A 113915-nucleotide genomic window follows, 5' to 3' on the forward strand; every position below is an offset into this window, starting at 1 on the left:
CGGACCGCCGCCGAGCTGGCGTTCATCGCGTCCGCGGTCTCCTCGACGCTGCGGTCCTCCCAGTACCGCAGCACCAGTACCGCCCGGTCCTTGGGAGCCAGCCGTCCCAGCGCCTCCAGCAGCGTCAGCCGCAGCTCCGGATCGGCGCCGCCGCCGGCCGCGGCGGCCGGTGCACCCGAGTCGGGGAAATCCCCGACCGGGCGCTCTCCCGCCGACCGGCGGCGCTGGTGCGTGAGGAAGGCCCGTACCAGCACCGTCTGCGCGTAGGCCGCCGGATTGTCGATACGGGAGATCCGCCCCCAGTGCAGGTACATCCGGCCCAGGGTCTCCTGCACCAGGTCCTCCGCGAGATGGGTGTCCCCGCTCGCCAGCAGACAGGCCGACCGGTACAGATGGCCCGACCGGCCCGCCGCGAACTCACGGAACCCGTCTCTGCGACCGTGCCGCATTCGTTCCCCCTCGCGTCCGTCTCACCCCATTGACGCAGCGACCGTGCCGGAATGTTTCATCCCGCGTCCGGAGCCGGACGGCCCAGGTCGTGGAAGTACACGTGGAACTCCTCACGGACGAAGCCCTCCGCCTCGTACAGCCCCTGCGCGACCGTGTTGTCGTACGCGGTCTCCAGCTGTACGCCGGACACCCCGGCCTCGCGGGCCCGGCGCAGCACCTCGCGCAGCAGCGCCCGGCCGGCGCCGGTGCGGCGGCCGGCGGGGGCGACGTAGAGGTCGTTGAGCACCCAGGCGGTGCTCAGGGTGAGGGACGAGAAGGCGCGGTAGACCTGCGCGAAGCCCACCGTGCCGAGCCCCGGGACCTCGGCGAGCAGAACGAGCGACTCGTCCTTCGCGATCCGCTCGGCGAGGAAGTCCCGCGGGCCGTCCGGGACTTCGACGTCCACCTCGTAGAAGTCGAGGTAGCCGCGGAACAGCGCGGCCGCCGTGTCGATGTCCGCCTCGCCGGCGGCCCGGACGGCCACCGCGCCGGTGCCCGCTGCCGCGCCCTCCCCCTGCGGGGGCCGGATGTCCTGCCGTGCTGCTGCCTGACCGCTCATGTACGTCTCACATCTCCCTGGAGGGTGTCTCGCGCGCCGCGACCATGGTGCACGGACGGGGCGGATCCGCACCAGCGGTCGCGGGCGGGCCCGTTCGGCCGCGAGGAGGCCCGTTCAGTGCCCGGTGACGGGCTGGGCGGGCAGGGTGAAGACGTGCTCGGGGGTCACGATCTCGGTGATCGCCCGGCCGAACAGGGTGCTGGGCTCGCTGCCCTGGTACGCGGTGTCGGTGTTGAGCAGCACGACCAGCGTGGCCTGCGCCTGCGGGAGGTACACGGTCAGCGACTCGTAGCCGGGCAGTGAGCCGTTGTGCCCGATCCAGCCCTGGACGTTGAAGATGCCCAGGCCGTAGCCGGTGCCCGGGAGCGCGTCGATCACCTTCAGCCGCTCGGCCTGGGTGGCGGAGGTCAGCAGGGTCCCGGTCGCCAGGGTCTTCGCCCAGCTCCGCAGGTCGGGGAGGTCGGAGATCATCGCGCCGGCCGCCCAGCCCCAGGAGGGGTTCCAGTCGGTCGCGTCCTCCGTCTTTCCGGTGGCCGTCTGGTCCGTGTAGCCCTGGGCGTGCGGTTCGGGGAACTCCGCGCCCGTCGGGAACAGCGTGTGCTTCAGCCCGGCCGGTTTGACGACCTCCCGGTCGATGTAGTCGGCGAGGGGGATCCCGCTGACCTTCTCGACCACCAGGCCGAGCAGGATCAGGTTGGTGTTGTCGTAGTAGAACTTCGCGCCCGGCTCGAAGAGCACCGGGTGCTTGAAGGAGTACACGAGCAGTTCCTGCGGGGTGAAGGGGCGGCGGGGATCACTGGTCAGCGCCTTGAAGAAACCTTCGTCCTCGGAGTAGTTGAACAGCCCGCTCCGCATCTCGGCCAGCTGGCGCAGGGTGATGCGGTCACCGTTCGGAACGCCCGCGATGTACGTGCCGATCGGGTCGTCCAGCCCGACCTTGCCGTCGTCCACCAGCTTCAGCAGGGCGGTCACGGTGAAGGTCTTCGTCTCGCTGCCGATCCGCATGTTCAGGCCGGGTGTCATCGGAGCGCCCGTCGCCTTGTCGGCGACGCCGAAGGCCCGTACGTACTCGCCCTTGCCCGGCGCCGACAGGGCCACGATCACCCCGGGCACCTTCGCGTCGGTCATGACCTTGCGGATGGCGTCGTCCAACTGGCGGGCCAGGGCGGGGGTCAGCCGCGGGAACTCGTCGGAGACGGGCGTGGGCGACGGAACCGGGACCGTCACCGCCGGCGCGGGCGGCGCCGCGTCCCGTGCGTAGGCCGCCGCGTCGTCCCGTGCGTACGCCACCGCGTCGTCCCGTGCGTACGCCGCCGCCGGTCCGGCCCCGGCTGCGACGGGCAGCGCCAGGAGACCGGCCACTGCCGCCGCCACCACTGCTGACCTGCGCCGATGCGTAGTCATACCCGGCCTCCTCGCACGCCAGGACAGGAGCCCCACACCGTCCAACGTAGCCCTGTGCCCCCGGCCGGGCGACCTGAAGGGAGACGGCGAAGTAGTCTAAAAATCTATTCTAGAAAGGGTCCGGTACCAGCCACACTCTCCCCATGAGCGATGAGCAGTGGCGCGGCGGCTTCGGACCCGCGCCCGAACCGTTCGAACCGCAGCCGCGGCCGCAGTCGCCCGCGGAGGCACAGCCACAGCCCCCGGCGCAGCCACTGCCCCCGGCGCCGGCACAGCCACAACCGGCCCCGGCACAGCCACAATCGCCCCCGGCGCCCGGCGGACCCGCGGGTGGCGCCCCCTCGGGCGGCGGCGGCCGCGGCGGCAGGTTCAAGGGCCGGCCGGCCGCCCTGACGGCACTGGCCGTGGCCGTCCTGCTCACCGTCGGCGGCGGCGTGTACCTCGCCGTCGGCGGCGGCCGCGGCGAGCCGTCCGACGCCAAGCCCTCGGCCTCGCCCTCGATCGACAAGGGCGACGGCAAGGGCCCCGGCGTCGGCCCCGACACCTACGACCCCAACGCCGGCATCCAGCCCGGTGAGGCCAAGGTCTGGCTGCGCGACAACCAGATCGAGGTCGCCGGCTCGGGGGCCTCCCAGTACGGCCCGTGGCGGGTGGGCGACGTGGTGGTCAAGGCGCTGGCCACCGAGTTCACCGCGTACGGGGCGGCCGACGGCCAGGACAAGTGGAAGATCCCGCTCCCGACCCGGCTGTGCGCGGTTCCGCCGGCTCCGACCGCGGACGGCAAGCTGGTCGTCGGGCTGAAGGAGAGCACCTCGGACAGCTCGCACTGCACGCACCTCCAGCTGCTCGACCTCGCCACGGGCAAGACCGGATGGAAGGTGGCGGTGCCGGCGGAGAACGCGTACGACTCCTCGACGGAGTTCGAGATCGCGATCAGCGGCGACACCGTGGCCCTCGCCCGGTCGGCGGTCATGAGCGGCTTCTCGGTCACCGACGGCAGGAAGCTCTTCGGCACGTCGAAGACGGAAGGCTGCACTGCGTCCGGGTTCGCCGGGGGATCCCGGCTGATCGGCCTGCGCAACTGCTTCGACCCGAAGGACGCCACCGCGCGCGGGCAGTCGATGGTCGAGGAGCTGGATCCGGCCACAGGCGCCTCCAAGTGGAACTACAAGTACGACAAGGGCTGGACCGTCGGCCGGGTGCTCTCCGTGGACCCCTTGGTGGTCACCGCGCACCACGAGGACCGCAAGACCTGGAACATCACGGCGTTCGCCGCCGACGGCAAGGTCCGCTCGCAGAGCGCCGCCGGATTCGGGGTCAGCGGCCGGTGCAACGGCTTCGGCAACGCGGGCGGGTTCCAGGAGTGCTACGCCGCCGTGGCCGAGGCCGACACCCTCTACGTCGGCGCGGGCAAGCCCGCCACCACCCTCGACACCGAGGACACCAACCAGGTCGTCGCCGTCGACCTGAACACGGGCAGGGAGCGGTGGCGCACCGCGGAGCAGCCCAAGGGCCGCACCATGTGGCCACTGGCGATCGAGGAGGGCCGGGTCCTCGTATACGTCGCCCCCGGCAGCGGCGCGGCGGCCTCGGTCGTCTCGCTGGCACCGGCGGACGGCGCCTCGCAGCCCGTCCTGCAGAGCCCGGCCGTGTCCGCCGGAGCCGCGAGCGTCTTCTTCTCCCACAGCGTCCGCACGACCTGGGCGGGCGGGCGGCTGTTCCTGCTCAACGGCCGGGTCTACGGCCCGGAACCCAAGAAGAAGAGCCGCGCGATCCTCTCGTTCGGCAAGTAGCGTCCGGCAGTCCCCGCAGTCCCGCACCCCCAGGAGGGGCACGTGCAGAACCCGTACCAACAGCCGAACCAGCCGGGCGCCCTGTACCAGCCGCCCCTCCCCCAGCCCCCGCAATCCCCGGAACTCCCGGAACCCCCGCGCAGGCGCACCAACCGGCTCATGATGGCGCTCACGGCGCTGATGGCCGTCGGGGCCATCGCCGCGGTGACCGCCGTCATCATGACCAGGGACGATCAGGACGGCCCCCCGGACCCCTCGAAACCGCTCGTCGCGGGCTGGAAGACGGTGGTCAACCCCAAGTACGGCACCTCGTTCGACGTCCCGCCGGACTGGGAGGTCCTCTCCCCCGACGTCTTCAGCGGCCACGGGGACGACAAGGACCCGGACAAGATCCTCATCGGACACACGGCGCCCGCCTTCTACAAGTCCGAGTGGTGCAGCATCGACGCCAACGGCGACGGCGTGGTCTCCGACTTCCCGCTCGGCAGCGTCGGCACCAAGGGGGCCGAAGGCGCCAAGGACACCACCGAGATCGCCGAGAAGAACGCCCCGACCTGGGTCTACGCCGCCTTCACCCAGCCCGACAAGAGCGTCGTGAAGTGGGACAAGCCCGTCGAGTACACGACGAAGACCGGCCTCAAGGGCACCTACGTCAAAGCCCGCTCCCAGGGCGCCAAACAACCCAACCGCTGCGCCGGCGACGGCCAGGCGATCGTCTTCGGCTTCAAGAACTCCGAAGGCGCCTTCGCGGCCTGGGACTTCTACGGCCGCACCGGCGTCCCGGGCGCCATCCCCGACTCCCTGATCATGCGCATCCTCAGCACGGTCCGCCTCACACCCCCCACAGCCACCCCCACCCCCACCCCATGACCCAGGACGACGCCTACTGATCGTCGCCAACCGAGGCAAGGTGCCGCCTCAGCCCGGCGACGATCCCCTCATCACCCCCCTCCCCCGGCACGGCTTCGCCGACGGTCACGCCGCTCAGGGTGCCGAAGGCGCAACCGGGCCCGACCATCGCCGCAGACACGTATCACGAGGCTGACGCCCGAGATCAGCGTTCCAGGAGGGCGGTTACGGGTGGTCAGCATGCCCATCTGTTGATCGCTCTTCGCAGTGGACTACCTCCCGGGGCAGAACCTCCGAGCGAACTGGAGGAGTTCCGATCGGCGGACACACTCCGCCAGAAGGGACACCCATAGGGAAGTTCGCCGTCGTCCGGGTCATTGCCATGCTCGCCACAACGGCCACGCTGGCCGTCTTACCGCCCGCCGAGGCGCACGCCGGCGCCATCGGCTCAACGCCCGTCGCCGGCTTCGACTAGCAAGTCGGCGGTAGCACCATGACCATTCCGACAGCTGCACTTCACCCACGTCGTCCGCGGCGACGGCAAGAAGACCACCCACCAGAACGCCGACGTCGACTGCGGCTTCGTCGGAGCCCTCAACGCAGGCTTCTGCTACTGGCGCATCGACTTCACCTACGCGGACACCAACAACAAGATCTACCGCACTTCACCCGGAAAATCGCACACCGAGTGCGAGATCCACCCGATGCGCGACAACCAGCCCCAGACGCTTCCCCGCTACGGCAAGGCATGCGTACATCGACTGGGGCGCCATCATCGCCCCCCTGGCCGTCGGCGGGCTCGCCCGCTGGGCCCGGCAGTCCCACAGGACGAGGAAGCACACCGCCCTCAGGTAAGACCCCACGCCGACATGCCGAACATGTCCAGGTGGCAGAAATAGCAAAAGCCCCAGGTCACGGCGAGTGAGTCCTGGGGCTTCTACAGAGCCGCCTTCGGGATTCGAACCCGAGACCTACGCATTACGAGGCCCCACAAGATCATCCCGACTGGTGCCGGGCCGTGCCACAGAATCCTGTTTCCCCACGTCAGCGAGGCAGAGCCTGGCCCCCGCGTGCCGCCCAATCCACCCCGTGCCACCCCGTCCGCTCACGCACCGCTCACGCAAAACGAGCCAGCTGCAGACCCGTGCCCCCTCCCTTACTGCCCTCCATAGGCAGGAAAGGGAGGCGAACGATTGGCATGCGGGGCCCACCTCAGCCGAGCAGTTCCGTGACCAGTTGATCAAGTTCCTCGGCGTCGGGGGAGGTAAGAAGGAAGTCGCGCAAGGTGCGCCGGATCTTGATGTAGCTGCTGTCCCCGTCGAACTTCAGCTCCGCGATCCGCAACGCTTCCGCCTCCCCCAGCTCGGCAATCCGGACATGCTTGGCGTCCAACGGGTCGAAGTCTGGGATGGGCAGTTCCCACACAGCCTTGTCGATGTGCCGCTCGTCCTTGCCATAGGACATCAGCGGGCGCACGGCTTCCGTGAGGCGTGGGGCGTTGAGTAGCGCAAGGAGGTACATGCCCTCCTGCCGGGTGGCAACCGCAGCCCAGTAGAGGACGTGCTCAATAATCGCGTTTGGGTCATCCACCAGCGCGGCGGACACGTGCATTCCGGATGCGCCGTACACCACCCGCAGGGGCGCGCCGGGGAGCTGCTCGGTCAGTTTCTTCCGAAAGTTGAGCTGCTCGGTCAGGGAGAGCCGTTCGCTGGAGCGGTTGTCATCCCAGAGCCGTTCTGCGTCGCGCCACCATTTCGCCAGGTCTGGGTATCGGTCGAGGTGGTCATGCTCACCGTCCATGAGGGTCTTCGTCCCCTCGATGGGCAAAACGGCCTTATCGGCACCCAGGACCCGATAGGGGACGACGTGCTCGCCGAGCAAAACGGGCCGGACGAACTGCTTCTCGACCGATCCTTCCCGGTCGGGGAGTTCCTTCCAGGGCTTCTTCTCCAGATTGCTCCGCTGAGAGCGGACTGAGACTCGACCGCCTCCGAGGCCGAGCGAATTGGCAGCCTGTTCCTTGACGAAGAAGAGGACCTTTGGGACGACGGTTGCCCCTTGCCCGAACCGGTTCCGGTAGGGCGAGCTGATTAGACCTTCCTTGGGGTAGCGCAGCTCACCTGGCTTCCGGGTGATCCAGCCCTTTGCTTGTTCCCAGCGAGCGGCGCTCTTGGAGATCTTCCCGGTCCAGATCTCGGTCTGCTTGGATAGTGCGACGGCGCTATTGCCTTGCTGTCCGATGGCAAGGGGTCGCCGTCTGCCGAAGACGACGGCTGCAGCACGGGGAAAGAAGTGCGGGCGCAGTCGGCGCAGGTCCCAGGAGCTAGTGAAGTTGACCTTGACAGGGTGGTCGGGGTCAGCCCAATCTCCGCTCCGGAAGCCGGCCCAGTAGGGGCGGTCCAGGACCGGGTTGGGGACGACGAAGGCGAACGTGCCTTCTTCGCGCAGATACTGCTGGACCGCGCGGGCGATGAACAGGCCAGATAGGTCCTGGTGGGTGGCGACCTCGAAGCCGCTCCACAGACCACGGGCCTGCATCATCTCCTTGAAGGTCTTCTGCATGTCGGCCGACATGTGCCGATAGGAGAGCCAGGGCGGATTGCCGATGAGAACGTCTACGCGGTTTTCAGCGCGCGACAGCCACATGGGGCGGGCCAGGTTGCGGACGTAGTAGGACCAGATGTGGTTGCGGCCCTCGTCGACGAGGTCGCACAGAACGCGGAAGTTCTCGGTCAGTTCGTCCCGGTCGTCCGCGTCTGTGACTCCATGCCGGTTGAAGACGGCCTGGAGGGAGGGCAACTTGCCTTGGGCCCGGTGCGGGTCGGCCGCCTTGTCGGCGAGCTCGTTGACGATCGCGTCGAAACGACTGGCGTCCTGCAGCAAGGCTTCGGAGAAGCGCAGTTCATTGGTGAAGAGCTGGCTGCCTGTGCCGGTCTGGATGACGAGGTGGCCGTGGTCGATGAGGTCAGTACGCTGCCCCCACTGGACGCTGTCGCCCAGGTAAACGGGGACGCTTATTGAGCCGCGCTCCTCGGAAGTGAGCGTCTCGCGGCCGATGGCGAGGAGGTACGTGACGCGGGCGAGCGCCACCGCGACAGGGTGGAGATCGATACCAGCAACATGGTCGTGCAGGCCGTCCAATGCTTCGCGCAAGGGCAACCCGGCGTCCTGCGCGGCGGCCAGGTAGCGTCGGACGCCGTGGAAGAGGAACGTGCCAGAACCACACGACGGGTCCATGATCCGCTGGTTCAGCGGATCGGAGACAGCCTCGGCCACCGTCGCTTCCGCAAGCCAGTCCGGCGTGTAGTACTCCCCTTGCTTCTTACGGGTCTCGGCGGTGATCACCGACTCGTACAGGACCTTCAACACATCGTGCTCGACCCTTGACCAGTCAAAGCCGGCGAGGCGACGAGACAGATCTTGGACAAAGCCCCCGCCGCCCTCTGTCTCCAGCGGCCAGCCAAAGAAGTCCGACTCGACCACACCTGAGATCCTCGCCTGCGCGAACAGCTGACCGTAGACCAATGAGGCGGGTGAGGTGTCCTTCACATCGATGCCCATCACCGCGTGGGCGATGATCGAGGCCGTGTTCACCAGCAGCGTGTGCTCGATGAACAGATCGTCGCTGTCCTCGAACTGGGCTCCTAGGGCGTCGCGAAGCAGACGCGCCCACAGATCGCGCTTCAACCGGACGGTCGGCAGACTCTTGTTCTCCTCGTACAACGCGGCCAGGACCGCCTTGTCGATGGAGTGGGCGACGCTGTCCGCTCCAAGGCGGGTCGCAATGGCATCTGGCGTGGGTGCCGCGCCCTCGGACGTCGCTAGGACGCCTTCGAGCCAACGGACCAGGTCCAGAGCGTTGCCGTTGCGCTCCCGCGCATCGAGACGGTTCACTTCATTCAGCTCATTGTTGACCAGCGCGTAGGCGCGCCATTCAGCTCCGTCGGTGAGGATGCCGACGTGACGCCGCTCGCGCTGCTCTGTCCGGGCCCGCACGTACTTCGCCAGTTGCTCGACCGCGTCCTTGCGGATCTTTGGGCGGCTGATGTCCTTCTTGACCTCGATGACGGTCGCACCCATCTCGATGTCGATCCGGTGACCCGTGCCACCGCCCACTTGCGCTTCCAGTACGGGAGTCAGGAGATCCTGCTCACCGAGATTCAGGTCCGCATCCAGCAGGAACTGGCGGATGTCCGCCTGCAGTGTCGCTTCAGCGCGGACAGCCTTGCGCTCGATGACCCGCTTGAACACGGTCTCGAGCGCGGTAGGCGAAGGAGGGACGGAGAGCGTCACAGCGAGAGCTCCAAGAGCATCAAGGCGTATGGGACAACGAGGGGACATCTGGTCCCGTTGACCATTGTCGGGCAGGTGGTGCGTGTCGGGACAGTCCTTGCCGAGCGAACCAGCACTGTCACCTTTGGTTCAGCGCACTGCTCGCGGTGCCAGCCCGTGCTCCAGGTATGCAGTCACACCGTTAGCACGGGCCTCGACGCCAGCAGAGATACGGCGTACGAGGCGAGGAATAGTGTGTTCCAACAGTGCTCCGACGCCGTGGAAGGCATAGCCGCGGAGTTCGTCGGCCTGTAGGGCGATGTGCTGGCATTCGTCTACGGTGAGGCGGCCCCCGTCGAATAGGTAGAGGACCTTGTCTCCCTCTCCCGGACTCGGTGCCCAATCCACGACGAGCAGGCGACCGATAGTGGGCTTGATGCCCAGCTCCTCGTGAACTTCGCGCACGCAGGCTTGCAGAGGCGACTCGCCCCGCTCGACGTAACCACCGGGGATGTCTCGGTAGTCCTTGTAGGAGGGCTCGACGAGCAGGACTCGATCAGCTTCGTCGAAGAAGAGAGCGCCGGCGGCCATGCGGGGGTGGGCCATCTTCGCTTCGTGCTCGTTCTCGCTCACGGATTCGACTCTAGCCGCCAGCGACGATGTGGAGCCTTCGGGCCATGTCGGCCCCGGGATGGGACGGCCGGCCTCCGTACCGTGAATCCAGCCGATGACCAGATCTCGGCTCATGTAGTGGTGGGGTCTTGCTTCCGACGCCAGCGTGAATGGACGGCCCGTCCGTATATTGACGCCCACCAGCCTGGATGTCTTTCTTGCTGCTGAAGCCCTGTTGCATGAGCCGGAAGTATTCCTCCCGCTACCGCCGCAACTTCATTGGCCCGTGAGCCTTGCGAACCTTCCGGATATCGAAGCCCATCGCAGCCCCTGCGCTTGTGGGTTGCGACAGCCACTAGACCCAAGGCGATGTGGCGGGGGCTCTACTGCTCAGGGCTCACTTACTCGGACAATTGCGCTTGTCGTGCCCGTGGTAGTGGCACACGCTGCACTCCCCAGCGTTGGGAGAGACGTCGCACGTCCGTTTGTCGTGCCCTCCCTCACCGCACCAAGAGCAAGTGCGGGTCCCGCTCGCGCTCATCTTTGTCCTCCGTCTTGTCCGTGGCTAGCCGCCCTCGTGCGGGGAGTCTAACGCCGCGAACCGGTTAGTTTGGCGTTTTGTCAGACTGCCGAGGATCCTGACCTTCCACTTCCGTGCGGGTGGCCCCTGATGTTCGAACAGTCTTAAGTTCCTGACGAGTTGGGCGCTGCGCGGTGAGACCCAGATCCTCCCCGGCCGTTCGGGAGGCTTCTCCTTGTAGCGGCGGGAGTTGGCGCTCTCGTAGGGCGTTTTGGACCTGGTTCGCAACTGGCCGGCCAACCCGCAACTGGGCCGTATGATCACCCGGCCATACCTCACGGAGACGGGAGCACCACGCGTCGTGACTGATAGCCGAGCCTTCGGGGAGCGCGCCGGGCGTCTGTTGGCCGCCACCTTCATCTGCGTACTGGCGGCCAGCTGCGCTGGAAAGGCTACTGGCGGTTCCTTGGGCAAGGGGGGCAGCGCTGGAGTGCCCGCCCCAGCCATGAGCAGCCCTGCGGCCCTGGTCATGTATCCGAAGCTGTTGGAGGCCGCGATCCCCAGGGGGATCAACATGCCACGGGGGCTGGAGGAGCGCAGCACGCACAGCTGGGACATGTCGAATCCCGCCATCTGCCAGTCCAACGGCTGGCGAGAAGAGATGTGCGCCGAGGGCATCGCGGTGGCTGCGGGCGGTGCCACCGATTACCGCACGCAGAACGTCATCGTTCAGATGATCTCGTTCAACGACGTGGCCGCAGCCGAGGGCTTCTTCAAGGGGACGGGCACGGAGGACGATCTCGGCGCCAACCCTCCGGGAGACGCCATCGACGGCTACGCGCTGCCGCCTGGAGACGCCGGGTGGACGGGCCGTGGAATCACTGTGCGGCAAGGCTCGGTCATCGCGAAAGTCGAGTACGCCTGGACTCCGGGCGGTGAGGTGCCGGACCGGCTCATGAGCATCACCAGGATGGTGGTGGACCGCGTAAAGCAGGCCCAGAGCGGCAAGAATCCGACAGCCTCGCTGCGCTGAGTAGCGGCTGCTCTCGGGGCAGGGCTCAGCCTTGATCACTCCTGGGAGGGGATCGACCGTACGTGGCCGAAGAGCGGCACCCCGGACGGTAGGGCCTCCCCGTACGGTCCGTGGCTCCTGCGCGGTAGCGTCCTCTGTGAGACCAATCGCGGAAGGGACGGTCACTGGATGCCGCACAGCACTAGCAGCGCCGGACGTGAACAACTCGGCCTGATCCTCGACTTTGCCGGCGTGCTCACAGCCAGCCCTCTCGCTGTCCACCGTGCGTGGTGCGCATCCGAAGGGCTGGCGCCGGAAGCCTGGCGCAGCACTCTCAACGACGACCCAGAAGGCCGGCGTCTGTACGCGGCCCTGGAGGTCGGGGAGATAGGTCAGGCGGAGTGGAACGAGGGGACTGCCCCTCTGCTGGGTGCGCACGTGGACCCGGTGAACCTGATGGGCCGGGCGTGGGCCGGAGTGCCCGCGGCTCGCCGGATGGCTGCCCTCGCCCGTGCGGCACGGGCGGCTGGTCATCGGGTCGCCCTGCTGTCCAACAGCTTCGGCCTTGACCCGTTCAACCCGTACGAACACGTCGGTATCTGGGATCTGTTCGATGTGCACGTCGTCTCCGAGTTGGTCGGCATGGCTAAGCCTGATCCGGCGATCTACCGGCTGACCTTGGACCGCATCGGTCTGCCGGCCGAGCGGTGTGTGTTCGTGGACGATCACGCTGTGAACCTTCCGCCGGCCGCAGAGCTGGGCATCACTACCGTCCACGCCACCGGTGAGGACGAGGCCGTTGCGGAGCTTGAGGCCCTTCTGGGCGTCAGTGCGGTCCTCGCCGCGTGACCGCAACTTCCGGCTGATCAAGGGCTGTCGGCCCCACCGCTCCTGCCAGTACCGTCCGTATGAGGCCAATCACACGGAGGTGCTGGAGCATGCAGTGGTCGGAGTACACCACCTCTGAACGGTTGAAGACGCTGCGCGGCGGGATGACGCAAGAGCAGTTAGCGGAGGCTGCCGCCGTGTCCGTGGGCGTGGTCCGCAAGCTGGAACGTGGCGGTACCGCGTCGCTCCCGTCGCTGCTGTCCATCGCCGACGCCCTCGGCACGGACATCGCCGTACTCCTCGGCCAGCAGGCACCCCGCCGGTCCATGGACCGCGATGAGCGGGCCGCGCTTCGGATGGTGTCCGCGGCTACCCATGACGCCGCCATTGGCATCCCCGCCGACGTCGAGCCGGGCACCGTTGAGGAGCTGCGCGCAGCCGTCCGCCGGGCGGACGAGGCCTACTGGGCAGGCCGGTACACCGAGCTCGGGACGCTCCTGGGCCAGCTCCTCCCCGAAGCGAAGGCCCGCTTCGATGCCGCCGACCACGCTGAGCGGGAGGCCGCTGGCGGTGTCTTGATCGACACCTTCCAGACGGCGGGCATGGCCGCCAACGTGCTGGGCTCCCGCGATCTGGCTTACGCGGCGCTGACGTACGGCCGTCAGATCGCTGTGCAGGCCGGGGACGACCTCCGCGACGCCCATCTGGCCGCCACGACGGCGTGGGTCAACCTGCGCGATGGCCGCACCACGCAGGGGTTCGCCCTTGCCGCAGCGCAGGCCGACCGGATCGAGCCCAAGATGAGCGAGCACGACCCCGACCGGCTGAGCGTGTACGGGCAGCTCGTCACGAACGCCGCCGTGGCCGCATCCCGAGGTGGTGCGAGCGCGGACAGCGCCCGCGAGTACCTCTCCCAGGCCCACGCCGTGGCCGCCCGCATAGGGGATGAGCACGCCCGCGGTGACCACGCCCAGCCTTACGGGCCCATGTACGCCGCCACACAGGCCATGAGCATCGCCGTGGCCCTCGGCGACACCTCCGGCGCGCTGCGCCTCATGGACACCGTCCGCTTGGACGGCTCCGTGCCGCTGGCCACCCGCGCCCGCTATGGCTTGGACGTTGCCCTCACCCACGTGGAGTGCCGTCGCTGGGATGCTGCCGCCGACACCCTCGAAGCCGTCTGCACGATGGCCCCCGGCTGGGTGCGCCATCAGATGCTCCCTGGCGTCATCATCGGCCGGCTCGCCGGAGTTTCCGTCGGGCGTCTCCGCGGTCTCGCCAGCGTCGCCGGGGTCCCCCTCGGGGTGCGCTGACCCGAGACCCGACTGCCACGCCCCGTAGCAGTCGGCAGGCCGCCACCTGCCTGACTGCTACGGGGCGTTGCACATGCTCGACAGCCGGACCCCCCACTGCCACGCTCCGTGGCACCGAAACCCGGCACGGACTGTCGGCGCTGCCACGGGCCGTGTCTGGGCCCGCGTGCCGGTACGCAGCAGCCTTATGGGCATGCCGAACAACCCGATCGGCGGCCTCGGGCACGTACCCGTCGCCGTTTACGCTTGCGCTCCCACCGCTGTCGCCGTCCGAGACGGTGAGAGACGCTGCCGCCACTACGCCGGCGCCCGGCACTGGCACGTTGCCGGTGCGTGGTCCGATCTCGACCCGGCGGTGCCTCTTGACGAGCGCCCCGGTTGGCAGGCCATAGCGTCCGCCCTGTCCACCGGAATGATCCGGGGAATCATCGTGGGCGCCTCCTCCCATGTCGCTGCGGACGCGGCCCAGTTCGCCGGCCTCGGAGTTCTCATCCGCGACAGGGGTGGATTCCTCGTGCACGCCGCCGACACCCTGCCCCGCCGCACCCCCGGCGAGCTGCAGCGCCGCCGCGACATCACCGACGCCTCCTCGGGGTGGTCCCCGTGGGGCGACACGCCACAGGCAGACACCTCGTGAACGCCGGGCGCCTCTGGTCGACCGCGGCCGGCGACATCGGGCCTGCCCGATGAAGCAGTACTTAGCGGTCTTGGCCTACGTCATCACTGTCACCGCCCTGGTCCTTGCCCTGGCCATCGCCGGAACCCCGGACTACTGAGACATCGGAGGAGCGACATGACCCGCACTGCCAACCGTGGCTTCAACCACCGGCAGGCGATGAGCGAGGAGTGGTTCCGCACCCGGGTTCTTCCCCGTGTATCCGGCCTACGGTTCCTCCCCTACCAGGTACGGCAGATGAGCCGCGAGCACCTCCCCACGATGCTGCGCGACAGCGGCCGGAAGAGCATGGCCCGTATCGCCGGGGATCTGGTGATGGTCTCCGCGCGTTGGCGCTGTCTGCCCTTCCACTACTTCCGCTACGGCGGGTACCGGCGGGAGGTGTCTTCCGAGCGGGCGTGTGCGTACCTGCCGGAGACCGCCTTGTTCCACCGCCTCCTTCCCCGCGTGAACCGGGACACCATCGACCTGGACGACAAGGTGGTCTGCAAGAAGATTCTTGCTTCCGCCGGCATCCCGCAGCCCCCACTGATCGCGAGCGGTAACGGCCGTGCAGGCGTCACCTCCGAGGGCGATGAGGTTTCGCTGGAGGCCGTCCTCGATCACGCTTCCGGCTCCGGGCGCGTGGTGGTCAAGCCCTCCCGCTACTCCAGCGGCGGCTCCGGAGTCGTGATCGTGCGGCCCGGCGAGGACGGCTTCGATCTCGCGGTCTACGCGCAGCGGTGGGGCACCTGGCTGGTCGAGCACCACGTACCGCAGCACCACGACCTGGACGTGCTTAACCCGTACGCGCTCAACACCTTCCGGGTCATCACCCTGCTGACCGAGGGCACCGCCAAGGTGCTGTACACGATGCTGAAGCTCGGCGGCGTCGACAGCACGACGGACAACTCGGCCGACGGCGGCTTGCAGATCCGGGTGCACTCCGACGGGGCACTGGACCGCCACGGCTACGACCGGTACCTCAACGCCCAGACGCGCCACCAGGCCAGCACCGTGCCGTTCGCCGGCCACAAGGTCTCCCACATCGGCGAGGTCCGCGAGCTGGCTGCCCGCTGCGCCCGCCTGTTCCCGCAGGTCCCCTTCATCGGCTGGGACATCGCAGTCACTCCGGGGGGCCCGGTTGTCATCGAGGGGAACAGCAGCCCTTCGCTCGCACACATCCAGCGCACCCATGGCGGTGTCGCTCCGGATCTCGTCCCGGCGCTCCGCGCCGTGATGGATCGCCCGATCATCTGACAAGGGAGTTCTCGTGGAAGACCTGAAAATGCAGGCCCGCGCCGCAGCCGCCGGCCTCCTCGACACCCTCCAGTCCATGCCCGAGATCCAAGCGCTCTACGTCCTCTCCTCCTCTGCCGACGCGCCCAACAACGTCACACGGTTCAGCACCGACTCCGACTTCGACCTCGCCGTCGTCCTCGACGTCCCGCTCAAGGAGGACGAGTGGAGGCCCTCCCCGGCGGACACGTACGCCCTGGTCCGCGAACGGCTCCCCGCCTGGGTCCCCGAGTTCAGCTTCTACCTGCCGGTTCCCTGGGGGCGCATGGAGGTCAACGTCCACCAGCTCCTGTTCCGGTACGAGGCCGACCCGCGCACGACGTGGAACAGCGACAAGTGCGACGCCTACGCGAACAAGGGCGAACCGCTGCTCGACCGCGAGAACGCCTTCGAGGCGCTGATCCTCCGCAAGACAAAAGAGCAGCTCTGGCGGCTGGAGGGCGAGACCCACCGGCTCCACAACCGGATCACCTGGGACGTGCGCGAGATCCCCCTGCGCATGGCGCGTCGCGTCGGGACACCCACCGGCCACTTCGTCCTGTCGGGCGCCCTGGACGAGATCGTGGACTGGCTGTACGCCCGCTCGGGCCGGCTGCTGCCGAACATGAAGTGGAAGCTCCACTCCCTCGGCGCACTGGGCCTGATCAGCACCGAGCAGGAAAACCTCCTGATCGAGGCCCAGCAGTGCGACCCCCTGTCGATGGTCGACCTGGAGCGCCGGTGCGAGGCCCTGGAGGCATTCTGCCGCTCGGCCGGAATGGACCTGAGCACCCGGGCCATCGAGACCGTGCGCAAGGCGTACCAGCGGGCCAACCACCACATCCTCGGGGAACACGCATCCGTCTTCGCTGACCGCCCCTTCCCCCGATTCGTCTCGTGAGGTGAGTACGACGATTCCAATTAGACGCTGTTGTCAGCACGTCAGTACGCTGCGTGATCCACGCACCCAGGAGGAACGATGGCGATCAAGGTCCACAACACACTGACCGGACGGACGGAGGATTTCCGCCCCGAGCGGGAGACCGAGGTGCGGATGTTCGTGTGCGGACCTACCGTCTACGGCCCCAGCCACGTCGGCCACGCGAAGACGTACACACAGTTCGACTTCATCGCCGCGTACCTGGAAGCGAGCGGCTACAAGGTCACCTACCTCCAGAACATCACCGACGTGGACGACAAGATCATCCGGCGTTCCCGGGAGGAGAACGTACCTCCGGAGGACATCGCGGCCCTGTTCGAGAAGCAGTACCTGGAGGACATGGCCGCCCTGGGGAACACCCGCGTCGACATCCACGCACGGGCCCACGACCACATCGACGCGATCGTGGACCAGGTCAAGAGGCTCATCGCCCGCGGCCACGCCTACCAGCTCGATGACGGCTGGTACTTCGACCTCGCCTCGTTCCCTGGATACGGCAAGCTCTCCGGCCGCACCGACCTGCGCCCCGAGGACTCGGTCTCGCGGATCGACGACCACTCCAAGAAGCGCAGCCCGGGCGACTTCGCTCTGTGGAAGGGACGCAAGGACGGCGAACCGTTCTGGGATACCGAACTGGGGCCGGGCCGACCGGGCTGGCACATCGAGGACACCGCGATCACGGAGACCTTCTTCGGGCCCTCCTACGACCTGCACGGCGGCGCCGTCGACCTCATCTTCCCCCACCACGAAGCCGAGGTGGCCCAGATGGAGGCCGCCTCCGGCATCGAGCCCCTGGCCCGCTACTGGATGCACACCGGTCTCCTGCGCGTCGACGGCGACAAGATGTCGAAGAGCACCGGGAACTTCCTCACCATCCGCGACGCGCTCGCCCGCACGGACTCCCGCACCCTGCGGTACGCGTTCCTCTCCCAGCACTACCGCTCCTCCATGGAGCTGAACGACTCCACGCTGGAGCAGGCCCGTGCGGCACGCCGGCGGATCGAGAACTTCGCCCGGACCATCGACCCCGCGCACACGGACAGCCCGGCGAACACCTCACGTGCGACCGACACATGGAAGGAGATGCGCGAGCACCTGGACGACGACTTCGACACCCCAGGCGCCCTCGCCGTCCTCTTCCAGTTCATCCGCGAGCAGAACCGCACGCAGGAACCGTCCGGGCCGGCCTCCCTGCGGCTGATCCAGGACGTCAACGACCTCTTCGGAACCTTCGACATCGCCGACGCCGACCAGGGCGACACCGCTGTCGACGACCTCGTCAAGGAACGCGACCGGCTTCGCGCAGCGAGGAACTTCGCCGAGGCCGACGCGATCCGCGACCAGCTCATCAAGCAGGGCATCACCCTCGAAGACTCGCCCGAAGGCACCCGCTGGTGGAAGGAAAAGACCCAATGACCTGGAAGAACCGGTTACCCCTTCTCGCAGAGAGCATCATCCCCCTCAGCCTCTGCGGCGCCCTGATGGACCACGTGAAGAGCGAGACCGCCCGGCCGCGCACCTTCCAGGGCGTCATCGACGAGACGCTGCGGAAGAGCGAGTACGTGGAGATCCCGCCGACGTTGGAGGAAGCGGTCATCTCCCACTGCGTCCCCTACATCCGCAACCACTTCCAGGCCGTTCCGAAGCGGATACCCACCCAGCCGGCGGTCGTCTACCGCTACGGTCCTGGCGTCGGGTTCGTGGCGCACCACGACGAGGTCACAGACGTCGAGCGCGAGCGGGCCCGGACCAACGGACAGCCGATCGTCGGAGGCGACCTCACCCTGCTCGTCTGGCTCAACACGCCGGACTCCTACGCCGGGGGCGAGCTGTTCTTCGAGAACCCCGCCCAGGAGATCAAGCCTCCCTGCGGCACCCTGGTCGCCTTCCCTGCCACCCGCGACCACATCCACGGCGTGCGACCGATCACGCGGGGAGAGCGCATCACCCTCGTCATCCGCACCGATGCCGAGAGCCTTGAGGGCCGCCGTACCGCGGCGATCACCGTCGAAGGCGTCGCGGCTCACCGCTGACTCGCCAGCAGCGATGTCTCGGCCAGGGCACGTGGACCCCGGTGGGAAATGACCCGGCCAGGACAGTGCAACAGCCTCGGGGCCAACGCGATTCTGCGTTGGCCCCGAGGCGTTAGCGGTGTCAGGCGGCCCTGGTGGTCAGGTGTGTGGCGAGTGCGTGTGCTTCTGGGGTGAGGCCGTCGAGGATCTCCTTGGCGTACGGGGTGCCGCGCCGGGCTGCGAGGTCGTGGACGATGGCCCAGTTCTCGGCGATCAGTTGCAAGGCCTGCTGTGTGCGGAGGATGGCCTCGTGCCGGTGGGCGCGGTGTTCCTCGGCGCGCTGGGCTGCTTGGTCCCAGGTGATTTCACCGCGTTCGGCGAGCTGGGTGAGGGCGGGTGCGGTGTCCCCGTCGGCGAGGCCGATGGCGTCGCATTCCTTGACCAGCTGCCGGAGCCGTTCCTCTTCGAGCCGCTGGTCCAGGGCGGTGATGGCGGCGTCGAGGGTAAGGAGACCCTCGACGACCTTTTCGATGAGGTCGGGGGCATGCTGCCGCAGGCGTTCGTGCTGGGCGAGGAGGGCTTCGATCCTGGCCTTGCGTTCGCGGGCTTGGTCGTAAGCGGCATCAAGGCCGAGCTTGCCGAGGCGTACTCGTTCGGCGAGGTCGGGGGCGTGCTTCAGTACGACGTTGGCGGCGGAGACACGGCTGCGGGTGATGTCGTGGAGCTTGGCCTGGGTCCGCAAGGAGTGTCCCGAAACGGAACACGCCATGGCAGTGAGCATGGCCTGCTGGCCCTTGCTGATGTGCCGGCGGACGACGTTGTTGCTGAAGATCAGGGCCGTGGGGTTGTTGCCGTCGTAGGTGGTGAAGCGGGGTTCGACGCCGGCGAGTTTGCAGGCGGCTAGGCGGTTACGGCCGTCGAGGAGAACGCCGTCTCGGTCGAGGGTGATCTCTTTGAGTTGGCCGTCGGTCTTGATGGACTCGGCGAGGTCGTGCAGTTCGCTTTCGGTGAGCATCGGGAAGGTGTCGGCGTAGGGGTGGATCTTCAGGGGGTGGCTCCTTGTCGGCTGGTGTTTCCGCGGGCCCGGGAGGTGCGGCGGGTGTGGGCTGAGGTCTGCGGTGGCTGGGGGAGCACGGGCTGAGGGGCGCGGTGGAGCTGCTGGTGTCAGCGGGTCCTGCGGGGGCGGTCGGTGGGGACGGCGGGCCTGGCGGCCCGGGACGGGGTGGGCGTGGGTGCGGCGCCCATAGCGGGTTGCGGGTCGAGGCCGGCGAGCCGGTGGAGCCGCCAGGTGAGGACCTCGCTGATCGAGGTGGCCGTGTCGAGTTCCCGGCGTCGGGTGGCCTCGGCGAGCAGGACTGCCGGGTCATGACCAGCAGCTGCCGTGTCGGTGAGGGCGGCAGCGAGGGCGGGCCAGCCGGGCTCCGTGAGGATCTGCTCGGCCAGGTCCGGCAGTGCTTGGCGGAGCAGGGTGGCCTGCCGCTGCTGCACCGTGACCGTCAGGCGGAGTCCTCGCTGGTGGATCACGGTCAGGGGCTGGATGGCGGCTGCGTGGTAGGCGGCGCGTAGGTGGTCGGCGGTCTGGCGGGCGGCTTCGGCTTGCTGGTCGTGGTGGCGGGTGTGGTGCCAGTGTTGGGCTGCAACGACGGCCAGGAGGAGGGCGTCGAGGAGGATCGCGAGGAGGGCTCCGTCCTTGGGTGCGGGTTCACGCACGATCGCCTTGATCGCGCGTCGTGTGGCCTGGGCCTGCTGGTGGCGGGCGCGGATGCCGGAGCGGCTGGCCCGCTCGAATGCCGCGGCTGCCTGGGCCAGCTGAGGCTTGTAGCCGGCGGGGGCAATGAGGGGGAGGGCGTCGAGGGTTTCGGCGAGCACGGTGATGTGCGCCTGGGCGACGGCGTCGTCGGCCTGGTCGAGAACGTCAGGGAGGCGGTATGCGGCGTCGGAGACCTGCTGCCATGCCGTACGCCGACGGCCGGAGTACCCGTCCATGGTGGCGGGCTCGGTGGGGGCTAGGCGCTCGCTGATCTTGGGGTAGGACAGGTCGGGGCCGAGCGTGGAGCCTGAGAACCACACCGGCTCGCCCTGGGCGTTCGTGTCGCCAGGGAAGGCGACTTTGTAGCCGCGAATGTCGCCGGAGGGAAAGCGCTGGATGTCCACCAGCACTTCCGTGCCGCGGAGGATGGTGAAGAACTCCTCGGTGTCGGTGGCCGCCGCGACTGCGGTGCGGACGGTTGTGCGCAGGCGCTCGCGCGGGGTTGTGGCGGAGCCGGTGCGGCGGGCCTTCTCCTGCTCGGCGCGGCTGGGGCGTTTGGTGGCCGTGCCGTCGCCGCGTACGACCTGGCGCAGGCCATACTCCTTCTCGATCGCGGCGCATTCCTTGTCGGCGCGCACGTAGTCGTTCCAGTTGCGGGGTGGGGTGAGGTCGCCTCGGACCTTGGTGGCGACGATGTGGATGTGGTCATCGGCATGGCGGACCGCGACCCAGCGGCAGGCGTCGGGATCGCCGGCGGGGGCGATGCCGGCGGCGTTCAGGACGCGGCGGGCTATCGCTGCCCACTCGCCGTCGGACAGGGTTCGGTCTTCGGGTGCGGCCCGGACCGAGCAGTGCCACACGTGCTGATCTGGGGCGCGGTCGCCTGCCTGCTTCACCCGAAGGTCGAGGGCGGTGGCAAGCTGGGCGAGTGTCGCGGTCTCGTCGCGGCCGGGGTCGGGTGCGAAGTCGTCCCAGGAGGCCACGAGGTGGGGGTCCGTGTGCTCGTTCGCGCGGCCGGGCCCGTAGAGGTAGTTCAAGACGCCACGGGTGTTGGCGCCGGCCTTGCCGATCTTCGCGATCAATCAGGCCGCCTGCTTCGCTACGGCCGCCTGGTACGAGGCGGTGTCGATCGCCGCGGCTGCGGTACGGGCGAGGGCGAGGAGACGTTCGGCCTGGGCCAGGACGGCACTGTCCACAGGGTGGGGATGGCCGCCGGAGTTGAGTTTGAAGGCGATCTGGTTGACGTTCTTGCCGATCGGGGCGATCTCCGAGCGAAGGGCGGCGAGCTCGTCGATGAGGTCGTCGAAGGAGGTGCGCTGGCCGGGGATCTCGAAGTGGCCGTGGAGGTAAGCCATGACGATCGCGCCGACGAGGTGCGCGGCGGCCAGGCCCAGGCGTTGGGCTTCGGCAAGGATCGACTGCTTCTCGGTGACGCTGTAGCGGACGTCGACGCGCTGGATGCGCTGGACGTCTTCGCGGGCACGGCGGCGGGCAACGCGGTACAGCGCGGCTTCATCAGCAGCACGCACGACGGCGGTAACGCCGACGGGTTCGCTCGCCCCTCCCCGCTCCGGTGCGCCCTCGCGCCGGAGCTCCTCCGCCGCCCCCGGGGCGGAGGCTGCGTTGGACCGGCGCTTGGACGGTCCAACGCCATACCTTGCTGCCTGATCTGTGGCTGGGGTGGAGGGCATGTGTCCGGAGAGAGTGAGGAGTTGGTTCGAGTGGTCGTGCATGGGGAAGCTCCTGGGCAGGTCTGGGATGGGGTAGTGGGGTCACGGCGATGGAGGCCGTGAACGAGGGGCCGCCCCCGTGTCGGGTCCGTGCGGGGGCGGCCCGGCAGGCAAGGCGGGTCGGTCAGGCAGGCGTGTCGGCCGTGGTGCCCGTTTCGGCGTGGATGATGTCCATGGCCTCGACCAGGCGGTCCTTGGCGACGGGGTGGCCCTCGCCCCGGACTGCGGCCTCGAACTTGGTGCGCTGGATCAGTCCGTTTGGGCCTCGTGGGACCGTGCGTCCGATCGCGACGAGCTGGTCCACGCTGGCGCTGGGACGCCGGCCCCTGGGCTTGGCCGTAGAGGTCGTCGGCGGGGCCGAGGTCGGGGTCGGGACGTCCGCGACAGCGGGAGGGCTTTCCGCCATACCGCCGCCGTCGACCTGGGGCGTGGGGAGTTCCGCCGGTGGCTGCTGCGCCGGGTGTGCGGGTAGCTCGTGGCGGGCTTGGTGGTGACGGGTGAGCAGGTAGAAGTGGACCGCTCCGGCCAGTGCGAGAGGTGCGATGGCGGAAAGGGCGCCGACGGTCACGTCATCCAGGCGGATGCCTTCATGGCGGATTTGCTGGTTGAGGCGGATCGCGTGCAGGGCGTTGGCCCAGACGCTGGTCAGAGTTGCGACGCCGACCAGGGACCACACGTACAGCCGGGCCCGCAAGGGCGCGGTGCGCATAAGGAGGAGGGCGCCGGTACCGATGGCGATGAACCCGTCGATCAGGATGGGGAAGGCGTAGGTGAGCGGGCCGGGGGTGTTGGTGGCGACGGCCATCTGACGCAGGGCGGCGTAAGAGAGGGCGAAGCCGGTGACGCCGATGACGGCGATGCCTACGCGGATCGCGGTGAGGCCCCGGGTGCTGGTAGCTGGGGTGGCGGGTGCGGACAAGCGGATGTACTCCAAGGGCAGTGGGGAGGGCAGGGGGCGGCCACGCCACGGCAAGGACAGGGATGGCAGGGCGTGGCCGCCCGTGGGGGATGTGGACCCGTTGCGACTCGTCGCAGGCCTGGTCAGGGCAGGTACGGGTGGGGCGGTGATGTCGAGTCGACTCGTTGCGGGCCAGCGACTCGTAACCGGTCTGACCTGCGGCGCGACGGGTCGCGACGGGTGGTGCCAGGTCAGGCCCCGGCGGCAGGTTCCGGCTGCGGGGCAGGGCAGTAGCGGGCCCAGGCGTCGGTGAACTGCAGGCGGGTGAAGCCCTTGGCCTGGACGTCGCCGTGGAAGCGGCGGTTGGCCGAGCTGATGCCGTAGTCCTTCAGCAGGATCTGCAGACCACGCGGCGTCAGGCCACTGGCCGTGTAGTCCGGCCAGGGCGTCTCCTCGTCCTTGTTCAGGATGTCCAGGAGACGGCTGGTGCGGATCACCGGCGGATTGCCCTCGCTCTCGAAGGCGCGGCGGATGTCCGCCAGCAGCCGGATGCCCAGGCCGCTGCTGTCCTGGTCCTGCTCCGCCTCATGCTTCGTCATCGCCCGGCAGGCGGTACGGGCACGCTCAGGCCAGCCGCCTCCGGCGAGGTCGGCGACGGCGACCAGTGGCTCCCATGTGTCGGCGGCCCGGTCCTCGACCGGCATGGCGGGCGTCAGCTCCATCGCGGCGGTGCGCAGTGGGGCCAGCCAGCCCACGAGCCGGTCGCGCAGGGTGTTGAGTGCGGGGATGTCGCGGGCGCTGCGGAATTCCGCCACCTTCTCGCCCGGCCTGCGCCGTCGCATCCGGATCACGACCGACCGGTCCATGATCGTGTCGGGGAGGTCGCCGATGCCGGCGAGGGCGGCCATGGCGAAGGTGGGGAACTTCGACACCTCATGGTTGGGGCCGGACACCCGCAGCGTGGGCCGGTTGCGCTGATGGCCGGCGTTCAGCAGGCCGCGCATCTCCTCGTTCTTCTCCGCCACCTTCGCCGAGCCGAACAGGGTGTCCGCCTCGTCGACCAGCAGCGTGGGCGGAGCCTCCGTGATCGACCGGAAGATCGCGGCAGCCGAGGCGTTCACCGTGACCAGCGGATCATGGACCGTCTCGGTGACCACATCCAGCAGGCGGGACTTGCCGCACCGCTTCGCCGGACCGACCACAGCCAGGCGCGGTGCGTGCTGCCACGCGGTCTGCAGGTGGGTGGCCGCCACCCACAAGACCACTGCTGTCAGGGCCTCGCCGCTGGGCAGGATGACGTAGCGCTTGATCTGTGCGGCCAGGTCATCCAGGACCTGTTCACCTTCGGGACGGGGCCCGAAGGAGGCAGCGTCCTGCTCGACCAGGGGCGCCTCGGGTGTGGTGTCCGGCTGCTCCATCGAGGCGAGATGGGCGCCCGGCTGACCGGGGATTGCGGTCACGGGCCAGCTCGCCTCGGCGGGTGCGGCAGGGGGCGTGGATGTCGTAGGTTTCAAGAGGCAGCTCCTTCTCCTGTGGCCGCGTGCATGCAGGCCACTCGGGTCGACCGTGTGATCGCGTGTGTGGGTATTGCCAGGGCCTCCGACGTTGGCGCGTCGGGGGCTCACCCATTCCCCAGGGGCACTTGACCGCGCCGGGGGAACACGAACGGTACGTACGACCCCGGGCACAGTCCAGCGCTTCTGTGTCAGCTCAACGCAGAACGCCCTGATACCTTCCCTCGCCCTCAAGCGGCCAGACCCAGCAGGTTCAGCAGGTCCGCCGTCACCACGCGGTACCCGTTGCCCACCCGGAGCACCTTGCACGGGTACTGGTCGCGCTTCGCCAACTCATAGCCCTTGCTCCGTCCGATCCCCAGAGCACGGTTGCCCGTCTCCAGGTCAATGGACACCGGTAGGGCCAGAAGCTGGTCCCGGCTCATCCCATTCGGCCCGGTTCCAGTCGGGTTATCGCGCACTCGGCGCCCCTCTTGTCACAGCCCACGGCGAACACGTCATCGCATCCGGCTCCAGGCGTATGAGTTCCATGATGAAAAAGATATTGTGTCTGCATGACACAACACCGTTTCGATGATGAAGACGAGGACGACTTCCCGGAATGGGTCGACCGGATCAAGCAAAACGTCGCCAGCGAGGTCCGGCGACGGAGGAAGGAGATGCACTGGAGCGCACAGCGACTGGCGGAGCGGTGCGAAGAGCTCGGCCACCCCATCCCGCGCAACGTGATCGCCAACCTGGAGTCAGGCCGCAGGGCCAACCTGCCCCTGGTCGATGTCATGATCCTGGCCGCCGCCCTGTACACATCCCCGATCTGCTTGATCTTCCCCGTCGGCTACGTCGAGGAGACGCAGGAACTTCCCTTCCACGAGCTCATCCCGACCTGGGAGGCCATGCGGAAGTTCACCGCCGAGGAGCCCAGCCACGACGTCCTCGACTCCGGACTGATCCCCGACTTCAACCGCCACGCCAGCCTGGTCCGCACCGTCGAGGAGGCCCTACGCGAGACGGAGCGGGCTGAGTTCGCAGCGAAGACGGCGACCACACCCACCCAGCGCGAGGAAGCCGAACGCAGGAAGGACGACTACGCCAAGCGTGCCGACGAGGCCAAATGGAGTCTCCTTGGCGTCCGCGAGGACATCCGCGAAGAGGGCGCCACCCCGCCAGAACTGCCACCAGCACTCACCAACATCGACCCACCCGACACCGGCACCGACGAAGAGGACGACATTTGAAGGGCTCCACCTACCGCCGCTGCTCCTGCCGCGACCCCAAGACCGGCAAGGAACTCGGCACTTCCTGCCCCAAGCGCAACAGCAGGAACCACTGCACCTACTCCATACGCCAGGAGCTGCCGCCCCACGAGGACGGCAGCCGGCGATCCTTCGCCCGTGGCGGGTACAGCAGCCTCAAGGCGGCCCAGGCCGACCTCGACCAGGTACGAGCCCTCCTGGGACTCGTAGACGCCGACGACCCCGAAGGCATACAGCTGGTCGCCGAGATGCTCGCCGAAGTCAGCGGCGAGAAACTGCCCCTGCCCGAGGTGGAGGAGACCCGGCGGCGGCTCAAGGCCGGCCAGGACCTCGTCGGCAGCCTGACCGTCGCCGAGTGGCTGGACCGCTGGCTGGCGGGCAAGCGAATCCGGAAGTCGGGCATCAGCCGGTACGAGACCGACATCCGCGTGCACCTCAAGCCGCGCATCGGGCACCGGCGCCTCGACCGGCTGCGGGTCAGCCACCTGAGCGAGATGTTCACGGCCATCGCCGACGGCAACGCCGAGGTCTTGGAGCAGAACGCCCAGCGACGTGCTGCCGTAGAAGAGTTGGCGACGATCCCGTGGAAGGGCGGCGAGAACCGTGCTCGCCGGAAGGCGCTGAAGGCCGCGCTCGACGCGATGCCGGCCTTCCGCCGAGTGACAGGTCCGGCGACGCGCCAGCACGTGAAGGCGACTCTCCGCGCGTCCCTGAACGATGCGATCGGGCAGCAGATCATCACGTTCAACCCGGCGGCCCACGTCGAGATCGATCCGGTGCGCAAGCCGAAGGCGCTGGTGTGGACGGACGAGCGGGTCGCCAAGTGGGAGCAGACCGGCGAGAAGCCCTCCCCGGTGATGGTCTGGACGCCGGAACAGACAGGCGCCTTCCTCGACTTCGTCGCCGACGACCGGCTGTACGCGATGTGGCACCTGATCGCGTTCCGGGGCCTCCGGCGAGGTGAGGCGTGCGGACAGCCGTGGTCGGAGACCAATCTCGACCGGCATTCCCTCACCGTGACGGGGCAGCTCGTCCAGGACGGCTGGGAGGTCGAGGCGTCCGAGCCGAAGACGGACAGCGGCTTCCGGGTCGTCGCACTCGACGACGACACAGTCGGCGTCCTGGAACGGCACCGCAAGCAGCAGGAGGCCGACCGCGCCGAGTGGGGGGCTGCCTGGGTGAACACGGGGCTCGTCTTCACGCAGGAGGACGGCTCCTGGCTCCACCCGGGCAAGGTGACCGATCTCTTCGAGCGGCTCGTGTCGACCTCCGGGCTGCCGCCGATCCGGCTGCACGACCTCCGGCACGGCGCGGCCACGCTCATGCTGGCCGCCGATATCGACATCAAGATCGTGTCGGACACCCTCGGGCACAGTGACACCCGAATCACGCGCGACATCTACCAGAGCGTGCTCCCCCACGTCGGCAAGAGCGCCGCCGAGGCCACGGCCAAGCTGGTCCCCCTCCAACGCAAGGCGGAGCAGGAGAAGCAGGCCCGCAAGGCCGCCAAGCAGGCCAAGCGGGCCGAGAAGGCGAAGGTCAAGGGGAAGAGGGACAAGGTCAATAAGGCCGGTTCCAATGGCGGACACCCGTCTTGCTCGCAGACGGGGCAAAGCACCCCGGGCCGCCACGTGCCCTGAACCGTCACCGGAAGCAAGAGGGCCAGGTCAGCAGGTATCTGACCTGGCCCTTCTCGGAACCACCTTCGGGATTCGAAACGCTAGGTCATCAGCATCACGGCACCTGGCTCCTCACCCCAATCAAGGCCGAAACGATGGGGACGACCGAGGTGACGCAGCCGCTCGGCTCGCTGCGCGATCAAACCCAGGACCCGCTGGGCCAAGGCATCACGCACAACCGCCCATGCAGCGTGCTGCCTCTCCGGAACGACGGCTATCTGCCGGGCAAGCTCACGCTCGGCATCACCCCCTACCGAGTGCGCCCACCGGCCATCCTGCTGCCAACTGATCTTCCTGGACCCTCTGATCGCATTCTTTAGGGAGGCAACGTTGTACCGATAGCCCAGCTGTTTCAAGCAGTAGTCCAAAGCGTCAACCGTCATGGGCTCGCCGGCTGCGAGGAGGACCAAGCGGCTGGCCTCTTCCAGGTTCCGTGGGCCAGGCAGCGGGCCGTGCCGGTACAGGGCGTACGTGCCTTGCCCAGCCCAGCAAAAGCGCCGATCAGGTGAGAGCACTGCGTTTGCGGTCGGCTGACTGACTTTGCGTCCGTAGTCGCGGTAGGCCAGGCGAGCGAAGTCACGCACATGGATGGGCGCTCGGATCGAGCAAGCGATCGCATACATGACCTCCGCGTTACCCCCCCTGCGTGGCCCACCACATCCACAGCGCCCCTTTTCCCAGGGCGACAGAGGGGATTGGCACTCGCCGCAGACGGCTACCGCCATGGCACCTCTCCAGCCCCTGAGAGTAAAGGCATCACCCTTCGCTCCAGTCCGGGGACATCGTCACCGAACCGGCCACGACAGGGCCAATGTCCTCTTCGATGTCAGGGCCGACAGCATCGAGATAGCGCGCGACGGCCTGCTCGTCGATGCTCTCCAGGTTGTCGCCAGACGCGGCCTCGATCAGTCCGTGTGCCTTGCGCAGTACATCGCGCGGCTTCCTGTTCGACCGCCCGAACAATGCGGCTACGGCGTCCATCGTGAACGGGTGGACGTCTCCGCTCGGTCGATCCGCCTTCTTGCGGGCAGCATCGAGATACTTGGAGAGGAGCTTGACGGCCGATCCCAGGTCACGAAGGGCCGGCAGGACCACGATCCTGTGCTTGTTGGCTTCCGAAACCTCGAACGTCGGAAGGTCCGCAAGTTCCCAGGCAGTGCCGATCGTGAGTGCGGCCCGGGGGTGCATGGTCACGACGACGCTGAGCATGTCAGCCATGGGCAGCGTTTCCAGGATGATGTCACGGAACCGCTCGGTTTCCAGATCGCGCTTCGCCTTGGCCGTGGTGGTGCTTGCCAGGTCCTCCAGCTGGTCGCAGCAGAGCAGGACGTGTTTCATTCCAGCAGCCGCGGCGAAGAGGAGAAACGTCGCGAGATACACCGCCCCGTTGCGGGTCCGCGAAGCGGGCTTGACCTTGTCCAGGTACTCTCGGGCAACGATCGGGTCGGCGTCGCACAGAGCCAGGATGAGCTTGTCGTCGGGCGGCCCCAGGGTGCGACCGCGCAGGTCCCGATGCTGTTCGACCACGAACTTCGCGAGACTCTGCGGATCTTCGGTAGCGGTCCGCTCGACCAGTGCCACGCGCAGGCGCTGGACGAGGGTGAGGCTCGCGTCATCAGCGCGAAAGTCCGTTGCGTATTCAACGGCCGTAAACAACGCTGCGCTCAGGGACCGAATCTGGGCCGTGTCGAAGCTGGTCAGCAGCCCACAGATCGGCGCCTCGGCGGCATCGTCCTCGTCTAGCCCGCAGCTCAGGTAAGCGGCGCGGCCGAAGTCCTGGTTGAGGCTCCCCGTAAGGTGCTGCATGAGCACAGACTTGCCGAAACCACGGGCGTCAGAGTCTCCCGGACCAGTGCCGGTGGACCACAAATAACCGAACCGAAGGCCCGAGAAGGCGGCCCCGAGTACGAACTTCTCGACGGCTTCTTCGAGTTTGTCCGCGTTGACGTCCGGCTCGTACAGGAGCCCATTTTCGCGCTGGTCGTTGCCGCCAAGTCGGGCGATGCCGGTGGTCGGGAAGGGATTGTTGATCAGCCCCCATTGCTTCTTCAGCCAGACGGGGCCCGCTGTACGGGTAGAGGCAGTCATCGCTGTTGGGTCTCCTTGGCGTTATTGGCCGTAGCATCGGTACGGCTCTCCGGGGTGATGCTGATCACGTTGAACACACGTCGGAGGCCGCTGGCATTGGGGATGATCAGTGGCTTGGTCGAGGCAGGGGCAGCCCGCAACGACGCCTGATCAAGGTGGATGCTCAACCCGAGCCCGCGGTGATCGCCTGCCAGCGCCTCCCGCAGCGCGAGATCGAACTCGTCGTCACTGATCCGCTGCTTCCAGCAGACAGCAGCTCTCAACTGCCAGACGGGCAGGTACATGCCACCACCCGCGTCGGCGCGCTGTTCACGCCAGACTGACCAGAGGGTGTCGAGTGCCGCCCGGCGAACGTCCTTCCCGACTCGGCGACTGATCGCCACACTCGCACCACTGCCCATAACCGTGGCGGTGGGCCAGAGTCGCATGGCCGGCGGACCCGGCGCGTAGTAGCTGAAGTTGGCCAAGCCAAGAAATCGGGTCCACCTACGCAGCAGTTCGAGACTGATGTAGTCCAGCGGGCAACCCGCCGCACCGAAGGCGACGCGAGCCATGGCCTCCTCGCACGTGGTCGCGAACTGCTTCCGACTGATCTCCTTCTGCCGAGCGCGCGCCCGCTCCTCGAACCGACTGACGTAGCTGCGGATATTTGCACTGATGACGGCGTGTTCCGCCGTCCAGCCGAGTGATCCATGCGCGGCTGCGGCCGCGGCGAACTCGACGAATGCGTCAAGGTAGGCACCATTGGTCTGGTACTCCGCCGAACTGAACTTCAGTAGCGGGATGGTCAGATGCCGCCGGGAGCCACTGTCCGTTCGAGCACCAACGAGACGCAGGAACCCCTCGAACTGCGGATGCGTGTCAAGCAGTACGCCGGTGAGTGCGTTGTAGGCAGCACGACGGTCACCAGCAACAAGCATCGCCCATCTCTCTCCTGCGGGAGTCAAGATGAACACCGAATCGGCATGGGCATAGGCGGAGTTAGGGCCAGACGGCAGGACGTGCCTCTCGACCCATCCAAGGCGCATAAGCTCCTTGAGGACGTCGACGGTGTTATGGACATGCTTCTTGATGTCCGCCCGTGCCAGCTCCCACTTCCGAGCAGAGTACGAGCCGTCCGTATCGCCATCGCGCGCTACCGCGGCGGCCCGGTCGACGAGAGCACGCCGCACCTGTTCGAAGGTCGCTCCCGCCGCGACATTGCCTACGGCAACCTCGATGTAGGCAAGGTCCTGAAGCCTCGGGATGCCCGAGCCGCCAACGCTCACCCCCGCCGCCCTCGGGCCGCGATGGCACAGAACCGGTCCTCCGGCATCGGGTCGAGGAAGCACGGATACCTCCTGGGGGCCATGTGGTGGATGGGTTGCATCAGTGCTCCGAGGACAGATGAGGCTTGCTGGACGTCACCCAATGTCGCCACAACCAGCCCACGGCACAAGGGGGTTATTAATGTGCATAGCCTCATGGGGTATGAGAGCCTCGACATCTTTATAGCGAGCACCTTTTACACCCATACACGAATCGCCGAGGCGCCAGGGAGCCGGCCAGTCCGAAGCGAGCCGCCGAAGAGGTGACGTGCCGACCACGGCGATCTGGCCTTCGGCGAGACGTCTCACCCCTGGGAGCCGAGAGCTACCCACCGACTTCGGCCCGAGCAGGAAGGCCCTTCGGCGCTTCAAGTTCGGTCCAAGTCGGACCCACCTCCGGTCTGGGGCTGGGAGCGGCAGCGCCCCCTCTAGGACGCCTGACGAAGCCCACTCAGGTCGGAGACCTGAGGCCACTTCGGAGCGAGGAAGCATTCGGGCTTCCCCTACGCTCGGATCGCACTCGGGCACCCATCACGCGCACGTCCGGCGCGGTTAGTCAGGGCACCACTGGCACACTCCCGCTTGACCGAAGGCGCGAGGCATGGCACACCGCGCCCCACCTCCGGGCGGACCTCAGCTCTTCGGCAGTCCGCTCACGCAGCGCTCACGCACGGGGCTCCAGACCTCGGCCGCCGCATGCCCACTCGGGTAAAGGGCATGAAAAAGCCCCAGGTCACGGCGAGTGAGTCCTGGGGCTAATCCGAGCCGCCTTCGGGATTCGAACCCGAGACCTACGCATTACGAGTGCGTTGCTCTGGCCAACTGAGCTAAGGCGGCACCGCTGGTCAGACAAGTATTCCCTCGAAGAGGGGCGCTCATCAGCAGCGGCGCCAAGTCTACAGGGTGTGGACGGGTGCCCCGAACCGGGTTCTGCGGGGGTGCGGCGGAGGTCACCTACTGGGACGGATGCGCCGTATTCGGGGCATCGTCTGCTGTGCGTCCCACGAAGGGATGAGATGTCCCGTGGCCCTTGCCGGGCGTTGGGCGATGCTCGCCGTGCTGTGTGCCAGCCTGCTGCTCGTCGCGATGGACGCCACCATCCTGAACGTCGCGCTCCCCTCTCTCATCGACGACCTGCGCCCCAGCGCCGTGCAGCAGCTGTGGATCATCGACATCTACGGGCTGGTCCTCGGCGGGCTGCTCGTCACCACCGCCGCCGTCGGTGACCGGTTCGGGCGGCGGAGGCTCTTCCTGATCGGCTTCGTGCTCTTCGGCGTGGCCTCCGTGGTCGCCGCGACCGCCGGGAGCTCGGCGCAGCTCATCGCCGGGCGGGTGCTGCTCGGCGTCGGCGGGGCCATGGTCATGCCGTCCACCCTCTCGCTGATCCGGAACATCTTCACCGACGCCCACGAACGTGCCCTCGCCATCGGGATCTGGGCCGCCGTCGCCGGCGTCGGCGCCGCGATCGGGCCGGTCGTCGGCGGGCTGCTGGTCGAGCGGTACGGCTGGTCCGCCGCCTTCTGGGTGAACGTCCCCATCGTGGTCGTCACCGTCGTCGCCGGCCTGTGGCTGCTGCCCGAGTTCAAGGACCCCGGCCAGCACGCCCTCGACCTGCTCAGCGCCGTGCTCTCCGTCGCCGGCATCGTCGCCCTCGCCTGGGGCATCAAGCACGTGGCCAAGGGCCGCCCCGCGGCGGCGGACCTGCTGGTCCTGGCGGTCGGGATCGGGCTGCTCGCCTGGTTCGCCCGCCGCCAGCTGCGGCTGAAGGATCCGCTCCTCGACGTACGGCTCTTCCGGAATCGGCCCTTCACCGCCGCCGCGCTCGTGACCCTCATGGCCATGCTCGCCGCCGGCGCCGCGCTGTTCCTGGTCTCGCTGTGGCTCCAGTACGTCCACGGCTACTCCCCCTTCGAAGCCGGCCTGCGCACCCTTCCCACCGCGCTCGCCATGCTCGGCAGCTCGCTCCTGACGCCGACGCTGATGCACCGGATCGGCGTACGGGCCTGCATGGCGATCGGCCTGGCCGGGCTGGTGGCCGGGTTCACCCTGCTGGCCCTGGCCCCGCAGCCGACCTCGTACGCCTACATCGCCGTCTTCCTGGTCACCCTCGGCTTCAGCGACGGCCTCGCCGTCACCACCGCCGCCTCGGTGCTCGTCTCGGCGGTCCCCGCGGAGCGGGCCGGCCAGGCCGGAGCCGTGTCCGAGACCTCGTACGAGCTCGGCGTGGGCCTCGGCGTGGCGCTCCTCGGTTCCGTCCACGCGGCCGCGTACGCCGCGCAGATGGCCGGTGCGCCCGCCCAGGCGGCCGAGTCGATCGGCGGGGCGAAGGAGTACGCCGAGAGCCTGCCGGCCGGGCGGCCGGCCGAGGCGGCCGGGCTGGTGGAGCGGGCCCGCGACGCCTTCGACAGCGCCCTGACCACGACCTCGTACGTCTCGATCGGCATCGCGGCCGTGGTCCTGGTGCTCGTGGTGTGGATGGTGCCCGGCACCTTCAAGACCACCGGGTCCGCGCACTGACCGGGTCCGATCGCCCGTTCAGCCCGCCAGCGGCATCAGCACTTCTTGCCGTCCGCCGGCGCCTTGCCCTCCAGGAGGTAGCGGTTGATCGCGGTGTCGATGCAGTCGCTGCCGCGCCCGTACGCCGTGTGGCCGTCGCCGTCGTAGGTGAGGAGGGTGCCCGAGTCGAGCTGGCCGGCCAGCGCCTGCGCCCACTTGTACGGGGTCGCCGGGTCCCGCGTCGTGCCCACCACCACGATCGGCGGGGCGCCCTTCGCGGTCAGCCTCTCCGCCGTGCCCGTGGCCGCCACCGGCCAGTACCCGCAGTTCAGCGAGGCCCAGGCCAGACCCGCGCCGAAGACCGGGGAGGCCTTCTCGAAGGAGGGCAGCGCGGCATCGACCGCCGCCGGGTCCTTGAAGGCCGGGGGCTGGTCGAGGCAGTTCACGGCGGCGTTCGCGAACATCAGGTTGGCGTACTTGCCGTCCGCGTCGCGCTCGTAGTAGCTGTCGGCCAGGCTGAGCAGGCCCGATCCGTCGCCGTTCATCGCCGACGTGAGCGCCTCGCGCAGCTGCGGCCAGGCGCTCTCGTCGTACAGCGCCGCGATCACCCCGGTCGTGGCGAGGGACTCGCCGAGCGGGCGGTCCGCGTCCCCGCTGGGCACGGGCTGGGCGTCGACCTTGCGGAAGAACTCCTTCAGGCGCGCCGCCACCGCGTCCGGGTCGCCCTTGCCGAGGGGGCAGTCGGGCTGCTTCGCGCAGTCCTTGGCGAAGGAGGTGAAGGCCGTCTCGAACCCGGCCGTCTGATCCCGGTTCAGGTCGATCGCGGACCGGGAGGGGTCCATCGCACCGTCCAGGACCAGCCGGCCGACGCGGTCCGGGAACAGGTCCGCGTACGTCGCCCCGAGGAGAGTCCCGTACGAGGCCCCGACGTACGTGAGCTTCTTGTCGCCGAGCACGGCGCGCAGCAGGTCCATGTCGCGGGCGGCGTCGACGGTGGAGACGTGCGGCAGCACCCGCTGCGAGCGCTCCTGGCAGCCGGCCGCGAACTTCTTGAAGGCGGCCACCAGCTCGGCCCGCTCCGCCGGGTCGTCCGGCGTCTGGTCCACCTGCGTGTACGCGTCCATGGCCGGGCCGGTCAGGCACTCGACGGGGCTGCTGCGGTCCACCCCGCGCGGATCGAAGGAGACCATGTCGTACCGGGCGCGGACCGGCGCGGGGTAACCGATGCCCGCGTACGCCTGCAGGTAGCCGATGCCCGAGCCGCCCGGGCCGCCCGGGTTGACCACGAGTGAGCCGAGCCGCTTGCCGGGACCGGTGGCCACACGGCGCGCCACCGCGATGTCGATGTCCTGGCCGGAGCGCGGGTTCGCGTAGTCCAGGGGGGCCTTCATGGTGGAGCACTGGAATCCGGGGACGCCGCACTCGCGCCAGGTCAGCTTCTGCTCGTAGTACGGACGCAGCGCGGCCGCGTCGGGGGACAGCCGCGCCGACGGACTGCCGGACTCCGCTCCGGAGGACTCGGCGGCGCGCGCTGCTTCCGATCCGCCCGGGGCGGCCCGGGGGGCTTCCAGACCGCCCGAGGTGCACCCGGAGAGCAGCAGCCCGGCGGCTGCGATCACGGTCCCGGTCGTACGCAGCACGCGACTGGTGTCCATCCCCGGAGCGTACGGCCGCCGGAGGAGGCCGGGAGGCTCTTCCGCGGCGGACGGCTGCGGGCCTTCCGTGGCCCCCGCCGGGCAGGGCACGGACCGGGTCCGTCCCGGCCACGGCGGCCGGTCCGCCCATACGGGTGAACCCGTCAACCGGGTGTGGACCCGGGCGGCGGCCGGGCAACGGACAGACGGCCGCCCGGAGGAGGCCCGGCCCGGCGGAGGCCCCGGCGTGGCCCCGGCGGTGGTCAGCCCGCGCGCAGCGCCATCGTCATCGCCTCGACCGCGAGGAGGGGGGCGACGTTGCGGTCGAGGGCCTCCCGGCAGGCGATGATCGCCTCGATCCGGCGCAGGGTCCGCTCGGGACCCGAGGCCCGCACGATCCGGTCGAGGTCCTGCCGTATCTCCTCATTGGCGATGGCCACGGACGAGCCGAGCTGCAGGGCGAGGACGTCCCGGTAGAAGCCGGTGAGGTCGGTCAGCGCAAGGTCGAGGGTGTCGCGCTGGGTCCTGGTGCGGCGGCGTTTCTGCCGGTCCTCCAGCTCCTTCATCACACCCGCGGTGCCGCGCGGCATCCGGCTGCCGGCGCCCGCTCCGGCGCCGAGCGCGGTCCTCAGCTCCTCGGTCTCCTTGGTGTCGACCTCCTCCGCGACCTGCTTGGCGTCCTCGGCGGCGGCGTCCACCAGCTCCTGGGCGGCCTTGAGGCAGGCTCCGACGTCGTCCACCCGGAGCGGGAGCTTCAGAACCGTCGCCCTGCGCGACCGGGCCTCCTCGTCGGTGGCCAGCCGACGGGCGCGGTCGACGTGCCCCTGGGTGGCCCTGGCGGCGGCCAGGGCGAGCGTCGGCTCGACGCCGTCCCGCCGCACCAGCATGTCGGCGACGGCCGCGACCGAGGGGGTGCTGAGGTTGAGGTGGCGGCAGCGGGAGCGGATGGTCGGCAGCACGTCCTCCACGGAGGGCGAGCACAGCAGCCAGACCGTCCGGGGCGCGGGCTCCTCCACGGCCTTGAGGACCGCGTTGGCGGACTTCTCGTTCAGCCGCTCGGCGTCCTCGACGAGGATGACCTGCCAGCGGCCGGTGGCGGGTGACGTATAGGACTTGCGGACGGTGTCCCGCATGTCGGCGACGAGGATCTGACTGCCGACCGCGACGACGGTGGAGACGTCCGCGTGCGTGCCGACCATCGTGGTGTGGCAGCCGTCGCAGAACCCGCAGCCGGGCTCACCCCCGAGGGCGCGGTCGGGGCTGGTGCACTGCAGGGCGGCCGCGAAGGCCCGGGCGGCGGTGACCCGCCCGGATCCGGGCGGGCCGGTGAACAGCCAGGCGTGGGTCATCTTGGACGCCGCGGGCGGGGCGGTCCCGTTCGTGATGGCCGTGACCAGGGCATCGGCGTCGCGGGCGGCGGCGGACAGCTGCGTCTGGACCCGCTCCTGTCCCACCAGGTCGTCCCATACGGGCATGCCGCCCACCACCTTTCACTCTCCGTGCACCCATTGTGGCGGGCGCCACTGACAATCCGGTCCCGCCGAGGTCAGCGGCGGCGGCGCGGTCCTCGTTCGCCCTCGTCGTCCTCGTCGTCCCGGTGGCGGCCCAGCAGTTCGTCGGCCAGCGTCGGCAGGTCGTCCAGCGGGGTCTCCTCGGCCCAGTCCGGGCGCGGCCGCTGCGGCCGGCCGTCCTCGCCGAGCACGGGGAGCTCCCGCGTCCGGTCATTGGTCGAGTCCCGGAAGATGCCCGACGGCACCCGGTCGGCCGGGTTCTCCTCGGGGCGCCGGGCCGTCGGCCGCGAAGCGGACCGGGCCCGACCGGTACCGGCGCCGGCGCCGCTGCCGCCGCCCTGCGGGGCGGCCCCCGGGCGGACCGGCGGCAGCACGGCCGTCTCGTCGGCCGGGCGAACGGGCGGCAGCACGGCCGTCTCGTCGGCGGACGCCCGGTCCACCTTCGGCACGGGGACGGTCTGGGTGACGTCGTCCGGCTGGACCACCCGCTTGACCACAGGGGTCTCGACCGTCACCGCGTCGTCCGGGTGCGGCTCCTTCGTCATGGGCACCTTGGGAGCAGGCGCCGGAGTCGGAGCCGAAGCCGAAGCGGGAGCGGGAGCGGGAGCGGGAGCGGGAGCGGGAGCGGGCGCCGGAGCAGCGGCCGAAGCCGCAGCGGCCTCCGCCGCGGCAGCGGCGGCCGCGGCCTTCGCCGCCGCCTCGGCCGACGCGGCCTCCACCAGCCGGCGTGCCTCCTCGGCCTTCAGCAGGGCCTCCTCGGCCCTACGCTGCTTCTCCAGCCGCCGCTCCTCGGCCTCCGCCCGCAGCCGGGCCTCTTCCTCGGCCTGCCGGCGCAGTCGCTCGGCCTCCGCCGCACGGGCCTTCTCCTCGGCCTCCAGCCGCAGCCGCTCGGCCTCGGCCCTGGCCCGGGCCTCCTCCTCGGCGCGCTGCCGCTCCTCGGCGGCCTTGCGCGCCGCCTCGGCCTCCGCCTTGATCCGTGCTTCCTCGGCCTCGCGGGCCAGCCGTGCCTCTTCCTCGGCCCGGAGCCGCGCTTCCTCCGCCTTGCGGGCCGCCTCTTCCTCGGCCTTGCGCCGGGCCTCCTCCTCGGCGAGGCGCCGGGCCTCCGCCTGGGCGGCCACCTCGGCCTCGGAGAGCGGGAGCATCCGGTCCAGGCGGTGGCGTACGACGGTGGTCACCGAGTCCGGGTCCTGGGCCGCGTCGACCACCAGGTAGCGCCCGGGGTCGGACGCGGCGAGCGTCAGGAACCCGGACCGCACCCGCTGGTGGAACTCCGCCGGCTCCGACTCCAGCCGGTCCGGCGCCTCCGTGAACCGCTCCCGCGCCGCCTCCGGCGACACGTCGAGCAGGACCGTCAGGTTCGGCACGAGCCCGTCGGTCGCCCAGCGCGAGATCCGCGCGATCTCCGTCGGGGAGAGGTCGCGGCCGGCTCCCTGGTAGGCCACCGAGGAGTCGATGTAGCGGTCCGAGATGACGACCGCGCCGCGCTCCAGGGCCGGGCGCACCACGGTGTCCACGTGTTCCGCCCTGTCGGCGGCGTACAGCAGCGCCTCGGCGCGGTTCGAGAGGCCGGCGGAGGACACGTCGAGCAGGATCGAGCGGAGCCGCTTGCCCACGGGGGTCGCCCCGGGCTCGCGGGTCACGACGACCTCGTGGCCCTTGTCCCGTATCCAGGCGGCCAGCGCCTCGACCTGGGTGGACTTGCCGGCGCCGTCGCCGCCCTCCAGGGCGATGAAGAACCCGGTGTCGGACGCGGCCTGCACCGGCTCCCCGCCGCGCAGCGCCTCGCGCAGGTCGCGCCGCAGGGGTACGCCGCCGCGGTCGTCGGCCTTGGTGAGCACCACCACGGCGACCGGCAGCAGCAGGGCGCCCACCAGCATCAGGGTGAAGGCGGCGCCGCCGTGCGCGAAGACGACCTCGGCGCCGGTCAGCCGGTGCGGGCCGATCACCGCGGCCAGCGCAGGGGCGCCGACGGCGCCGAGCGCCACGGCCACCCGTACGACCGCCTGGAGGTGTTCGGTGACCCGGGCCCGGCGGAATTCCTCGGTCTCCTGGTCCAGCAGCGTGTGGCCGGCGCTGGCCGCGATACCCGCGGCGGTGCCGGCGAGCAGCGAGAGGAAGAGCACGGTCGCGGTGTCCGGGACGAGCCCGGTGAGCAGCAGCGCGAGCCCGGTCACCGCTATGGCGAGGGCGAGCAGCCGGCGCCGGGACAGGCCGGGCAGCACCTTGCCGGCCTGGGTGGCGCGGATGCCGACGGCGGTGCCGCCGACCAGCGCGAGCACGAACAGGGCGAAGGCGGCCGGCCCGCCGCCCAGGTCGAAGGCGTGCAGGACGGCCACGGCCACGGCGCAGGACACCGCTCCGGCGACCGCGGCGCAGCTCATGACCAGCAGGGGGATGGCGCCCGTACGGCCCTTGTCGGGCCGGTCGCCCGCCTTGGGGGCGCGCAGGCCCTCCAGCGGGGAACGCGGGCGCGGGGTCGCCCCGGTGGGCAGCACCAGCGGGAGCAGCAGCGAGACCGACGCGGCGAACAGGCCCGCGGCCACGTACGAACCGAGAGCGGCCTGGTTCGCGGCGAACCAGTCCACGCCGAGGCCGAGCGCCTTGCCCACCAGGGTCGCGGCGAGCAGCGCGGCCGCCGCGATCGGGAGCGCCGCGAAAGCCGTACGCAGGGTCAGCCGCCGCAGCGCGTCCAGGTGGTCCGGGAGCGGCCGTACGGTCGCCCCCTCCGGCGGCGGCGCGGGCAGCAGGGCGGGCGCCGCGCTCTCCTTGGCCAGGGTCCACAGCCGCTCGGCGGCGCCGGAGACGAAGACGGTGGCCAGCAGCGCGGTGAGCGCGTGGGCCGGGATCCAGTCGAGCCAGAGCGGGGCGACGACGAAGAGGCCGATGCGGAGTCCGTCGGCGCCGATCATCGTCCAGCGGCGGTCCAGCTTGCCGCCCGAGCCGAGGAGCCCGGCGAACGGGCCGAGGAGGACCGCGCCGAAGAGGAGGGTGGCGAGGATCCGGACCCCGAAGACGGCGGCGACGGCGAGGGCCGCGCCGCGGTATCCGCCGCCGAACGCCCCTTCCGTGGCCGCGGCCTGGAGGGCCAGCAGCACCAGCACCAGCAGGGCGAGGGCGTCTCCGATGCCGCTCACCAGCTGGGTGCTCCACAGCCGGCGCAGCCTGGGCGTGCGCAGCAGGGCGCGCACCGCACGCTCGCGGGAATCCGCGGCTAGGGCTTCGTCGTAGGTGGGGTTCGCCGGGGCGGTCACGACCGTTGGCTGCTCGGCTCGCGTCATCCGCCCAGCCTATCCGCTGCGCTTCGCGGGTGCGGAAGCCTGTGGACAAGGCCCGGTGTGACTCCGGACCCACCTTCCGGGGGCCGCGCCCCGAGCCCCCGAGCCTCAAACGCCGGCGGGGCTGAAATCGAGAGCCCCGCGCCTGGGGCACGGGGCTCTCTGTCCGACTACTCGTCCGCGGGGGCGACGGCGGCCTTCTTGGCCACCGTCTTCTTCGCGGTCGTCTTCTTGGCGGTCGTCTTCTTGGCCGCCGTCGTCTTCTTCGCGGCGGCGGTCTTCGTCGCCGTCGCCTTCTTCGCCGGGGCCTTCTTGGCGGGGGCCTTCTTCGCCGTCTTCTTGGCCGGGCCCTTCGCGCGCTTCTCCGCGAGCAGCTCGTAGCCCCGCTCCGGCGTGATCGTCTCGACGTCGTCGTCCCGCCGCAGCGTCGCGTTCGTCTCGCCGTCCGTCACGTACGGACCGAAGCGGCCGTCCTTGACGACCACCGGCTTCTCGCTCACCGGGTCCGTGCCCAGTTCCTTCAGCGGCGGCTTGGCCGCGGCGCGGCCCCGCTGCTTGGGCTGCGCGTAGATCGCGAGCGCCTCGTCGAGCGTGATCGAGAAGAGCTGGTCCTCGGTCTCCAGGGACCGCGAGTCCGTGCCCTTCTTCAGGTACGGGCCGTAGCGGCCGTTCTGGGCCGTGATCTCCACGCCCTCCGCGTCCGCGCCGACCACGCGCGGCAGCGACATCAGCTTCAGCGCCTCGTCCAGGGTCACCGTGTCGAGGGACATCGACTTGAAGAGGGAGGCCGTGCGCGGCTTGACCGCGTTCTTGCCCGTCTTCGGGGTGCCCTCGGGCAGGATCTCCGTCACGTACGGCCCGTAGCGGCCGTCCTTGGCGACGATCTCGTTACCGCTGACCGGGTCCTTGCCGAGCTCGAACTCGCCGCTCGGCTTCGCGAACAGCTCCTCCGCGTACTCGACCGTCAGCTCGTCCGGGGCCATGTCGTCGGGCACGTCGGCCCGCTGGTGGCCCTCCGCGTCCTTCTCGCCCCGCTCCACGTACGGTCCGTAGCGGCCGACCCGCAGCACGATGCCCTCGCCGACCGGGAAGGAGGAGATCTCCCGGGCGTCGATCGCGCCCAGGTCCGTGACCAGCTCCTTCAGACCGCCGAGGTGGTCCCCTTCGGCCGGCACGACCTCGGTCGCGTCCTCCGAGCCGAAGTAGAACCGCTTCAGCCACGGCACGGACTGGGCCTCGCCCCGCGCGATGCGGTCGAGGTCGTCCTCCATCTTCGCGGTGAAGTCGTAGTCGACGAGCCGGCCGAAGTGCGTCTCCAGCAGGTTGACCACGGCGAACGACAGGAAGGACGGCACGAGCGCCGTGCCCTTCTTGAAGACGTATCCGCGGTCGAGGATCGTGCCGATGATCGACGCGTACGTCGACGGGCGGCCGATCTCGCGCTCTTCGAGCTCCTTGACCAGCGAGGCCTCGGTGTAGCGGGCCGGCGGCTTGGTCGAGTGCCCGTCCGCCGTGATCTCCTCGGCGGCGAGCGCGTCGCCCTCCGCGACCTGCGGCAGCCGCTTCTCGCGGTCGTCGAGCTCGGCGTTCGGGTCGTCCGCGCCCTCGACGTACGCCTTCATGAAGCCGTGGAAGGTAATCGTCTTGCCGGAGGCGGTGAACTCGGCATCGCGCCCGTCGGCCGCCCGGCCACCGATCTTCACGGTGACGCTGTTGCCGACCGCGTCCTTCATCTGGGAGGCGACGGTCCGCTTCCAGATCAGCTCGTACAGGCGGAACTGGTCGCCTGTCAGACCCGTCTCGGCCGGCGTGCGGAAACGATCACCCGAAGGCCGGATCGCCTCGTGCGCCTCCTGCGCGTTCTTGACCTTGCCGGCGTAGACGCGCGGCTTCTCCGGCAGATAGTCGGCCCCGTAGAGCTGGGTGACCTGCGCCCGCGCCGCCGACACCGCGGTGTCGGACAGCGTGGTGGAGTCGGTACGCATGTAGGTGATGAAGCCGTTCTCGTACAGCTTCTGCGCCACCTGCATCGTCGCCTTCGCACCGAAGCCCAGCTTGCGCGAGGCCTCCTGCTGGAGCGTCGTCGTACGGAAGGGGGCGTACGGGGAACGGCGGTACGGCTTGGACTCGACCGAGCGGACGGCGAACGAGGTGTCCGCCAGCGCGGCGGCGAGCGCCCGGGCGTTCGCCTCGTCGAGGTGCAGCACCTCGCTCTTGAGCTGCCCGTTCGAGCCGAAGTCACGGCCCTGCGCCACGCGCTTGCCGTCCACCGTGTTCAGGCGGGCGACCAGCGTCGAGGGGTCGGACGCGTCACCGGCACGCCCGGTGGAGAAGGTTCCGGTCAGGTCCCAGTACTCGGCGGAGCGGAAGGCGATGCGCTCGCGCTCCCGCTCGACGACGAGGCGGGTGGCAACGGACTGGACGCGGCCCGCCGAAAGCTTCGGCATGACCTTCTTCCACAGGACCGGCGAGACCTCGTAGCCGTAGAGGCGGTCGAGGATGCGGCGGGTCTCCTGGGCGTCGACCATGCGCTGGTTGAGCTCGCGCGGGTTGGCGACGGCGTCGCGGATCGCGTCCTTGGTGATCTCGTGGAAGACCATCCGGTGGACGGGGACCTTGGGCTTCAGGACTTCCTGCAGGTGCCACGCGATGGCTTCGCCCTCGCGGTCCTCATCGGTGGCGAGGAAGAGTTCGTCGGACTCGGCCAGCAGCTCCTTGAGCTTCCTGACCTGGGCCTTCTTGTCGGCGTTGACGACGTAGATCGGCGCGAAGTCGTGCTCGACGTCCACACCGAGACGGCGCACCTCACCGGTGTACTTGTCGGGAACCTCGGCCGCGCCGCTGGGGAGGTCGCGGATGTGCCCGACGCTCGCCTCGACGACGTATCCGGGGCCGAGGTAGCCCTTGATCGTCTTCGCCTTGGCTGGGGACTCGACGATGACGAGTCGGCGGCCGCCCTTTGCGGTCTCGCTAGTCGGGGACAACTTGGCTCTTCTCTCCGGTCGGCACTCGGTCGCGGTACGGCGACGCTGCGGAGTGTGACGGTACAACCCGCCCCCGTGTCAAACGGCAGAAGCCCGCAACGGCCACTCGAACGGTAACCCGACAAGTGGCGTTTCTGCCGCCCGGATGCCGCGCCGGAGCGTTCCCGATCACCGGGCCGGGTGGCCGCGGGGCCGTCTGGCCCCGGTCCCGCACCCCGTCCCACGTCGGCTTTCCCGGCCGGATCGGGGCCGGACCGGGCTCTCGTACGGACCCCCGTACGGACTCTCGCACTCCGGTGTCAGAGCCGGGCGATGCACCACGCCCCGAGGGCCAGCGAGCCCCCGCCGGCGAGCAGGATCAGCGGAACCGCCACGACGGGGCGCACGCCCTCGGCCACCGGCTCGCGGTGCAGGGCGCGCGCCCCCGTCCAGACCAGCAGAGCGGCCCCGAACAGCAGGAACACGGCCGTCGCGAAGATCGCCGGACCGTTCTCCACGCCGCTCCCCCTACCCCCGGGCCACCCTCGGGATTCCCCCCGGAACCCCGCTGCGCAGGAGCCTGGCAGCCCCCGGGGAACAGCGGGCGAACCTGGGGTTACATCCCGGCGCCGCTACTGTGCGGGGCCCCGCCCGGGCTCCAGGAAACCCTGCTCGACCAGCATCCGGATCGACTCGGGCGTCCGGTCCCGCAGCACCACCGGATCCTCCTGCACCAGCTGCGCGATCGCGTCCAGGATCCGGCCCGCGGTCAGTGAGCCGTCACACACTCCGGCGAAGCCCGCACCGACCGTGTCGACCTTGGTGGCGCGCCGCATCCCGCGGTTCTGCCGGAGCACGACGTGCTCGGGGTCCTCCGCGCCGGGCGCGCCGACCTGCTCCTGCACCACTTCCTCGGCCAGCACGAAATAGGCCTCCAGCAGGGCCGCGTCATCGTGTTCCCGCAGGTAGTCCTGGCGGGCGAAGTGGGCGAGCACGGCCTCGCCGAGCGGCTGCTCCACCGTGTGCGGCCACTCCTCGACCACGATCGAGGGCTCGGCGGCGTCCGACCGGCGCAAGGTGATCCAGCCGAAGCCGACGGACTTCGTCTTGCGCGCCTCGAACTCGTCCAGCCAGTCCTCGTACCGCCTCGCGTACTCCTCGGGGTCGGTGCGGTGGTCGCCCGCGTCGCGCAGCCACAGCTCCGCGTACTGCGTCACGTCCTGCACGTCACGCTGCACGACCCAGGCGTCGCAGCCGCGCGGTACCCAGGAGCGCAGCCGGTCGCGCCAGTCCTCGCCCTCGACGTGCTGCCAGTTGCCGAGGAACTGCGCGTACCCGCCCGGGTTGAGCCGTGCTCCGGCCTCCTGGACCAGGGTCCGGCACAGGTCGTCGCCGCCCATTCCGCCGTCCCGGTACGTCAGCCGGGCGCCCGGGGAGATCACGAACGGCGGGTTCGACACGATCAGGTCGTACGTCGCCTCGCCGACCGGTTCGAAGAGGGACCCGGTGAGCAGCTCCGCCTCCGGGGCGCCCGACAGGGCCAGCGTCAGACGGGTGAAGTCCAGGGCGCGCGGGTTGACGTCGGTGGCGGTGACCCGGGTGGCATGCCGGGAGGCGTGCAGCGCCTGGATGCCGGATCCGGTGCCGACGTCGAGGGCCGAGCCGACGGGGGTGCGGACGGTGATCCCGGCCAGCGTCGTGGAGGCACCGCCGACGCCGAGGACCACGCCCTCCTCGCGGCTGCCGATCCCGCCGGCCCCGCCGACGGCGCAGCCGAGGTCGGACACGATGAACCAGTCCTCGCCGTCCGGGCCGCCGTACGGGCGCACGTCGACGGTCGCGTGCACCTCGTCACCCTCTACCCGGAGCCAGCCGTCGGCCAGGGCCTCGTCGACGGGCAGTGCGGCGGCGGCGTGCACGTACGGCTCGGGCTGCTGGAGCAGGAACAGCCGGACCAGGCTCGCGAGCGGGCCGTCGCCGGCGGCACGGGTGGCGCGCAGGGCGGGGACCGTCTCACTGCGGGCCAGAGCGGCGTAGGCGGGGGCGCCGAGCAGGTCGAGCAGCCCGTCGGCGGTGAAACCGGCGGCCAGCAGGGCACTGCGGAGTTCGGCGGCATGGTCGGACGTGGGAAGGCTGGTGGTACTCACGCGTCCATTGTGTCCGCTGAGGCCCGTCCTGCCGATCAGCCGGGGCCCGTACGTACGAAAGGGCGGCCGCGGCCCCCTCCGGGACCCCGGCCGCCCTGATCGGACGCCCTACTTCGCCGTGGGCGACGGCGCCGCGACCTGACAGCCCTTCTGGGCGTTGATCGCCTTGTCCAGGCCGCCCGCGTTGAGCGTGGCGAGGGCGTCCTGGCCGCCCTTCGTCGCCTCCTGGAGGCCGCCGGCGACCTCCTTCAGGCCGTCGGCGAACTTCGTCTGCTCCTTGGGGTCAAGAGCGTCCATCTTCGCCTTCAGGTCGGCGTACCCCTTGGACGTCGCCTCGAAGCCCTTGGCGGCCGCCTCCTGGGTCGCCGCGCCGTCCTTGACCGGCGGAACTCCCGCCGACTGCAGGGCGGCCCCCATGGTCTTGTACGACTCCGACATGGTCGCGAAAGCCGCGGAATCGGTCTGCTGGACCTCCTCGGGCTTGCTGCTCTCCGTCGCCACGCGCTTGATCTCGGCGTTGGCGGTCTCGATCTTCTTGAGTTCGGGCTGCCACTTGTCGCAGACCTTCTTGGCCCAGGCGCTGGCCTTCTCGTCGGTCTCGTCCCCGCCGCAGCCGGACAGGACGAGCATCAGCACCGCACCGCCCGACAATGCGGCCGCAAGCTTCTTGTTCACCGGATTGGTCCCTTCGAAGGCTCTCGGCCCGGAAGATACACGTCTGCCATCCGGGTACGCACAAAGGCGGACAGACGGCGCGTCAGTCCGCGCTGCCTGTCCGCCCTTCGGGCGTACGGCCGGCCCTGCCCGGCCCTGCCCGTCCTGCTGCCGGGACCTCGGGTCAGGAGACCGTCGCGGGGTCGGCCGGCTGGGCCACCCGCTCGGCGGCTCCGCCCTCGGTCTCGTCGCCGACCGCGATGCCGCGGCGCTTGGAGACGTACACCGCGCCGATGATGACGGCGATCGCGAGGACCGCGACGATCGCCCGCACGGTCGGGTTGGTGTCCGGGCCGTAGCTGAACTGCACGACGGCGGGTGCGATCAGCAGCGCCACCAGGTTCATCACCTTGAGCAGCGGGTTGATCGCGGGACCGGCGGTGTCCTTGAACGGGTCTCCGACCGTGTCGCCGATGACGACCGCGGCGTGGGCCTCGCTGCCCTTGCCGCCGTGGTGGCCGTCCTCGACGAGCTTCTTCGCGTTGTCCCACGCGCCGCCGGAGTTGGCGAGGAAGACCGCCATCAGCGTGCCCGTGCCGATGGCGCCGGCGAGGAAGGAGCCGAGCGCCCCCACGCCGAGGGAGAAGCCCACGGCGATTGGGGTGAGGACGGCGAGCAGGCCGGGCGTGGCGAGCTCGCGCAGCGCGTCCTTGGTGCAGATGTCGACGACGCGCCCGTACTCGGGCTTCTCGGTGTAGTCCATGATCCCCGGGTGCTCGCGGAACTGGCGGCGCACCTCGTAGACCACGGCGCCCGCGGAGCGGGAGACCGCGTTGATGGCGAGGCCGGAGAACAGGAACACGACCGCCGCGCCCAGGATCAGCCCGACCAGGTTGTTGGGCTGCGCGATGTCCAGGCTGAGGTTCATCTCCCCGGCCTTGGCTCCGACTTCCCTGACCGCGGTGGCGATCGCGTCGTTGTACGAGCCGAAGAGCGCGGCCGCGGCGAGCACGGCCGTGGCGATGGCGATGCCCTTGGTGATGGCCTTGGTGGTGTTGCCCACGGCGTCCAGGTCGGTCAGGACCTGCGCACCGGCGCCCTCGACGTCGCCGGACATCTCGGCGATGCCCTGGGCGTTGTCGGAGACGGGCCCGAAGGTGTCCATGGCGACGATGACACCGACGGTGGTGAGCAGGCCGGTGCCGGCCAGGGCCACCGCGAACAGCGCGAGCATGATCGACGTACCGCCGAGCAGGAACGCGCCGTAGACGCCGAGACCGATGAGCAGCGCCGTGTAGACGGCGGACTCCAGGCCGACGGAGATGCCGGCGAGGACGACGGTGGCCGCGCCGGTCAGGGAGGACTTGCCGATGTCCCGGACGGGACGGCGGTTGGTCTCGGTGAAGTAGCCGGTGAGCTGCTGGATCAGCGCCGCGAGCACGATGCCGATGGCGACGGCGACGACGGCCAGGACGCGCGGGTCACCGGAGTGGTTGGTGATCGCCGGGTTCTCGACGCCGACGAGCTCCTTGTAGGTGGCCGGCAGGTACGCGTAGACGGCGATCGAGACCAGCACCAGGGAGATCACCGCGGAGATGAAGAAGCCGCGGTTGATGGCGGTCATGCCGCTGCGGTCGGAGCGCCGCGGGGAGACCGCGAAGATGCCGATCATGGCGGTGATAACGCCGATCGCGGGGACGATCAGCGGGAAGGCGAGACCCAGGTCGCCGAAGGCCGCCTTGCCGAGGATGAGCGCGGCCACCAGGGTGACGGCGTACGACTCGAAGAGGTCGGCCGCCATTCCCGCGCAGTCTCCGACGTTGTCGCCCACGTTGTCGGCGATGGTCGCGGCATTGCGCGGGTCGTCCTCCGGAATGCCCTGCTCGACCTTGCCGACCAGGTCGGCGCCGACGTCGGCGGCCTTGGTGAAGATGCCGCCGCCCACGCGCATGAACATCGCGATCAGGGCGGCGCCGAGCCCGAAGCCCTCAAGGACCTTGGGGGCGTCGGCGGCGTAGACCAGTACGACGCAGGAGGCGCCGAACAGGCCGAGGCCGACGGTGAACATGCCGACCACGCCACCCGTGCGGAAGGCGATCTTCATCGCCTTGTGGGAGACCTCCGTCAGGTCCTTGGCGGGCTCTCCCTCGGCGGGGGTCGCCTCCCGTGCGGCGGCGGCGACGCGAACGTTGGCGCGGACCGCGAGACGCATCCCGATGTAGCCGGTGGCCGCCGAGAAGATGGCGCCCACGAGGAAGAAGGCGGAACGTCCCGCCCGCTGCGTCCAGTCGTCTGCGGGGAGCAGGAAGAGCAGGAAGAAGACCACGACGGCGAAGACGCCGAGGGTGCGCAGCTGCCGGCCGAGGTAGGCGTTGGCGCCCTCCTGGACGGCCGCGGCGATCTCCTTCATGCTCTCGGTTCCCTCGTCGGCCGCGAGGACCTGGCGGACCAGGATCTGCGCGACGACGAGTGCGGCGAGTGCCACGGCCGCAATGACGATCACGATGAGCCGATTGTCATCGGTGAGTACTGCGGATGCCAGATCTGTGGTGCGATCCGGCGCGATAGGGGTGAAGAGCCCCGTCATTCGTCCTCCTTGACGTGATGAGCTCAAGATGTGGACGGATTGTAGGGAGCGCGCCCGGATCAAAACAGTGCGCAGGAAACGCAATTGGCGTGCTCTTGCTCCTCAGCAATGGATCGCGTCACTCCATTACCCTCGAAAGTGGTAATGGGGCAAAGGCATTGACGTCCGGTCATTGATCTAGGGAAATGGAAAAGGCCCTGCTCAGCAGGGCCTTGATAAAGATCGGAAGATATGACGGGCTGTACGCCCGGTGGATCTTACGGAAGGTCGGAGGACCCGGAGACGGGCCAGCTCATCCGGATCGTCCCGCCCGATTCCCCACTGGTCACCTCGACGTCGTCGACGAGCCCGCTGATCACGGCGAGACCCATCTCGTCCTCCGTCTCGGCGTCGGGGTCAAGGGCAGCGTCGAGTCCGGACACGGCCTCGCCGGCGCCGCCGCCCGGCCCCGGCACCTCGTCGCCGACCTCGATGGAGAACGTCTTGTCCTCCTCGGTCAGGACCACCCGGACGGGCGCGGTCAGCCCGTAGCTGCGATGGAGTCCGACGGCACGCGAGCAGGCCTCACCCACGGCGAGGCGGACCTCGTCGAGGACGGCTTCCTCCACACCGGCCCGGCGCGCCACGGCCGCCGCGACGAGGCGGGCCGTCCGGACGTGTTCGGGCTGGGCGCTGAAGCGCAGTTCAACGGTGGCCATGCGCGTCCCCCTCGGACTACGGGCGTGCCTTGACAGGGGCCCCGGCCATCCATGGCCCGGTACCCCCGCTCTCCTTGCCGGCTCCCGGCCGCCCGAAGGCTGCCGGGAGCCGCCTGGAGACGTCAGTCGGTGGCGTTGACGGCGTCTTCCACCGTGGTGTGGATCGGGAACACCTTGGTCAGACCGGTGATGCGGAAGATCTTCAGGATGCGCTCCTGGTTGCACACCAGGCGTAGCGAACCCTCGTGCGCACGGACGCGCTTGAGACCTCCCACGAGCACACCAAGTCCGGTGGAGTCGAGGAAGTCCACTCGCTCCATGTCGACAACCAGGTGGTAGCTGCCGTCGTTCACCAACTCGACCAACTGCTCGCGCAGCTTGGGCGCGGTATACACATCAATCTCGCCACCGACCTCCACGACCGTACGGTCGCCGACAGTGCGAGTCGACAGGGACAGGTCCACGGATCCTCCAGCACCTTGCTATCGAGCGGCGCCCCCTAGGGGCCTCCCCACCCGAAGGTAGGCGAGGGATTGGCTGCCGCGATGGCATTCAATCACTTACCGGCAGGCGCGCACGACGCCTTCGGACCATTGTCCCGCACGCCGGTGACACACTCGGTTCCAATGGCCAATACTCACGGTCCCGGACGGCCCAAGCCACCCGTGGACCCAAGACCCACTCCCGGCACGGTCCTGGACCGCCTGTCACGGGGGCCTTCCCGAGCTGCGCGCATCACCCATACGGAGCACTTGCCCCCTCGAGCGGGCCGTCATGCAGTCTGGCCCGATCGCATCCGAACGGATGTCGTGGCCGCGATCCAGGCCGCCGGCATCGACCATCCGTGGGAGCACCAGGCCGCGGCGGCCGAGCAGGCCCTGGACGGCGAGTCCGTGGTCGTCGCCACCGGCACCGCCTCGGGCAAGTCCCTGGCCTACCTCGCGCCCGTGCTCTCCGCCCTCGCGGACGGCGCCGAGGCCCCGAACGGCAGGGGCGCCACGGCCCTGTACCTGGCCCCCACCAAGGCCCTGGCGGCCGACCAGCGGCGCGCCGTACGGGAACTGGCCGCCCCGCTGGGCAACGCCGTCCGCGCCGCGGTCTACGACGGCGACACGCCCGTCGAGGAACGCGAATGGGTGCGCCAGTACGCGAACTACGTCCTGACCAACCCCGACATGCTGCACCGCGGGATCCTCCCGGCCCACCCGCGCTGGTCCTCCTTCCTGCGCGCCCTGCGCTACGTCGTGATCGACGAGTGCCACACCTACCGCGGGGTATTCGGCTCCCACGTGGCACAGGTCCTGCGCCGGCTGCGGCGGCTGTGCGCCCGCTACGGCTCCGAACCGGTCTTCCTGCTGGCCTCCGCCACGGCCAGCGACCCCGCGGCCGCCGCGTCCCGGCTGACCGGCGTACGGGTGATCGAGATCACCGACGACGCCTCTCCGCGCGGCGAGGTGGTCTTCGCCCTGTGGGAGCCGCCGCTGCTCACCGAGCTGCGCGGCGAGAAGGGCGCGCCCGTGCGCCGTACGGCCACCGCAGAGACCGCCGACCTGCTGACGGACCTGGTGGTCCAGGGGGTCCGCACGGTCGCCTTCGTCCGCTCCCGGCGCGGCGCGGAGCTGATCTCGGTGATCGCCCAGGAGCGGCTCGCCGCGGTGGACCGCTCCCTGGCCCGGCGGGTCGCGGCCTACCGGGGCGGGTACCTGCCCGAGGAGCGCCGGGCCCTGGAGCGGGCCCTGCACTCCGGCGAGCTGCTGGGACTGGCCGCCACGACAGCCCTGGAGCTGGGCGTGGACGTCTCCGGCCTGGACGCCGTACTGATCACCGGGTACCCCGGCACGAGGGCCTCCCTGTGGCAGCAGGCCGGCCGCGCGGGGCGGGCCGGCCAGGGCGCCCTGGCCGTGCTGATCGCCCGCGACGACCCACTGGACACCTACCTCGTGCACCATCCCGAGGCGCTGTTCCGCCAACCGGTGGAAGCCACCGTCCTGGACCCCGACAACCCGTACGTCCTCGCCCCCCACCTGTGCGCGGCGGCGGCCGAGCTGCCGCTGACGGACGCCGACCTGGACCTCTTCGGCCCGGCGACCGAAGAACTCCTCCCCCAGCTGGAAGCGGCGAAGCTGCTGCGCCGTCGGGCGACCGCCTGGCACTGGACCCGCCGGGAACGGGCCTCGGACCTGACCGACATCCGGGGCGGCGGCGGCCGCCCGGTGCAGATCGTCGAGGCCGCCACCGGCCGGCTGCTGGGCACGGTCGACGAGTCCGCCGCCCATACCGCCGTCCACGACGGGGCCGTCCACCTCCACCAGGGCCGCACGTATCTCGTGAAACACCTGGACCTGGAGGATTCGGCGGCCCTCGTGGAGGAGGCCGATCCGCCCTTCTCCACCACCGCCCGCGACACCACCTCCATCTCCATCCTGGAGACCGAGACCGAGATCCCGTGGGGCTCGGCCCGGCTCTGCTTCGGCTCCGTCGAGGTCACCAACCAGGTCGTCTCCTACCTGCGCCGCAAACTGATCACCGGCGAGGTCCTGGGCGAGGCCAAACTGGACCTGCCGCCCCGCACCCTGCGCACCCGGGCCGTGTGGTGGACGGTGACCGAGGACCAGCTCGACGAGGCCCGGATCAATCCGGAGATCCTCGGCGGAGCCCTGCACGCCGCCGAGCACGCCTCCATCGGCATGCTTCCGCTGTTCGCCACCTGCGACCGCTGGGACATCGGCGGCGTCTCCGTGCCGCTGCATCCCGACACCCTCCTCCCCACGGTCTTCGTCTACGACGGCCACCCCGGCGGCGCCGGCTTCGCGGAGCGCGCCTTCCACACCGCCGCCGCCTGGCTTACGGCGACCCGTGACGCGATCGCCGCCTGCGAGTGCGAGGCCGGCTGCCCTTCCTGCATCCAGTCGCCCAAATGCGGCAACGGCAACGACCCCCTCCACAAACGCGGTGCCATCCGCCTCCTCACCCGGCTCCTCGCCGAATCCCCGCCCACTCCGCCCACTCCGCCCACCGGCCCTGACCCGGGCCCTGATCGGGGCCCTGACACCTCCTGAGGTCCGGCCCGGGCCCCTGGCCCGGCCTCAGTCCGGCGACGCCCGAGGAGGGCCCGCACGGGCCGCGACGGCGGGGGCGAAGGGGCCCGCCGTCACCCGGGCCGTCACCTCGGCGACCTCGCCGTGGACACGGCACCCGGCGAGCGCCGCCCCCTGCGCCCGGGACACCCGCAGCGCCGTGGCACAGGCGGTCTCCGGTCCGTGCGCCCAGGTGGCCGCCGCCGCGAGCGCCGCGAGGTCGGCGGCCGAAGCCGCCCGGTGCCGGGCCACCACGGCCTGGCCGAGCAACAGCACCCCGCCGAACACCGCGCCCAGCACCGTGGCCACCAGAGCCGCCCAGACCGTGGCCGAGCCCCGGTCCCGGCTCACGGCGGCGGCCCCACGCTGTCCTCCGCCAATGCCACCGCCTGCGCCCCGAGCCGTACGGGCAACCCGCCCGGCCCCGGCGCCGGCGCCGCCACCCGGACCCGCCACAGGTCGCCCTCGCGCTCCAGCTCCACCCGCGCCCCCGCCGGGGCGGCCTCCCGGGCCGCCGCCACGGCCACCTCGGCCGGCTCCGAGCGGGACGCCGCCCGGGCGCCGGCCCGTGCCGCGTCCACACACCGGATCTGCGCGGCCGCCGCCATCAGAGCCCACACCAGCAGCGCCGCGAACAGCACCAGCGCCGGGATCACCAGGGCGGCCTCGGCCGTCACATATCCCCGGTCACCCCTTTTCCGGCGCCCCGGCGACTTCCCCTCAGAACGGCACATCGAGCGCCTTCCCGATGGTCGACTGAAGGGCCGTCGCGACCACTTCGCTCGTCACCACCTTGTAGAGAACGGCCGCGAATGCGCAGGCCGCGATCGTGCCCATGGCGTATTCCGAGGTGGACATCCCCGCGTCGCCCCCGCGGCCGCTCAGTGCCGTCCGCAGCCGAAACCAGATGATCCTCATGGCAAACCTCCTGTGGATTTCCGTTGTTGATGCGTGTGGTCAATGCGACGTCAGGTGTTCGAGAGAAGTCCCGATGCCATTCCGATCACCACCGGCGCCACCCCGATCGCGAGGAAAGCGGGGAGGAAACACAGCCCCACCGGCGCGGTGACGAGTACCGCCGCCCGCTGCGCCCTGGCTCCCGCACTGCGGGCCCGGTCCTCCCGGAGGCCCGACGCGAGCCGCGAGACCGGTTCCGCCGCGGGCGCCCCCGTCCGGGCGGACCGTTCCAGGCATTCCGCGAGCGCCCGGGCGCCCGGTATCTCCGCCAGCCTCCCCCACCCGGCGCCCGGTTCGCCGCCGAGCCGCAGCTCCGCCCCGGCCCGCGCCAGCCGCTCGCCCACCGGCCCGCCCAGCGACTCCCCGACCACCTCGGCGGCCTCCACCGGTCCCGCCCCGGCCGCCAGACACGCGGCCAACAGATCCGCGGCGAAAGGCAGCTGACGCTCCACCTCCCCCGGATCCACCTCGGCCGGCGGCCGCGCCCTGGCCCGCCACCGCCACACACCGAGCGCGGCCAGCCCGCCGACCACCGCACCCACCGGCCCGCCGACGAGCACCCAGCCCGCCAACAGCGCCCCGGCCGGCGGGGCCCACGCCGCCAGCACACCCCGCGCGGCGGAAGCGAACACCGGCCCGCGAGGACCCTGTTCCACCCCGAGCAGCACCGCGATCCTGCGCCGGGCCGCCCGCTCCCGGACCCGCCCGACCGCCGACCCCACCACCCAGAGGCCCGCCACCGCGAGGCACAGCGCGATCCCCAGCCTGTGGACGAGGACGCCGTCCATCACCGCTCCCCCGCCCGTACGATCCGCCGGCACCACAGCAGCCCCAGCGCCTCCAGCAGCCCGCCCGCCAGCAGGCACCCCCAGCCCATCGGGGTGTGCAGCAGCACCCGCAGCGGATCCGCCCCCAGTCCGGTGCCGATCAGCAGGCCCACCAGCGGCAGCAGGGCCAGCACCAGCACCGTCGAGCGCGCCCCCGCCAACTGGGCGCGCAGCGACTCCTGTCGGTCCCGCTCCGCCCGCAGGGCGCCCTCCAGCCGGTCCAGCCCGGCGGCCAGCCCCGCACCGCCGTCCACCGACACCCGCCAGCAGGCGGCCATCCCGGCCAGCCCCTGCGCGCCGGGCTCCTTCGCCGCCTGGCGCAGCGCTCCCGGCACGTCCCCGCCGAACGCCGCGGCGGCCAGCACCCCCGCCTCCGCCGCACGCGGCCCGCCCGGAACCGCGACGGTGCGCCGCATCGCCGCCGTCAGCGCCTGCCCGGGCTGGGCACCCGCCCGCAGCTCGCCCACCACCGCCCCGCACAGGGCCACCACCTCGGCGGCCCGCGCCGCCCGGGCCCGCTCCCGCGCCCGTACCCGCAGCCACCGCCGCAGCAGCGGCAGCGCGGCCGCGCCCGCCAGCAACGGGATCACCGACCCGCCGAGCACCGCGACCAGGAGACCGGCCCCGAGGCAGGCCCACTCCCGCCACCGCGCCGCCCGCACCCGTACGGCGATCAGCAGCCGCTCCCAGTGCAGCGGCCCGCCCGGAACCGCCGGAGCGCCCGCGGCCAGTACCAACCGGACCCGCCGGCCCACGCGGTCGCCCCCGGAGAACCCCCAGGCGGCCGCCCCGGCACAGAGCACCCCGGCGAACACCGGCACCGGCAGCCCCGCCGCGGCGCTCACCGGACACCTCGCAGCAGCGGACGCAGCCGGTCCCAGCCCCGCTCCCGCACGAATCCGCGGGCGGCCCAGCGCAGCGCCGGTACGGTGACCACCAGTCCGGCGGCGTCCCGCTCCAGCACGTGCACCTCGGCCAGCCGGCGGCGCCCCTCCCGGTCCCGGACCAGGTGGAGCACCAGGGTCAGCGCGGCGGCCAACTGGCTGTGCAGGGCGGCCCGGTCGAGCCCGGCGGCCGTCCCGAGCGCCTCCAGTCGGGCCGGGACATGGGCGGCGGCATTCGCGTGGACCGTGCCGCAGCCCCCTTCGTGGCCTGTGTTCAGTGCGGCGAGCAGATCCGCCACCTCGGCGCCCCGCACCTCGCCGACCACCAGCCGGTCGGGCCGCATCCGCAGCGCCTGCCGGACCAGATCCGCCAGCGTGACCAGACCCGCCCCCTCCTGATTGGCCGGCCGGGTCTCCAGCCGCACCACGTGCGGATGGTCGGGGCGCAGCTCGGCCGAATCCTCGGCCAGCACGATCCGCTCACCGGGCCCGACCAGTCCCAGCAGCGCGCTGAGCAGGGTGGTCTTGCCGGTGCCCGTGCCCCCGGAGACCAGGAACGACAGCCGGGCCTCGACCATGTCCCGGAGCATCCGGTGTCCGCCGGGTGGCAGTGTGCCCGCCACGACGAGCTCCTCCAGCGTGAACGCCCGGGGCCGCACCACCCGCAGCGAGAGGCAGGCCGAGCCGACCGCCACCGGCGGCAGCACGGCGTGCAGCCGGGTGCCGTCCGGCATCCGGGCGTCCACCCAGGGCCGGGCGTCGTCGAGGCGCCGCCCCGCCACGGCGGCCAGCCGCTGGGCGAGCCTGCGCACGGCCTCCGGGTCGGCGAAGGTCACCCCGGTCAGTTCCAGCCCGCCACCACGGTCCACCCACACCCGGTCGGGGGCCGCCACCAGCACATCGGTGACTTCCGGGTCGGCCAGCAGCGCCTCCAGCGGACCCGCGCCGACCAGCTCGGACCGTAACTCGGCGGCGACACCCAGCACTTCGGCATCCCCGAGCAGCCGGCCCTGGGCCCGCAGAGCTGCCGCCACCCGCGCCGGGGTCGGCTCCGCCCCGCTCTCGGCGAGCCGCCGGCGCACCGCGTCCAGCAGTACCGCGCTCATGCCGGCACCCCCTGAGCCGGACCGAGCGCCCGCTGCCAGAAGCCGTCGCAGAAGCGGGCCAACGCGCCCCGACCCTGCGCCCCCGGCGGTTCCCCCTCGGCCACCCGCCCCGGCAGCCCCACCTCGACCGGCACCTCACCGGCCAGCGGCGCCCCCAGCAGCCCTGCCACCGCCTCTGGATCCAGACCGCCCGGGCAGCGGCCCCGTACGACGACGCGCACGTCCCGGGCCACCATCCGCACTCCGGCCGCCACCCGGCCCGCGGCGGCCACCGACCGCAGTTCGCCCGGTACCACCATCAGCACCAGATCGAGCTGGGCCAGCACCTCGGCCACGGCCTCGTCCACCCGCCGCGGGAGGTCGACCACCACGACCCCGCCCCGGCGGCGCGCGGCGGCCACCACCGACCGCATCGCGGCGGGCGGCACCACCACCCGGTCCCCTCGGTCCCAGCTGAGCACCCGCAGGGCGTGCAGCTCGGGCAGGGACTCCTCCAGGGCTCCGGCGCCGACCCGCCCCCGCGAGGCCGCGAAGTCCGGCCAGCGCAGCCCTTCGGCGCTCTCGCCGCCGAGCAGCACGTCCATGCCCCCGCCCAGCGGATCACCATCGATGAGGATGGTCCGCTCCCCGGCGCGGGCGGCCCTGACCGCGAGCGCGCAGGCGAGGGTGGAGGCTCCGGCGCCGCCGGCACCTCCGATCACCCCGACGGCGAGGGCGGGCCGTCCGGCCCCCTCCACGACGTCGGCGATGCGGTCGACGAGCAGGCTCTCGGCGTCGGGAAGGCGCAGCACCTCCTCGGCGCCGATCTCCACCGCGCGTTGCCACACGAGGGGGTCGTCCAGGTCCCGGCCGACGAGGAACACACCGGTCCTGCGCGGCGCCCCTCGCACCCGCCTCGCGGCGTCGTCCCCGACGAGCACGAGCGGGGCGGAATCCCAGCCGACGCCGCCGGTGGTCCCGTCACTTGTGCGGTCCGCACCGCTCGTGCCGCCCTGCTCGGGCACCGCGTGGTGCACGTGCGGCTCGGCGCCCGCGGCGGCGCACAGCCTCAGCAGGTCGTCGAGGAGCACGGGGTCCTCGGTGATGATCAGCGGCCGGCCGCCACCGGGCGCGGCCACGGCCCCCGCTCCGGCCCCCGCCACCACGGACTCCGGCGTTTCACACGACTTCGATCGAGCCACGATCTCCGCCCCCTTCTCACTGCAAATCCAGCACCGCGGACTTCGCGGCTGGAATCACCGTGCAGCGATCGGGAAAAAGAAGTGGATCTTGCTCGATAACTGTGGACAACCCACCGATTGTGAATAACCCGGTCACCCTCCCAGGTGAGTTCCGGAGCGCGGCGGAACCACTACGCACCGTCACGAGTCTGAGGGGGTGAGGGCCTTCGCCGCGTCGGCCCGGCAGAAGAGGAGGGCCGCAGAGATGGTCACTTGGGCCCGAAGGCGGGGACGCGAACCGCGTCCGGACATGCGACGACCCCCGCCGGGGGGGAGAGCGGGGGTCGTCCCCACGGTCCGACTCGGGGGGGGAGGAGCCAGACCGGGTTAGCACGGTCGCGAACGATCCGTGACTTCCATGGTGTACCCGAGAGCCCTCTCAGGCAAACCCACGCGCCACACCTTACGCCGAATGGTGGGCGCATATGCTCGGGGCGTGGAAAATCAGCCCTTGCCGCACTCCTCGCCTCGCACCGCAGCCTTCTTCGACCTGGACAAGACGGTCATTGCGAAGTCGAGCACCCTGACGTTCAGCAAGTCCTTCTACCAAGGCGGCCTGATCAACCGGCGAGCCGTGTTGCGCACGGCGTACACGCAGTTCATCTTCCTGGCCGGCGGCGCCGACCACGACCAGATGGAACGGATGCGGGAGTACCTGTCCGGCCTCTGCAAGGGGTGGAACGTGCAGCAGGTACGGGAGATCGTCGCGGAGACCCTGCACGACCTCATCGACCCGATCATCTACGACGAGGCCGCCTCGCTCATCGAGGCCCACCACACCGCGGGCCGCGACGTGGTGATCGTGTCGACCTCCGGCGCGGAAGTCGTCGAGCCCATCGGGGAGATGCTCGGCGCGGACCGGGTCGTCGCCACGCGCATGGTCGTGGGCGAGGACGGCTGCTTCACCGGCGAGATCGAGTACTACGCCTACGGGCCCACCAAGGCGGAGGCCGTGCGCGAGCTCGCGGAGTCCGAGGGGTACGACCTCGCCCGCTGCTACGCCTACAGCGACTCGGCCACCGACATCCCGATGCTGGAGGCCGTGGGGCACCCGCACGCGGTCAATCCCGACCGGGCGCTGCGGCGGGAAGCCGTGGCCCGGGAATGGCCGGTCCTGGTGTTCAACCGGCCGGTGCGACTCAAGCAGCGGCTGCCCGGGCTGTCCATGCCCGCGCGCCCGGCCCTGGTCGCGGCGGCCGCCGTGGGCGCGGCCGCCGCCACGGCGGGGCTGGTCTGGTACGCGAGCCGGCGCCGGGCCCATGCGCTCGCCGCCGGCACGTCTGCCTGAATGTTCCGATCTGCTCCGATTCGGGCTGTCCGGTTCACCCGAAGTCGTCCCGGATAGTAAAAAGTGGAGCCAGGGGTTTCGCATGGCTCCCAAGCGGAGTACAAATAAAGCAACGGCCCGCGAGACCAAAGAACATCCGAGAGGATCATCTTTAAAACGCAGTAAGGCCCACGGACCGAAGCATGAACGCCGAGCACCCACGCGACGTCGACCCGTCGATTACGGGCCAGCCGCACCAGGTGACGGGCAAAGTCCCCGACCTGATGGGCAACTATCGAGGACGCTTGGTAACTGGGCGTGAATGCCAGCGGCGACACCAAAGCAAGACGGTGTCGCCGCAACCCATGCCCGGGGCCGATCCGGCTCCCGGAGCCCGGCCCCCCGCCTCCCGCCCCGCGTCAGGCCGCGCCGCGCTGCAGGGCTTCGCAGACCGCCGTCGACTCGCGCACCCCGAGCTCGATCGCCCGCCCGCAGTGGGCGATCCACGCGGACATCCCCGCCGCGGTTCCGGAGACGTAGCCCTCGAATGCGGCCAGGTACGCCTCGCGCCCCTGCTCCGCGTGACCCACCTCCGCCGGACAGATCGCCTTCGGGTCCAGACCGCTGTTGATCAGGACGATGCGCTCGGCCGCCCGCGCGACCAGCCCGTTGTACGAGGCGAACGGGCGCAGGGCCAGCAGCTCGCCGTGCACCACCGCCGCTGTGACCAGGGCCGGGGCGGAGCCACCCGCGATGATCAGGCGGGACAGCCCGTCCAGCCGGCCCGCGACCTCCTCGGCGCTCGGCAGCGGAAGATCCACCAGGGGCTCCACCACCTGCTCGCCCGCCAGGCGGGGGCGGCCGACCACGTCCCCCTCGGCCGTCGACCCCGACGCCACCAGGTGCAGCCGCGCGAGGACCCGTAGCGGCGACTGGCGCCAGATGCTCAGCAGCTGCCCGGCCTCCGCGGTGAGCCGCAGGGCCGCGCCCACGGTCAGCGCCTCCGGCTCCGATCCGAAGTCGGTGCGGCGGCGCACCTCTTCCAGCGCCCAGTCCGCACCGGAGAGCGCCGCGCTCCCGCGGGCCCCGCGCAGGGCGGCTTCCGAGGTGATCTCACCGCTGCGGCGACGCATCACCCGGTGCCCGTACACCCGGTCCACGGCCTTGCGTACGGAATCCACGGACTCGGCGACACCCGGCAGCCCGCCCAGGGCGACCAACGGGTCAGAAGCGTTACTCATAAGTAGGGAGCCTACGCACTGCGCACCGCTAGCACCGACCCCTCCTTGGAGTGGTCTTCTTCACTCACCTTGACAACCCTGCGCTACTTACCCACTACGCTTGGTGAACATGAAGATCGCTTTCGTGGGAAAGGGCGGCAGCGGCAAGACGACGCTGTCCTCCCTCTTCATCCGCCACCTCGCCGCCAATGAGGCCCCCGTCGTCGCGGTGGACGCCGACATCAACCAGCACCTGGGCGCCGCGCTCGGTCTCGGCGAGGACGAGGCCGCCGAACTGCCCGCCCTGGGCGCGCACCTGCCCCTGATCAAGGAGTACCTGCGGGGCTCCAACCCGCGCATCGCGTCCGCCGACACGATGATCAAGACCACCCCGCCCGGCCGGGGCTCGCGCCTGCTGCGGGTCACCGAGGACAACCCGGTGTACGAGGCCTGCGCACGCACGCTCCTGCTGGACGGGGAGCCCGTACGGCTCATGGCCACCGGGCCGTTCACCGAGGCCGACCTCGGCGTGGCCTGCTACCACTCCAAGGTCGGGGCGGTCGAGTTGTGCCTCAACCACCTGGTCGACGGGGCGGACGAGTACGTGGTCGTCGACATGACGGCCGGATCCGACTCCTTCGCCTCGGGCATGTTCACCCGATTCGACATGACCTTCCTGGTGGCCGAGCCGACCCGCAAGGGCGTCTCTGTCTACCGCCAGTACAAGGAGTACGCGCGGGACTTCGGGGTCACGCTGAAGGTCATCGGCAACAAGGTGCAGGGCCCCGAGGACATCGAGTTCCTCCAGGACGAGGTGGGCGAGGACCTGCTGGTCACCGTCGGGCACTCCGACTGGGTGCGGGCGATGGAGAAGGGCCGTCCGGCCGCCTTCGAGCTGCTGGAGGCGACCAACCGGTTCGCCCTCCAGGCGCTCCAGGACGCCGCCGACGACTCGTACGCGCACCGCGACTGGGACCGGTACACGGAGCAGATGGTGCGGTTCCACCTCAAGAACGCGGAGAGCTGGGGCAACGCCAAGACCGGGGTCGACCTGGCGGATCAGGTCGACCCCGATTTCACCCTGCGGGAGGGCGTCGCGAGCACCGCCGCGGGCGAATCCTTCGTCAGCCCTCGTCCGCACTCTCATCAGCCGGCTCCGCAGCCGGCTTGACGCCCGCGGGGGCGGCCGGCGGCGCCGGCGGCCCCGCGGTCAGGAACTTCGCCCAGCCCTGCTTCGGCGCCTCGCCGACGTCGAGGGTGCGCATCCACTCCAGGGCCTTCGGGTCCTGGGCGTCCAGCCAGTCCACGAGCTCGCGGAACGGCACGCAGCGGACCTCCGGCTTGGTGCACATGCTCTTGATGGACTCCTCGACGGCACGCATGTAGGTGCCGCCGTTCCAGGACTCGAAGTGGTTGCCGATGATCAGCGGCGCGCGGTTGCCCTGGTAGACGCGGTCGAAGGCCTCCTGCAGGCCGTCGCGCATCTGGTCGCCCCAGTACGCGTGCTGCGAGGGGTCTCCCTGCGAGGTCGTCCCGGACTGGTTGACCATGTAGTTGTAGTCCATGCTCAGGGTGTCGAAGGCACGCCCCGGCATGGGCACCAGCTGGAGCGGGACGTCCCAGAGCCCGTCCGTCTTCTTGGGCCAGATCTGCTTGCTGATGCCGCTGGAGTCGTAGCGGAATCCCATGGTCTTCGCCGCCAGCATGAAGTTCTTCTGGCCTTCGAGGCAGGGGGTGCGGGCGCCGATGAGCTCCTTGTCGTAGTCGAAGGGGAGCGCCTCCATGGTCTTCAGGCCCGCGTTGGTCTTCCAGTTCTTGACGAAGGACTTGGCCTGGTTGATCTCGCTCTTCCACTCGTCCACGGACCAGGTGCCGACGCCGCCGTCGGGCCCGCAGAAGTGCCCGTTGAAGTGGGTGCCGATCTCGTTGCCCTCCAGCCAGGCCGCGCGGACCTGGGTGGCGGTGTCCTTGATGCCCTGGAGGTCGCCGAAGCCGATGTCGGAGCGGCCGGGCGAGTGCTGCGGCGCCGTATAGAGGGAACGTTTCTCCTCCGGGAGCATGTAAACGCCGCTGAGGAAGTACGTCATGCGCGCGTTGTACTGCTTCCCGACCTCGCGGAAGTGCGAGAAGAGCTTCTGGCTGTCCTCGCCGGCCCCGTCCCAGGAGAACACCACGAATTGCGGTGGCTTTTCGCCGGGCTTCAGCTTCTGCGGCTTCCGCACGTTCGGCTGGGGGCCGGTGTACGCGGTCGAACCGTCACCGATGGGCCGGTTGACGCTGCCGGGGGCCACGGCCCCGGCACCCTTCCGTACGTTCGGTGCCCCGGGAGCCGGTGACTTGGCGGGCCCCGAGCCGCTGCACCCGGCGACTCCCAGGACCAGTGCCGTGGCGACCAGACCACCGGCGATCTTCTTCGTGGCGGCGATCATCCGCCCCACCTCTCCCTCGCAGTTCCATCGCAGGACTTCCGCGCCGCAACGTCCCACGCGGTCAGCTTTGAGGAAGGTATGACAAGCCGTACAAAATGCTTAATCACTCTTGAGTGCTAATTTAGAGGCCATTTGCCCGTATTATTCACCGCCCACCTTTACTCTCCATTACCATCCATTTACCGAGTGTTGAGACTCCCGCCGCTTCATCCCTCCCCCAGAGGAGACGGGAACCTATGACAGCCACCTCCCGCACGCGCCCGACCCGAGAGACCGGGGAGATCCGCAAAGATCTCCCCGCGGACCTCTCCGCCTCCATCGCCGTCTTCCTGATCGCCCTGCCGCTCTCGCTCGGCATCGCCCTGGCCACCGGCGCCCCCCTCCAGGCGGGGCTGGTCGCCGCGGCGGCCGGCGGAATCGTCGCCGGGCGGCTCGGCGGCGCCCCGCTCCAGGTCAGCGGGCCCGCCGCCGGACTCACCGTGGTCACCGCCGAGTTGATCCAGCACTACGGGTGGCGCACCACCTGCGCCATCACCGTGCTCGCCGGCGTCTGCCAGCTCGGCCTCGCCGCGCTGCGCACCGCCCGGTCGGCGCTCATGGTCAGCCCGGCCATCGTGCACGGCATGCTCGCCGGCATCGGCGTGACCATCGCGCTGGCCCAACTGCACATCGTGCTCGGCGGCACACCGCAGAGCTCCGCCGTGGCCAACGTCCAGGGTCTGCCCGGCCAGTTGGCCGACCTGCACCCGGTCGCTCTCGGCATCAGCGTGCTCACCCTGATCGTCCTGCTCGGCTGGCCGCGGCTGCCCGGGCGGACGGGCCGCGCCCTGCGCAAGGTTCCGGCGGCACTCGCCGCCGTCGCCACGGCCACGGCCTTCGCGGCGCTGGCCGGACTGAGCCTGCCCCGGGTGGACCTGCCGTCCTGGCGCAGCCACGCCCTGCCCGAGCTGCCCGAGGGGCCGATCCTCGGCCTCATCGCCGCCGTACTGACCATCACCCTGGTCGGCAGTGTGGAGTCCCTGCTCTCCGCGGTCGCGACCGACAAGCTGATCGCCTCCGAACGGCGTACGGGCAACCGGCCTGCGCGAGCCGACCTCAACCGGGAGCTGCGGGGGCAGGGTGCGGCGAACATCGTCTCCGGGGCACTGGGCGGACTGCCCATCACGGGCGTGGCCGTCCGCAGCGTGGCGAACGTCAAGTCCGGCGCGGCCAGCCGGAAGTCGGCCATGCTGCACGGCCTCTGGGTGCTGCTCGCGGCCGGGCTGCTGGTCCCGGTCCTCGACCTGATCCCGCTGGCCGCACTGGCCGCGCTGGTGATGGCCGTGGGCGTGCAGATGGTCAGCATTACGCACCTGCGCAGTGTCACCCGGCACCGGGAGATCCTGGTCTACGCGACGACCATCGTGGCCGTGGTGCTCGGCGGGGTCCTGGAGGGCGTGGCCATCGGCATCGCCGTGGCCGTCGCGCTGGCACTGCACCGGCTCGCCCGGACCCGGATCACCATGGAGCGGCTCGACAACGGGGTCCACCAGGTGCGGGCGCGCGGGCAGTTGACCTTCCTCGCGGTGCCGCGGCTGAGCCGGGTGCTGAACCAGATTCCGCACGACGGGCACGCGGTGATCGAGCTGGACGGCTCGTTCATGGACCACGCGGCCTACGAGACGCTGCACGACTGGCAGGAGTCCCACCTGGCGCACGGGGGCTCGCTGGAGGTCACCGGCCGCTCGGGCTCGACGAGCCTGAGCTCCGGCACCGACCCGGCCGACGATCCGGACGGCTCGGACGGCTTCGGGGGCTTTGGCGGCTCCCGCGCGGTGACCACGGAGGAGATCCACGCGGCCCACGGCGCCGAGCGGTCCCGGCGCACGGCCCAGCGCGGGGTCCACCAGTGCTGCCGGCCCTGGACCCCCTGGCAGAACCACTGCGACCACCGCCCCGCCGGGACCCGTACGCCCACGGCCGCGGCCATGGCGGCAGCGGCCGCCGAGACGGACGGGGCCCCTGCGGACGAGACCCCCGCGGACGAGGCCCCGCCGGCGCCCCGGCGGCGCGGCGCCGGCCAACTGGCCAGCGGGATCAGCGCCTTCCAGCGGGACACCGCCCCACACGTGCGGGACGAGCTGGCCCGGCTGGCCCGCGAGGGGCAGCGGCCCTCGCAGCTCTTCCTCACCTGCGCGGACTCCCGCCTGGTGACCAGCATGATCACGGCCAGCGGACCGGGCGACCTGTTCACGGTCCGCAATGTCGGCAACCTGGTCCCGCTGCCCGGCGCGGAGTCCACGGACGACTCCGTCGCCGCGGCCATCGAGTACGCCGTGGACGTGCTGAAGGTCGACAGCATCACCGTGTGCGGTCACTCGGGCTGCGGGGCCATGCAGGCATTGCTCAGCTCCGCGCCCGGACTTCCGCTGACCCCGCTGCGCCGCTGGCTGCGGCACGGGCTGCCCAGCCTGGAGCGGATGGCCAGTCGTCACCACGCCTGGGCCCGGATCTCGGGCCGGCTCCCGGCGGACGCCGTGGAGCAGCTGTGCCTGACCAATGTGGTCCAGCAGTTGGAGCACCTGCGGGCGCACGAATCGGTGGCCAGGCGGCTCGCCGAGGGCACCCTGGAACTGCACGGCATGTACTTCCACGTGGGCGAGGCGCAGGCCTACCTGCTGTCCGAGGGCGAGGACTTCTTCGACTGCCGGGTCTTCGACACCGTGGGCCAGCACGCCTGAACCGATACCCTCCCCTATCCGTGCAATCGTTTGGCCCCTTCCCGCACCCTGCAGCGGGAGGGGGCCATTCGCACGCCGTTCTCGTGCGGGCCGATCGTGATATAGGTCTAAACCAATTCTCGGCTACCCCTTGTCACCTGGGCCGCTGACTGATGAGCTATGCCCGGGGACACAACGGACACCCTGGGAAAGGGAGATGTCGTGAGCAATGAGAGCCTGGCCAATCTGCTCAAGGAGGAGCGGCGGTTCGCACCGCCTGCCGATCTGGCCGCCGCCGCCAATGTGACAGAGGCCGCGTACGCACAGGCCGACGCGGACCGGCTGGGCTTCTGGGCCGAGCAGGCCCGGCGGCTGACCTGGGCCACCGAGCCGACCGAGACGCTCGACTGGACGAATCCGCCCTTCGCGAAGTGGTTCGCGGACGGCAAGCTGAACGTCGCGTACAACTGCGTGGACCGTCACGTCGAGGCCGGCAACGGCGACCGCGTCGCCATCCACTTCGAGGGCGAGCCCGGGGACAGCCGCGCGATCACCTACGCCCAGCTCAAGGACGAGGTCTCCAAGGCCGCGAACGCCCTGACCGAGCTGGGTGTCGAGGCGGGCGACCGCGTCGCCGTCTACCTGCCGATGATCCCCGAGGCGGTCGTCGCGATGCTCGCGTGCGCCCGCGTCGGCGCCGCGCACTCCGTGGTCTTCGGCGGCTTCTCCGCCGACGCCGTCGCCTCCCGCATCCAGGACGCCGACGCCAAGCTGGTCATCACCGCCGACGGCGGCTACCGCCGCGGAAAGCCCAGCGCCCTGAAGCCCGCGATCGACGAGGCCGTCGCCAAGTGTCCGCAGGTCGAGCACGTGCTCGTCGTACGCCGCACCGGCCAGGACACCGCCTTCACCGAGGGCCGCGACGTGTGGTGGCACGAGGTGGTCGGCCGGCAGTCCGCCGAGCACATCCCGCAGCCCTTCGACGCCGAGCACCCGCTCTTCATCCTCTACACCTCGGGTACCACGGGTAAGCCGAAGGGAATCCTGCACACCTCCGGCGGCTACCTCACCCAGGCCGCGTACACCCACCACGCGGTCTTCGACCTGAAGCCCGAGACCGACGTCTACTGGTGCACCGCCGACATCGGCTGGGTGACCGGGCACTCCTACATCGTCTACGGGCCGCTCGCGAACGGCGCCACCCAGGTGATGTACGAGGGCACGCCGGACACCCCGCACCAGGGCCGCTTCTGGGAGGTCGTGCAGAAGTACGGCGTCACCATCCTCTACACGGCGCCGACGGCCATCCGTACGTTCATGAAGTGGGGCGACGACATCCCCGCGAAGTTCGACCTGTCGAGCCTGCGCGTGCTGGGCTCGGTCGGCGAGCCGATCAACCCCGAGGCCTGGATCTGGTACCGCAAGCACATCGGCGGCGACCGCTGCCCGATCGTGGACACCTGGTGGCAGACCGAGACCGGCGCGATGATGATCTCCCCGCTGCCGGGCGTCACGCACACCAAGCCGGGCTCCGCGCAGCGCGCCCTGCCCGGAATCTCCGCCACCGTCGTGGACGACGAGGCGCACGAGGTCCCGAACGGCGGAGGCGGCTACCTGGTCCTCACCGAGCCGTGGCCGTCGATGCTGCGCACCATCTGGGGCGACGACCAGCGGTTCATCGACACCTACTGGTCGCGCTTCGAGGGCAAGTACTTCGCGGGCGACGGCGCCAAGAAGGACGACGACGGCGACATCTGGCTGCTCGGCCGGGTGGACGACGTGATGCTGGTGTCCGGCCACAACATCTCGACCACCGAGGTGGAGTCGGCGCTGGTCTCGCACCCCTCGGTCGCCGAGGCTGCCGTGGTGGGCGCCAATGACGAGACCACCGGCCAGGCCATCGTGGCCTTCGTCATCCTGCGCGGCAGCGCGTCCGAGACCGAGGGCCTGGTCGCGGATCTGCGCAACCACGTCGGCGCCACGCTCGGCCCGATCGCCAAGCCGAAGCGGATCCTGCCGGTCCAGGAGCTGCCGAAGACCCGCTCGGGCAAGATCATGCGCCGTCTGCTGCGCGATGTGGCGGAGAACCGCGCGGTCGGTGACGTCACCACGCTCGCCGACTCCTCGGTCATGGATCTGATCCAGAGCAAGCTCCCGGCCGCCGCCGCGAGCGAGGACTGACCTCAGGGAGCCCACCGACCCCAGGGGCACGACACACCGAAACGGGCACCCGGCGCGACGCGCCGGGTGCCCGTTTCGCACATAAAGTGACGATCACCTGATTCACCCTCGCGTGCACCCTGTAAAATATTGAAAGCGTAAGGAAATACCCAGGGTGCGCCGGGAAGTCTGGTCGGCAATGAGCTTCGCCATGCCGTCCAACCGACCCCGGAGGTGTCACCTCGTGGCAGCGCCCAGCCCCACCGACCACCAGAGCCGCAAGCTGCTCGGCCGGCTCTCGCTGCCCGAGCGCCGGTTCGTCGCCGATGCCCTGCGCACCGAGACCGTCGGCGGCGTACTCCTGCTCGCGGCCGCCGTCGCCGCGCTGATCTGGGCGAACACCCCGCCACTGGCCGACAGCTACCAGGCCGTCCGGGACTTCCACATCGGCCCCAGCTCCCTCGGCCTGGACCTGTCGATCCAGCACTGGGCGGCCGACGGGCTCCTCGCGATCTTCTTCTTCGTCGCCGGCATCGAGCTCAAGCGCGAGCTCGTCGCGGGCGACCTGCGCGACGCCAAGGCGGCCGCCCTCCCGGTGATCGCCGCCCTGTGCGGCATGGCCGTGCCCGCGCTGGTCTACGTCGTCGTCAACACCCTCGGCAATGGGGCGATGGACGGCTGGGCGGTCCCGACCGCCACCGACATCGCCTTCGCGCTCGCCGTCCTCGCCGTCCTCGGCACCTCCCTGCCCTCGGCCCTGCGCGCCTTCCTGCTGACGCTCGCGGTCGTCGACGACCTCTTCGCCATCATGATCATCGCGGTGTTCTTCACCAGCGAGATCGACTTCCTGGCGCTCGGCGGCGCGCTCGTGGGCCTGGCCCTCTTCTGGTTCCTGCTCCGCCGGGGAGTCCGCGGCTGGTACGTCTACGTCCCGCTCGCGCTGGTCATCTGGGGCCTGATGTACAACAGCGGCGTCCACTCCACCATCGCCGGCGTCGCCATGGGCCTGATGCTCCGCTGCACCCGCAGGGACGGCGAGGAGCAGTCCCCCGGAGAGCACATCGAGCACCTGGTCCGGCCCATCTCGGCCGGTCTCGCCGTGCCCCTCTTCGCCCTGTTCTCCGCCGGGGTCTCGCTCTCCGACGAGGCCATCGCGCAGGTGTTCACCCGGCCCGAGACCCTCGGCGTCGTCCTCGGCCTCGTCGTCGGCAAGACCGTGGGCATCTTCGGCGGCACCTGGCTCGCCGCCCGGTTCACCAAGGCCGAACTGAACGACGACCTCGCCTGGCCCGACGTACTCGCCGTGGCCTCGCTCGCCGGCATCGGCTTCACCGTCTCCCTCCTGATCGGCGAGCTCGCGTTCGCCGGCGACCCGGTCCTCACCGACGAGATCAAGGCCGCCGTACTGATCGGCTCGCTGATCGCCGCCGTGATCGCGGGCGTCATGCTCAAGCTCCGCAACCGCAAGTACCTGGCGCTCACCGAAGCCGAGGAGCGGGACGAGGACCGCGACGGCATCCCGGACATCTACGAGGAGCACAACCCCGAGTACCACCTGCGGATGGCGAGGATCTACGAGGAGCGGGCCGCGGAACACCGCCGCAAGGCCGAGAGCGCGGCTGCCGCGGCGCTCCAAAGCGCGGCCGGGTCCACCACCGAGGGCGACCGTCCGGCATGATCTGACTGACGACGCAGGACAGCCGCACGGCAGCAGACGACAAAGGGAGAGAGCGATGAGCGCAGTGGACCAAGAGGCGCAGGGAGCCGAGCGCACACTCGGCCAGCTGGTCGCCTCGGCCACCGCCGAGATGTCCGCCCTGGTTCACGACGAGATCGCCCTCGCGAAGGCGGAGATCCGCGAGGACGTCAAGCGCGTGGGCAGCGGCTCCGCCTCCCTCGCCGTCGCAGGTGTGTTCGCGGTCTTCTCGCTCCCGGTGCTGACCTTCGCCGCGGCGTACGGGATCCACAACCTCGGGCTCGGGCTCGCCTGGTCCTTCCTCATCGTGGGCAGTGCGTTCCTGCTCATCGCGGGTGTGCTCGTGCTGATCGCGGTACGGAAGTTCAAGAAGATCACGCCGCCGGAGAGGTCCATCGCCTCCGTCAAGCAGACCGCCGCGCTGGTCGGGACCGTCAAGCCGCACCCGCGGCCGGTGAGTGACAAGGCTGTGGGTGTGGCACGCTCGTCCTCATGACAGCGCCCACGCCGGACTCCAGCGTTCCCCCCACGGCTGCCACGGCGGTACGGCTCGACCTCCCCGGCGGGCAGGCGGTGACGCACCGGGACGTCGCCGCCAACGGCGCCCGCTTCCACGTCGCCGAGCTCGGTGACGGGCCGCTCGTGCTGCTGCTCCACGGCTTCCCGCAGTTCTGGTGGACCTGGCGGCACCAGCTGACCGCGCTCGCCGACGCCGGGTACCGGGCGGTCGCGATGGACCTGCGCGGAGTGGGCGGCAGCGACCGCACCCCGCGCGGATACGACCCGGCCAATCTGGCCCTCGACATCACCGGGGTCGTACGGTCCCTCGGCGAGCCGGACGCCGCACTCGTCGGGCACGACCTGGGCGGGTACCTCGCCTGGACGGCGGCCGTGATGCGGCCCAAGCTGGTGCGCCGGCTCGTCGTCTCCTCCATGCCGCACCCGCGCCGCTGGCGCTCGGCGATGCTGTCGGACTTCGGCCAGACGCGGGCCAGTTCGCACATCTGGGGCTTCCAGCGGCCGTTCGTGCCGGAGCGTCAGCTCGTCGCCGATGGCGGGGCCCTCGTGGGGGACCTGATCCGGGACTGGTCGGGACCGAGGCCGCCCGAGGAGGAGGACCTGGCCGTGTACCGGCGGGCCATGTGCATCCCGTCCACCGCGCACTGCTCGATCGAGCCGTACCGCTGGATGATGCGGTCCATGGCACGGCCCGACGGGCTGCAGTTCAACCGGCGGATGAAGAGGCCGGTGCGGGTTCCAACGCTGCACCTGCACGGCTCGCTCGACCCGGTGATGCGGACGCGGAGCGCGGCGGGATCGGGCGAGTACGTCGAAGCCCCGTACCGGTGGCGGCTGTTCGATGGGCTCGGGCACTTCCCGCACGAGGAGGACCCCGTGGCCTTCTCCACGGAGCTGGTGAACTGGCTCAAGGATCCCGAACCGGACCGCTGAGCCCGACCGCTGGCCCGACCGCTGGCCCGACCGCTGAGTCCGACCGCTGGCCCGACCGCTGGCCCGACCGCTGAGTCCGACCGCTGGCCCGACCGCTGGCCCGACCGCTGAGCCGGGCGGCCGGGCCGTCCTCCCGACGGCCGCGTCCCGTCCCCCCGGTCGGCCCCGACCACCCTGTGAAAGTCGGGCAGTTCGCTCATGCGCTCGTCTTACGAGCATTCAATTGCCTGGCGCATAGGCCAATTGGCCGCCCCTGACGGGGTTACCGACCTTGGGGCACGGGCACAGCTCGGAGTATGAGCTGGACGCACGACTACGGTGACACCGCGCACGAAGGCCGCTCGGCAGCTACGCCGGGCACCCACGAGAGGGCCGGCCGGCACGGCCACGACCTCCGCCTCGGGATTCCGCGCATCCTGCGCCGCCGGGCCCGCTGGGTCTCGGCGCGCCTGCGCCATCCACGGACGTAGGGCCCCGGCGGGCGCGGTTGCTCAGAGGGCGCAGCCCTGGCTGTGGACCCGCTGGCCGGCGACCTTGCCGGTCTGGATGTCATCGCGGATCTCGTCCACCGTCAGCGCGTAGCCGGTGTTCGGGTCGTCGAGGGACTTCGCGAAGACGACCCCGTACACCTTGCCTTCGGGCGTCAGCAGCGGGCCGCCGGAGTTGCCCTGCCGGACGGTCGCGAACAGGGAGTAGACGTCCCGTCGGACAGTACCGCGGTGGTAGATGTCCGGTCCGTTGGCATTGATCCGGCCGCGGACGCGGGCGGCGCGGACGTCGTACGCGCCGTTCTCCGGGAAGCCGGCGACGATCGCGTCGGCGCCGCTCGTCGCGTCCTTGTCGGTGAACTCCAGCGCCGGCGCCTTCAGCTTGGGCACGTCCAGTACGGCGATGTCGCGCTCCCAGTCGTAGAGCACGACCTTGCCGTCGTAGAGCTTGCCCTCACCGCCGACCTGCACGGTCGGCTCGCCGACCCCGCCGACGACGTGCGCGTTGGTCATCACCTTGCCGGGCGCGAAGACGAAGCCCGTGCCCTCCAGCACCTTGCTGCAGCTGGGCGCGGTGCCGACGACCTTCACGATCGAACGTTTGGCCTGCTCGGCGACCGGGCTGATCGCGAGCGCCGGATCGGGCGCCCTGACCTCGGTGATCGGCTCGTTGGAGAACGGCGTGAAGACCTGCGGGAAGCCGTTGCGCGCGAGGGTGGAGCTGAAGTCCATGAACCAGGTGTTCGCCTGGTCGGGCAGCACCCGCGACACGCCGAGGAGCACCTTGGAGTTGCGGACCTCCTTGCCCAGGGTGGGTATCGCGGTCCCGGCGAGCAGCAAGCCGATCAGCCAGGCCACCAGCAGCATCGCGACCACGTTGACCAGGGCGCCGCCCGTCGCGTCGAGGGCGCGCGCCGGTGACCAGGTGATCTGGCGGCGGACGCGGTTGCCGAGGTGGGTGGTCAGGGCCTGGCCGATCGAGGCGCAGACGATGATCACGACGACGGCGATGACGACGACGGTGGTGGACACCTGGGTGCCGTTGTCCGTCACCGTGTCCCAGATCAGCGGGATGAGGGACACGGCGATGAGGCCACCGCCGAGGAATCCGATCACCGACAGGATGCCGACGACGAACCCCTGGCGGTAGCCGACGATCGCGAACCACACGGCGGCGAGCAACAACAGGATGTCCAGCACGTTCACGTGGGCCACCGTCTCATGCGCGCCAGTCGAGCGGGACCTGGCGCGTGCGGTCCCAGGGGCGCTCCCAGCCTGCGAAGTGCAGGATCCTGTCGATCACCCCGGCGGTGAAACCCCAGACCAGAGCCGATTCGACGGTGAATCCCGGCCCCTGGTGGCCGGCCGGGTGGACGACCGTGACCCGGTGCTCGGGATCCGTGAGATCGGCCACGGGAACCGTGAAGACCCGGGCCGTCTCGGCCGGGTCCACGGCGTCGAACGGGCTGGGGGTGCGCCACCAGCCGAGAACCGGGGTCACCACGAACTCGCTGACCGGAATGTAGAGCCGCGGCAGCACCCCGAACAGCTGGACGCCGGAAGGATCGAGTCCGGTTTCCTCCTCGGCCTCGCGCAGTGCGGCGCGCAGCGGGCCGGTGGTGTGCGGATCGCCGTCCTCCGGATCCAGCGCGCCACCGGGGAAGGACGGCTGCCCCGCGTGCGAGCGCAGGGTGCCGGCGCGCTCCATCAGGAGCAGCTCGGGGCCGCGGGGGCCCTCCCCGAAGAGGACGAGCACGGCGGACTGCCGCCCGCGACCGTCCTCGGGCGGCAGGAAGCGGCTCAGCTGCCGCGGCTGCACGGTCCGGGCGGCCTCGACGACGGGGTCGAGCCAGGCGGGCAGGTCCTGCGTGCTGAGCGCGACGCCCTCGCCCTCGCGGGCTCCCGCCGCCGTCTCGTCCCGTGTACCGCTACCGCGCGTCATAGGCATCCCCGTCCGTGATCTCCCACACCGCCAAACGCGGTGCGGGTACCGATTGGTTCCTCAGGTGCGGCGCCACTGCGGGGTCCGCCCGGACCGCTCAGGACGGCGCCGGAGCACCCCCCAGCGGCGGCGCGGGGAGGCCCGGGTAGTCCGGGGGCGGGGTCAGCCGCTGGCCCGGCTGGCCGCCCTTCTCGTACTTCAGCAGCTTCCGCGCCTTCTCCGGGTCCGTCTCGCCCTCCCCGTACGCCGGGCACAGCGGGGCGATCGGGCAGGCCCCGCAGGCCGGCCGCTGCGAGTGGCAGATCCGGCGGCCGTGGAAGACGACGCGGTGCGAGAGCATCGTCCACTCGCTCTTCGGGAAGATCGCGCAGATCTCCGCCTCGACCTTCTCCGGGTCCTGCTGCTCGGTCCACTTCCAGCGGCGCACGAGCCGGCCGAAGTGGGTGTCGACGGTGATCCCGGGAACGCCGAACGCGTTGCCGAGGACCACGTTCGCCGTCTTGCGGCCCACTCCGGGCAGGCTCACCAGGTCTTCGAGCCGCCCCGGCACCTCCCCGCCGAAGTTGTCCCGCAGGGCCTGCGAGAGGCCGAGCAGGGACTTGGCCTTCATCCGGAAGAACCCGGTCGGCCGGATCAGCTCCTCCAGGTGCTCGGGAGCGGCCGCGGCCATGTCCTCGGGGGTCGGATAGGCAGCGAAGAGGCCCGGGGTCGTCTGGTTCACCCGCAGGTCGGTCGTCTGCGCGGAGAGCACCGTCGCGACGAGCAGCTCGAAGGGATTCCGGAAGTCGAGTTCCGGATGGGCGTACGGATAGATATCGGCCAGCTCGCGGTTGATGCGTCGCGCCCTGCGCACCATGGCCAGGCGTGATTCCGGCTTGGCCACCTTCGGTTTCTTGGCCGAAACTTTGCCCTGGGGGGCGGCTGCCCCCTTCGCGGACGCCACCTTGGAGGCTTGTTCGCCCACGGCTGAATTTTGGGGCGCCGTCACTCCTGCGGACCCCTTGGCCTGTGCTCTCACCGGCTTATTGGACACCCGACCAGCCTAAGGCCGGCCGCTGACACCCGTCCGGACCTCAGGTAACACCACTCCGATTGGCCTCTCGCCGCACAGCACGCCCGTCCGTCCGGCATCCTTGTGATTGATCGCACTGTTTGAGCCGTCCGGCAAAATGGGGAGCACGGTCCCCGTGAGCTGGTCGACATAGGAGAGAGACTCGTGGACGACGTTCTGCGGCGCGCCCCGCTCTTCGCGGCGCTCGATGACGAGCAGGCCGCGGAGCTCCGCGCCTCCATGGGCGAGGTGACCCTCGCACGCGGTGACGCCCTGTTCCACGAGGGCGACCCCGGCGACCGGCTGTACGTGGTGACCGAGGGCAAGGTGAAGCTGCACCGCACCTCCCCCGACGGCCGCGAGAACATGCTGGCCGTCCTCGGCCCCGGCGAGCTGATCGGTGAGCTGTCGCTCTTCGACCCCGGCCCGCGCACCGCCACCGCCACCGCCCTGACCGAGGTCAAGCTGCTCGGCCTCGGCCACGGCGACCTCCAGCCCTGGCTCAACGCCCGGCCCGAGGTCGCGACCGCGCTGCTGCGCGCCGTCGCCCGGCGCCTGCGCAAGACCAACGACCAGATGTCCGACCTGGTCTTCTCCGACGTTCCCGGCCGTGTGGCGCGGGCGCTCCTCGACCTGTCGCGCCGCTTCGGCGTGCAGTCGGAGGAGGGCATCCACGTGGTGCACGACCTCACGCAGGAGGAGCTCGCCCAGCTGGTCGGCGCCTCCCGCGAGACCGTGAACAAGGCCCTGGCCGACTTCGCGGGCCGCGGCTGGCTCCGCCTGGAGGCGCGCGCGGTGATCCTGCTCGACGTGGAGCGCCTGGCGAAGCGCTCGCGCTGACGCCGGTCCCGGCTCTTCGGAGGGGTCCTGCCCGATGGGGCGGGGCCCCTTTCGCATGTCCAGGACAAGCCCCGCGCCTCGGACACCGGCGGGGCCGCACGAGGCACAGTGGAGGCATGGAGCACAGAGGGCTGGACACGGACGGGTACATCGAGCGCGAGGGCTCCCTCGGGCAGGTTCCGGGCGCGTTCGCGGGCGTCGTCGCGGCCGCCCGGGGGCGGATCCGCGACGCGTACGGGCGGCGGCTGCACAGCGCCTACCTGTACGGGTCCGTGCCGCGCGGGACCGCCCTGCCCGGACGCTCCGACCTCGACCTCCTGCTGGCCCTGCACCACGAGCCCGCGGACGAGGACCGCGACGCCGCCGAGGTGCTGGCGCGCGGGCTCGACGAGGACTTCCCGGAGGTCGACGGCGTCGGCATCCTGCTGTACGGCAAGGACACCCTGCTGAGCGAGGCGGAACGATTCGACCTGGGCTGGTTCCTCGCCTGCCTGTGCACGCCGCTGCTCGGCGCGGACCTGGCCGAGCACCTGCCGCGCTACCGCCCGGACGGCCTGCTCGCGCGGGAGACCAACGGCGACCTGGCCGACGTACTGCCCCGGTGGCGCCGGCGGCTGCGGGAGGCGTCGACCCCGGACGAGCACCGGAGGCTGTGCCGGCTCTTCTCACGGCGCCTGGTGCGCACCGGCTTCACCCTGGTCATGCCGCGGTGGGGCGGCTGGACCAGCGACCTCACCGAGTCCGCGGAGGTCTTCGGCGGCTACTACCCGCAGCGCGCGGACCAGATGCGCGCCGCGGCCGCCGCGGCGCTGGACCCGGTGGCCGACCCTGCCGTGCTGCGCACGTACGTCGAGGACCTCGGGCCCTGGCTCGCGGACGAGTACACGGCCCGGCACGGCACGAAGACCCCGCGGGTGGCCGCGTAGGGGAAAGGCAAGGGGCTAGGCCTGCCGGGCTTCGGCCAGGGCCTCGACGGCCAGCTTGGCCTCGGCCAGGCCCGCACCGGTGATCCGGCGGTAGGCCTTGATCGCCGAGATCTGCCGGTCCTCCCCGAGCAGGGCGCGCACCTCGTCCATGCCGGCCGGCTCCGGCTCCTCGATGCCGAAGTGGTCCAGCAGGAGGGCCATACGGCGCTCCATCCGGTCCGCCTGCAGCTGGAGGCTCTTCACGCGCAGCGACACCGTCGAGGTGATCCATCCGGCTGTGCCTATCAGCATGACGAGCAGGAACACGGTGTTCATTCGGGCCCTCCAGGGATCAGTCCGTGATCTTGAAGGTACTCGAGCTGCGCCCGGACGGACCATTCCGCCGCCGGCCACAGGGAGCGGTCCACGTCCGCGTAGACCTGGGCCACGACCGCCTCGGGGGTCACGAAGCCGTTCTCGACGGCGGTCTCGACCTGGGCGAGCCGGTGCGCGCGGTGGGCCAGGTAGTACTCGACGGCCCCCTGCGCGTCCTCCAGGACCGGACCGTGCCCCGGAAGGACGGTGTGCACCCCGTCGTCCACGGTCAGCGAGCGCAGCCGGCGCAGGGAGTCCAGGTAGTCGCCGAGCCGGCCGTCGGGGTGGGCGACGACGGTCGTGCCACGGCCGAGGATGGTGTCGCCGGTCAGCACGGCCCGGTCGGCGGGCAGGTGGAAGCAGAGCGAGTCGCTGGTGTGGCCCGGGGTCGGGACCACCCGCAGCTCCAGCCCGCCGGTGCGGATCACGTCCCCGGCGGCCAGGCCCTCGTCGCCGAGCCGCAGGGCCGGGTCCACGGCGCGGACCTTGGTACGGGTGAGCTCGGCGAAGCGGCCCGCGCCCTCGGCGTGGTCGGGGTGGCCGTGGGTGAGCAGGGTGAGGGCGATCCGCTTGCCGGCCTGTTCGGCGGTGGCGATGACCGCCCGCAGGTGTACCTCGTCCAGCGGGCCGGGATCGATGACGACGGCGAGGTCGGAGCCGGGCTCCGACACCAGCCAGGTGTTGGTGCCGTCCAGGGTCATCGCGGAGGCGTTGGGGGCCAGGACGTTCACCGCGCGGGCCGTCGCCGGCCCGGAGGTGACGAATCCGCGGGGGTGCCCGGGCAGTGCCACGGCGTCGCTCATGCGGTGCCTCCCGGACGGCCGAGGCGGACCCGCTTGGTGAACTCGTCGTGGCCCGGCCAGCTGAGCACCACCTCGCCGTCCTCCAGCACGGCCTCGGCCAGCACCGGGGTGAGGTCCTGGGCGGCGGCCGCGGTGAGCGCGTCGGCGGCGCTCCCGTACGGCTCCAGGGAGCGCAGGGTGGAGATGGTGGGCGGCATCATCAGCAGCTCGCCCTTGTCGTAGCCGGCGGCCGCGTCGGCCGGGCGGATCCAGACGGTCCGGTCGGCCTCGGTGGAGGCGTTGCGGGTGCGCTGGCCCTCGGGGAGGGCGGCGACGAAGAACCAGGTGTCGTAGCGGCGCGGCTCGAACTCGGGGGTGATCCAGCGCGCCCACGCCCCGAGCAGGTCGGAGCGCAGCCGCAGGCCGCGGCGGTCGAGGAAGTCCGCGAAGGACAGCTCACGGGCGACCAGGGCCTGCCGGTCGGCCTCCCAGTCGTCACCGGTGGTGTCACCGACGACGGTGTCCGGGGTCTCCCCGGCGAGCAGGACGCCCGCCTCCTCGAAGGTCTCCCGTACGGCGCCGCAGACGATGGCCTGGGCGGTCAGGGCGTCCGTTGCGAGCCGGTCCGACCAGTCCTGCCGCGAGGGGCCCGCCCAGCCCACCTGGTGCTCCTCGTCGCGGGGGTCGACCCCGCCGCCCGGATACGCGTACGCGCCCCCGGCGAAGGCCATGGAGGCCCGTCTGCGCAGCATGTGCACGGCGGGGCCGGCGGGGGTGTCGCGCAGGAGCATGACGGTGGCGGCGCGGCGCGGCGGCACCGGGGTGAGGGATCCGTCCGCGAGCGCGCGGATGCGGTCGGGCCACTCCGGCGGGTACCACTGGCCTCCGGCGGGAGGCTGCTGCTGACCATGCTGACCATTCGGCATGGCCGGATGCTACGGCCATCCGGCCCGATGTTCGAGGGTCACCCTTCGCCGACACCGCGTCCGAGCCCGCGGCTCCGGCTGCCCGGGGCCCCGCCCCTCGAACGCCGGAGGGGCTGGAGTTGCCCTGCGGCAATCCGGCCCCTCCGAAAACGCGTCAGGCTCCGGGGACCAGTTCGACCTGGATCTCGATCTCGACGGGTGCGTCCAGCGGCAGGACCGCCACGCCGACCGCGCTGCGGGCGTGGACGCCCTTCTCGCCGAGGACGGCGCCCAGGAGCTCGCTCGCGCCGTTCAGCACGCCCGGCTGGCCCGTGAAATCGGGGGCCGAGGCGATGAAGCCGACGACCTTCACGACACGCGCGATCTTGTCGAGGTCGCCGACGACCGACTTGACGGCGGCCAGGGCGTTCAGCGCGCACGTGGCGGCCAGCTCCTTGGCCTGCTCCGGCGAGACCTCCGCGCCGACCTTGCCGGTGACCGGCAGGTTGCCCTTCACCATCGGGAGCTGGCCCGCGGTGTAGACGTACACGCCCGAGCGCACGGCCGGCTGGTACGTGGCCAGCGGCGGGACCACCTCGGGCAGGGTCAGGCCGAGCTCGGCCAGCTTCGCGTCGACAACACCGCTCATGCCTTCTCCCGCTTCAGGTAGGCCACGAGCTGCTCGGGGTTGTTCGGGCCGGGCACGACCTGGACGAGCTCCCAGCCGTCCTCGCCCCAGGTGTCCAGGATCTGCTTGGTGGCGTGAACCAGCAGCGGGACCGTCGCATATTCGAACTTCTTGGTCATGGGAGCGAGGGTAGTGCCTGCGGTGCCGAGCCTCCCCCAGGGCCGGGTCCGGGGGAGGCTCATGCGTGTTCCGGGAGGCGAGTGGTTAGGCTCGGACGCTGTGAGCAGGCTCCAGGTGGTCAGCGGCAAGGGCGGCACCGGCAAGACCACGGTCGCCGCGGCACTCGCGCTTGCCCTCGCACGCGAGGGCAAGCGGACTCTTCTGGTGGAGGTCGAGGGGAGGCAGGGGCTCGCGCAGCTCTTCGGTGCCGAGGCGCTCCCGTACGAGGAGCGGAAGATCGCCGTGGCGCCCGGCGGGGGCGAGGTCTTCGCGCTCGCCATCGACGCCGAACGGGCGCTGCTGGACTACCTCCAGATGTTCTACAAGCTCGGCTCGGCCGGGCGCGCGCTCAAGAAGCTCGGCGCCATCGACTTCGCCACGACCATCGCTCCCGGACTGCGCGACGTGCTGCTGACCGGCAAGGCGTGCGAGGCGGTGCGGCGCAAGGACAAGGCGGGCCGGTACGTCTACGACCACGTGATCATGGACGCGCCGCCGACCGGGCGGATCACCCGGTTCCTGAACGTGAACGACGAGGTGGCCGGCCTGGCCCGGTTCGGGCCGATCCACAACCAGGCACAGGCCGTCATGAAGGTGCTCAAGTCCCCCGAGACGGCCGTCCACCTGGTCACCCTCCTGGAGGAGATGCCCGTCCAGGAGACCGCCGACGGCATCGATGAACTGCGGCAGGCCGGGCTGCCCGTGGGCCGCGTCGTCGTCAACATGGTGCGGCCGCACCACCTGGACGAGGACACCCTGCGCACCGCGGCCGGCGACCACCGCGCCGAGGTGGCCCGGGCGCTGTCCCGGGCGGGCCTCGGCGGCGCGCGCCGCGGCGGGCTGGCCGAGCGGCTGGTGGACCCGCTGCTCACGCAGGCCGCCGAGCACGCGAGCCGGGTCGAGCTGGAGCGCGCGCAGCGCACCGTACTGACGGACCTGGACCTGCCGGCGTACGAACTCCCCCTGCTCGGCGCGGGGGTGGATCTGGCCGGGTTGTACGAGCTGGCCAAGGAACTGCGGAAGCAGACGGTGGCCGAATGAGCGAGGGGGTGGACACCGTGGGGCTGGACACTCCGCCGCGGCTGGCGGTCGACCGGCTGCTGGACGACCCGGAGACCCGGATCGTCGTGTGCTGCGGGGCGGGCGGGGTCGGCAAGACCACCACGGCCGCGGCACTGGGCGTACGGGCGGCCGGGCGCGGGCGGAAGGCGGTCGTGCTCACCATCGACCCCGCGCGCCGGCTCGCGCAGTCGATGGGGATCGACTCGCTGGACAACACCCCGCGCAGGGTGGCGGGCGTGGGCGCCGACGGCGGCGAACTGCACGCGATGATGCTGGACATGAAGCGGACCTTCGACGAGATCGTCGAGGCGCACGCGGACGGCGAGCGGGCCCGGGCCATCCTCGCCAACCCCTTCTACCAGTCCCTGTCGGCCGGTTTCGCGGGCACGCAGGAGTACATGGCGATGGAGAAGCTGGGCCAGCTGCGGGCCCGGGACGACTGGGACCTGATCATCGTCGACACACCGCCGAGCCGGTCCGCGCTGGACTTCCTGGACGCGCCGAAGCGCCTCGGGTCCTTCCTGGACGGGAAGTTCATCTGGGTGCTGATGGCCCCGGCGAAGGTGGGCGGCCGGGCGGGGATGAAGTTCCTCAATGTCGGCATGTCGATGATGACCGGCACCCTCAGCAAGCTGATGGGGGCCTCGCTGCTGAAGGACGTGCAGACCTTCGTGGCCGCGATGGACACGATGTTCGGCGGCTTCCGCACGCGCGCCGACGCGACCTTCCGGCTGCTCCAGGCGCCCGGTACGGCCTTCCTGGTGGTCGCGGCGCCCGAACCGGACGCCCTGCGCGAGGCGGCGTACTTCGTCGAGCGGCTGGCCGCGGAGAGCATGCCGCTGGCCGGGCTGGTACTGAACCGGGTGCACGGCAGCGGCGCCGACCAGCTGTCCGCCGAACGGGCGTTGGCCGCCGCAGAGAATCTTGAAGAAGGCGGCATTGTCGATCAGGAGTCCGGGAAAGCTGGACTTCGTGACACGGCCGCGGGACCGAGCGAGGCGGCCGGGACCACACGGACGACGGCCACACCGACGGCAGACACACCGACGGCAGACACGGCAGACACGGCACGGACCGCTCAGACCGCTCAGACCGCTCAGACCGCGAACCCTCCCGAGACAGGCTCCCCCGGCACCGAAGGCGATACCGCGGTCGTCGACCGGATCACGGCAGGACTGCTGCGCCTGCATGCCGAACGGATGCAGGTGATCGCGCGTGAACAGCGCACACGCGATCGGTTCACCTCACTGCACCCCGAGGTGGCGGTGGCCGAAGTGGCCGCCCTGCCCGGCGATGTGCACGACCTCGCCGGGCTTCGGGCCATCGGAGAACGACTCGCGGCCGGGGTTCCGGCCGGAGCGTAGGCGTTCGTACGTCGTGGCGTCGGCGTGGTCTACCCGACTGCCGCGTATGTCTCGTACGGAACGTCGATCTCCGCGTCTGCATCCATGGTGAGGATGCCCGTGCTGCGCTCGTACTCCGTACGGGCGGTTTCGAGCAGCCGTCGCCACGAGGTGACGGTGGGACGCCGGCGCAACAGCGCACGTCGTTCCCGCTCGGTCATTCCGCCCCACACGCCGAACTCGACGCGATTGTCGAGCGCATCGGCCAGGCATTCGGTCCGCACCGGACAACCGGTGCACACCGCCTTGGCCCTGTTCTGTGCCGCTCCTTGAACGAACAGTTCATCCGGATCGGTAGTGCGGCAGGCTGCCTGCGCACTCCAGTCGGTAACCCAGCCCATCCCGGCGCCGTCCTCTCCCGAATCGAGGCTCCCCCACGGCGGTAGCGGCATATTCACCGCTGCCAGTTGAGGACGTTACGGAAGGCGGGCACAGTGCAACACCCCCGACGGGCCCAATCTTGAATGGTCCGAACGGACTATGGGTAAGCGGCAGATCACCCGACGGAGTGATCCGACGACATGCCCGACCATTCCGGCAATTCGGGTGGAATCGGCGGATGAGCTTCAGCTGAGGGGCGAGATTCGGACATGCGTCCACCCCATTCGGGAAGGGTGAAAATCAAGCCGAAGGGTTGATGTCGCACCGCACTGCTGTGACAGTTGGGGACAGCTTAGGCCAAGGCATTCGCGTGTGTCCGGCGAATGAGAACGTAGACACCTCACGATGCCAACGCGTCAAACTGACCTTGGATTGGCGCGGGGGTGGCCGAACGGACGGGATCATCCAGCGCGAGAATCAGGCCATGGTCATGGCAAGGCGCTTGTATGCCTCTTCTCCCGTGGTGGACGGTCTGCCGTTGCTGGCAGAGCCGGAGTTCTGGGCCGCGCACCTGGTCGAGATGTATGAAGGCTCTCAGGTTGAGTCCTTCGGCGTTGATCCGGCGGACGGCGAGGGCATGCTGGAGCGCCTGAGCGACAAGGCCGCTTGGCCCATGTTCCGGATCCCGCTCGCGGGCGGGCACGGCATCGTCGTGCACTACAACAGCGGTGAGGAGTACACCTCCACCGACTACTTCATCGTCCACCCCGACTGGTGGACGAACGACCTGGTCCTGGCCAGCACTGATGAGGACCGGATCGGCCCGGGCCTGTGCTGGGCCGAACTCGCCGCGCTCCTGCCGGCTCCGGAGGGCGAGGACGGAGTCACCGACCCGCACGCACGGCTGCTTCTCCTGCTCCCTGTCCTGGGCGACACGAACATCCCGACCGAAGCCGTCACCTTGGTGCAGGAGGCACTGACCGCTCAGGGAGCCCCGGACGACGGCGAGGCACTGGCCCGCCGCCTTCTCCAGGGGCACCCGATGTGGGGAGCTGCGCCGTGGTCGTTCGACGAGGATGAGCGTGCCTGGATCTGCGCAGGCGAACACAGCCCGCGCAAGGAGCCACTGGGTGATCACCTGCCGGACGCACAGCGCAGAGCGCTGGATGCCTGCCTCACGCCGTTCGGCGGCTGACCCTGTCAGGCGGCGCTGGCTTCCGCTGACGGCTCGGCAACCGGGAAAGCTTGGGTCTCGTCATATGCCTTGCCGTGCTGGAGACAGTGGTAGAGCTGGCCGATCATGCGGTTGAAAAGGTTGCGTTGGGCGGCCGCGTGCCAATCCCCTTGTTCGCGTCGACGCCGGTAGTGCGCGTTGGCCCCGGCAGATGCCCGCAGTGAGGCGAAGGCCCGCAGGTAGCCGGCATGGTTGAGCCGGTCGTTCTTCACCCACCGCCTGGTGATGGCGGACTTCTTGCCCGAGGCTCGGGTGATGGGTGAGGAGCCGGCGTAGGCCTTCAGGCCGCGGGCGTCAGCGAAACGGGCACGGTCGTCTCCAATCTCGGCAAGGACTCGGGCCGCGAGCTGGATACCGAGCCCGGGAAAGCTGAGCAGAACCTCCGCGTCCGGGTGCTGGGGGAAGGCATCTTCGACCGCTTCGGCGAGGTTGTCGGCGGCGGTGCAGGCGGCATCCAGCTGGATGAGGAGGGCAAGCATCTGCTTGCCGAGCGCGTCTTCGATCAGCGGCGGCTGGTGGCCCAGTCGGCCCGGAAGACTTCGCGGAGGCGGTCGGCCTCGGCCTCGATGCCGCGCTGACGGCCGGCGCGCTTGAGGGCGGCCTGGATCTGGGGGCGGGTCAGCCGGGCAGCCCACGCTGGAGTCGGCGCGGTCTTGAGGAGCTCGCGGGCCTCGGGACGGCACAGGCCGTTCGTCCAGGTGGCGAATGCGGCTAGGGCGGAGGGGTAGTACTCGCGCAGCAGAGACCGGAGCTGGTTGGCCAGCTGCTGCCGGTTCCACAGAGAGTCCTGCTGAGCCCGGGCCAGGACCATGATCGCGCGGCCGAGGTCGGAGTCCTCAGGCAGAGGCCGGTGGGCGTGCATGTCCGTGCGGAGGATGTTGGCCAGGACCAGGGCGTCGCCGGGGTCGGACTTCTTGCGCGAGACGCTGTGCCGGTCGCGGTAGCGGGCGGCGGCCATCGGGTTGATCGCGAACACCTTGCGCTTGCCGGTCCGCAGGACTGCAACCAGCAGACCGCGGGAGGTCTCGATCGCGACCGGGATCGGGTCCTCCTCGGTGTCGCCGTACTCGGCGAGCAGTTCCAGAAGGATCTTGTAGCCAGCCGCGTCGTCGGTGATGTGCCGCTTAGCCAGCAGTTGGCCGGTGTCGTCGACTAAGGCGACGTCGTGGGTTCGCTCCGCCCAGTCGATACCGCAGTAGATCAAGGTTCCCCTCCCATGGGCTGGTGTTTGCGCTGGTTACGAGCACATACGGGCCACGCAGCGACCTAATCCCAGGCCTCGACCGCACCACAGTCGGGCCGCCACCTCACTAGCCGTTCGTGGCACCAGCGCACCCCACGGGCCTCGGTCTGCGCAGGAGCTCTGAGGGCTCGGGCGTATCGAGAAGTCACCATGCGGCCGGCTCGCACCACCAACAGCAACGAGCAAGCGAAGGGGCGGATGTGACCTGCAACGGTGGCGGAGGCGGACAACAGACGGCACCGCTCTGGGTTGAGACCTCTCGGGACGGGTCATCATGAGGTGTCCGTGCTGCGTCCACTTCCGCCACCAGCCTGAGCACCAGGACCGCGCATCCGGTCTACGTTGAGGCCTCGACGGCCCGGCTGCCCTTGGATGTCACGGTCTGGTACTCGAACATCCCGAGAGACCCCTGGTCCCGCGGAATGCCGTTAACAACGGATTAGGCTGCCCTCTATGGGAAAGAAGCGCTCGGGCGGCGGGCTCACGGGGAGCCAGCAGGCCGCCAAGTTCCTCGGGGTGTCCGTTCTCTCCGGAGTTGTGCTGGCCGGCATGGCGATTCCGGCTGCAGGCGCCCTGGGGCTGGCGGCCAAGGGCACGGTCGAGGGATTCGATGAGATCCCGGCCAATCTCAAGACGCCGCCGCTCAGTCAGCGGACCACGATTCTGGACTCCGAGGGTGGCTTGATCGCCACCGTCTATTCACGCGACCGTCAAGTGGTCCCGCTCACGGCGATCTCCCCGTACATGCAGAAGGCGATCGTCGCCATCGAGGACTCCCGTTTCTACGAACACGGAGCCGTCGACCTCAAGGGCATCCTGCGCGCGGTCAACCGCAACGCGCAGGAGGGCGGCGCCGCACAGGGCGCCTCCACGCTCACCCAGCAGTACGTGAAGAACGTGTTCGTCGAAGAGGCCGGCGACGACGAGACCAAGGTGCGCGAGGCCCAGGAGAAGAGCCTCGGCCGCAAGATCCGCGAGCTGAAGTACGCGATCCAGGTCGAGGAGGAACTCGGGAAGAAAAAGATCCTCGAGAACTACCTCAACATCACGTACTTCGGCCAGCAGGCGTACGGAATCGAATCCGCGGCCCAGCGCTACTTCAGCAAGCCGGCCAAGGACCTGACCCTGGAAGAGTCCGCGCTGCTCGCGGGCGTCGTGCAGTCGCCGAGCCGGTACGACCCGGTGAACGACACCCAGGAGGCGACCAAGCGCCGCAACATCGTCCTGCAGCGGATGGCCGACACCAAGGACGTCTCGCAGGCGGAGGCGGACGCGGCGAAGGCGAAGCCGGTCTCCCTGAAGGTGACCAGGCCGAAGAACGGCTGCATCACGGCGGTCAAGGGCGCGGGCTTCTTCTGCGACTACGTGCGCAACACCTTCCTGACCGACGCCGTCTTCGGCAAGACGCGCGAGGAGCGCGCGAAGGTCTGGAACCAGGGCGGTCTGACCGTGCGCACGACCCTGGACCCGCAGTCGCAGGACGCGGCCAACGAGTCGATCAAGGACCACGTCTACCAGGAGGACTCGATCGCCACGGCGGTGACCATGGTCCAGCCGGGCACCGGCCGGGTGCTGGCGATGGGTCAGTCCAAGCCGTACGGCTTCGGGAAGAACGAGACGCAGATCAACTACTCCGTGGACAAGCGGATGGGCGGCTCGAACTTCGGCTTCCAGGTCGGCTCGACCTTCAAGCCGTTCATCGCGGCCGCCGCGCTGGAGCGGGGCCTGCCGCCGACGAAGGTGTACCCGGCGCCGAACAAGATGGACTACCCGAGCGGGATCCCCCGCTGCGACGGGTCCCAGTACGTCAACGTCAACAAGGAGTCGGCGGAGAACGAGACCGAGGACGAGATCGGCCCCTACGCGCTGCGCACGGCGATGGAGAAGTCGATCAACACCTACTTCGTCGAGATGATCTCCGAGATCGGGCTGTGCCCGGTGTCGGAGATGGCGGCGAAGCTCGGTGTGGTCCCGGCGAGCGGGGCGAAGCTGGCCGACGGCCCCGCCATCGCGCTCGGCTCGGAGGAGATGTCCCCGCTGACGATGGCCAACGCGTACGCGACCTTCGCCAACCGCGGCGTCTTCTGCACCCCCGTCGCCATCGAGTCGATCACCGACGCGCACAACAAGGCCCTCTCGGTGCCGAAGAGCAAGTGCGAGCGGGCGATGTCGGAGTCGACCGCCGACACCATCAACACCCTGCTGGGCGGAGTGATCGACTCCGGCACCGGTGAGCGGGCCGGTCTGACCGACCGCGACAGCGCGGGCAAGACGGGTACGACGGACGGCCGCTACAACGCCTGGTTCGTGGGCTACACCCCGAACATCTCCGGCGCGGTGTGGGTCGGCTCCGGCGGGGCGAAGAAGATCACGATGGAGAACATCGTGATCGGCGGCAAGCCGTACCTGAAGGTCTTCGGCGGCGGTCTGCCCGGACCGATCTGGAAGGACGCGGTCACGGGCGCGCTGGCCGGCCGCGAGGCCCTGCGCTTCGTCACGGTCAGCATCCCGGAATCGAATGTTCCGTCCGGCGGCTCCCGCGGCAACAAGCCGCCCACCACCACCCCGAGCAGGCCCGGCAAGCCGGGCGGCGACGGAAAGCCCGGCGGGCGGCCGGGCGGTCAGACCGCCGGGGCCACCGGGGGCGCCACGGGCGCGGCCACGGGCGGCGGTCCGCAGCAGCCCCCCTTCCCCGGGATCACGATCGACCCGGGCGGCGTGATCGGCGGCCGCGACGACCAGTAGCGGTCGGCGCGCCACATGAGGGAGGGCCCCAGCCGGTTCCGGCTGGGGCCCTCCCTCATTCCGCTTCCCTGCGCTACGAGAGCTGCTGCTTGACGACGGCGGCGACGCGCCCGCCCTCCGCCAGCCCGGCGACCTTCGGGTTCACGATCTTCATCACGGCGCCCATGGCCCGCGGCCCCTCGGCACCCGCGGCCTTGGCCTCCTCGACGGCCTGCGTCACGATCGCGACGAGCTCGTCGTCGGTGAGCTGCTTGGGCAGGTACGTGTCGAGGAACTCGCCCTCCGCGGTCTCCCGCGCGGCCTGCTCGGCACGGCCGCCCTGGGCGAAGGCCTCCGCCGCCTCGCGGCGCTTCTTCGCCTCCTTGGCGATCACCTTGAGGACTTCCTCGTCGGAGAGCACACGTGCCTCCTTGCCGGCGACCTCCTCCTTGGTGATGGCGGAGAGGGTCAGGCGCAGCGTGGACGAGTGCAGCTCGTCACGCGCCTTGATGGCGGTCGTGAGGTCTTCCTGGAGCTTGGCCTTGAGCGTGGTCATGGATGTGAGTCTGCCAGGTACGGGGGCAGTGGCGCTCACCGGTTTTCCGGGTCTGCGACGATGGGTCCATGCGTGCGCGTTACGGAGTACCCCTGAAAGCGGCTGCCGGAATCGCTGCGGTGGGGGCCGCGGGTGTGGCCTATGCCGCCGGTTTCGAGGCGAGGTCCTTCCGCCTGCGCCGGGTCACCGTGCCGGTCCTTCCCCGGGGGATGCGCCCGCTGCGCGTGCTCCAGGTGTCCGACATCCACATGGTGGGCGGGCAGCGCAAGAAGCGCGCGTGGCTGCAGTCCCTGGCCGGCCTGCGCCCCGACTTCGTCGTCAACACGGGCGACAACCTCTCCGACACCGAGGGCATCCCCGAGGTGCTCGACGCGCTGGGCCCCCTGATGTCCTTCCCGGGCGTGTACGTCTTCGGGTCGAACGACTACTACGGGCCGCGGCTGCGCAACCCCGGGCGCTACCTGCTGGAGAAGGCCCACGGCCGGCACGGGCTGAACGGAAACAAGCCGGTCGTCGGCGCCGTCCACAACCCGTGGGAGGACCTGCGGGACGCCTTCGACGCGGCGGGCTGGCTGAACCTCACCAACACCCGGGGGCGGCTGAAGCTGGAAGGCCTGGAGCTGGCCTTCACCGGGCTCGACGACCCCCACATCAAGCGGGACCGCTACGAGATGGTCGCCGGCGGCCCGGAGAAGGACGCGGACTTCTCGATGGCTGTGGTGCACGCCCCGTACCTGCGCGTGCTGGAGTCCTTCACCGCCGACCGGTACCCGCTGATCCTGGCGGGCCACACCCACGGCGGGCAGCTGTGCATCCCCTTCTACGGGGCGCTCGTCACCAACTGCGACCTCGACACCAAGCGGGTGAAGGGCCTGTCCACGCACGAGGCGGCGGGGCAGCAGGCGTACCTGCACGTCTCGGCGGGCTGCGGCACCAACCGCTTCACCCCGGTCCGCTTCGCGTGCCCGCCGGAGGCGACGCTCCTGACGCTGACCCCGCGGGCCTAGTCCCCGCGGCACGGCTCCCGCGAAAACCGGATTTCGTCTCCGGCGTGAGGTCCGCTAAAGTAATCGATGTCGCCAGGACAGCAAGTGCTGCAAGGCGACGATCGGGGTGTAGCGCAGCTTGGCAGCGCGCTTCGTTCGGGACGAAGAGGTCGTGGGTTCAAATCCCGCCACCCCGACTTCGTAAGACAGGAAGGGCCTGATCCGCATTGCGGATCGGGTCCTTTTTGCGTTTTCGGCTGTCCGTGGCCGCTTTGATCGGGGCCGAGTGCGGTCATGAGGGCCCTCGCTTCTCACGACGTACCGCCGACCCTGCCGACTGGTGCACCGGGACTACATCGATGCCGTGGGGCTGCACGGCATGGCCGGTGCGGAGGCCGCGGGCCTCCAGGGCCGGGACGGGGATCGACGCGGCTGGTCGACTGGCTGGGCGTCCGAGTGGTACGCGCTCAGCCGCATCACCCTGGCGGGCGGGCTCACCTCCGGCGAACTCGCTGCCGGTGGGAGGGAGGACTGCGGCGCGTGCGGGCGTGGGGCCGGCCGCCGTCAGTAGGGGCGCGGGGTCATGGCCTGGGAGCCGGCGGCCGGGCTCTCGAAGACGCACGCGGGCACCGGGCTGGCGGTCGCGCGCACCGACACGGGCGTCGGCGGCTCCGTCGGCAGCTCGACGTGCACGGTCACGGGGTGGTCGGCGTGCGTCGTGGCGTAGCCCGTCTCCTTGCCGTCGACGAGCACCTCGACGACGGCCGTGTGACCGGTCTGGACCGTGGCACTGACCGAGTGCCCGGCGTGGTCGATGTGGAAGTGATGGCGCCGCCTCATGAGACCGCCTCCCGCCGTGACCCCCTCACGTCAAGCGTAGCCACGGGAGCCGGGCACGGCCCGGGAGGGCCCGTGCCGCGTGCCGGGCCGCGTGCTAGGGGGCGTCGAGCGCGGAGAGTGCCGAGAGTTCGGTGCGCACCAGGTCGAGGAAGGCCTCGGCGGGCAGGGCCTGCACGGCGCGCTGCGCGGCCAGGGCGTCGAGGTGGTCGAGGACCGCGCCGACCGTGGCGAAGGGGCCGACCGGGCGGAGCAGCCAGAGACGTCCCCCGGGGCGGGGCGGGAGGCCGAGGCCGGCGAGGGCGGCGTCGGCTTCCTGGTCGAGGCCGCGCACGTCGGGTTCGGTGAGCGGGGCGCACTCCACGCCGGTGATGTGGCCGTGCCCGTCGAGCGAGGTGTCCACCGCCCAGTGGGTGGAGCGGTCGGGGATCCAGGTCCGGGCCGCCGGGGGCCATACGTACGGGAGGAACACCCAGCGCAGGTCCTCGGGCGCGGGCTCCCAGCCGAGCACCTCCAGCTCCCGGATCTCGGGCAGCCGGTCCGGCTCCAGTTCGCTGCGGCCGGTGCGGCGCAGTGCGAGCGGGTGCGGCGTTCCGTCCTCGTCCCACGACATGCGGGCACGCTATCCGACCCGGTGGCGGATGTGCGTGACCCCGGCCGCCCCGGAAGGGCGGCCGGGGTCACGGCTCGGGCCCCGGCCTTCACGCCCCCAGGGGGTTGGCCGCGATGCGGGCCGCCGCGCCGCCCGCGACGTAGGCGGCGGCCGCGCAGTCGGGCTTGCGCTTCGCCTGGTCCTCGACCAGGGCGGTGAAGGCGGCGCCGAAGCCGGCCCGCGGGTGGGCGGCGAGCAGCGCGGCCGTGAAGGCCGGGTCGAACTCGGACAGGCGCAGGCCCGAGACGTCGGCGCTCGTGCCGACCTGCAGGAGGTGGCTCTCGACGTCCTCGGCCGCCGTCACGTCGTCCCGCATGTGCAGGACGATCACTTCCTCGGCGCGGGCCCGGCGGGCCGCCGGCCAGCCCAGGCCCGCCGTCAGGACGCGCGCGACGTGGCCGCCGGCCTCCTCGAAGGGGAGGGTGTGGCTGTCGAAGGGCGCGGTCAGGCCCAGGTCGTGCAGCAGGGCCGCCACGTAGAAGAGCTCCTCGTCGTACGCCAGGCCGTGCTGGTCGGCGTACTGCGCACCGAAGGCGTAGGAGCGTACGGAGTGGTTCAGTAGCGCCGGGTCCGCGTACTCCGACGCGATCTGCAGGGCGGTACGGGCCGAGTTGGTGTCAAGGGTCCACGTCATGGGGCGTCAGCGTAGGCGGCGGGTGAAGTCCACCTCGGACGGGGCCTCCCCCGGCCAGTTCAGCCGGGCCGGTGCGGGCGGGTTCTCGGCGAGGACGGTGCCGCGCGAGACGACGTACCGGGGGCGGACCTGACGGCGGATCGCCTCCTCGGGCGACGGGGCCGGGAGCAGGACGAAGGAGGCGGGGGCGCCCTCCGTGATGCCGTACTCCGTGTCCGGCAGGCCCAGGACGCGCGCCGCACGGTCCGTCACCATCGAGAAGGCCACCGGGATCTCGTCCGCGCCGGTGAGCTGGGCGGCGTACAGCCCGACGAGGGCGGTCTGGAGGGGGTTGGCGGTGCCGAGGGCGTTCCAGGGGTCCATCACGTCGTCGTGGCCGAAGGCCACGTTGACCCCGGCCGCCAGCATCTCCTTGACCTGGGTGAGGCCGCGGCGCCTGGGGTAGGCGTCGAAGCGGCCCTGGAGGTTGAGGTTGGCGAAGGGGTTGGCGACCAGGTTGATGCCCGAACGGGACAGCAGCCGCTGGAGTTTGAAGCTGTACGCGCCGTTGTAGGAGCCCATGGCCGTCGTGTGCGAGGCGGTGGCGCGTTCGCCCAGGCCCGAGCGCAGGGCCAGCGTGGCCAGCACCTCCACGAACCGGGACTGCTCGTCGTCGATCTCGTCGCAGTGCGCGTCCACCCGCAGCCCGTGCTCCTCGGCCAGCGCGAAGGCCGTCTTCAGGGAGGCCACCCCGTCCTCGCGGGTGTCCTCGAAGTGCGGGATCGCGCCGACGACGTCGGCCCCGCGGGCGATCGCCTCCCGCAGCAGCGCCTCGCCGTCCGGGAAGGAGACGATGCCCTCCTGCGGGAAGGCCACGATTTGCAGGGTCATGACATCCCGCACCCGGTCGCGCACTTCGAGGAGCGCGTCCAGGGCGGTGAGGGCCGGGTCGGTGATGTCGCAGTGGGTGCGCACGTGCAGCACCCCCTGGGCCGCCTGCCAGCGCAGCACCTCGGTGGCCCGCGCGATCACGTCCTCGCGGGTCAGGGTCCGCTTGCGCTCGCTCCAGCAGGCGATGCCCTCCCACAGGGTGCCGGAGGCGTTGGGGCGCGGCTCCCCGGCGGTCAGCGCCGTGTCGAGGTGGATGTGCGGCTCCACGAAGGGCGCGGTCAGCAGGGCGCCGTGGGCCTCGACGAGGATGCCGGTGGCCGGCGGTTCCTTCTGGTCGTCGTGCGGGATCACGCGCGCGATCCGGCCGTCCTCCGCGACCTCGACGTCGTACAGGCCTGAGGTGTGCAGCAGCCGGGCGCCCCGGACGATCATCCGCATGGCGCCAGCCTACGGACCGGCCGGCTCAACCGCGCTTGGCCTGGGCCTTCTGCTGCATGCCGCGCGTCTTCGCCGCGGACGACTGCACGTCCCTGGTCGCGGCCTTGGCCCGGGCCTCGGCGGCCGTGTTCTTCGCCAGCGCGCGCTCGGAGTCCTGGTGGATGTGGTGGCCGGTGTGCGCCTTCTTGCCCATGATCGTTCCTCCTTGGGCTACGGGTTCCACTCTGCGCCCGTTCGGAGCAGTCGGCATCCCGGGGACCACTGCGGCCACAATGGGGCGCATGACCAGCGACAGCGAGATCACCCCCGAGACGCCCGACTGGGAGAAGCGGTTCCGGGCACCGCGCGTCGGACTGCCCGACTGGGCCGAGGACGCCCCGGACCGTTCGCTCTTCGTCTCCAACGCGACCGGAACCTTCGAGCTCTACGCCTGGGACCGCGCGACCGGCGTCCAGCGGCAGGCCACCGACCGGCCGAACGGCACCACCGACGGCGCCCTCTCCCCCGACGGCGCCTGGATCTGGTGGTTCTCCGACACGGACGGCGACGAGTTCGGCACTTGGGTGCGCCAGCCCTTCGGGGGCGGCCCGGACGAACCGGCCACCCCCGGCCTGGAGCCCTCGTACCCCGCCGGTCTCGCCATCGGCCGCGACGGCACCGCCGTCGTCGGGCGCTCCACGGACGAGGACGGCTCGACGGTCCACGTGGTCCGCCCGGACGGCTCCGCGCCCACCGTGATCTACCGGCACCGGGAGTCGGCGGGCGTCGGCGACCTGTCCCACGACGGGACGCTCGTGGCCGTCGAGCACACCGAGCACGGCGACGCGATGCACTCCTCCCTGCGCGTGCTGACCCTCGACGGGTCCACCGTCGCCGAGCTGGACGACTCCCGCGGCGGCACCGAGGAGCTCGGCCTGGAGGTCCTCGGCTTCGCGCCGGTCGCGGGCGACACCCGTCTCCTCGTCGGCCACCAGCGGCGCGGCCGCTGGGAGCCGATGGTGTGGGACGTGGCCACCGGCGCCGAGGAGGAGCTCGCGATCGACCTGCCGGGCGACGTCAGCGCCGAGTGGTACCCGGACGGATCCGCGCTGCTGATCGCGCACAGCTTCGAGGCGCGCAGCGAGCTGTGGCGCTACGACCTGGCCGCGCGGGAGCTCGTACGGGTGGACACTCCGCCGGGGACGGTGTCGGGGGCCGGGGCGCGGCCCGACGGAACCGTGGAGTACCTGTGGTCCTCGGCGGCCGAGCCCTCGACCGTACGGTCCACGGCGGGCGGGGTCGTCCTGGACCCTCCCGGTTTCAAGGCACCCGGGTCGGTGCCGGTGGAGGACGTGTGGGTGGAGGGTCCGGGCGGACGGATCCACGCGCTCGCGCAGCGGCCGGCCGGACACGGCGAGGGCCCCTTCCCGACGATCTTCGAGATCCACGGCGGGCCCACCTGGCACGACAGCGACGCCTTCGCCGCGACCCCGGCGGCCTGGCTGGACCACGGCTTCGCGGTCGTGCGGGTCAACTACCGCGGCTCGACGGGCTACGGCCGCGCCTGGACGGACGCCCTCAAGCACCGGGTCGGCCTGATCGAGCTGGAGGACATCGCGGCGGTCCGGGCGTGGGCGGTGGCCTCCGGCCTCGCGGACCCGGCGCGCCTCGTACTGTCGGGCGGGTCCTGGGGCGGGTACCTGACGCTGCTGGGCCTGGGCACGCAGCCCGACGCCTGGGCGGTGGGCCTGGCGGCCGTACCGGTCGCGGACTACGTGGCGGCGTACGACGACGAGATGGAGGCGCTGAAGGCCCTGGACCGCACGCTCTTCGGCGGTACGCCGGAGGAGGTCCCGGACCGTTTCGAGGTCTCCTCGCCGCTCACCTACGTCGACGCGGTGAAGGCACCCGTCCACATCGCGGCGGGCGTCAACGACCCGCGCTGCCCGATCCGGCAGATCGACAACTACGTGGACCGGCTGGTGGCGCGCGGCGCGGAGCACGAGGTGTACCGGTACGACGCCGGACACGGCTCGCTGGTCGTGGAGGAGCGGATCAAGCAGGTCCGGATGGAGCTGGAGTTCGCGCTGAAGCACCTGCCCCGCTAGTCCCGCTCCGGTGCGCCCCCCGTACGGTGGTGGGGTGCACCGGTTTCTCCTGACCCCGCGCTGGTGGGGGATCAACGTCTTCGTCGCGCTCGCCGTCCCCTTCTGCCTGTTCATGGGGTCCTGGCAGCTCGGCCGGTTCGAGGACCGTGTCGACAGCCACCGGGAGGCGACGGCCGGGCAGCCCGCCGACCAGGTGGCCGCACCCCTGGACTCGCTGCTTCCGGTGGACACGAAAACCTCCGGAAGGCTGGCTTCCACGGCCGGGGAGTACGCCGACCAGATGCTGGTGCCCGAGCGGCGGCTCGACGGCGCGTCCGGCTTCTACGTCCTGACCCTGCTGAAGACCGACTCCGGCAAGACCGTCCCGGTGGTCCGGGGCTGGCTGCCGGGGGCGGCGGACCCGGCGAAGGCCCCGGCCCCGCCCAGCGGCCGGGTCGAGGTCACCGGCGCCCTGCAGGCCCCGGAGAACTCCGGCACGAAGGGGGTCCACTCCCAGGGCGGCCTGCCGGCCGGGCAGCTCGGCGTGATCGGGGCGGCCTCGCTGGTCAACATCGTCCCGTACGACCTGTACGACGCCTGGCTGACCGTGCAGACCCCGGCGGACGGAATGGTTCCGGTGCCCGCGCAGGCGCCGGCCAACACCGGGCTCGACCTGAAGGCCTTCCAGAACCTCGGCTACACCGGCGAGTGGTTCGTCTTCGTCGCCTTCGTGCTCTTCATGTGGTTCCGGCTCTACCGCCGCGAGGTGGAGAGCCTGCGCGACGCCGAGGCGGGACTGCTCGAACCCGCCGCGTAGGGCTCGTCGGACCAGCCGCGCGGGGCTCGTCCGGCTACGCGTCTCGTCGGGCCACCCGTCTCGTCGGGCCACCCGTCTTGTCGGGCCACCCGTCTCGCCTGGCTACTCGCCGAGCGGGATCGCACCCGTCCGGTAGACCGTTCCGCCGCAGGCCTCGGGAAGCGTCGTCCGCGTGGTCGCGGATCCCGGCTGCGGGGTGTGGGACACCGAGACGCCCGCCGTCCCTGGGGGCGCACCCGTCTGCGGCTCGGTGGCCGCCCCGTTCGCCGGAGCGCCCGAGCCGCCCGCGGACTCCGTCTGCGGCGGCTTGCCTCCCGCGTCCGGGTTCGTCGCCGTGCAGGACTCCTTCGAGGGCACCCAGGCGAAGCGGACCTCGTACGCCGTGTTCGGCGGCAGCACCAGCACCGCCGCCTCCGCCGACGGATCGGGCAGCAGCCCGCTCGCCGGATCCCCCGCCGTGTGGCCGACCACCGCGACCGAGGGGCCCTGGCCGGCCGACGTACCGGGCGCCGGGGCCGCCGAGACGGTGTCCTGGCCGGTGACGGCGCAGCCCTGAGCCGAGACGTTGGTGACCCGGAAACTGCCGTACACCCGGCCGTCGGTCTCCGGGGCGCGGGCCGAGCCCACCACCCCGAGCTGGTCCGTCCCGCACCCGGGCACGCCCGGCGCGGCCACCGGCGGCATCGGGCCGGCGCCCGGCACCGAACCGGCCGTACCGGCCGACGCGCCCGCGGTGCCGGTGGGGCCCGCCGTCAGACCGCCCACCGGGGAACCGCCCAGCGTGGCGTCCGGCTGCCCGGTGGCGCCGCCCACGGCCGGGGAGCCGCCGGAGGAGCGGGTGGACCTCGGCAGGTTCCCGAACCCGTTCTGGTGCGGGTCGGAGGCGAGCGCGCCCGGCTTGTCGCCCGCGTGCTCGCCGTGCCCGGCCATCGCCGGGTGGTCCGTGGCCGCGCCCTCGCCGCCCGCCAGGTGCATGAGGGCCGGGAGGGCGGTCCCCGCGAGCAGCGCCACCGCGGCGGCGCCGACCAGGGCCTGGCGTTTGCGGGCGCGGCGCGCGGGAACGGCGTGGCGCAGCCGCTCCAGGGCGCCCTCGGAGGGCTGCAGGCCCTCGACGGCCCCGTGCAGCAGGCCCCGCAGTGCCTCTTCCTCGCTCGCCCCGCCCGGCGGAGTGTGGTCGTCCATCATGACTGCGCAGCCTCCATCGCCACCCGCAGCGCGGCAATGCCCCGCGATCCGTACGCCTTGACCGAGCCGAGCGATATCCCGAGCGTCCCGGCGACCTGGGCCTCCGTCATGTCCGCGAAGTAGCGCAGCACCAGCACCTCGCGCTGACGGCGCTGGAGTCCGCGCATCGCCTTGATCAGATCGTCCCGTTCGAGCTGGTCGTACGCGCCCTCTTCGGCGCTCGCCATGTCCGGCATCGGCTTCGACAGCAGCTTGAGGCCGAGGATGCGCCGGCGCAGGGCGGAGCGCGAGAGGTTCACGACGGTCTGGCGCAGGTACGCCAGTGTCTTCTCCCGGTCGCGGACCCGGTTCCGCGCCGAGTGCACGCGGATGAACGCCTCCTGGACCACGTCCTCACAGGAGGCGGTGTCGTCGAGGAGCAGGGCGGCCAGGCCGAGCAGGGAGCGGTAGTGCGCCTGGTAGGTCGCCGTCAGATGGTCGACGGTGGTCCCCGCCACCACTTCGACCGTCACCTCGGCCGTCACCTCGGCCGTCGTCTCGGACGTCGCCTCGGCCGTGACCTCGGCCGGCTCGTTCCGGCTGCTCCCCGCCGCCTCAGCGCTGTCGCGCGGCGGGGGCACGAGACCGCCCGGGATCGGTGTGGCGGTGAGTACGGGCGCCTCGGAAGGCCCCGCCGGCGGAACGGGCACGATCACGGGGAGACCGCCGCCGGACGCACGGAAACCCCGGCGCGACGGGATGATCCCGAGGTGCGCCGGGAGGAGGGCCGATTCGAGCAGTGCCTCTGCCACGCCTGTAGGACACGCGTCCCCCCGTCAGGGTTGTACGCGCGAGGCAGCCTCAACAGCCATATCCCCATTGCCCTCATGCGTACCCGCTCTTCCCGATTTGCCCCGTCTTATCGAGACGGCAGTCGGGCCATCACCTTGATCAAGGGATCAGCAACGATCCTACAAAGCGAATTACGCAAATTCACCTGCGATCAGTTCCGCGATCAGCGTGGCGTTCAGCGCGGCACCCCTGCGGAGATTGTCGGCACACACGAAGAACTCCAGGGCGCAGGGGTCGTCGAGCGAGGCCCGCAGCCGCCCCACCCAGGCAGGATCCGTTCCGGCGGCGTCCGCGGGGGTCGGGAACTCCCCCGCCGCGGGATCGTCCACGAGCACCACGCCGGGCGCGGCCTCCAGGATCTCCCGGGCGTGCGGGGCCCCCACCTCGTTCTCGAACCGGGCCCGCACGCTCAGCGAGTGCCCGGTCAGCACCGGCACCTGGACGCAGGTCACCGACACCGGGAGCCGCTCCAGCTGCAGGATCCGCCGCGTCTCGGCCCGTACCGCCAGCTCGTGCGAGGACCAGCCGTCCTCGCGCAGCTCTCCGGACCAGGGCACGACGTTGAGGGCGAGGGGACCGGCGAAGGGGCCGGTGTCCTCGCCCACCGCGCGGCGGACGTCCCCGGTCTGCTCCCCGAGGGCGGTCCCCGCGACCAGCGACAGCTGGCGGCGCAGCGCCTCGGAGCCGGGCCGTCCGGCCGCGCTCGCGGCCTGGTACGAGGAGACCACCAGCCCGGTGAGGGAGTACTCGGCGTGCAGCGCGCCCAGGGCCGCGATCATGGCGGCGGTCACGCAGTCCGGGCCGGCGACGATCCCGCGCGGCCGGATCCGTACGGCGTGCCCGTTGACCTCGGGCGCCACCAGCGGGACCTCGGGGTCCGCCCGGAACGCGGCGGACTGGTCGACGACGACCGCGCCGCGCGCGGTGACGACGGGCGCCCACCGGGCCGACACCTCGGCCGGGGTGAGGAAGAGCGCGACGTCGCCCGGACCGAGGCCGTCGAAGGCGTCCTCGGTGAGGGCGAGCACCTCGGTCTCCTCCGCGCGGACGGCCAGCCTGCGGCCGGCCGAGCGCGCGGAGGCGATCAGGCGGATGTCGCCCCAGACGTCCGCCCGCTGGGACAGGATCTGGAGCAGGATCGAACCGACTGCTCCGGTCGCCCCGACCACGGCGAGTGCCGGGGCGGAGGACCGGGTCGCGGTCATCGTCCGGTGCCTCCGTAGACGACGGCTTCGTCACTGTCCGAGTCGAGGCCGAAGGCCGTGTGCACGGCGCGGACGGCCTCGTTGACGTCGTCCTGGCGGGTGACGACCGAGATGCGGATCTCGGAGGTGGAGATCAGCTCGATGTTCACGCCCGCGTCGGACAGCGCCTGGAAGAACGAGGCGGTGACGCCCGGGTTCGTCTTCATGCCGGCGCCGACCAGGGAGATCTTGCCGATCTGGTCGTCGTAGCGCAGGGAGTCGAAGCCGATCTGGCCCTTCGCCTTCTCCAGCGCGTCGATGGCCTTGTGGCCCTCGGTCTTGGGGAGCGTGAAGGAGATGTCGGTGAGGCCCGTCGAGGCCGCCGAGACGTTCTGCACGATCATGTCGATGTTGATCTCGGCGTCCGCGATGGCGCGGAAGATCGCCGCGGCCTCACCCGGCTTGTCCGGGACGCCGACGACCGTGATCTTGGCTTCGGAGACGTCGTGAGCGACTCCGGAGATGATGGCGTGCTCCACCTGCTCGTCCCCTTGCGGATTCTCGTTGCTGACCCAGGTGCCCGGCAGTCCCGAGAAGGACGAGCGGACGTGGATCGGGATGTTGTATCGGCGTGCGTACTCGACACAGCGGTGCAGCAGCACCTTGGAACCGGAAGCGGCGAGCTCCAGCATGTCCTCGGAGGAGATCCAGTCGATCTTCTTCGCCTTCTTCACGACGCGGGGATCCGCGGTGAAGACGCCGTCGACGTCGGTGTAGATCTCGCAGACCTCGGCGTCCAGGGCCGCCGCGAGCGCGACCGCCGTGGTGTCCGAGCCGCCCCGGCCGAGGGTGGTGATGTCCTTGGAGTCCGCGGACACGCCCTGGAAGCCGGCGACGATGGCGATGTTGCCCTCGTCCAGCGCGGTGCGGATACGGCCCGGCGTGACATCGATGATGCGCGCTTTGTTGTGGACCGAGTCGGTGATCACGCCTGCCTGGCTACCGGTGAACGACTGGGCCTCGTGGCCCAGGTTTTTGATCGCCATGGCCAGCAGGGCCATGGAGATCCGCTCTCCGGCGGTCAGCAGCATGTCGAATTCGCGCCCGGCAGGCATCGGCGAAACCTGCTCGGCGAGATCGATCAGCTCGTCCGTCGTGTCGCCCATCGCGGAAACCACGACGACCACTTGGTGGCCGTTCTTCTTGGCATCCACGATCCGCTTGGCGACACGCTTGATGCCTTCGGCATCGGCTACGGAGGAGCCTCCGTACTTCTGCACGACAAGGCCCACGTGCGCTCCTCGCTCAGTCCGTCTCATTGCTGGTGCAGTCTAACGAGCGACCGGGATCCGACCGCTTCGTACCACATCATGAGACGAAAAGATCAAAGAACAGGTTCCCGCGCCGAGGGTCCACTTGCCGTGGCCTCACGTGCCGAGGCTCCGCCCGCCGTGGCCTCACCTGCGGCCGAGGCCGCCCAGCTCCTCGGCCATGACCTGCCCGGCCTGCTCCGCGAGGTCCTCCTCCGTCAGGTCCTCGTCCGTGTCCAGGCCGTCCAGCGCGGCGAGGGGCTGGTTCAGCCGCACGTGCGCGATCAGCGACTGGAGGGCACGCAGGGTGGCCGAGGCCGTCGGGCCCCAGTTGGTGAAGTACGAGAACTGCCACCACCACAGGGCCTCCGTGATGCGGCCCGACTGGTGGTGGATGAGCCCGTGCCGCAGGTCGGCGACCACGTCGGCCAGGTCGTCGGAGATCCGGTGCGCCACCGGGGTCTTGCGCGGCTCGTACGGGTCGAAGACCTCGGAGTAGACGTCGACCGGCTCCAGCATGATCGCGAACCGCTCGCGCAGGTCGTCCACGTCCGGCTCCGGACCGAGGTCGGGCTCGTAGCGCTCCTCCGGCATCACGTCCTGGTACGCGCCCAGCCGGCCGCCCGCGAGCAGCAGCTGCGAGACCTCCAGCAGGAGGAACGGCACCGCACTGTCCGGGTCCTCGCCCTTGGCCACCTCGGTGACCGCAACGATGAACGACTCGATCTGGTCCGCGATCGAGGCGGCGAAGTCGTCCGGATCCTGGCCGAGGGCGTGCAGCGTTGCGTCAGACATCGAGAAGTCGCCTTCCTTCAAAGGCCCGCCCGAGCGTGACCTCGTCCGCGTACTCCAGATCTCCCCCGACGGGGAGCCCGCTGGCCAGGCGGGTGACCTTCAGGCCCATGGGCTTGATCATGCGGGCGAGGTAGGTGGCGGTCGCCTCGCCCTCCAGGTTCGGGTCGGTGGCGAGGATCAGCTCGGTCACCTCTCCGTCCGCGAGGCGCGCCAGCAGCTCGCGGATGCGCAGGTCGTCGGGACCGACGCCCTCGATCGGGCTGATCGCGCCGCCCAGAACGTGGTACTTGCCCCGGAACTCACGCGTCCGCTCGATCGCGACGACGTCCTTCGGCTCCTCGACGACACAGATGACCGTGAGGTCGCGGCGCGGATCGCGGCAGATGTTGCACCGCTCCTCCTGCGCCACGTTCCCGCACACCGCGCAGAACCGGACCTTGTCCTTGACCTCCAGCAGCGCGTGCGCGAGGCGGCGGACGTCGGTGGGTTCGGCCTGCAGGATGTGGAAGGCGATCCGCTGCGCGCTCTTGGGCCCGACGCCGGGCAGCCTGCCCAGTTCGTCGATCAGGTCCTGAACCACGCCTTCGTACAACGGACTGCCTTCTCTCTCTGTGTGTGTCTGTGGGGTACTGCGGGACTAGAACGGAAGGCCGGGAATGCCGCTGCCGCCGCCCAGCCCCTGGGTCAGGGGGCCCAGCTTCTGCTGCTGGAGCGCCTGTGCATTCTCGTTGGCCGCCTGGACCGCCGCCACCACCAGGTCGGCGAGCGTCTCCGTGTCCTCGGGGTCCACGGCCTTCGGGTCGATCACCAGTGCGCGCAGCTCGCCGGAGCCCGTGACGGTCGCCTTCACCAGGCCGCCGCCGGCCTGGCCCTCGACCTCGGTCTGCGCGAGCTCCTCCTGGGCAGCCGCGAGATCCTGCTGCATCTTCTGGGCCTGCTGAAGCAGCTGCTGCATGTTGGGCTGGCCACCACCGGCAATCACAGGACACTCACTCCGTTCGTCGGGACCATCGGGCCTTCGGGACCTCGCAACGCTTGGTCAATCCGAGCCTACGTGCTCCCCGCGCGCAGCGCCCTACGCCGTGAGGACCAACTCTTTCGAGTGAGAGACGGGGCGTGCGCGTACCTGATGGAGACCTCCTTGCGGGCGGAAATCCCGGGATTCGGCGCCCATCGGCCGTCATTCGAAGGTAGGAAGAGCATGCGCATCATTGCGCACACGCGCACCACCACACGTCAGCGCAGGCAGAGGGAGTGCCGGGTGAGCCAGCCGGAGATGCAGCCCGAGGGGCCACCCCGGGATCCCCGGGAGGAAGGCGGCGGACCGATGGCGGCGGGCGATCTGACCGGCCGGCCGTTCCCCCTCGGGGACTGGGGCGAACCCGCGGAGCGGCTCGACGAGCTCTACCGGCGGGTCGAGGCCGATGCGCTGCGCACCGCCGAGTGGTACCTGTCCGACCGGGCGTGGAAGCGCCGGGGCGCGCGGGTGCTGCGCGTCTGCGCGGCCGTGGGCGCCGTCACGGGCGCCGCGATGCCGCTGCTGGAACTGACGGGCTCGGCGCCGGGCGCCTCGACGTACGGGTACCTGGCGCTGCTGCTGGGCGCGGCCGCGCTGGCCTGCGACCGGTTCTTCGGGCTGACGTCCGGCTGGATGCGGGACGTGGCCACGGCCCAGGCGGTGCAGCGGCGACTCCAGACCCTCCAGTTCGACTGGGCTTCGGAGAACGTGCGCGAGGTGCTCGGGCCCACCGAGGGCACGGCCAGCGAGGCCGCCGAGCGGTGCCTGACCGTGCTGCGGCGCTTCTCGGAGGACGTGACGGAGCTCGTGCGCTCGGAGACGGCGGAGTGGATGGTGGAGTTCAGCTCCGGCCCCGCCCCTCTGGTGATGCAGTCCCTGGGCTCCTCCGGGGCCCGCGCGGACACGAACATCCCCCCGGCCCGCTTCCCCCTCCCCCCGGGCACCCGCCCGAACATGCCCCGCCAACGCCCCCCGGAACAACCCCGCTGACCCGGCCCCGCCGTCACAAACCCAGCCCCGCCGGCACAAACCGAGCCCCGCCGGTGTTTGAGGCGCGGGGGTCCGGGGCGGAGCCCCGATCTTCAAGCCCCGCCGGCGTTTGAGCCGCGGGGCTCGGGGCGGAGCCCCGTGGAAACGGCGAAGGGGCGGGGCGGGGACCAGCTCCGCGCAGCGGCACCGGCACCGGCACCCGCGCACCGGCACCCGCACCGGCACCCCCACCCGCACCCACCCCACCGGCCTCAGCTGAAGATGATCATCGAGCCCTGACCCAGACTGCGGGTCGCCGCCGCGTGCAACCCGAGCCACACGTGCCGCTCACGCGCAAAGGGACTGTCGTCGTACGGAATCGGCCCCGCCGGCTCCTCCAGCAACGTCGGCCGCCCCGGCGGCGCCGGCGCGGCCGGCGGGTTCCCCGGGTCTATCCCGATCGCGGGAGCCACGAACGCCAGCTCCCGCAGCAACCCCTGCGCGGACCCCAGCGGACCGCCCCCGGCCAGCAGCTCCTCGTTCGCCAGCGGAGCCGCGAAGTCCACCGGCACGTACGCGCCCGCGTGGTCGTAGTGCCACACCAGGTGCGACTGCTGCGCCGTGGGCTCGAACATCTCCAGCAGCTGCTCGTAGTCCCCGCCCAGCTCGTCCACCGGAGTCACCGGCAGCCCGCAGAGCTGGAGCAGGTACGCCCGCCTCAGGAAATGCAGGGCGTCGTAGTCGAAGCCGGCGACCGGGGCGACGTCGCCGCTCAGGCCCGGCATGTAGGCGAACACGGGCACGGACGGGAGTCCGGCCGCGCCCAGCGCCTTGTCGTACGAGGCGATCTCTTCCGCGAAGGGGTTGTCGGGGCTGTGGCACAGCACGTCGACAAGGGGGACCAGCCACAGGTCACAGGCCACTCGGCCTCCGATCAGTCGTTGCCGCCGATCCGGTCAGCGTAGTGCGCCGAACACCCTCCGCGAAGGGGTGCGCAAAACCTGCGGCCTACGGTGCGGACGTCCGCGGGCACCGCAGGCCCTCCCCCCGCACCTCGGGGCGCGTCCGGACACCTCGGGACCCTCAGATGCGGGAGGCCCAGGCCAGCGCGTGCTCGTTGTAGCCCTGCACGATCCGCCGCACCGCGTCGGCGTCCGCCAGCGTCACCGCGTCGACCAGATCGCCGTGCCCGTCCCACAGCGCCTCCCGCAGCTGCGGCTCGCGCTGGAGGTGGGGGACGGCGAAGACCCAGCACTGCACCCGGATGCGGTGCAGGAACTCGGAGATGTACGTGTTGGCGACCAGCTCGCTCAGCTCCCGCCAGAAGCGCAGGTCGTAGCCGATCAGCACTTCGAGCGAACCGCTCTGCGCGGCCCTGCGCGCCTCTTCGCCGCGGCGCCGTACCGACACCAGCATCTCGCCGGATCCGGGCGCGGTGCCGCGCTCGGCGAGCCGGCGGAAGATCCCGTCCACGACCAGCGAGCGGGCCTCGATCATTCCCCTGAAGTCGTCCACGGAGAAGATCCGGACCCGGAAGCCCCGGTGCTGGACCAGTTCGAGCAGCCCCTGGGCCGAGAGGTCCACGAGCGCCTCGCGCACCGGGGTCGCGGAGACCTCGTACTGCTCGGCTATCTGCTTGACGGTGAACTCGGTCCCCGGAGGCAGGCGTCCCGCGAGCACCTCGTCACGCAGCGCGTCCGCGATCTGCTGGCGAAGTGTGTTGCGGGTGACAGCTCCGCTGCCTGGCATAGGGGTCCGTCTCCTGTCGTAGGACTCCGGACACCATAGGCCAGACAGCGCGGCCGAAACCGAACGGTTAACGGTCGGTATGCGGATCTACACCAACCCGTCATACGACCGCGAACCGGCCATCGTCCCGTTCGCCGGGCCCCGTGCGCCCCGCGGGCCTAGCCGGCCGTGGTGTGGCGGTCGGCGACCGTCAGGGCCTCGTCCAGCAGGGCCAGACCCTCCTTCGCCTCCGCTTCCGTGATGGTGCACGGGGGGACGACGTGGGTGCGGTTCATGTTGACGAACGGCCACAGGCCGGACGCCTTGCAGGCCGCCGCGAATTCGGCCATCGGCGCGTTGTCCGCGCCGGCCGCGTTGTACGGGACGAGCGGCTCGCGCGTCTCCTTGTCCCGTACGAGTTCCAGCGCCCAGAAGGTGCCGAGGCCCCGGACCTCGCCGACCGACGGGTGCCGCTCGGCGATCTCGGCGAGCGCCGGGCCGATCACGTTCGCGCCGAGGTGGGCGGCGTGCTCGACGATGCCCTCCTCCTCCATGGCGTTGATCGTCGCGACGGCCGCGGCGCAGGCCAGGGGGTGCCCGGAGTACGTCAGTCCGCCCGGGTAGGGGCGGGTGGCGAAGGTCTCGGCGATGGCGGCCGAGATCGCGACGCCGCCGAGCGGCACGTAGCCGCTGTTCACGCCCTTGGCGAAGGTGATGAGGTCGGGGGTGACGTCCCAGTGCTCTGCGGCGAACCACTTGCCGGTGCGGCCGAAGCCCGCCATCACCTCGTCGAGGATGAAGACGATGCCGTGGCGGTCGCAGAGCTCGCGCACGCCCGCGAGGTAGCCGGGCGGCGGGGTCATGATCCCGGCGGTGCCGGGCACGCTCTCCAGGATGATCGCCGCGATGGTCTGCGGCCCCTCGAAGGCGATGGTGTCGGCGAGGTGGGCGAGGGCGCGGGCGCACTCCTCGGCCTCGGTGGTGGCGTGGAAGGCGGAGCGGTAGAGGTACGGGCCCCAGAAGTGCACGACTCCGGCGGCGGCCGTGTCGGAGGGCCAGCGGCGCGGGTCTCCGGTCAGGTTGATCGCGGCCGCGGTGGCCCCGTGGTACGAGCGGTAGGTCGACAGCACCTTCTGCCGGCCCGTGTGCAGACGGGCCATGCGGACGGCGTTCTCGACGGCCTCGGCACCGCCGTTGGTGAAGAAGATCTTGTCCAGGTCACCGGGGGTCCGCTCGGCGATGAGGCGTGCGGCCTCGGAGCGGACGTCGACGGCGAAGCCGGGCGCGAGGGTGCAGAGCCGGGTGGCCTGCTCCTGGATCGCGGCGACGACCTTGGGGTGCTGGTGGCCGATGTTCGTGTTGACCAGCTGGGAGGAGAAGTCGAGGTAGCGCTTGCCGTCGTAGTCCCAGAAGTACGACCCCTCGGCCCCGGCGACGGCGAGCGGGTCGATCAGGGCCTGGGCGGACCAGGAGTGGAAGACGTGCTTCCGGTCTGCGTCCTTCACTGCGGCAAGGGTGTGCGAGGTGACATGAGGGGTCATGGCGTCACGCTAGAAGTGCGCAGGTGGGGAGGGATATCGGCGGACTGTATGGGGGTGGGGGGCCGGTCTCGGCAGTCTGTCGGCCCGTCCGCTCGCACAGACGCGCCGACCACCTCCATTGACAGCATCCTGCCAAAATGACAGTCTCTTGTCATAAGGGTTCACCGGACGAGCACGACGGCCCGACGGCCCGACGGCCCGACCAGAGCAGCCGGATTCGATTCGACGCTGGAGGCGACCACCATGAGCGAGACCCCGCGCAAGCCCGTCCACCTCGCGGTCTACGACACGTACGCGGACTGGGAGACCGGACACACCACCGCGCACCTCACCCAGCGCGGGCACGTCGTACGCACGGTCGGCCTCGCCGCCGACCAGCCGGTCACCACCATGGGCGGCGTCCGCGTCCTGCCCGACCAGGCCCTGGCCGACCTGCGGCCGGAGGACTCCTCGCTGCTGATCCTCACCGGCGCCGCGCTGTGGGACACGAGCGAGGAGCTGGCGCCGTTCGCGGCGAAGGCGAAGGAGTTCCTGGCCGCCGGGGTACCGGTGGCGGCGATCTGCGGGGCCACCGCCGGCCTCGCCCGCGCGGGCCTGCTGGACGGCCGGGCCCACACCAGCGGAGCCTCCTTCTACCTGGCCTCGCAGCCGGGCTACGGGGGCGCCGAAAGCTACGTCGAGGCCGACGCGGTCACCGACCGCGACCTGATCACGGCGGGGCCGACGGAACCGGTGGCCTTCGCCCGCGAGGTCTTCGCCCGCCTCGACGTCTACAAGCCGGACGTGCTGGACGCGTGGTACCGGCTCTTCCACGACTCGGACGCGAGCGCGTACCCGGTCCTGATGGCTGCGGCGGAGGCCGGCGATGCCTGAACCGCAGCCGGCCGGCTCCACCCGGGCCCGCCAGGACCTGCTGAGCCGCACCGCGCTCGGGGTGTTCCGGCTGAACGGCCAGTTCCTCTCCGTCTCGGAGGAACTGGCCCGGCCGGCCGGGCTCACGGCCGCCTGGTGGCAGGTACTGGGGGCGGTACTGCGGGAGCCGCTGCCCGTCGCGGGCATCGCCCGGACCATGGGGATCACCCGGCAGAGCGTGCAGCGCATCGCGGACCTGCTCGTCGCCAAGGGCCTGGCCGAATACGCCCCGAACCCCGCCCACCGCCGGGCGAAGCTGCTGCGCCCGACGCAGGAGGGGCACGCGGCGGTGGCCCGCATCGGCCCGGGCCACGCCTCCCTGGCCACCCGCCTCGCAGCAGAACTGGGTGACACCGCCTTCGCGGAAACGGTCCAGGTCCTGGAACGCCTGGCCAAAGCCTTGGACACCTTGGCCGCGCCCCCCGACAGCACTGACTGACGCGCAGAATCCGAGCCGAAGCCCCGACCCCTCCCCTCCCCGTTCCCTTCCCTGCCCGTTCCCTCGCCGCACCCTCCGGCGGCGCCTCGGCCAAATCCAGCCCCGCCGGCGCTTGAGGCGCGGAGCCCGGGGCGGGGCCCCGAGCCTTGAGCCCCGCCGGCCGAGGCGCGGGGCGGGCCCGGGCCCGATCCCAGGCGGCGCCCAGGCGGTGGCAACCACCCGGCACCCCGAACCGTCCTTCCCTGCGGAGCCGTTCGGCCAGTGCTCGGCACGGGAGGGACCCCCGGCATGGAACACCTGCATCCGCACGATCCCCACCACATCGGTCCGTACCGCCTGCTCTCCCGTCTGGGCGCCGGCGGCATGGGCCAGGTCTACCTCGCCCGCTCCGACCGCGGCCGCACCGTCGCCGTGAAGCTGGTCCACCACGACCTCGCCACCCGCGAGGAGTTCCGCATCCGCTTCCGCCACGAGGTCGCCGCCGCCAGGCGGGTCGGCGGCGAGTGGACCGCCCCGGTCCTCGACGCCGACACCGAGGCCGCCACCCCCTGGGTCGCCACCGGCTACGTCGCCGGGCCGAGCCTGCGCGAGGTCGTGGCCCACGACTTCGGTCCGCTGCCGCCCCCTTCCGTCCGGATCCTGGCCGCGGGCCTCGCGTACGCCCTCCAGGACATCCACCGCGCCGGCATCGTCCACCGCGACCTGAAGCCCTCGAACGTCCTGCTCACCCTCGACGGCCCGCGCGTCATCGACTTCGGCATCGCCCGCGCCCCGGCGGAGCCCGGTGACGCGGCCGGCAGCGGCCTGACCCGCGTCGGCGAACTCATCGGCTCCCCCGGTTTCATGGCGCCCGAGCAGATCCGCGGCGAGCCCGTGACCGCCGCCTGCGACCTCTTCTGCCTCGGCGTGGTCCTGGTGTACGCGGCCACCGGCCGGCTGCCCTTCGGCGACGCGGAGCAGCCCGGCGGCCTGGCGGGACTCCTGCTCCGCAGCACCGAGGCGCGTCCGGACCTGGCCGGCGTACCGGCCGAACTGCGCGACCTCGTACGGGACTGCCTGCACCGGGATCCGGCCGCGCGGCCGGGGCCCGCCGAGGTGCTGGCGCGGGTCGGCGCGGGCGACACCGTGGCCGACGGCAGGGCCCTGGAGCCCTGGCTTCCGGGCCCGTTGGTGGCCCGGCTCGGGCGGCACGCCGTACAGCTGCTGGACCGCGAGGACGCCGGTCCGGACCGGCCGACGCGCACCGCCCCGACGCAGCTGCCGATGGCGGCCCCGATGCCGCCCGCCTACTCCGCGTACGCGCCGGTGGCGGCGGCGCCCGCGCCCCGCCCCTGGACGGCGTCGACCGCGCTGCTCCTGGCGGTGGCCACCGTCGTCGCCGTCCTGTCCGCCGGCACGGTGTACGCGGTGATGAGCGGGGCGGAGGATCCCCGGCCTCCGGTAGGCGGCAACCGCACGCCGGCCACGCCGGTGCCCGGCACCCCGTCCGCCCCCACTCCCGCTCCGGCTTCCGTTTCCGCTTCGGGTTCCGGTTCGGGTTCCGCTTCGGGTTCCGGTTCTGCGGCGGGCGGACTGCCCGAGGCGTACCTCGGCACCTGGTACGCCACCCACGGCAGCCAGACCTGGCGGCTCGCCCTCACGCGCGGCGCGGTCGGCGACCCGGTGATGTCCCTCGCCGTCGAGGCCCCGGGCTTCGGCTGCGCCTGGACGGCGCCCCTGCGCAACGCCTCCGATCCCGTGGAACTCGACGCCTCCACCGTCACCTCCGGCGCCCCGCCGACGTGCACGGCGGGTGCTTGGAGCCGGCTCCGGCTGCTGCCCGACGGCACTCTGCAACGGGAGCTGGCGGGCAGCGACAACCCGCCGCTCCGCTACCGCCGGCAGTGACGGGTCGCCGTGAACGGCGAGGACGGCGAGGACGGCGAGGACGGCGAGGACGGCTACGCGGACGAGAGATCCGTGGAACTGATCCGGAGCGGGCCTCAGGCCTGGCCCAGCAGGTCCAGTTCCACCCCGATGGCGGCCCGCAGGGCGTCGTGGCGGGGACCGAGCGCGTGCTGCTCACCGCGCCGGCACTCCTCCTCGTACATCCACACGGGCAGCCGGACGCGGTCGGCGGGCTCCCAGTCGTAGCGGGGCCAGATGTGGGCGTGGAGATACGGGTCGGTGTTGCCGAGGATCTCGATGTTCACGCGGCGGAAAGCCGGGTCGAGCCGCGCGCAGGCCCGCTCTACGGCCTCGGCGAGCCGCTCCAGGTCCGCGAGGTACGCGGTCCTGCGCGGCCGGGGCAGGTCGGAGAGCCGGGTCACGGCCGGGTCGTCCGTCAGGAGCACCGAGTACCCGGGCAGGAACTGCCGGTCTCCGAGGACGGCGAAGCCGGAGTCGAGGCGGCGCAGGACGGTCGGGTTCTGCCCGCGGTGGGCGCTGCCGATCCGGTCGTCGCGCCAGTCCTCGTCGATCACGTACGGACCCTAACCGAGCCTCGTCGCGGGGCTGTTCGCCGCGCTCCGCACCTCTCGAGTAACCCATGTCATACCTGAGAGCTACGTGCGGACACGGCTCCGTGGCGTGACGCCGACCACGGGCTCGGATTTCTAACTTCGGTAACGGAGAAGAGCGCTGACGGCTCTTCCGGATACCGGGGGAACACGCCATGAAGACGGGGACGGCAGGGACGGCAGGGACGGCAGGGACGGCAGGGCCGACGGGCACGGCAGCGACGACGGGCACGGCGGGGGCGACGGACACGGCGGGCGCGGGCGGCTCGGCGGGGACGGCTCTCGCCACCGGCACGGCCGGGGCAGGGGGCGGTGGCGGCCGTATGCGCCGCACGCTCCTGGCAGCCCTGGTCGCGGCGGCCGTGGTGTTCCCCATATCCGCAGCCGCCTCCGCCGAGGCTCCCGCCCCCGCGCCCGTCACGTTCGCGGAGGACGCCGCGCCCCAGGTCCGGTACGCCGCCAACCGCGCCAATCTCGCCGAGGCGGCCCGCATGGCCCAGGAAGGTGACCGCGCCGGCCGGGCCGCCAGGCTTCGCACCATGGACGCGGCCGGAGCCGCACAGTTCCTCGCCTTCGACGGCCGCGGCAAGGGCCGGGCGGTCGAGGTGTTCGGCGAACTGGAGACCGCCGACCGCGTCACGGTCCTGGTGCCCGGCTCCGATACCACCCTCGACACCTACGAGCGGTTCCGCGCCGGGGCCGTCGCCCTCCAGCAGCGCCTCCAGGCCGAGCATCCGCATTCCGCCGTGGTCGCCTGGCTCGGGTACCACACGCCCGGCACGGTCAGCACGACCGTCCTGACCGCCGCCCGCGCCGACGCGGCCGCCACCGAACTGGCGCCTTTCCTGGACCGGTTGGGGCCCATGGCGGCGCCGGGCGCCCGGCTCTCCCTGCTCTGCCACTCCTACGGTTCCGTGGTCTGCGCCCGGACCACGACCGGGCCCGCGGTCAGGGACATGGTCCTCTTCGGCAGCCCCGGCACGGGTGCCTCGGCCGCCCGGGACCTGCCGACCGGCGCCCGGGTCTGGGCGGGGCGGGGCAGCGGCGACTGGGTGGCGAACGTCCCGCACGTCCGGCTCGGCCGCCTCGGCTTCGGCGCCGACCCCGTCGACCCGGCCTTCGGAGCGCGGGCCTTCACCGCCGGGTCCGCCGGCCACAGCGACTACCTCAAGCCCGGCACCGAGTCCCTGGAAAGCCTGGCCGCCATCGTCCTCGGCACCACCCCCGCCTCGGAGGCCCCCCATGCGTAAGCTCCGCGCCCGCTGGTCCGCGCTCGCGACGGGCATCGAGGCGGCCACCCCCGCCGGCCGGGACCGGACCGTGGACGCGCTGCGGGCCTTCGCGATCCTCGGCGTGGTCCTCGGGCACTGGCTGGTCACCGCGCTCACCGCCACCGACGGCCGGCTGAGCACCACCAGCCCGCTGGCGCACATGCCCTGGCTGGCGCCGGTGTCCTGGGTGTTCCAGACCCTCGCCGTCTTCTTCCTCGTCGGCGGGCACGTCGCCGCCCGCGGGTATGCCGCGGCGCGCGAGCGGCAGGTCTCGTACGGCACGTGGGTCCGGCAGCGGCTGGGCCGGCTGTTCCGTCCGGTGGCCGCGGTGCTCGTCCTGTGGTCCGTCGTGGCGGGCGGGATGCTGGTCGGCGGGGCTGAACTGGACACCGTCCGGGCGCTGGTCAAGCTGGTGCTGTCGCCGATGTGGTTCCTGCTGGTGTTCGCCGCGCTCACCGCCGCGACCCCGCTCGTGGCCCGGCTCAACCCGCTGGGGCCGCTGGCCGTGGTGGCCGGCGTCGACGTGTGGCGCTTCGGCCTCGGCGGGCCCGAGTGGATCGGCTGGGTCAATGTGGCCGCCGGCTGGCTCGTTCCCTTCACCCTGGGCGCCGCCTGGTCCCGTGGCGCCTTTGCCCGGCGCCGGCCCGCGCTGCTCCTGCTCGGCGCGGGGACCGTGGCCACGGTCGCGCTGGTCCTGTGGAGCGGGTACCCGGCGTCCATGGTGGGTGTCCCCGGGGCCACGGTCTCGAATCTGAACCCGCCGACACTCGCCGCGGCCGCGTTCGGACTGGCCCAGTGCGGGCTGGCCCTGCTGGTGCGCGAACCGCTGGCCCGGGCCATGCGGCGGCCTTCGGCCTGGGCGAAGGTGGCCCTGGTGAACCTGTCCGCGATGACGGTCTTCCTGTGGCACCAGACCGCCATGATGGCCGTCACGGCGCTCGGGCTGCTGCTCTCGGCCGATCTGCCCGGGCTGCACACCGTGCCCGACTCCGTGGGCTGGATAGCGGCGCGGTTGCTGTGGCTGCCGGTGTTCGCCGCCGCGCTGACGGTGTGCTGGGCCGCGTTCCGCACGTACGAGCGGGGCTCCCGACGTCCGAAGCCGCAGGGCACCGCCCGCATCGTCGTCGGCTCCCACCCGACGACCGCCCCCGTCAAGGAGATCACCCATGCCTAGGCTGGAGCCCGTGAGCGATCCGAACGAGACCCCGGTACCCGGCACCCGAAAAGGCCTCAACGGCCGTCCCGCGCAGCGCGGCCTGGCCCAGGAGCTGTTCACCCTCAGGCGGGATCCCCTCCCGAAGATGTCCCGGCCGCGCTGGCTGGCCTGGCTGCCGCATGTGGTCCTCGGCTACGCGGCCATTCCCTGCGGCGTCCTGACCGGGATGCAGCTGAACGACCACTACAAGGTCTTCGGCGCCGCCGTGCTGGGACTGTCGCTGCTGACGTCCGCGTCCGTCCTGCTCAGCATGTTCCGGCCGATCGCCGCCTGGTGGCTCGGTCTCGCCACCACGGGCCTCATCGCCTGGGCCATCCACGACCACGTCGGTCAGGGACAGTCATGGCACTGGACGCCCGCCGGGCCGTTCACGTTCGCGCCCCTCATCCTGATGGTCGCCCTGCGGGTGCCGCCCCGGGTGACCGTCTGGGTCATCGGCATCACGCTCACCCTCTCCGGACTGACCGATGTCCTCCTCAGGCCGCCCCAGAGCCAGACGATCATCGGGGGCGTCGTCATCCTCTTCGGCTTCGTCGGCGTCCTCGGCTACGCGCTCCGCGCGACGCGACTGGCCCGCGGCAAGCTCGTCGAGCAGGAGACCCTCACCGAGGAGGAGCGGGCCCGGCGCACCCTGCTGGAGGAGCGCAGCCGGATCGCCCGCGAGCTGCACGACGTCGTCGCGCACCACATGTCGGTGATCTCCATCCAGGCGCAGGTGGCCCCGCACCTGGTGGAGAACCCGTCCGAGGAACTCAAGGAAAACCTGGCCGGCATCCGGGCCAACGCGCTGGAGGCCCTGACGGAGCTGCGGCGGGTCCTGGGGGTCCTGCGCTCCGAACAGCCCGACGATCCCGCGACGCTGCAACATCCGCAGCCCACCCTGGCCGAGCTGGACGGCCTCGTGGACAACGTGCGGGGGGCCGGGCTGGAGGTCACCACCGAGACGGCGGGCATCCGGCGGCCGTTGACCCCGGGCGTGGAGCTCACCGCGTACCGGATCGTGCAGGAGGCGCTGAGCAACTGTCTGCGCCACGCGCCCGGTTCGCGGGTCGAGGTCGGCATAGCGTACGGGCCGCGCGAGCTGCACCTGTGCATCGCCAACACCGCGCCGACCCGGCCTGCCCTGCCGTCCCAGGGTGCGGGACACGGGCTGCTCGGGATGCGGGAGCGGGCAGGCATGCTGGGAGGTGAACTGGCCGCCGGCCCGCGCCCCGACGGCGGGTACGAGGTCAGCGCCGTACTGCCGATGGACCCCCAGCACCCGCCCGCCGGCACCACCGCCCCCGAGACGAAGCAGGCTTCATGAGCACCCCGATCAAGGTGATGATCGCCGACGACCAGATGATGGTGCGGCAGGGCTTCACCGTGCTCCTCAACGCGCAGCCCGACATCGAGGTCGTGGGACAGGCGGTGGACGGGGCCGACGCCGTGGCGAAGGTCGCCGAGCTGGATCCGGACGTGGTGCTGATGGACATCCGCATGCCGGGGATGGGCGGCATCGAGGCCACGTCCGTCATCACGGGCGTCCCCGACGCCACCGTGAAGGTGCTGGTGCTGACCACCTTCGATCTCGACGAGTACGTGTACGAGGCGCTGCGGGCCGGGGCCTCCGGGTTCCTGCTCAAGGACGCCTCGGCCGACCAGCTCGCCGAGGCGGTACGGGTGGTGGCGGCCGGTGAGGCGCTGCTCTCGCCGAACATCACCAAGCGGCTGATCACGGAGTTCTCCCGGCTGGGGGCGCCGCGGGCGCCGTCGCGGGCCCGGATCGACGAACTGACCGAGCGGGAGACCGAGGTCCTGTCGCTCGTGGCCCAGGGTCTGTCGAACGCGGAGATCGCGGCCCATCTGACGGTGGCGGAGCAGACGGTGAAGACGCATGTCGGACGGATCCTGGTGAAGCTGGGCCTGCGCGACCGCACGCAGGCGGCGGTCTTCGCGTACGAGACGGGGCTGGTCCGGCCGGCCGGGTACTGAGGCGGGCCGGGTGGTCTTCGCGGCCCTCGTAGTACTTGAGGGGGATGCCCGGATATCCCCTTCAGCGGCGACGCGGACGACGGGGACGCCACCCTACGGTGGGGGGTATGACCGAGACGACCACCGGGGGGACAGCCCGGCCGCCTGAGTTCCGACTCGCTTCGGGGCTCTTCAAGAGCCTCCGCGACGACCTGATCACCGATGCGTTCGCCTACCGGCCGCTGCCGCCGATCCGTACGGACGGGCGGCTCGCCAGGTGGGTTCCTCGGGCGCTGCGCCCGAGGACGGCGTTCCTGCCGCATGCCGTGGTGGTCCTGCTGTCCGTGATCACGGTGTTCGTCACCATCATCAACAACAGGATGGTTCCTTCCGGGCTGTCGCTGCTGCTGGGGCTGCTGGCCGCGACGCCGGTGCTGATGACGCTGGTGCGGCCGATCGGCGCCGTGTGGGTGCTGCTCGGAGTGACCCTGCCACTGGCCATGGTGGAGAGCACGGGCATGACCTGGCCATGGTCGCCGGGCACCTTCTTCGCCCACCTCGTCGTGATCACCATCGTGGCGTTGCGGAGCCGGCCGCGGGTGGCCGGCTGGCTGTGGCTGATCACCGTGGCGACCGGGTCCTTCCTGCCCTCGCTGATAGGCCAGCCCCTCGAACCCGGGCCGATGGCCTTCCTGTCCGCCGTCTCCCTCCTGGCGGTGACCGTCCGCAACACCCGCAAGGAGGCACGGCAGGAGGTCACGGCGCAGCAGGAGGTCACGGCCTTCGAGCGGGACAAGCGGACCCTGCTGGAGGAGCGGACGACGATCGCGCGGGAGCTGCACGACGTGGTGGCCCACCACATGTCGGTGGTGGCGATCCAGGCGGAGGCCGCGCCGTACCGGGTGAAGAACCCGCCGCCGGAGCTGGAGGCGGCGTTCGTCACCATCCGGGAGAACGCCGTGGCCGCCCTGACGGAGCTGCGGCGGGTGCTGGGCGTGGTGCGCTCCGCGGACTACGAGGCTCCGGACGCCCCGCAGCCGACGCTGGCTTCGCTGGACGGGCTGCTGGGCAATGTGCGGGAGGCCGGGCTGAGCGTGGAGAAGACGATCACGGGCGCGGTGCGGGAGCTGCCGCAGGGCGTGGAGCTGTCGGCGTACCGGATCATCCAGGAGGCCCTGAGCAACACGCTGCGGCACGCGCCGGGAGCGGCGGCCGGGGTGGAGGTCTCGTACGTGCTGGGCGGCCTGGGGATACGGATCGTCAATGAGGCGGCGACCGGGGATGTGCGGCCTTCGCCGGGGGCCGGGCACGGGATCACCGGAATGCGGGAGCGGGTGGCCATGCTGGAGGGGGAGATGACGGCCGGACCGACG

The 113915-nt window shown here is 71.0% G+C and carries 100 protein-coding genes, 2 tRNA genes and 1 pseudogene (2 of these 103 only partly in view); 43 read left to right on the forward strand and 60 right to left on the reverse strand.

Annotated features, from left to right (window positions below; genetic code table 11):
• The 3 genes from ACZ4VT_RS16420 to ACZ4VT_RS16430 all read right to left on the reverse strand — a co-directional run.
• Positions 1-449, reverse strand: the 5' portion of a protein-coding gene (locus ACZ4VT_RS16420) for a SigE family RNA polymerase sigma factor (protein ID WP_467950165.1). 76 nt of this gene lie to the left of the window's left edge; only the first 449 of its 525 coding nucleotides appear in the window; the start codon lies at positions 447-449; the stop codon falls past the left edge of the window.
• Between the two features lie 56 nt (positions 450-505).
• Complete coding sequence (locus ACZ4VT_RS16425) at positions 506-1048, reverse strand: GNAT family N-acetyltransferase (protein ID WP_467950167.1); 543 nt, start codon at positions 1046-1048, stop codon at positions 506-508.
• A 114-nt stretch (positions 1049-1162) separates the two neighbouring features.
• Positions 1163-2452, reverse strand: a complete 1290-nt coding sequence (locus ACZ4VT_RS16430) for a serine hydrolase domain-containing protein (RefSeq protein ID WP_467950169.1) — start codon at positions 2450-2452, stop codon at positions 1163-1165.
• Positions 2453-2595: 143 nt separating this feature from the next.
• On the opposite strand from ACZ4VT_RS16430, the gene ACZ4VT_RS16435 reads away from it, so the two are divergent.
• Together ACZ4VT_RS16435 and ACZ4VT_RS16440 are read left to right on the forward strand one after the other, a co-directional pair.
• On the forward strand, positions 2596-4245 hold the full coding sequence (locus tag ACZ4VT_RS16435; RefSeq protein ID WP_467950170.1) for an outer membrane protein assembly factor BamB family protein: 1650 nt from the start codon (positions 2596-2598) through the stop codon (positions 4243-4245).
• A 42-nt stretch (positions 4246-4287) separates the two neighbouring features.
• The gene (locus tag ACZ4VT_RS16440) at positions 4288-5115 is read left to right on the forward strand and encodes a DUF8017 domain-containing protein (protein ID WP_467950172.1); all 828 of its coding nucleotides are present in this window, start codon (positions 4288-4290) and stop codon (positions 5113-5115) included.
• A 1191-nt stretch (positions 5116-6306) separates the two neighbouring features.
• Here the strand turns inward: ACZ4VT_RS16440 and ACZ4VT_RS16445 are convergent.
• Positions 6307-9387 carry an N-6 DNA methylase gene (locus tag ACZ4VT_RS16445; protein ID WP_467950174.1) on the reverse strand — a complete coding sequence of 1027 codons (3081 nt, stop codon included), beginning with the start codon at positions 9385-9387 and terminating at the stop codon, positions 6307-6309.
• Positions 9388-9516: 129 nt separating this feature from the next.
• A complete protein-coding gene (locus ACZ4VT_RS16450; RefSeq protein ID WP_467950176.1) occupies positions 9517-9999 on the reverse strand; it encodes an NUDIX domain-containing protein in 483 nt (160 codons plus the stop codon).
• Between the two features lie 1028 nt (positions 10000-11027).
• On the opposite strand from ACZ4VT_RS16450, the gene ACZ4VT_RS16455 reads away from it, so the two are divergent.
• The 8 genes from ACZ4VT_RS16455 to ACZ4VT_RS16490 all read left to right on the forward strand — a co-directional run bounded on the left by ACZ4VT_RS16455 (position 11028) and on the right by ACZ4VT_RS16490 (position 18557).
• The gene (locus tag ACZ4VT_RS16455; protein WP_467950178.1) at positions 11028-11531 is read left to right on the forward strand and encodes a hypothetical protein; all 504 of its coding nucleotides are present in this window, start codon (positions 11028-11030) and stop codon (positions 11529-11531) included.
• 168 nt (positions 11532-11699) lie between these two features.
• Positions 11700-12359, forward strand: coding sequence for an HAD-IA family hydrolase (locus ACZ4VT_RS16460; RefSeq protein ID WP_467950180.1), 660 nt, complete (start codon positions 11700-11702; stop codon positions 12357-12359).
• Between the two features lie 89 nt (positions 12360-12448).
• Entirely contained in the window at positions 12449-13651 is a 1203-nt protein-coding gene (locus tag ACZ4VT_RS16465) for a helix-turn-helix domain-containing protein (protein ID WP_467950182.1), read from the forward strand.
• A gap of 193 nt (positions 13652-13844) precedes the next feature.
• Positions 13845-14288, forward strand: a complete 444-nt coding sequence (locus ACZ4VT_RS16470; protein ID WP_467950185.1) for a recombinase family protein — start codon at positions 13845-13847, stop codon at positions 14286-14288.
• 156 nt (positions 14289-14444) lie between these two features.
• On the forward strand, positions 14445-15566 hold the full coding sequence (locus ACZ4VT_RS16475; RefSeq protein WP_467950187.1) for a sugar-transfer associated ATP-grasp domain-containing protein: 1122 nt from the start codon (positions 14445-14447) through the stop codon (positions 15564-15566).
• A 13-nt stretch (positions 15567-15579) separates the two neighbouring features.
• Positions 15580-16485, forward strand: coding sequence for a hypothetical protein (locus ACZ4VT_RS16480; RefSeq protein WP_467950190.1), 906 nt, complete (start codon positions 15580-15582; stop codon positions 16483-16485).
• 78 nt (positions 16486-16563) lie between these two features.
• Positions 16564-17940 (forward strand): cysteine--tRNA ligase, encoded by a 1377-nt coding sequence (gene cysS, locus ACZ4VT_RS16485; RefSeq protein WP_467950192.1) that lies wholly within the window; start codon positions 16564-16566, stop codon positions 17938-17940.
• On the forward strand, positions 17937-18557 hold the full coding sequence (locus ACZ4VT_RS16490; RefSeq protein ID WP_467950194.1) for a 2OG-Fe(II) oxygenase: 621 nt from the start codon (positions 17937-17939) through the stop codon (positions 18555-18557). The genes cysS and ACZ4VT_RS16490 overlap by 4 nt, the downstream gene beginning before the upstream one ends.
• Before the next feature lie 121 nt (positions 18558-18678).
• On the opposite strand, the gene ACZ4VT_RS16495 is transcribed toward ACZ4VT_RS16490, so the two are convergent.
• The 6 genes from ACZ4VT_RS16495 to ACZ4VT_RS16520 all read right to left on the reverse strand — a co-directional run bounded on the left by ACZ4VT_RS16495 (position 18679) and on the right by ACZ4VT_RS16520 (position 24853).
• Positions 18679-19551, reverse strand: coding sequence for a plasmid replication/partition related protein (locus ACZ4VT_RS16495; protein ID WP_467950196.1), 873 nt, complete (start codon positions 19549-19551; stop codon positions 18679-18681).
• A gap of 149 nt (positions 19552-19700) precedes the next feature.
• Positions 19701-21368 carry a relaxase/mobilization nuclease domain-containing protein gene (locus ACZ4VT_RS16500; protein WP_467950200.1) on the reverse strand — a complete coding sequence of 556 codons (1668 nt, stop codon included), beginning with the start codon at positions 21366-21368 and terminating at the stop codon, positions 19701-19703.
• Positions 21369-21815 carry a plasmid mobilization relaxosome protein MobC gene (locus ACZ4VT_RS16505; protein WP_467950202.1) on the reverse strand — a complete coding sequence of 149 codons (447 nt, stop codon included), beginning with the start codon at positions 21813-21815 and terminating at the stop codon, positions 21369-21371.
• Between the two features lie 325 nt (positions 21816-22140).
• Positions 22141-22935 carry a DUF2637 domain-containing protein gene (locus ACZ4VT_RS16510; RefSeq protein ID WP_467950203.1) on the reverse strand — a complete coding sequence of 265 codons (795 nt, stop codon included), beginning with the start codon at positions 22933-22935 and terminating at the stop codon, positions 22141-22143.
• Positions 22936-23165: 230 nt separating this feature from the next.
• Complete coding sequence (locus ACZ4VT_RS16515) at positions 23166-24365, reverse strand: DUF3631 domain-containing protein (RefSeq protein ID WP_467950331.1); 1200 nt, start codon at positions 24363-24365, stop codon at positions 23166-23168.
• Positions 24366-24658: 293 nt separating this feature from the next.
• Complete coding sequence (locus ACZ4VT_RS16520; protein ID WP_323178882.1) at positions 24659-24853, reverse strand: hypothetical protein; 195 nt, start codon at positions 24851-24853, stop codon at positions 24659-24661.
• 129 nt (positions 24854-24982) lie between these two features.
• Here ACZ4VT_RS16520 and ACZ4VT_RS16525 point away from each other — a divergent pair, with 129 nt between their 5' ends.
• The 3 genes from ACZ4VT_RS16525 (at position 24983) to ACZ4VT_RS16535 (ending at position 27680) form a co-directional block, all read left to right on the forward strand.
• Positions 24983-25663 (forward strand): helix-turn-helix domain-containing protein, encoded by a 681-nt coding sequence (locus tag ACZ4VT_RS16525; RefSeq protein WP_467950205.1) that lies wholly within the window; start codon positions 24983-24985, stop codon positions 25661-25663.
• Positions 25660-27321: a tyrosine-type recombinase/integrase gene (locus ACZ4VT_RS16530; protein WP_467950207.1), complete on the forward strand. Its 1662-nt coding sequence runs from the start codon at positions 25660-25662 to the stop codon at positions 27319-27321. Before ACZ4VT_RS16525 ends, ACZ4VT_RS16530 begins: the two co-directional genes overlap by 4 nt.
• A 134-nt stretch (positions 27322-27455) precedes the next feature.
• Positions 27456-27680, forward strand: coding sequence for a hypothetical protein (locus tag ACZ4VT_RS16535; RefSeq protein WP_467950209.1), 225 nt, complete (start codon positions 27456-27458; stop codon positions 27678-27680).
• Between the two features lie 436 nt (positions 27681-28116).
• Here the strand turns inward: ACZ4VT_RS16535 and ACZ4VT_RS16540 are convergent, their stop codons facing one another.
• The 3 genes from ACZ4VT_RS16540 to ACZ4VT_RS16550 form a co-directional block, all read right to left on the reverse strand.
• The gene (locus ACZ4VT_RS16540) at positions 28117-29448 is read right to left on the reverse strand and encodes a hypothetical protein (protein WP_467950210.1); all 1332 of its coding nucleotides are present in this window, start codon (positions 29446-29448) and stop codon (positions 28117-28119) included.
• Entirely contained in the window at positions 29445-30716 is a 1272-nt protein-coding gene (locus ACZ4VT_RS16545; protein WP_467950211.1) for a hypothetical protein, read from the reverse strand. The genes ACZ4VT_RS16540 and ACZ4VT_RS16545 overlap by 4 nt, the downstream gene beginning before the upstream one ends.
• Before the next feature lie 802 nt (positions 30717-31518).
• Positions 31519-31592 (reverse strand) — tRNA-Thr (locus ACZ4VT_RS16550).
• Between the two features lie 186 nt (positions 31593-31778).
• Here ACZ4VT_RS16550 and ACZ4VT_RS16555 point away from each other — a divergent pair.
• Complete coding sequence (locus ACZ4VT_RS16555; protein ID WP_467950213.1) at positions 31779-33272, forward strand: MFS transporter; 1494 nt, start codon at positions 31779-31781, stop codon at positions 33270-33272.
• Between the two features lie 35 nt (positions 33273-33307).
• On the opposite strand, the gene ACZ4VT_RS16560 is transcribed toward ACZ4VT_RS16555, so the two are convergent.
• From ACZ4VT_RS16560 to bldG, 10 genes are all read right to left on the reverse strand, one after another.
• Positions 33308-34906: an alpha/beta hydrolase gene (locus tag ACZ4VT_RS16560; protein WP_467950215.1), complete on the reverse strand. Its 1599-nt coding sequence runs from the start codon at positions 34904-34906 to the stop codon at positions 33308-33310.
• Between the two features lie 242 nt (positions 34907-35148).
• On the reverse strand, positions 35149-36360 hold the full coding sequence (locus ACZ4VT_RS16565) for a DNA polymerase III subunit delta' (protein ID WP_467950216.1): 1212 nt from the start codon (positions 36358-36360) through the stop codon (positions 35149-35151).
• A gap of 71 nt (positions 36361-36431) precedes the next feature.
• The gene (gene tmk, locus ACZ4VT_RS16570; RefSeq protein ID WP_467950218.1) at positions 36432-39674 is read right to left on the reverse strand and encodes a dTMP kinase; all 3243 of its coding nucleotides are present in this window, start codon (positions 39672-39674) and stop codon (positions 36432-36434) included.
• Between the two features lie 167 nt (positions 39675-39841).
• Positions 39842-42655, reverse strand: coding sequence for a type I DNA topoisomerase (gene topA / locus ACZ4VT_RS16575; RefSeq protein ID WP_467950220.1), 2814 nt, complete (start codon positions 42653-42655; stop codon positions 39842-39844).
• A gap of 299 nt (positions 42656-42954) precedes the next feature.
• Complete coding sequence (locus ACZ4VT_RS16580) at positions 42955-43152, reverse strand: hypothetical protein (RefSeq protein WP_467950222.1); 198 nt, start codon at positions 43150-43152, stop codon at positions 42955-42957.
• A 114-nt stretch (positions 43153-43266) separates the two neighbouring features.
• Positions 43267-44781: a DUF7059 domain-containing protein gene (locus tag ACZ4VT_RS16585; protein WP_467950223.1), complete on the reverse strand. Its 1515-nt coding sequence runs from the start codon at positions 44779-44781 to the stop codon at positions 43267-43269.
• 108 nt (positions 44782-44889) lie between these two features.
• Positions 44890-45456 carry a small secreted protein gene (locus ACZ4VT_RS16590; protein ID WP_467950225.1) on the reverse strand — a complete coding sequence of 189 codons (567 nt, stop codon included), beginning with the start codon at positions 45454-45456 and terminating at the stop codon, positions 44890-44892.
• A gap of 163 nt (positions 45457-45619) precedes the next feature.
• Positions 45620-48022 (reverse strand): sodium-translocating pyrophosphatase, encoded by a 2403-nt coding sequence (locus ACZ4VT_RS16595; RefSeq protein WP_467950227.1) that lies wholly within the window; start codon positions 48020-48022, stop codon positions 45620-45622.
• Positions 48023-48279: 257 nt separating this feature from the next.
• Complete coding sequence (locus tag ACZ4VT_RS16600; protein ID WP_362801141.1) at positions 48280-48720, reverse strand: ATP-binding protein; 441 nt, start codon at positions 48718-48720, stop codon at positions 48280-48282.
• A gap of 122 nt (positions 48721-48842) precedes the next feature.
• Positions 48843-49184: an anti-sigma factor antagonist BldG gene (gene bldG / locus ACZ4VT_RS16605; protein WP_008743037.1), complete on the reverse strand. Its 342-nt coding sequence runs from the start codon at positions 49182-49184 to the stop codon at positions 48843-48845.
• A gap of 81 nt (positions 49185-49265) precedes the next feature.
• Between bldG and ACZ4VT_RS16610 the strand changes: the two genes are divergently transcribed.
• Complete coding sequence (locus ACZ4VT_RS16610; protein ID WP_467950229.1) at positions 49266-51779, forward strand: DEAD/DEAH box helicase; 2514 nt, start codon at positions 49266-49268, stop codon at positions 51777-51779.
• A 27-nt stretch (positions 51780-51806) separates the two neighbouring features.
• Here ACZ4VT_RS16610 and ACZ4VT_RS16615 read toward each other — a convergent pair whose 3' ends face one another.
• From ACZ4VT_RS16615 to ssd, 7 genes are read right to left on the reverse strand one after another with little or no spacing between them, the layout of a single operon-like run.
• Complete coding sequence (locus ACZ4VT_RS16615) at positions 51807-52148, reverse strand: Rv3654c family TadE-like protein (protein WP_467950231.1); 342 nt, start codon at positions 52146-52148, stop codon at positions 51807-51809.
• On the reverse strand, positions 52145-52474 hold the full coding sequence (locus ACZ4VT_RS16620) for a TadE family type IV pilus minor pilin (RefSeq protein WP_467950233.1): 330 nt from the start codon (positions 52472-52474) through the stop codon (positions 52145-52147). The genes ACZ4VT_RS16615 and ACZ4VT_RS16620 overlap by 4 nt, the downstream gene beginning before the upstream one ends.
• 43 nt (positions 52475-52517) lie before the next feature.
• Entirely contained in the window at positions 52518-52715 is a 198-nt protein-coding gene (locus ACZ4VT_RS16625) for a DUF4244 domain-containing protein (protein WP_351286394.1), read from the reverse strand.
• A gap of 50 nt (positions 52716-52765) precedes the next feature.
• Positions 52766-53542 carry a type II secretion system F family protein gene (locus ACZ4VT_RS16630; RefSeq protein WP_467950235.1) on the reverse strand — a complete coding sequence of 259 codons (777 nt, stop codon included), beginning with the start codon at positions 53540-53542 and terminating at the stop codon, positions 52766-52768.
• Complete coding sequence (locus tag ACZ4VT_RS16635; protein ID WP_467950237.1) at positions 53542-54426, reverse strand: type II secretion system F family protein; 885 nt, start codon at positions 54424-54426, stop codon at positions 53542-53544. Before ACZ4VT_RS16635 ends, ACZ4VT_RS16630 begins: the two co-directional genes overlap by 1 nt.
• On the reverse strand, positions 54423-55571 hold the full coding sequence (locus ACZ4VT_RS16640; protein WP_362801129.1) for a TadA family conjugal transfer-associated ATPase: 1149 nt from the start codon (positions 55569-55571) through the stop codon (positions 54423-54425). Before ACZ4VT_RS16640 ends, ACZ4VT_RS16635 begins: the two co-directional genes overlap by 4 nt.
• Positions 55568-56713, reverse strand: coding sequence for a septum site-determining protein Ssd (ssd, locus tag ACZ4VT_RS16645; protein ID WP_467950332.1), 1146 nt, complete (start codon positions 56711-56713; stop codon positions 55568-55570). Before ssd ends, ACZ4VT_RS16640 begins: the two co-directional genes overlap by 4 nt.
• 490 nt (positions 56714-57203) lie before the next feature.
• Here ssd and ACZ4VT_RS16650 point away from each other — a divergent pair, with 490 nt between their 5' ends.
• Positions 57204-58079, forward strand: coding sequence for an HAD family hydrolase (locus ACZ4VT_RS16650; RefSeq protein WP_467950239.1), 876 nt, complete (start codon positions 57204-57206; stop codon positions 58077-58079).
• 398 nt (positions 58080-58477) lie between these two features.
• Here ACZ4VT_RS16650 and ACZ4VT_RS16655 read toward each other — a convergent pair whose 3' ends face one another.
• On the reverse strand, positions 58478-59299 hold the full coding sequence (locus ACZ4VT_RS16655; RefSeq protein ID WP_467950241.1) for a Fic family protein: 822 nt from the start codon (positions 59297-59299) through the stop codon (positions 58478-58480).
• Between the two features lie 109 nt (positions 59300-59408).
• Here ACZ4VT_RS16655 and ACZ4VT_RS16660 point away from each other — a divergent pair, with 109 nt between their 5' ends.
• Complete coding sequence (locus ACZ4VT_RS16660; RefSeq protein ID WP_467950243.1) at positions 59409-60449, forward strand: ATP-binding protein; 1041 nt, start codon at positions 59409-59411, stop codon at positions 60447-60449.
• Here ACZ4VT_RS16660 and ACZ4VT_RS16665 read toward each other — a convergent pair.
• Positions 60403-61707 carry a polysaccharide deacetylase family protein gene (locus ACZ4VT_RS16665; RefSeq protein ID WP_467950245.1) on the reverse strand — a complete coding sequence of 435 codons (1305 nt, stop codon included), beginning with the start codon at positions 61705-61707 and terminating at the stop codon, positions 60403-60405. The two genes, ACZ4VT_RS16660 and ACZ4VT_RS16665, sit on opposite strands and share 47 nt — an antisense overlap.
• Before the next feature lie 236 nt (positions 61708-61943).
• On the opposite strand from ACZ4VT_RS16665, the gene ACZ4VT_RS16670 reads away from it, so the two are divergent.
• The 6 genes from ACZ4VT_RS16670 (at position 61944) to ACZ4VT_RS16695 (ending at position 70184) form a co-directional block, all read left to right on the forward strand.
• Positions 61944-64427 (forward strand): SulP family inorganic anion transporter, encoded by a 2484-nt coding sequence (locus ACZ4VT_RS16670; RefSeq protein ID WP_467950247.1) that lies wholly within the window; start codon positions 61944-61946, stop codon positions 64425-64427.
• Between the two features lie 159 nt (positions 64428-64586).
• The gene (gene acs / locus ACZ4VT_RS16675; RefSeq protein WP_467950249.1) at positions 64587-66587 is read left to right on the forward strand and encodes an acetate--CoA ligase; all 2001 of its coding nucleotides are present in this window, start codon (positions 64587-64589) and stop codon (positions 66585-66587) included.
• A 223-nt stretch (positions 66588-66810) separates the two neighbouring features.
• The gene (gene nhaA / locus ACZ4VT_RS16680) at positions 66811-68244 is read left to right on the forward strand and encodes a Na+/H+ antiporter NhaA (protein WP_467950251.1); all 1434 of its coding nucleotides are present in this window, start codon (positions 66811-66813) and stop codon (positions 68242-68244) included.
• Positions 68245-68299: 55 nt separating this feature from the next.
• Positions 68300-68758, forward strand: a complete 459-nt coding sequence (locus ACZ4VT_RS16685) for a phage holin family protein (RefSeq protein WP_362801106.1) — start codon at positions 68300-68302, stop codon at positions 68756-68758.
• Positions 68755-69714, forward strand: coding sequence for an alpha/beta fold hydrolase (locus ACZ4VT_RS16690; protein ID WP_351286374.1), 960 nt, complete (start codon positions 68755-68757; stop codon positions 69712-69714). The genes ACZ4VT_RS16685 and ACZ4VT_RS16690 overlap by 4 nt, the downstream gene beginning before the upstream one ends.
• A 296-nt stretch (positions 69715-70010) precedes the next feature.
• The gene (locus tag ACZ4VT_RS16695; protein WP_362801100.1) at positions 70011-70184 is read left to right on the forward strand and encodes a hypothetical protein; all 174 of its coding nucleotides are present in this window, start codon (positions 70011-70013) and stop codon (positions 70182-70184) included.
• 21 nt (positions 70185-70205) lie between these two features.
• Here ACZ4VT_RS16695 and ACZ4VT_RS16700 read toward each other — a convergent pair whose 3' ends face one another.
• The 3 genes from ACZ4VT_RS16700 to nth all read right to left on the reverse strand — a co-directional run bounded on the left by ACZ4VT_RS16700 (position 70206) and on the right by nth (position 73108).
• Positions 70206-71408, reverse strand: a complete 1203-nt coding sequence (locus tag ACZ4VT_RS16700; RefSeq protein WP_467950253.1) for a MarP family serine protease — start codon at positions 71406-71408, stop codon at positions 70206-70208.
• Positions 71409-71421: 13 nt separating this feature from the next.
• Positions 71422-72144 (reverse strand): NUDIX hydrolase, encoded by a 723-nt coding sequence (locus ACZ4VT_RS16705; protein ID WP_467950255.1) that lies wholly within the window; start codon positions 72142-72144, stop codon positions 71422-71424.
• Between the two features lie 97 nt (positions 72145-72241).
• A complete protein-coding gene (gene nth, locus ACZ4VT_RS16710) occupies positions 72242-73108 on the reverse strand; it encodes an endonuclease III (RefSeq protein WP_467950257.1) in 867 nt (288 codons plus the stop codon).
• A gap of 252 nt (positions 73109-73360) precedes the next feature.
• Here nth and ACZ4VT_RS16715 point away from each other — a divergent pair, with 252 nt between their 5' ends.
• Together ACZ4VT_RS16715 and ACZ4VT_RS16720 are read left to right on the forward strand one after the other, a co-directional pair.
• Positions 73361-74035 carry a Crp/Fnr family transcriptional regulator gene (locus ACZ4VT_RS16715; protein ID WP_003981529.1) on the forward strand — a complete coding sequence of 225 codons (675 nt, stop codon included), beginning with the start codon at positions 73361-73363 and terminating at the stop codon, positions 74033-74035.
• A 116-nt stretch (positions 74036-74151) separates the two neighbouring features.
• Positions 74152-74961, forward strand: a complete 810-nt coding sequence (locus tag ACZ4VT_RS16720) for a nucleotidyltransferase domain-containing protein (RefSeq protein WP_467950258.1) — start codon at positions 74152-74154, stop codon at positions 74959-74961.
• 15 nt (positions 74962-74976) lie between these two features.
• Here ACZ4VT_RS16720 and ACZ4VT_RS16725 read toward each other — a convergent pair whose 3' ends face one another.
• The 5 genes from ACZ4VT_RS16725 to ACZ4VT_RS16745 all read right to left on the reverse strand — a co-directional run bounded on the left by ACZ4VT_RS16725 (position 74977) and on the right by ACZ4VT_RS16745 (position 77809).
• A complete protein-coding gene (locus ACZ4VT_RS16725; RefSeq protein WP_467950260.1) occupies positions 74977-75276 on the reverse strand; it encodes a hypothetical protein in 300 nt (99 codons plus the stop codon).
• The gene (locus ACZ4VT_RS16730) at positions 75273-76118 is read right to left on the reverse strand and encodes an MBL fold metallo-hydrolase (protein ID WP_467950262.1); all 846 of its coding nucleotides are present in this window, start codon (positions 76116-76118) and stop codon (positions 75273-75275) included. The genes ACZ4VT_RS16725 and ACZ4VT_RS16730 overlap by 4 nt, the downstream gene beginning before the upstream one ends.
• Positions 76115-77023, reverse strand: a complete 909-nt coding sequence (locus ACZ4VT_RS16735) for an NUDIX hydrolase (protein WP_467950265.1) — start codon at positions 77021-77023, stop codon at positions 76115-76117. Before ACZ4VT_RS16735 ends, ACZ4VT_RS16730 begins: the two co-directional genes overlap by 4 nt.
• A gap of 154 nt (positions 77024-77177) precedes the next feature.
• Positions 77178-77651, reverse strand: coding sequence for a RidA family protein (locus ACZ4VT_RS16740; protein ID WP_362801082.1), 474 nt, complete (start codon positions 77649-77651; stop codon positions 77178-77180).
• Positions 77648-77809 (reverse strand): DUF4177 domain-containing protein, encoded by a 162-nt coding sequence (locus tag ACZ4VT_RS16745; RefSeq protein ID WP_007264966.1) that lies wholly within the window; start codon positions 77807-77809, stop codon positions 77648-77650. The genes ACZ4VT_RS16740 and ACZ4VT_RS16745 overlap by 4 nt, the downstream gene beginning before the upstream one ends.
• Before the next feature lie 100 nt (positions 77810-77909).
• Between ACZ4VT_RS16745 and bagA the strand changes: the two genes are divergently transcribed.
• Together bagA and bagB are read left to right on the forward strand one after the other, a co-directional pair.
• Complete coding sequence (bagA, locus tag ACZ4VT_RS16750) at positions 77910-78890, forward strand: ATPase BagA (protein WP_467950267.1); 981 nt, start codon at positions 77910-77912, stop codon at positions 78888-78890.
• Positions 78887-80275: an ATPase BagB gene (bagB, locus tag ACZ4VT_RS16755; protein ID WP_467950270.1), complete on the forward strand. Its 1389-nt coding sequence runs from the start codon at positions 78887-78889 to the stop codon at positions 80273-80275. The genes bagA and bagB overlap by 4 nt, the downstream gene beginning before the upstream one ends.
• A 29-nt stretch (positions 80276-80304) precedes the next feature.
• Here bagB and ACZ4VT_RS16760 read toward each other — a convergent pair whose 3' ends face one another.
• The gene (locus ACZ4VT_RS16760; protein WP_030709359.1) at positions 80305-80655 is read right to left on the reverse strand and encodes a WhiB family transcriptional regulator; all 351 of its coding nucleotides are present in this window, start codon (positions 80653-80655) and stop codon (positions 80305-80307) included.
• A gap of 464 nt (positions 80656-81119) precedes the next feature.
• Here ACZ4VT_RS16760 and ACZ4VT_RS16765 point away from each other — a divergent pair, with 464 nt between their 5' ends.
• Positions 81120-81830, forward strand: coding sequence for a hypothetical protein (locus ACZ4VT_RS16765; RefSeq protein WP_467950272.1), 711 nt, complete (start codon positions 81120-81122; stop codon positions 81828-81830).
• Positions 81831-81835: 5 nt separating this feature from the next.
• On the opposite strand, the pseudogene ACZ4VT_RS16770 reads toward ACZ4VT_RS16765, so the two are convergent.
• Positions 81836-83073: pseudogene (locus tag ACZ4VT_RS16770) on the reverse strand (IS110 family RNA-guided transposase).
• A gap of 492 nt (positions 83074-83565) precedes the next feature.
• Between ACZ4VT_RS16770 and ACZ4VT_RS16775 the strand changes: the two are divergent.
• Positions 83566-85857: a transglycosylase domain-containing protein gene (locus ACZ4VT_RS16775; protein ID WP_467950274.1), complete on the forward strand. Its 2292-nt coding sequence runs from the start codon at positions 83566-83568 to the stop codon at positions 85855-85857.
• 73 nt (positions 85858-85930) lie between these two features.
• Here ACZ4VT_RS16775 and ACZ4VT_RS16780 read toward each other — a convergent pair whose 3' ends face one another.
• Positions 85931-86392 (reverse strand): GatB/YqeY domain-containing protein, encoded by a 462-nt coding sequence (locus ACZ4VT_RS16780; protein ID WP_362801070.1) that lies wholly within the window; start codon positions 86390-86392, stop codon positions 85931-85933.
• Between the two features lie 68 nt (positions 86393-86460).
• On the opposite strand from ACZ4VT_RS16780, the gene ACZ4VT_RS16785 reads away from it, so the two are divergent.
• The 3 genes from ACZ4VT_RS16785 (at position 86461) to ACZ4VT_RS16795 (ending at position 87949) form a co-directional block, all read left to right on the forward strand.
• Positions 86461-87399 carry a metallophosphoesterase gene (locus ACZ4VT_RS16785; RefSeq protein WP_467950276.1) on the forward strand — a complete coding sequence of 313 codons (939 nt, stop codon included), beginning with the start codon at positions 86461-86463 and terminating at the stop codon, positions 87397-87399.
• A gap of 102 nt (positions 87400-87501) precedes the next feature.
• A tRNA-Pro gene (locus tag ACZ4VT_RS16790) sits at positions 87502-87575 on the forward strand.
• Positions 87576-87718: 143 nt separating this feature from the next.
• A complete protein-coding gene (locus tag ACZ4VT_RS16795; protein WP_467950278.1) occupies positions 87719-87949 on the forward strand; it encodes a hypothetical protein in 231 nt (76 codons plus the stop codon).
• Here ACZ4VT_RS16795 and ACZ4VT_RS16800 read toward each other — a convergent pair.
• From ACZ4VT_RS16800 to ACZ4VT_RS16820, 5 genes are all read right to left on the reverse strand, one after another.
• On the reverse strand, positions 87943-88218 hold the full coding sequence (locus ACZ4VT_RS16800; RefSeq protein WP_467950280.1) for a hypothetical protein: 276 nt from the start codon (positions 88216-88218) through the stop codon (positions 87943-87945). The genes ACZ4VT_RS16795 and ACZ4VT_RS16800 overlap by 7 nt on opposite strands.
• Before the next feature lie 94 nt (positions 88219-88312).
• Positions 88313-88828, reverse strand: a complete 516-nt coding sequence (locus ACZ4VT_RS16805) for a DUF5956 family protein (protein ID WP_467950282.1) — start codon at positions 88826-88828, stop codon at positions 88313-88315.
• Between the two features lie 88 nt (positions 88829-88916).
• Complete coding sequence (locus ACZ4VT_RS16810) at positions 88917-89501, reverse strand: HD domain-containing protein (RefSeq protein ID WP_362814035.1); 585 nt, start codon at positions 89499-89501, stop codon at positions 88917-88919.
• Positions 89502-89507: 6 nt separating this feature from the next.
• Complete coding sequence (gene codA, locus ACZ4VT_RS16815; protein ID WP_467950286.1) at positions 89508-90809, reverse strand: cytosine deaminase; 1302 nt, start codon at positions 90807-90809, stop codon at positions 89508-89510.
• Between the two features lie 25 nt (positions 90810-90834).
• Positions 90835-91002 (reverse strand): hypothetical protein, encoded by a 168-nt coding sequence (locus tag ACZ4VT_RS16820; RefSeq protein WP_467950288.1) that lies wholly within the window; start codon positions 91000-91002, stop codon positions 90835-90837.
• Positions 91003-91090: 88 nt separating this feature from the next.
• Here ACZ4VT_RS16820 and ACZ4VT_RS16825 point away from each other — a divergent pair, with 88 nt between their 5' ends.
• Entirely contained in the window at positions 91091-92896 is a 1806-nt protein-coding gene (locus ACZ4VT_RS16825; protein WP_467950290.1) for a S9 family peptidase, read from the forward strand.
• A gap of 34 nt (positions 92897-92930) precedes the next feature.
• A complete protein-coding gene (locus tag ACZ4VT_RS16830; protein ID WP_467950292.1) occupies positions 92931-93692 on the forward strand; it encodes an SURF1 family protein in 762 nt (253 codons plus the stop codon).
• A gap of 102 nt (positions 93693-93794) precedes the next feature.
• Here the strand turns inward: ACZ4VT_RS16830 and ACZ4VT_RS16835 are convergent, their stop codons facing one another.
• The 7 genes from ACZ4VT_RS16835 to ACZ4VT_RS16865 form a co-directional block, all read right to left on the reverse strand.
• Complete coding sequence (locus ACZ4VT_RS16835) at positions 93795-94877, reverse strand: hypothetical protein (protein ID WP_467950294.1); 1083 nt, start codon at positions 94875-94877, stop codon at positions 93795-93797.
• The gene (locus ACZ4VT_RS16840) at positions 94874-95617 is read right to left on the reverse strand and encodes a SigE family RNA polymerase sigma factor (protein WP_467950334.1); all 744 of its coding nucleotides are present in this window, start codon (positions 95615-95617) and stop codon (positions 94874-94876) included. Before ACZ4VT_RS16840 ends, ACZ4VT_RS16835 begins: the two co-directional genes overlap by 4 nt.
• Before the next feature lie 222 nt (positions 95618-95839).
• Positions 95840-96913 (reverse strand): aspartate-semialdehyde dehydrogenase, encoded by a 1074-nt coding sequence (locus ACZ4VT_RS16845; protein WP_467950296.1) that lies wholly within the window; start codon positions 96911-96913, stop codon positions 95840-95842.
• Positions 96910-98184 (reverse strand): aspartate kinase, encoded by a 1275-nt coding sequence (locus ACZ4VT_RS16850; RefSeq protein WP_030709298.1) that lies wholly within the window; start codon positions 98182-98184, stop codon positions 96910-96912. Before ACZ4VT_RS16850 ends, ACZ4VT_RS16845 begins: the two co-directional genes overlap by 4 nt.
• A 165-nt stretch (positions 98185-98349) precedes the next feature.
• A complete protein-coding gene (locus tag ACZ4VT_RS16855) occupies positions 98350-98997 on the reverse strand; it encodes a DUF5063 domain-containing protein (protein ID WP_467950298.1) in 648 nt (215 codons plus the stop codon).
• A complete protein-coding gene (gene recR, locus ACZ4VT_RS16860; protein WP_030709293.1) occupies positions 98990-99589 on the reverse strand; it encodes a recombination mediator RecR in 600 nt (199 codons plus the stop codon). The genes ACZ4VT_RS16855 and recR overlap by 8 nt, the downstream gene beginning before the upstream one ends.
• Positions 99590-99634: 45 nt before the next feature.
• Entirely contained in the window at positions 99635-99979 is a 345-nt protein-coding gene (locus tag ACZ4VT_RS16865; RefSeq protein ID WP_467950300.1) for a YbaB/EbfC family nucleoid-associated protein, read from the reverse strand.
• A gap of 279 nt (positions 99980-100258) precedes the next feature.
• Here ACZ4VT_RS16865 and ACZ4VT_RS16870 point away from each other — a divergent pair, with 279 nt between their 5' ends.
• Entirely contained in the window at positions 100259-101005 is a 747-nt protein-coding gene (locus ACZ4VT_RS16870) for an SLATT domain-containing protein (protein ID WP_467950302.1), read from the forward strand.
• A gap of 251 nt (positions 101006-101256) precedes the next feature.
• Here the strand turns inward: ACZ4VT_RS16870 and ACZ4VT_RS16875 are convergent, their stop codons facing one another.
• The 3 genes from ACZ4VT_RS16875 to ACZ4VT_RS16885 all read right to left on the reverse strand — a co-directional run bounded on the left by ACZ4VT_RS16875 (position 101257) and on the right by ACZ4VT_RS16885 (position 104253).
• Complete coding sequence (locus ACZ4VT_RS16875) at positions 101257-101907, reverse strand: hypothetical protein (RefSeq protein WP_467950303.1); 651 nt, start codon at positions 101905-101907, stop codon at positions 101257-101259.
• A gap of 160 nt (positions 101908-102067) precedes the next feature.
• Complete coding sequence (locus ACZ4VT_RS16880; RefSeq protein WP_467950305.1) at positions 102068-102733, reverse strand: GntR family transcriptional regulator; 666 nt, start codon at positions 102731-102733, stop codon at positions 102068-102070.
• A 158-nt stretch (positions 102734-102891) separates the two neighbouring features.
• Positions 102892-104253 (reverse strand): aminotransferase class III-fold pyridoxal phosphate-dependent enzyme, encoded by a 1362-nt coding sequence (locus ACZ4VT_RS16885; RefSeq protein WP_467950306.1) that lies wholly within the window; start codon positions 104251-104253, stop codon positions 102892-102894.
• 243 nt (positions 104254-104496) lie between these two features.
• On the opposite strand from ACZ4VT_RS16885, the gene ACZ4VT_RS16890 reads away from it, so the two are divergent.
• From ACZ4VT_RS16890 to ACZ4VT_RS16900, 3 genes are all read left to right on the forward strand, one after another.
• Positions 104497-105126 carry a DJ-1/PfpI family protein gene (locus ACZ4VT_RS16890; RefSeq protein ID WP_467950308.1) on the forward strand — a complete coding sequence of 210 codons (630 nt, stop codon included), beginning with the start codon at positions 104497-104499 and terminating at the stop codon, positions 105124-105126.
• Positions 105119-105604: a MarR family winged helix-turn-helix transcriptional regulator gene (locus ACZ4VT_RS16895; RefSeq protein ID WP_467950309.1), complete on the forward strand. Its 486-nt coding sequence runs from the start codon at positions 105119-105121 to the stop codon at positions 105602-105604. The genes ACZ4VT_RS16890 and ACZ4VT_RS16895 overlap by 8 nt, the downstream gene beginning before the upstream one ends.
• 288 nt (positions 105605-105892) lie before the next feature.
• On the forward strand, positions 105893-107491 hold the full coding sequence (locus tag ACZ4VT_RS16900; RefSeq protein ID WP_467950311.1) for a serine/threonine-protein kinase: 1599 nt from the start codon (positions 105893-105895) through the stop codon (positions 107489-107491).
• Positions 107492-107586: 95 nt separating this feature from the next.
• On the opposite strand, the gene ACZ4VT_RS16905 is transcribed toward ACZ4VT_RS16900, so the two are convergent.
• Positions 107587-108063, reverse strand: a complete 477-nt coding sequence (locus ACZ4VT_RS16905; RefSeq protein ID WP_467950336.1) for an HIT family protein — start codon at positions 108061-108063, stop codon at positions 107587-107589.
• Positions 108064-108425: 362 nt separating this feature from the next.
• On the opposite strand from ACZ4VT_RS16905, the gene ACZ4VT_RS16910 reads away from it, so the two are divergent.
• The 5 genes from ACZ4VT_RS16910 to ACZ4VT_RS16930 form a co-directional block, all read left to right on the forward strand.
• Positions 108426-109352: an alpha/beta hydrolase gene (locus tag ACZ4VT_RS16910; RefSeq protein WP_467950313.1), complete on the forward strand. Its 927-nt coding sequence runs from the start codon at positions 108426-108428 to the stop codon at positions 109350-109352.
• Positions 109345-110547 (forward strand): acyltransferase family protein, encoded by a 1203-nt coding sequence (locus tag ACZ4VT_RS16915; protein WP_467950315.1) that lies wholly within the window; start codon positions 109345-109347, stop codon positions 110545-110547. Before ACZ4VT_RS16910 ends, ACZ4VT_RS16915 begins: the two co-directional genes overlap by 8 nt.
• Positions 110548-110557: 10 nt before the next feature.
• Complete coding sequence (locus tag ACZ4VT_RS16920; RefSeq protein WP_467950317.1) at positions 110558-111895, forward strand: sensor histidine kinase; 1338 nt, start codon at positions 110558-110560, stop codon at positions 111893-111895.
• Positions 111892-112563: a response regulator gene (locus tag ACZ4VT_RS16925; RefSeq protein ID WP_467950319.1), complete on the forward strand. Its 672-nt coding sequence runs from the start codon at positions 111892-111894 to the stop codon at positions 112561-112563. The genes ACZ4VT_RS16920 and ACZ4VT_RS16925 overlap by 4 nt, the downstream gene beginning before the upstream one ends.
• A 107-nt stretch (positions 112564-112670) precedes the next feature.
• Positions 112671-113915, forward strand: the 5' portion of a protein-coding gene (locus ACZ4VT_RS16930) for a sensor histidine kinase (RefSeq protein WP_467950320.1). The gene runs 87 nt beyond the window's last position; the window shows 1245 of its 1332 coding nt (coding positions 1-1245); it begins with the start codon at positions 112671-112673; the stop codon falls past the right edge of the window.

Source organism: Streptomyces sp. NPDC029164 (assembly GCF_055563995.1).

Bases quoted from the DNA above. Each gene is read 5' to 3' on its own strand.
- ACZ4VT_RS16625 (WP_351286394.1), bottom strand. From the start codon at position 52,715: ATGAGGATCATCTGGTTTCGGCTGCGGACGGCACTGAGCGGCCGCGGG.
- ACZ4VT_RS16735 (WP_467950265.1), bottom strand. From the start codon at position 77,023: ATGCCGAATGGTCAGCATGGTCAGCAGCAGCCTCCCGCCGGAGGCCAG.
- acs (WP_467950249.1), top strand. From the start codon at position 64,587: ATGCCCGGGGACACAACGGACACCCTGGGAAAGGGAGATGTCGTGAGC.
- ACZ4VT_RS16460 (WP_467950180.1), top strand. From the start codon at position 11,700: ATGCCGCACAGCACTAGCAGCGCCGGACGTGAACAACTCGGCCTGATC.
- ACZ4VT_RS16640 (WP_362801129.1), bottom strand. From the start codon at position 55,571: ATGAGCGCGGTACTGCTGGACGCGGTGCGCCGGCGGCTCGCCGAGAGC.
- ACZ4VT_RS16565 (WP_467950216.1), bottom strand. From the start codon at position 36,360: ATGCCCGTATGGGACGACCTGGTGGGACAGGAGCGGGTCCAGACGCAG.
- ACZ4VT_RS16670 (WP_467950247.1), top strand. From the start codon at position 61,944: ATGACAGCCACCTCCCGCACGCGCCCGACCCGAGAGACCGGGGAGATC.
- ACZ4VT_RS16855 (WP_467950298.1), bottom strand. From the start codon at position 98,997: ATGTCTGACGCAACGCTGCACGCCCTCGGCCAGGATCCGGACGACTTC.
- ACZ4VT_RS16535 (WP_467950209.1), top strand. From the start codon at position 27,456: ATGGGGACGACCGAGGTGACGCAGCCGCTCGGCTCGCTGCGCGATCAA.
- ACZ4VT_RS16520 (WP_323178882.1), bottom strand. From the start codon at position 24,853: ATGAGCCGGGACCAGCTTCTGGCCCTACCGGTGTCCATTGACCTGGAG.
- ACZ4VT_RS16425 (WP_467950167.1), bottom strand. From the start codon at position 1,048: ATGAGCGGTCAGGCAGCAGCACGGCAGGACATCCGGCCCCCGCAGGGG.
- ACZ4VT_RS16800 (WP_467950280.1), bottom strand. From the start codon at position 88,218: ATGAGGCGGCGCCATCACTTCCACATCGACCACGCCGGGCACTCGGTC.
- ACZ4VT_RS16775 (WP_467950274.1), top strand. From the start codon at position 83,566: ATGGGAAAGAAGCGCTCGGGCGGCGGGCTCACGGGGAGCCAGCAGGCC.
- ACZ4VT_RS16695 (WP_362801100.1), top strand. From the start codon at position 70,011: ATGAGCTGGACGCACGACTACGGTGACACCGCGCACGAAGGCCGCTCG.
- ACZ4VT_RS16650 (WP_467950239.1), top strand. From the start codon at position 57,204: ATGGTGGGCGCATATGCTCGGGGCGTGGAAAATCAGCCCTTGCCGCAC.
- ACZ4VT_RS16745 (WP_007264966.1), bottom strand. From the start codon at position 77,809: ATGACCAAGAAGTTCGAATATGCGACGGTCCCGCTGCTGGTTCACGCC.
- ACZ4VT_RS16430 (WP_467950169.1), bottom strand. From the start codon at position 2,452: ATGACTACGCATCGGCGCAGGTCAGCAGTGGTGGCGGCGGCAGTGGCC.
- ACZ4VT_RS16910 (WP_467950313.1), top strand. From the start codon at position 108,426: ATGCGCCGCACGCTCCTGGCAGCCCTGGTCGCGGCGGCCGTGGTGTTC.
- ACZ4VT_RS16835 (WP_467950294.1), bottom strand. From the start codon at position 94,877: ATGATGGACGACCACACTCCGCCGGGCGGGGCGAGCGAGGAAGAGGCA.
- ACZ4VT_RS16560 (WP_467950215.1), bottom strand. From the start codon at position 34,906: ATGGACACCAGTCGCGTGCTGCGTACGACCGGGACCGTGATCGCAGCC.
- ACZ4VT_RS16730 (WP_467950262.1), bottom strand. From the start codon at position 76,118: ATGAGCGACGCCGTGGCACTGCCCGGGCACCCCCGCGGATTCGTCACC.
- ACZ4VT_RS16765 (WP_467950272.1), top strand. From the start codon at position 81,120: ATGGTCATGGCAAGGCGCTTGTATGCCTCTTCTCCCGTGGTGGACGGT.
- ACZ4VT_RS16665 (WP_467950245.1), bottom strand. From the start codon at position 61,707: ATGATCGCCGCCACGAAGAAGATCGCCGGTGGTCTGGTCGCCACGGCA.
- ACZ4VT_RS16435 (WP_467950170.1), top strand. From the start codon at position 2,596: ATGAGCGATGAGCAGTGGCGCGGCGGCTTCGGACCCGCGCCCGAACCG.
- ACZ4VT_RS16890 (WP_467950308.1), top strand. From the start codon at position 104,497: ATGAGCGAGACCCCGCGCAAGCCCGTCCACCTCGCGGTCTACGACACG.
- bagB (WP_467950270.1), top strand. From the start codon at position 78,887: ATGAGCGAGGGGGTGGACACCGTGGGGCTGGACACTCCGCCGCGGCTG.
- ACZ4VT_RS16720 (WP_467950258.1), top strand. From the start codon at position 74,152: ATGGAGCACAGAGGGCTGGACACGGACGGGTACATCGAGCGCGAGGGC.
- ACZ4VT_RS16610 (WP_467950229.1), top strand. From the start codon at position 49,266: ATGGCATTCAATCACTTACCGGCAGGCGCGCACGACGCCTTCGGACCA.
- ACZ4VT_RS16895 (WP_467950309.1), top strand. From the start codon at position 105,119: ATGCCTGAACCGCAGCCGGCCGGCTCCACCCGGGCCCGCCAGGACCTG.
- ACZ4VT_RS16820 (WP_467950288.1), bottom strand. From the start codon at position 91,002: ATGGGCAAGAAGGCGCACACCGGCCACCACATCCACCAGGACTCCGAG.
- ACZ4VT_RS16470 (WP_467950185.1), top strand. From the start codon at position 13,845: ATGCCGAACAACCCGATCGGCGGCCTCGGGCACGTACCCGTCGCCGTT.
- cysS (WP_467950192.1), top strand. From the start codon at position 16,564: ATGGCGATCAAGGTCCACAACACACTGACCGGACGGACGGAGGATTTC.
- ACZ4VT_RS16490 (WP_467950194.1), top strand. From the start codon at position 17,937: ATGACCTGGAAGAACCGGTTACCCCTTCTCGCAGAGAGCATCATCCCC.
- ACZ4VT_RS16600 (WP_362801141.1), bottom strand. From the start codon at position 48,720: ATGGCCACCGTTGAACTGCGCTTCAGCGCCCAGCCCGAACACGTCCGG.
- ACZ4VT_RS16525 (WP_467950205.1), top strand. From the start codon at position 24,983: ATGACACAACACCGTTTCGATGATGAAGACGAGGACGACTTCCCGGAA.
- ACZ4VT_RS16740 (WP_362801082.1), bottom strand. From the start codon at position 77,651: ATGAGCGGTGTTGTCGACGCGAAGCTGGCCGAGCTCGGCCTGACCCTG.
- ACZ4VT_RS16455 (WP_467950178.1), top strand. From the start codon at position 11,028: ATGTATCCGAAGCTGTTGGAGGCCGCGATCCCCAGGGGGATCAACATG.
- ACZ4VT_RS16685 (WP_362801106.1), top strand. From the start codon at position 68,300: ATGAGCGCAGTGGACCAAGAGGCGCAGGGAGCCGAGCGCACACTCGGC.
- ACZ4VT_RS16845 (WP_467950296.1), bottom strand. From the start codon at position 96,913: ATGACCGCGACCCGGTCCTCCGCCCCGGCACTCGCCGTGGTCGGGGCG.
- ACZ4VT_RS16475 (WP_467950187.1), top strand. From the start codon at position 14,445: ATGACCCGCACTGCCAACCGTGGCTTCAACCACCGGCAGGCGATGAGC.
- ACZ4VT_RS16495 (WP_467950196.1), bottom strand. From the start codon at position 19,551: ATGCTCACCGAAAGCGAACTGCACGACCTCGCCGAGTCCATCAAGACC.
- ACZ4VT_RS16690 (WP_351286374.1), top strand. From the start codon at position 68,755: ATGACAGCGCCCACGCCGGACTCCAGCGTTCCCCCCACGGCTGCCACG.
- ACZ4VT_RS16900 (WP_467950311.1), top strand. From the start codon at position 105,893: ATGGAACACCTGCATCCGCACGATCCCCACCACATCGGTCCGTACCGC.
- ACZ4VT_RS16725 (WP_467950260.1), bottom strand. From the start codon at position 75,276: ATGAACACCGTGTTCCTGCTCGTCATGCTGATAGGCACAGCCGGATGG.
- ACZ4VT_RS16760 (WP_030709359.1), bottom strand. From the start codon at position 80,655: ATGGGCTGGGTTACCGACTGGAGTGCGCAGGCAGCCTGCCGCACTACC.
- ACZ4VT_RS16595 (WP_467950227.1), bottom strand. From the start codon at position 48,022: ATGACGGGGCTCTTCACCCCTATCGCGCCGGATCGCACCACAGATCTG.
- ACZ4VT_RS16630 (WP_467950235.1), bottom strand. From the start codon at position 53,542: ATGGACGGCGTCCTCGTCCACAGGCTGGGGATCGCGCTGTGCCTCGCG.
- ACZ4VT_RS16705 (WP_467950255.1), bottom strand. From the start codon at position 72,144: ATGACGCGCGGTAGCGGTACACGGGACGAGACGGCGGCGGGAGCCCGC.
- ACZ4VT_RS16785 (WP_467950276.1), top strand. From the start codon at position 86,461: ATGCGTGCGCGTTACGGAGTACCCCTGAAAGCGGCTGCCGGAATCGCT.
- ACZ4VT_RS16885 (WP_467950306.1), bottom strand. From the start codon at position 104,253: ATGACCCCTCATGTCACCTCGCACACCCTTGCCGCAGTGAAGGACGCA.
- ACZ4VT_RS16925 (WP_467950319.1), top strand. From the start codon at position 111,892: ATGAGCACCCCGATCAAGGTGATGATCGCCGACGACCAGATGATGGTG.
- codA (WP_467950286.1), bottom strand. From the start codon at position 90,809: ATGCGGATGATCGTCCGGGGCGCCCGGCTGCTGCACACCTCAGGCCTG.
- ACZ4VT_RS16540 (WP_467950210.1), bottom strand. From the start codon at position 29,448: ATGACTGCCTCTACCCGTACAGCGGGCCCCGTCTGGCTGAAGAAGCAA.
- ACZ4VT_RS16465 (WP_467950182.1), top strand. From the start codon at position 12,449: ATGCAGTGGTCGGAGTACACCACCTCTGAACGGTTGAAGACGCTGCGC.
- ACZ4VT_RS16880 (WP_467950305.1), bottom strand. From the start codon at position 102,733: ATGCCAGGCAGCGGAGCTGTCACCCGCAACACACTTCGCCAGCAGATC.
- ACZ4VT_RS16660 (WP_467950243.1), top strand. From the start codon at position 59,409: ATGAAGATCGCTTTCGTGGGAAAGGGCGGCAGCGGCAAGACGACGCTG.
- ACZ4VT_RS16805 (WP_467950282.1), bottom strand. From the start codon at position 88,828: ATGTCGTGGGACGAGGACGGAACGCCGCACCCGCTCGCACTGCGCCGC.
- tmk (WP_467950218.1), bottom strand. From the start codon at position 39,674: ATGACGCGAGCCGAGCAGCCAACGGTCGTGACCGCCCCGGCGAACCCC.
- ACZ4VT_RS16780 (WP_362801070.1), bottom strand. From the start codon at position 86,392: ATGACCACGCTCAAGGCCAAGCTCCAGGAAGACCTCACGACCGCCATC.
- ACZ4VT_RS16825 (WP_467950290.1), top strand. From the start codon at position 91,091: ATGACCAGCGACAGCGAGATCACCCCCGAGACGCCCGACTGGGAGAAG.
- ACZ4VT_RS16810 (WP_362814035.1), bottom strand. From the start codon at position 89,501: ATGACGTGGACCCTTGACACCAACTCGGCCCGTACCGCCCTGCAGATC.
- ACZ4VT_RS16655 (WP_467950241.1), bottom strand. From the start codon at position 59,299: ATGAGTAACGCTTCTGACCCGTTGGTCGCCCTGGGCGGGCTGCCGGGT.
- ACZ4VT_RS16915 (WP_467950315.1), top strand. From the start codon at position 109,345: ATGCGTAAGCTCCGCGCCCGCTGGTCCGCGCTCGCGACGGGCATCGAG.